This is a genomic window from Ruegeria sp. AM5 (assembly GCF_056540645.1).
In genome coordinates, this window is the sequence record NZ_JBQFXC010000001.1 from 224,653 (window position 1) to 337,704 (window position 113,052).

Annotated in this window: 113 protein-coding genes (2 of these 113 cut by a window edge); 69 read left to right on the plus strand and 44 right to left on the minus strand. The window is 58.1% G+C overall.

All coding sequences use genetic code 11. The annotated features are described in order from the left end of the window. On the minus strand, positions 1–2,756 hold the 5' portion of the coding sequence (locus tag ACR0AH_RS01150) for an efflux RND transporter permease subunit (RefSeq protein ID WP_480589975.1). It extends 1,060 nt beyond the left edge of the window; 2,756 of the gene's 3,816 nt are visible here — the first part of the coding sequence; it begins with the start codon at positions 2,754–2,756; its stop codon lies beyond the left edge, outside the window. Beyond that, on the minus strand, positions 2,753–3,976 hold the full coding sequence (locus ACR0AH_RS01155) for an efflux RND transporter periplasmic adaptor subunit (RefSeq protein WP_170403249.1): 1,224 nt from the start codon (positions 3,974–3,976) through the stop codon (positions 2,753–2,755). The genes ACR0AH_RS01150 and ACR0AH_RS01155 overlap by 4 nt, the downstream gene beginning before the upstream one ends. Positions 3,977–4,202: 226 nt before the next feature. Here ACR0AH_RS01155 and ACR0AH_RS01160 point away from each other — a divergent pair, with 226 nt between their 5' ends. The 5 genes from ACR0AH_RS01160 to ACR0AH_RS01180 all read left to right on the plus strand — a co-directional run bounded on the left by ACR0AH_RS01160 (position 4,203) and on the right by ACR0AH_RS01180 (position 9,580). After that, the gene (locus ACR0AH_RS01160; protein WP_170396370.1) at positions 4,203–4,874 is read left to right on the plus strand and encodes a hypothetical protein; all 672 of its coding nucleotides are present in this window, start codon (positions 4,203–4,205) and stop codon (positions 4,872–4,874) included. A 40-nt stretch (positions 4,875–4,914) separates the two neighbouring features. Next, on the plus strand, positions 4,915–6,237 hold the full coding sequence (locus tag ACR0AH_RS01165; protein ID WP_170396372.1) for an outer membrane protein assembly factor BamB family protein: 1,323 nt from the start codon (positions 4,915–4,917) through the stop codon (positions 6,235–6,237). 49 nt (positions 6,238–6,286) lie between these two features. Continuing rightward, complete coding sequence (gene der / locus ACR0AH_RS01170) at positions 6,287–7,750, plus strand: ribosome biogenesis GTPase Der (RefSeq protein ID WP_170396374.1); 1,464 nt, start codon at positions 6,287–6,289, stop codon at positions 7,748–7,750. A 164-nt stretch (positions 7,751–7,914) separates the two neighbouring features. Next, a complete protein-coding gene (locus ACR0AH_RS01175) occupies positions 7,915–8,901 on the plus strand; it encodes a fatty acid desaturase (protein ID WP_170396376.1) in 987 nt (328 codons plus the stop codon). An 88-nt stretch (positions 8,902–8,989) separates the two neighbouring features. After that, positions 8,990–9,580, plus strand: coding sequence for a helix-hairpin-helix domain-containing protein (locus tag ACR0AH_RS01180; protein ID WP_480589977.1), 591 nt, complete (start codon positions 8,990–8,992; stop codon positions 9,578–9,580). Between the two features lie 52 nt (positions 9,581–9,632). Here the strand turns inward: ACR0AH_RS01180 and serS are convergent, their stop codons facing one another. Together serS and ACR0AH_RS01190 are read right to left on the minus strand one after the other, a co-directional pair. Next, positions 9,633–10,925, minus strand: coding sequence for a serine--tRNA ligase (serS, locus tag ACR0AH_RS01185; RefSeq protein WP_480589979.1), 1,293 nt, complete (start codon positions 10,923–10,925; stop codon positions 9,633–9,635). Between the two features lie 72 nt (positions 10,926–10,997). Continuing rightward, positions 10,998–12,662: a mechanosensitive ion channel domain-containing protein gene (locus ACR0AH_RS01190; protein ID WP_170597969.1), complete on the minus strand. Its 1,665-nt coding sequence runs from the start codon at positions 12,660–12,662 to the stop codon at positions 10,998–11,000. Between the two features lie 192 nt (positions 12,663–12,854). Here ACR0AH_RS01190 and yajC point away from each other — a divergent pair, with 192 nt between their 5' ends. The 10 genes from yajC (at position 12,855) to ACR0AH_RS01240 (ending at position 19,833) form a co-directional block, all read left to right on the plus strand. Next, positions 12,855–13,142: a preprotein translocase subunit YajC gene (gene yajC, locus ACR0AH_RS01195; protein ID WP_155151194.1), complete on the plus strand. Its 288-nt coding sequence runs from the start codon at positions 12,855–12,857 to the stop codon at positions 13,140–13,142. 33 nt (positions 13,143–13,175) lie between these two features. Then, entirely contained in the window at positions 13,176–14,837 is a 1,662-nt protein-coding gene (secD, locus tag ACR0AH_RS01200; RefSeq protein WP_170403231.1) for a protein translocase subunit SecD, read from the plus strand. Between the two features lies 1 nt (position 14,838). Further along, entirely contained in the window at positions 14,839–15,807 is a 969-nt protein-coding gene (gene secF, locus ACR0AH_RS01205) for a protein translocase subunit SecF (RefSeq protein WP_170396385.1), read from the plus strand. Further along, positions 15,800–16,546, plus strand: a complete 747-nt coding sequence (locus ACR0AH_RS01210; protein WP_170597973.1) for a TSUP family transporter — start codon at positions 15,800–15,802, stop codon at positions 16,544–16,546. The genes secF and ACR0AH_RS01210 overlap by 8 nt, the downstream gene beginning before the upstream one ends. A gap of 10 nt (positions 16,547–16,556) precedes the next feature. Beyond that, positions 16,557–16,910, plus strand: coding sequence for an Mth938-like domain-containing protein (locus ACR0AH_RS01215; protein ID WP_170626639.1), 354 nt, complete (start codon positions 16,557–16,559; stop codon positions 16,908–16,910). A 130-nt stretch (positions 16,911–17,040) separates the two neighbouring features. Then, positions 17,041–17,655, plus strand: coding sequence for a heme ABC exporter ATP-binding protein CcmA (gene ccmA, locus ACR0AH_RS01220; RefSeq protein ID WP_170733399.1), 615 nt, complete (start codon positions 17,041–17,043; stop codon positions 17,653–17,655). Next, the gene (ccmB, locus tag ACR0AH_RS01225; RefSeq protein WP_170396393.1) at positions 17,652–18,308 is read left to right on the plus strand and encodes a heme exporter protein CcmB; all 657 of its coding nucleotides are present in this window, start codon (positions 17,652–17,654) and stop codon (positions 18,306–18,308) included. Before ccmA ends, ccmB begins: the two co-directional genes overlap by 4 nt. A gap of 61 nt (positions 18,309–18,369) precedes the next feature. Then, entirely contained in the window at positions 18,370–19,143 is a 774-nt protein-coding gene (locus ACR0AH_RS01230; RefSeq protein ID WP_170396395.1) for a heme ABC transporter permease, read from the plus strand. Next, entirely contained in the window at positions 19,140–19,298 is a 159-nt protein-coding gene (gene ccmD / locus ACR0AH_RS01235) for a heme exporter protein CcmD (protein WP_480589982.1), read from the plus strand. The genes ACR0AH_RS01230 and ccmD overlap by 4 nt, the downstream gene beginning before the upstream one ends. Next, positions 19,291–19,833 (plus strand): DsbE family thiol:disulfide interchange protein, encoded by a 543-nt coding sequence (locus tag ACR0AH_RS01240; RefSeq protein WP_170396396.1) that lies wholly within the window; start codon positions 19,291–19,293, stop codon positions 19,831–19,833. The genes ccmD and ACR0AH_RS01240 overlap by 8 nt, the downstream gene beginning before the upstream one ends. Here the strand turns inward: ACR0AH_RS01240 and ACR0AH_RS01245 are convergent. The 3 genes from ACR0AH_RS01245 to acnA all read right to left on the minus strand — a co-directional run bounded on the left by ACR0AH_RS01245 (position 19,828) and on the right by acnA (position 24,955). Next, positions 19,828–20,529: an SDR family NAD(P)-dependent oxidoreductase gene (locus tag ACR0AH_RS01245; RefSeq protein ID WP_480589984.1), complete on the minus strand. Its 702-nt coding sequence runs from the start codon at positions 20,527–20,529 to the stop codon at positions 19,828–19,830. The two genes, ACR0AH_RS01240 and ACR0AH_RS01245, sit on opposite strands and share 6 nt — an antisense overlap. 115 nt (positions 20,530–20,644) lie before the next feature. Then, positions 20,645–22,147 (minus strand): BCCT family transporter, encoded by a 1,503-nt coding sequence (locus ACR0AH_RS01250; protein WP_480589986.1) that lies wholly within the window; start codon positions 22,145–22,147, stop codon positions 20,645–20,647. Between the two features lie 117 nt (positions 22,148–22,264). Continuing rightward, complete coding sequence (acnA, locus tag ACR0AH_RS01255) at positions 22,265–24,955, minus strand: aconitate hydratase AcnA (protein WP_480589988.1); 2,691 nt, start codon at positions 24,953–24,955, stop codon at positions 22,265–22,267. Between the two features lie 226 nt (positions 24,956–25,181). On the opposite strand from acnA, the gene ACR0AH_RS01260 reads away from it, so the two are divergent. Next, entirely contained in the window at positions 25,182–25,883 is a 702-nt protein-coding gene (locus ACR0AH_RS01260) for a DUF1223 domain-containing protein (protein WP_170512892.1), read from the plus strand. Here ACR0AH_RS01260 and ACR0AH_RS01265 read toward each other — a convergent pair whose 3' ends face one another. The 4 genes from ACR0AH_RS01265 to purB all read right to left on the minus strand — a co-directional run bounded on the left by ACR0AH_RS01265 (position 25,884) and on the right by purB (position 30,281). Beyond that, positions 25,884–26,807, minus strand: a complete 924-nt coding sequence (locus tag ACR0AH_RS01265) for a lysophospholipid acyltransferase family protein (RefSeq protein ID WP_480589990.1) — start codon at positions 26,805–26,807, stop codon at positions 25,884–25,886. A gap of 85 nt (positions 26,808–26,892) precedes the next feature. Further along, positions 26,893–27,960, minus strand: a complete 1,068-nt coding sequence (locus tag ACR0AH_RS01270) for a flagellar motor switch protein FliG (protein ID WP_480590833.1) — start codon at positions 27,958–27,960, stop codon at positions 26,893–26,895. Between the two features lie 93 nt (positions 27,961–28,053). Next, entirely contained in the window at positions 28,054–28,596 is a 543-nt protein-coding gene (locus tag ACR0AH_RS01275) for a hypothetical protein (RefSeq protein WP_170403198.1), read from the minus strand. A 380-nt stretch (positions 28,597–28,976) separates the two neighbouring features. Continuing rightward, positions 28,977–30,281, minus strand: coding sequence for an adenylosuccinate lyase (gene purB, locus ACR0AH_RS01280; RefSeq protein ID WP_170396410.1), 1,305 nt, complete (start codon positions 30,279–30,281; stop codon positions 28,977–28,979). 58 nt (positions 30,282–30,339) lie between these two features. On the opposite strand from purB, the gene ACR0AH_RS01285 reads away from it, so the two are divergent. The 5 genes from ACR0AH_RS01285 to ACR0AH_RS01305 all read left to right on the plus strand — a co-directional run bounded on the left by ACR0AH_RS01285 (position 30,340) and on the right by ACR0AH_RS01305 (position 32,842). Then, the gene (locus tag ACR0AH_RS01285; protein WP_170734812.1) at positions 30,340–30,702 is read left to right on the plus strand and encodes a hypothetical protein; all 363 of its coding nucleotides are present in this window, start codon (positions 30,340–30,342) and stop codon (positions 30,700–30,702) included. After that, positions 30,699–31,121, plus strand: a complete 423-nt coding sequence (locus ACR0AH_RS01290; RefSeq protein ID WP_480589992.1) for a DUF6314 family protein — start codon at positions 30,699–30,701, stop codon at positions 31,119–31,121. Before ACR0AH_RS01285 ends, ACR0AH_RS01290 begins: the two co-directional genes overlap by 4 nt. 75 nt (positions 31,122–31,196) lie before the next feature. Beyond that, positions 31,197–31,784, plus strand: a complete 588-nt coding sequence (locus ACR0AH_RS01295) for a biotin transporter BioY (RefSeq protein ID WP_170396416.1) — start codon at positions 31,197–31,199, stop codon at positions 31,782–31,784. 139 nt (positions 31,785–31,923) lie between these two features. Continuing rightward, a complete protein-coding gene (locus ACR0AH_RS01300; RefSeq protein WP_170511968.1) occupies positions 31,924–32,481 on the plus strand; it encodes a hypothetical protein in 558 nt (185 codons plus the stop codon). A 10-nt stretch (positions 32,482–32,491) separates the two neighbouring features. After that, positions 32,492–32,842: a hypothetical protein gene (locus tag ACR0AH_RS01305; RefSeq protein WP_170511970.1), complete on the plus strand. Its 351-nt coding sequence runs from the start codon at positions 32,492–32,494 to the stop codon at positions 32,840–32,842. Positions 32,843–32,897: 55 nt separating this feature from the next. Here the strand turns inward: ACR0AH_RS01305 and ACR0AH_RS01310 are convergent, their stop codons facing one another. Then, a complete protein-coding gene (locus ACR0AH_RS01310) occupies positions 32,898–34,112 on the minus strand; it encodes a bifunctional alpha/beta hydrolase/OsmC family protein (protein WP_480589995.1) in 1,215 nt (404 codons plus the stop codon). Between the two features lie 255 nt (positions 34,113–34,367). Here ACR0AH_RS01310 and ACR0AH_RS01315 point away from each other — a divergent pair, with 255 nt between their 5' ends. Continuing rightward, positions 34,368–34,562 (plus strand): hypothetical protein, encoded by a 195-nt coding sequence (locus ACR0AH_RS01315; RefSeq protein WP_170396424.1) that lies wholly within the window; start codon positions 34,368–34,370, stop codon positions 34,560–34,562. Between the two features lie 10 nt (positions 34,563–34,572). Here the strand turns inward: ACR0AH_RS01315 and dddP are convergent, their stop codons facing one another. After that, a complete protein-coding gene (dddP, locus tag ACR0AH_RS01320; RefSeq protein WP_480589997.1) occupies positions 34,573–35,916 on the minus strand; it encodes a dimethylsulfonioproprionate lyase DddP in 1,344 nt (447 codons plus the stop codon). A 124-nt stretch (positions 35,917–36,040) separates the two neighbouring features. Here dddP and ACR0AH_RS01325 point away from each other — a divergent pair, with 124 nt between their 5' ends. Then, the gene (locus tag ACR0AH_RS01325) at positions 36,041–36,784 is read left to right on the plus strand and encodes a heme-dependent oxidative N-demethylase family protein (RefSeq protein ID WP_480589999.1); all 744 of its coding nucleotides are present in this window, start codon (positions 36,041–36,043) and stop codon (positions 36,782–36,784) included. 36 nt (positions 36,785–36,820) lie between these two features. On the opposite strand, the gene ACR0AH_RS01330 is transcribed toward ACR0AH_RS01325, so the two are convergent. The 5 genes from ACR0AH_RS01330 to ACR0AH_RS01350 all read right to left on the minus strand — a co-directional run bounded on the left by ACR0AH_RS01330 (position 36,821) and on the right by ACR0AH_RS01350 (position 41,343). Further along, on the minus strand, positions 36,821–37,729 hold the full coding sequence (locus ACR0AH_RS01330; RefSeq protein WP_480438669.1) for a hypothetical protein: 909 nt from the start codon (positions 37,727–37,729) through the stop codon (positions 36,821–36,823). A gap of 197 nt (positions 37,730–37,926) precedes the next feature. Further along, on the minus strand, positions 37,927–38,721 hold the full coding sequence (locus ACR0AH_RS01335) for a lytic murein transglycosylase (protein ID WP_170396432.1): 795 nt from the start codon (positions 38,719–38,721) through the stop codon (positions 37,927–37,929). A 67-nt stretch (positions 38,722–38,788) separates the two neighbouring features. Continuing rightward, on the minus strand, positions 38,789–39,436 hold the full coding sequence (locus ACR0AH_RS01340; protein WP_170396434.1) for an MSMEG_1061 family FMN-dependent PPOX-type flavoprotein: 648 nt from the start codon (positions 39,434–39,436) through the stop codon (positions 38,789–38,791). A gap of 128 nt (positions 39,437–39,564) precedes the next feature. Next, positions 39,565–40,971 (minus strand): type I glutamate--ammonia ligase, encoded by a 1,407-nt coding sequence (gene glnA / locus ACR0AH_RS01345; RefSeq protein ID WP_170396436.1) that lies wholly within the window; start codon positions 40,969–40,971, stop codon positions 39,565–39,567. 33 nt (positions 40,972–41,004) lie between these two features. Further along, positions 41,005–41,343, minus strand: coding sequence for a P-II family nitrogen regulator (locus ACR0AH_RS01350; RefSeq protein ID WP_170422248.1), 339 nt, complete (start codon positions 41,341–41,343; stop codon positions 41,005–41,007). Positions 41,344–41,512: 169 nt separating this feature from the next. Between ACR0AH_RS01350 and ACR0AH_RS01355 the strand changes: the two genes are divergently transcribed. The 3 genes from ACR0AH_RS01355 (at position 41,513) to tig (ending at position 46,038) form a co-directional block, all read left to right on the plus strand. After that, entirely contained in the window at positions 41,513–43,096 is a 1,584-nt protein-coding gene (locus ACR0AH_RS01355) for an NAD(P)H-hydrate dehydratase (protein ID WP_480590001.1), read from the plus strand. Positions 43,097–43,397: 301 nt separating this feature from the next. Beyond that, the gene (locus ACR0AH_RS01360) at positions 43,398–44,522 is read left to right on the plus strand and encodes a porin (RefSeq protein ID WP_170422244.1); all 1,125 of its coding nucleotides are present in this window, start codon (positions 43,398–43,400) and stop codon (positions 44,520–44,522) included. Between the two features lie 184 nt (positions 44,523–44,706). Next, on the plus strand, positions 44,707–46,038 hold the full coding sequence (gene tig, locus ACR0AH_RS01365) for a trigger factor (protein ID WP_170396960.1): 1,332 nt from the start codon (positions 44,707–44,709) through the stop codon (positions 46,036–46,038). A 98-nt stretch (positions 46,039–46,136) separates the two neighbouring features. Here tig and ACR0AH_RS01370 read toward each other — a convergent pair whose 3' ends face one another. The 6 genes from ACR0AH_RS01370 to rpsF form a co-directional block, all read right to left on the minus strand. Then, positions 46,137–46,991: an acyl-homoserine-lactone synthase gene (locus ACR0AH_RS01370; RefSeq protein ID WP_170585193.1), complete on the minus strand. Its 855-nt coding sequence runs from the start codon at positions 46,989–46,991 to the stop codon at positions 46,137–46,139. Positions 46,992–47,110: 119 nt separating this feature from the next. Continuing rightward, positions 47,111–47,812 carry a LuxR family transcriptional regulator gene (locus ACR0AH_RS01375; protein ID WP_170472255.1) on the minus strand — a complete coding sequence of 234 codons (702 nt, stop codon included), beginning with the start codon at positions 47,810–47,812 and terminating at the stop codon, positions 47,111–47,113. 279 nt (positions 47,813–48,091) lie between these two features. Further along, a complete protein-coding gene (locus tag ACR0AH_RS01380; protein WP_480590003.1) occupies positions 48,092–48,577 on the minus strand; it encodes a transglycosylase SLT domain-containing protein in 486 nt (161 codons plus the stop codon). A 153-nt stretch (positions 48,578–48,730) separates the two neighbouring features. Continuing rightward, positions 48,731–49,351, minus strand: a complete 621-nt coding sequence (gene rplI / locus ACR0AH_RS01385) for a 50S ribosomal protein L9 (RefSeq protein ID WP_480590005.1) — start codon at positions 49,349–49,351, stop codon at positions 48,731–48,733. A 12-nt stretch (positions 49,352–49,363) separates the two neighbouring features. Continuing rightward, positions 49,364–49,591 carry a 30S ribosomal protein S18 gene (gene rpsR / locus ACR0AH_RS01390; protein WP_005608650.1) on the minus strand — a complete coding sequence of 76 codons (228 nt, stop codon included), beginning with the start codon at positions 49,589–49,591 and terminating at the stop codon, positions 49,364–49,366. 27 nt (positions 49,592–49,618) lie between these two features. Next, on the minus strand, positions 49,619–49,972 hold the full coding sequence (rpsF, locus tag ACR0AH_RS01395; RefSeq protein WP_068332653.1) for a 30S ribosomal protein S6: 354 nt from the start codon (positions 49,970–49,972) through the stop codon (positions 49,619–49,621). 278 nt (positions 49,973–50,250) lie between these two features. On the opposite strand from rpsF, the gene ACR0AH_RS01400 reads away from it, so the two are divergent. Then, a complete protein-coding gene (locus ACR0AH_RS01400) occupies positions 50,251–50,760 on the plus strand; it encodes a hypothetical protein (protein WP_480459283.1) in 510 nt (169 codons plus the stop codon). Positions 50,761–50,886: 126 nt separating this feature from the next. Further along, on the plus strand, positions 50,887–51,459 hold the full coding sequence (locus ACR0AH_RS01405) for a YceI family protein (RefSeq protein ID WP_170422240.1): 573 nt from the start codon (positions 50,887–50,889) through the stop codon (positions 51,457–51,459). A gap of 53 nt (positions 51,460–51,512) precedes the next feature. Here the strand turns inward: ACR0AH_RS01405 and ACR0AH_RS01410 are convergent, their stop codons facing one another. Further along, positions 51,513–52,742, minus strand: coding sequence for a cytochrome b/b6 domain-containing protein (locus ACR0AH_RS01410; protein WP_480590007.1), 1,230 nt, complete (start codon positions 52,740–52,742; stop codon positions 51,513–51,515). A gap of 172 nt (positions 52,743–52,914) precedes the next feature. On the opposite strand from ACR0AH_RS01410, the gene fabD reads away from it, so the two are divergent. The 7 genes from fabD to mltG all read left to right on the plus strand — a co-directional run bounded on the left by fabD (position 52,915) and on the right by mltG (position 59,253). After that, complete coding sequence (gene fabD, locus ACR0AH_RS01415; protein ID WP_170733385.1) at positions 52,915–53,853, plus strand: ACP S-malonyltransferase; 939 nt, start codon at positions 52,915–52,917, stop codon at positions 53,851–53,853. Positions 53,854–53,897: 44 nt separating this feature from the next. After that, positions 53,898–54,635, plus strand: coding sequence for a 3-oxoacyl-[acyl-carrier-protein] reductase (fabG, locus tag ACR0AH_RS01420; RefSeq protein ID WP_170396459.1), 738 nt, complete (start codon positions 53,898–53,900; stop codon positions 54,633–54,635). A 210-nt stretch (positions 54,636–54,845) separates the two neighbouring features. Next, positions 54,846–55,079 carry an acyl carrier protein gene (locus tag ACR0AH_RS01425; protein WP_008756330.1) on the plus strand — a complete coding sequence of 78 codons (234 nt, stop codon included), beginning with the start codon at positions 54,846–54,848 and terminating at the stop codon, positions 55,077–55,079. A 140-nt stretch (positions 55,080–55,219) separates the two neighbouring features. Next, complete coding sequence (locus ACR0AH_RS01430) at positions 55,220–55,759, plus strand: GNAT family N-acetyltransferase (protein WP_480590009.1); 540 nt, start codon at positions 55,220–55,222, stop codon at positions 55,757–55,759. Positions 55,760–55,882: 123 nt separating this feature from the next. Continuing rightward, a complete protein-coding gene (locus tag ACR0AH_RS01435; protein WP_170396463.1) occupies positions 55,883–56,626 on the plus strand; it encodes a 1-(5-phosphoribosyl)-5-[(5-phosphoribosylamino)methylideneamino]imidazole-4-carboxamide isomerase in 744 nt (247 codons plus the stop codon). Between the two features lie 203 nt (positions 56,627–56,829). Continuing rightward, the gene (fabF, locus tag ACR0AH_RS01440) at positions 56,830–58,095 is read left to right on the plus strand and encodes a beta-ketoacyl-ACP synthase II (RefSeq protein WP_170403139.1); all 1,266 of its coding nucleotides are present in this window, start codon (positions 56,830–56,832) and stop codon (positions 58,093–58,095) included. Continuing rightward, on the plus strand, positions 58,096–59,253 hold the full coding sequence (mltG, locus tag ACR0AH_RS01445) for an endolytic transglycosylase MltG (RefSeq protein ID WP_170512919.1): 1,158 nt from the start codon (positions 58,096–58,098) through the stop codon (positions 59,251–59,253). A 113-nt stretch (positions 59,254–59,366) separates the two neighbouring features. On the opposite strand, the gene ACR0AH_RS01450 is transcribed toward mltG, so the two are convergent. Further along, positions 59,367–60,626, minus strand: a complete 1,260-nt coding sequence (locus tag ACR0AH_RS01450; RefSeq protein ID WP_480590011.1) for a DEAD/DEAH box helicase — start codon at positions 60,624–60,626, stop codon at positions 59,367–59,369. Between the two features lie 325 nt (positions 60,627–60,951). On the opposite strand from ACR0AH_RS01450, the gene ACR0AH_RS01455 reads away from it, so the two are divergent. Together ACR0AH_RS01455 and ACR0AH_RS01460 are read left to right on the plus strand one after the other, a co-directional pair. Further along, positions 60,952–61,839 (plus strand): DMT family transporter, encoded by an 888-nt coding sequence (locus ACR0AH_RS01455; protein WP_480590013.1) that lies wholly within the window; start codon positions 60,952–60,954, stop codon positions 61,837–61,839. Positions 61,840–62,272: 433 nt separating this feature from the next. After that, positions 62,273–63,643: a DNA-packaging protein gene (locus ACR0AH_RS01460; RefSeq protein ID WP_480590836.1), complete on the plus strand. Its 1,371-nt coding sequence runs from the start codon at positions 62,273–62,275 to the stop codon at positions 63,641–63,643. 73 nt (positions 63,644–63,716) lie between these two features. Here ACR0AH_RS01460 and ACR0AH_RS01465 read toward each other — a convergent pair whose 3' ends face one another. Next, entirely contained in the window at positions 63,717–63,971 is a 255-nt protein-coding gene (locus ACR0AH_RS01465) for a hypothetical protein (protein WP_480590015.1), read from the minus strand. Positions 63,972–64,433: 462 nt separating this feature from the next. Here ACR0AH_RS01465 and ACR0AH_RS01470 point away from each other — a divergent pair, with 462 nt between their 5' ends. The 17 genes from ACR0AH_RS01470 to ACR0AH_RS01550 all read left to right on the plus strand — a co-directional run bounded on the left by ACR0AH_RS01470 (position 64,434) and on the right by ACR0AH_RS01550 (position 77,784). After that, entirely contained in the window at positions 64,434–65,144 is a 711-nt protein-coding gene (locus tag ACR0AH_RS01470) for a methyltransferase domain-containing protein (RefSeq protein ID WP_480590017.1), read from the plus strand. A gap of 120 nt (positions 65,145–65,264) precedes the next feature. Further along, positions 65,265–66,425: a phage portal protein gene (locus ACR0AH_RS01475; RefSeq protein WP_480590019.1), complete on the plus strand. Its 1,161-nt coding sequence runs from the start codon at positions 65,265–65,267 to the stop codon at positions 66,423–66,425. Further along, positions 66,418–66,636: a GTA head formation protein, RCAP_rcc01685 family gene (locus ACR0AH_RS01480; RefSeq protein ID WP_170724052.1), complete on the plus strand. Its 219-nt coding sequence runs from the start codon at positions 66,418–66,420 to the stop codon at positions 66,634–66,636. The genes ACR0AH_RS01475 and ACR0AH_RS01480 overlap by 8 nt, the downstream gene beginning before the upstream one ends. Before the next feature lie 26 nt (positions 66,637–66,662). Beyond that, positions 66,663–67,208, plus strand: a complete 546-nt coding sequence (locus tag ACR0AH_RS01485; RefSeq protein WP_480590021.1) for an HK97 family phage prohead protease — start codon at positions 66,663–66,665, stop codon at positions 67,206–67,208. 29 nt (positions 67,209–67,237) lie between these two features. Next, positions 67,238–68,416: a phage major capsid protein gene (locus ACR0AH_RS01490; RefSeq protein ID WP_480590023.1), complete on the plus strand. Its 1,179-nt coding sequence runs from the start codon at positions 67,238–67,240 to the stop codon at positions 68,414–68,416. Positions 68,417–68,588: 172 nt separating this feature from the next. Then, the gene (locus ACR0AH_RS01495) at positions 68,589–69,188 is read left to right on the plus strand and encodes a head-tail connector protein (RefSeq protein WP_480590025.1); all 600 of its coding nucleotides are present in this window, start codon (positions 68,589–68,591) and stop codon (positions 69,186–69,188) included. After that, positions 69,185–69,523 (plus strand): phage head closure protein, encoded by a 339-nt coding sequence (locus tag ACR0AH_RS01500; RefSeq protein WP_480590027.1) that lies wholly within the window; start codon positions 69,185–69,187, stop codon positions 69,521–69,523. The genes ACR0AH_RS01495 and ACR0AH_RS01500 overlap by 4 nt, the downstream gene beginning before the upstream one ends. Then, positions 69,520–69,933, plus strand: coding sequence for a DUF3168 domain-containing protein (locus ACR0AH_RS01505; RefSeq protein WP_170663689.1), 414 nt, complete (start codon positions 69,520–69,522; stop codon positions 69,931–69,933). The genes ACR0AH_RS01500 and ACR0AH_RS01505 overlap by 4 nt, the downstream gene beginning before the upstream one ends. Before the next feature lie 20 nt (positions 69,934–69,953). Continuing rightward, positions 69,954–70,367: a phage major tail protein, TP901-1 family gene (locus tag ACR0AH_RS01510; protein WP_170733373.1), complete on the plus strand. Its 414-nt coding sequence runs from the start codon at positions 69,954–69,956 to the stop codon at positions 70,365–70,367. After that, positions 70,367–70,681 (plus strand): gene transfer agent family protein, encoded by a 315-nt coding sequence (locus tag ACR0AH_RS01515; protein ID WP_170733372.1) that lies wholly within the window; start codon positions 70,367–70,369, stop codon positions 70,679–70,681. Before ACR0AH_RS01510 ends, ACR0AH_RS01515 begins: the two co-directional genes overlap by 1 nt. Continuing rightward, positions 70,678–70,887, plus strand: coding sequence for a rcc01693 family protein (locus ACR0AH_RS01520; RefSeq protein ID WP_170374019.1), 210 nt, complete (start codon positions 70,678–70,680; stop codon positions 70,885–70,887). Before ACR0AH_RS01515 ends, ACR0AH_RS01520 begins: the two co-directional genes overlap by 4 nt. Then, positions 70,874–71,536 (plus strand): phage tail tape measure protein, encoded by a 663-nt coding sequence (locus tag ACR0AH_RS01525; protein ID WP_480590029.1) that lies wholly within the window; start codon positions 70,874–70,876, stop codon positions 71,534–71,536. The genes ACR0AH_RS01520 and ACR0AH_RS01525 overlap by 14 nt, the downstream gene beginning before the upstream one ends. A 12-nt stretch (positions 71,537–71,548) precedes the next feature. Continuing rightward, entirely contained in the window at positions 71,549–72,181 is a 633-nt protein-coding gene (locus ACR0AH_RS01530; RefSeq protein ID WP_170466389.1) for a DUF2460 domain-containing protein, read from the plus strand. After that, a complete protein-coding gene (locus tag ACR0AH_RS01535) occupies positions 72,181–73,065 on the plus strand; it encodes a DUF2163 domain-containing protein (RefSeq protein WP_480590031.1) in 885 nt (294 codons plus the stop codon). Before ACR0AH_RS01530 ends, ACR0AH_RS01535 begins: the two co-directional genes overlap by 1 nt. Next, positions 73,065–73,505, plus strand: a complete 441-nt coding sequence (locus ACR0AH_RS01540; protein ID WP_480590033.1) for an NlpC/P60 family protein — start codon at positions 73,065–73,067, stop codon at positions 73,503–73,505. Before ACR0AH_RS01535 ends, ACR0AH_RS01540 begins: the two co-directional genes overlap by 1 nt. After that, a complete protein-coding gene (locus ACR0AH_RS01545; protein WP_480590035.1) occupies positions 73,505–77,485 on the plus strand; it encodes a baseplate multidomain protein megatron in 3,981 nt (1,326 codons plus the stop codon). Before ACR0AH_RS01540 ends, ACR0AH_RS01545 begins: the two co-directional genes overlap by 1 nt. 2 nt (positions 77,486–77,487) lie before the next feature. After that, on the plus strand, positions 77,488–77,784 hold the full coding sequence (locus ACR0AH_RS01550) for a DUF7742 family protein (RefSeq protein ID WP_170403088.1): 297 nt from the start codon (positions 77,488–77,490) through the stop codon (positions 77,782–77,784). On the opposite strand, the gene ACR0AH_RS01555 is transcribed toward ACR0AH_RS01550, so the two are convergent. After that, positions 77,765–78,103, minus strand: a complete 339-nt coding sequence (locus ACR0AH_RS01555) for a TraR/DksA C4-type zinc finger protein (RefSeq protein ID WP_170396506.1) — start codon at positions 78,101–78,103, stop codon at positions 77,765–77,767. The two genes, ACR0AH_RS01550 and ACR0AH_RS01555, sit on opposite strands and share 20 nt — an antisense overlap. Before the next feature lie 86 nt (positions 78,104–78,189). On the opposite strand from ACR0AH_RS01555, the gene cysE reads away from it, so the two are divergent. Next, the gene (cysE, locus tag ACR0AH_RS01560) at positions 78,190–78,999 is read left to right on the plus strand and encodes a serine O-acetyltransferase (protein WP_170396508.1); all 810 of its coding nucleotides are present in this window, start codon (positions 78,190–78,192) and stop codon (positions 78,997–78,999) included. Between the two features lie 72 nt (positions 79,000–79,071). On the opposite strand, the gene ACR0AH_RS01565 is transcribed toward cysE, so the two are convergent. The 6 genes from ACR0AH_RS01565 to ACR0AH_RS01590 all read right to left on the minus strand — a co-directional run bounded on the left by ACR0AH_RS01565 (position 79,072) and on the right by ACR0AH_RS01590 (position 84,806). Continuing rightward, positions 79,072–80,373, minus strand: coding sequence for a pyruvate dehydrogenase complex dihydrolipoamide acetyltransferase (locus ACR0AH_RS01565; RefSeq protein ID WP_480590037.1), 1,302 nt, complete (start codon positions 80,371–80,373; stop codon positions 79,072–79,074). A 1-nt stretch (position 80,374) separates the two neighbouring features. Then, positions 80,375–80,635: a hypothetical protein gene (locus ACR0AH_RS01570; RefSeq protein ID WP_170403080.1), complete on the minus strand. Its 261-nt coding sequence runs from the start codon at positions 80,633–80,635 to the stop codon at positions 80,375–80,377. Beyond that, a complete protein-coding gene (locus tag ACR0AH_RS01575) occupies positions 80,635–82,008 on the minus strand; it encodes a pyruvate dehydrogenase complex E1 component subunit beta (RefSeq protein ID WP_170396514.1) in 1,374 nt (457 codons plus the stop codon). The genes ACR0AH_RS01570 and ACR0AH_RS01575 overlap by 1 nt, the downstream gene beginning before the upstream one ends. A 15-nt stretch (positions 82,009–82,023) precedes the next feature. Next, a complete protein-coding gene (pdhA, locus tag ACR0AH_RS01580) occupies positions 82,024–83,013 on the minus strand; it encodes a pyruvate dehydrogenase (acetyl-transferring) E1 component subunit alpha (protein WP_170396516.1) in 990 nt (329 codons plus the stop codon). 172 nt (positions 83,014–83,185) lie between these two features. Next, entirely contained in the window at positions 83,186–83,485 is a 300-nt protein-coding gene (locus ACR0AH_RS01585; RefSeq protein ID WP_170396518.1) for a septum formation initiator family protein, read from the minus strand. A 130-nt stretch (positions 83,486–83,615) separates the two neighbouring features. Beyond that, entirely contained in the window at positions 83,616–84,806 is a 1,191-nt protein-coding gene (locus ACR0AH_RS01590) for a phosphoglycerate kinase (RefSeq protein WP_170512945.1), read from the minus strand. Between the two features lie 135 nt (positions 84,807–84,941). On the opposite strand from ACR0AH_RS01590, the gene ACR0AH_RS01595 reads away from it, so the two are divergent. Both ACR0AH_RS01595 and ACR0AH_RS01600 read left to right on the plus strand, forming a co-directional pair. Beyond that, a complete protein-coding gene (locus ACR0AH_RS01595; RefSeq protein WP_170472209.1) occupies positions 84,942–85,448 on the plus strand; it encodes a peptidylprolyl isomerase in 507 nt (168 codons plus the stop codon). Continuing rightward, the gene (locus tag ACR0AH_RS01600) at positions 85,441–85,989 is read left to right on the plus strand and encodes a peptidylprolyl isomerase (RefSeq protein WP_170512948.1); all 549 of its coding nucleotides are present in this window, start codon (positions 85,441–85,443) and stop codon (positions 85,987–85,989) included. The genes ACR0AH_RS01595 and ACR0AH_RS01600 overlap by 8 nt, the downstream gene beginning before the upstream one ends. A gap of 50 nt (positions 85,990–86,039) precedes the next feature. Here the strand turns inward: ACR0AH_RS01600 and aqpZ are convergent, their stop codons facing one another. Continuing rightward, positions 86,040–86,729 carry an aquaporin Z gene (gene aqpZ, locus ACR0AH_RS01605; protein WP_480590040.1) on the minus strand — a complete coding sequence of 230 codons (690 nt, stop codon included), beginning with the start codon at positions 86,727–86,729 and terminating at the stop codon, positions 86,040–86,042. A gap of 119 nt (positions 86,730–86,848) precedes the next feature. Here aqpZ and ACR0AH_RS01610 point away from each other — a divergent pair, with 119 nt between their 5' ends. Continuing rightward, positions 86,849–87,334 (plus strand): cupin domain-containing protein, encoded by a 486-nt coding sequence (locus ACR0AH_RS01610; RefSeq protein WP_480590042.1) that lies wholly within the window; start codon positions 86,849–86,851, stop codon positions 87,332–87,334. 176 nt (positions 87,335–87,510) lie between these two features. On the opposite strand, the gene ACR0AH_RS01615 is transcribed toward ACR0AH_RS01610, so the two are convergent. The 4 genes from ACR0AH_RS01615 to ACR0AH_RS01630 form a co-directional block, all read right to left on the minus strand. Continuing rightward, positions 87,511–88,011 carry a bactofilin family protein gene (locus tag ACR0AH_RS01615; RefSeq protein WP_170396528.1) on the minus strand — a complete coding sequence of 167 codons (501 nt, stop codon included), beginning with the start codon at positions 88,009–88,011 and terminating at the stop codon, positions 87,511–87,513. Continuing rightward, entirely contained in the window at positions 88,001–89,326 is a 1,326-nt protein-coding gene (locus ACR0AH_RS01620; protein ID WP_480590044.1) for a DUF5930 domain-containing protein, read from the minus strand. Before ACR0AH_RS01620 ends, ACR0AH_RS01615 begins: the two co-directional genes overlap by 11 nt. Positions 89,327–89,504: 178 nt before the next feature. Next, entirely contained in the window at positions 89,505–90,323 is an 819-nt protein-coding gene (locus ACR0AH_RS01625) for a ferritin-like domain-containing protein (protein ID WP_480590838.1), read from the minus strand. 85 nt (positions 90,324–90,408) lie between these two features. After that, positions 90,409–90,870, minus strand: coding sequence for a peroxiredoxin family protein (locus ACR0AH_RS01630; protein WP_170512047.1), 462 nt, complete (start codon positions 90,868–90,870; stop codon positions 90,409–90,411). 68 nt (positions 90,871–90,938) lie between these two features. On the opposite strand from ACR0AH_RS01630, the gene ACR0AH_RS01635 reads away from it, so the two are divergent. From ACR0AH_RS01635 to ACR0AH_RS01650, 4 genes are all read left to right on the plus strand, one after another. Continuing rightward, positions 90,939–94,322, plus strand: a complete 3,384-nt coding sequence (locus ACR0AH_RS01635) for a YhdP family protein (protein WP_480590046.1) — start codon at positions 90,939–90,941, stop codon at positions 94,320–94,322. A gap of 44 nt (positions 94,323–94,366) precedes the next feature. After that, positions 94,367–95,413, plus strand: coding sequence for a tRNA preQ1(34) S-adenosylmethionine ribosyltransferase-isomerase QueA (queA, locus tag ACR0AH_RS01640; protein WP_480590840.1), 1,047 nt, complete (start codon positions 94,367–94,369; stop codon positions 95,411–95,413). A 106-nt stretch (positions 95,414–95,519) separates the two neighbouring features. Then, positions 95,520–96,791 carry an MFS transporter gene (locus ACR0AH_RS01645; protein ID WP_170422201.1) on the plus strand — a complete coding sequence of 424 codons (1,272 nt, stop codon included), beginning with the start codon at positions 95,520–95,522 and terminating at the stop codon, positions 96,789–96,791. 107 nt (positions 96,792–96,898) lie between these two features. Then, positions 96,899–97,477, plus strand: coding sequence for a DUF924 family protein (locus ACR0AH_RS01650; protein ID WP_170598066.1), 579 nt, complete (start codon positions 96,899–96,901; stop codon positions 97,475–97,477). On the opposite strand, the gene ACR0AH_RS01655 is transcribed toward ACR0AH_RS01650, so the two are convergent. Then, positions 97,474–97,908 (minus strand): hypothetical protein, encoded by a 435-nt coding sequence (locus ACR0AH_RS01655; protein ID WP_480590048.1) that lies wholly within the window; start codon positions 97,906–97,908, stop codon positions 97,474–97,476. The genes ACR0AH_RS01650 and ACR0AH_RS01655 overlap by 4 nt on opposite strands. 212 nt (positions 97,909–98,120) lie before the next feature. On the opposite strand from ACR0AH_RS01655, the gene lpdA reads away from it, so the two are divergent. Beyond that, complete coding sequence (gene lpdA, locus ACR0AH_RS01660) at positions 98,121–99,515, plus strand: dihydrolipoyl dehydrogenase (protein WP_170733358.1); 1,395 nt, start codon at positions 98,121–98,123, stop codon at positions 99,513–99,515. A 134-nt stretch (positions 99,516–99,649) separates the two neighbouring features. Here the strand turns inward: lpdA and ACR0AH_RS01665 are convergent, their stop codons facing one another. Next, positions 99,650–101,035 carry a M20/M25/M40 family metallo-hydrolase gene (locus tag ACR0AH_RS01665; RefSeq protein ID WP_480590050.1) on the minus strand — a complete coding sequence of 462 codons (1,386 nt, stop codon included), beginning with the start codon at positions 101,033–101,035 and terminating at the stop codon, positions 99,650–99,652. 302 nt (positions 101,036–101,337) lie between these two features. Here ACR0AH_RS01665 and hemA point away from each other — a divergent pair, with 302 nt between their 5' ends. From hemA to ispG, 3 genes are all read left to right on the plus strand, one after another. Next, entirely contained in the window at positions 101,338–102,561 is a 1,224-nt protein-coding gene (gene hemA / locus ACR0AH_RS01670) for a 5-aminolevulinate synthase (protein WP_170403046.1), read from the plus strand. A gap of 130 nt (positions 102,562–102,691) precedes the next feature. After that, positions 102,692–103,906: a helix-turn-helix domain-containing protein gene (locus tag ACR0AH_RS01675; protein WP_480590052.1), complete on the plus strand. Its 1,215-nt coding sequence runs from the start codon at positions 102,692–102,694 to the stop codon at positions 103,904–103,906. A gap of 70 nt (positions 103,907–103,976) precedes the next feature. Next, entirely contained in the window at positions 103,977–105,098 is a 1,122-nt protein-coding gene (ispG, locus tag ACR0AH_RS01680) for a flavodoxin-dependent (E)-4-hydroxy-3-methylbut-2-enyl-diphosphate synthase (RefSeq protein ID WP_480590054.1), read from the plus strand. Positions 105,099–105,104: 6 nt separating this feature from the next. Here ispG and ACR0AH_RS01685 read toward each other — a convergent pair whose 3' ends face one another. The 3 genes from ACR0AH_RS01685 to ACR0AH_RS01695 form a co-directional block, all read right to left on the minus strand. Beyond that, on the minus strand, positions 105,105–106,130 hold the full coding sequence (locus ACR0AH_RS01685) for an agmatine deiminase family protein (RefSeq protein WP_480590056.1): 1,026 nt from the start codon (positions 106,128–106,130) through the stop codon (positions 105,105–105,107). A gap of 67 nt (positions 106,131–106,197) precedes the next feature. Continuing rightward, positions 106,198–106,956, minus strand: a complete 759-nt coding sequence (locus ACR0AH_RS01690; protein ID WP_170396556.1) for a DsbA family protein — start codon at positions 106,954–106,956, stop codon at positions 106,198–106,200. Further along, the gene (locus ACR0AH_RS01695; RefSeq protein ID WP_170733497.1) at positions 106,953–108,338 is read right to left on the minus strand and encodes a M48 family metalloprotease; all 1,386 of its coding nucleotides are present in this window, start codon (positions 108,336–108,338) and stop codon (positions 106,953–106,955) included. Before ACR0AH_RS01695 ends, ACR0AH_RS01690 begins: the two co-directional genes overlap by 4 nt. Here ACR0AH_RS01695 and ACR0AH_RS01700 point away from each other — a divergent pair. From ACR0AH_RS01700 to ACR0AH_RS01710, 3 genes are all read left to right on the plus strand, one after another. After that, positions 108,337–109,500 carry an aminotransferase class I/II-fold pyridoxal phosphate-dependent enzyme gene (locus tag ACR0AH_RS01700; protein WP_170733354.1) on the plus strand — a complete coding sequence of 388 codons (1,164 nt, stop codon included), beginning with the start codon at positions 108,337–108,339 and terminating at the stop codon, positions 109,498–109,500. The genes ACR0AH_RS01695 and ACR0AH_RS01700 overlap by 2 nt on opposite strands. A gap of 66 nt (positions 109,501–109,566) precedes the next feature. Beyond that, positions 109,567–110,787 (plus strand): N-acetylmuramoyl-L-alanine amidase, encoded by a 1,221-nt coding sequence (locus tag ACR0AH_RS01705; protein ID WP_170626681.1) that lies wholly within the window; start codon positions 109,567–109,569, stop codon positions 110,785–110,787. Between the two features lie 95 nt (positions 110,788–110,882). After that, positions 110,883–113,052, plus strand: partial view of a penicillin-binding protein 1A gene (locus ACR0AH_RS01710; protein ID WP_480585332.1) — the 5' portion only. Its footprint extends 317 nt past the window's final position; only the first 2,170 of its 2,487 coding nucleotides appear in the window; it begins with the start codon at positions 110,883–110,885; its stop codon lies beyond the right edge, outside the window.

Below are 113,052 nucleotides of genomic sequence, written 5' to 3' on the forward strand. Positions count from 1 at the left end.
GGCTCGACATCCGCTTTAACGTCATAGTAGCGCTGTTGATCCGCGCGATTGATCTCGGCGAGCTTAGCCACGGGTTTGCGGGTGACGAAGTTCGACAGGGGGACCAACCCGTCCGGTGTGCGAACTTTCAGCGTATCCAGCGTCGACAGGACGCGATCCTGATCAGGTAGGCGGACGCGGATTTCTACCTCTTCATCGGTTGAATCCGGCCGCATTTCACCCAGCAAGATGCCACGCGTCACAAGCTGTACCATCGCGCCAACGGTTGCGACGTCCGCGCCGAATCGACCCGCCTTGGCCACGTCCACGTCGATCTGCCAGTCGATGCCGGGCAGGGGCAGGGTGTCCTCGATCTTGATCAGGCCGGGTGTGGTGTCAAAGGCTTCTCGTGCTGTGACGGTCGCGGCCGTCAGATCCTCCCAGCTATCGCCTTTGATGCGCAGATGAACGGGCTTGGCGGAAGCGGGACCTTGTTCCAGCGCTTGAATATCAACGATAAAGCCAGGAAGGGTTGCCAGCTCTGCGGTTAGTTCGTCCAGAACAAAATTGCCGTCATATTCCGCCGCGACCTCTTCCTTTGCAAAGCCAAGTAGACCTGCAATCGGTCCCCAGAACCAACCGGTAATCTGTTCAGAGCTGATTGGGCGATCTTCCCAAGGAATGAGCTCGAACTGGACGCGACCAATTGTGTCGGCGGGGGCTTCTGCACCGCCATTGTTCTGATTGAGCCCGCCTTCGCCCGCAAAGGCAAATACGTTGATCACCGCCGGGTGTTCGCTGATCACACGCTCGGCCTCAAGAACCATTTCGTCCTTTTCAGCCAGAGACAGGTTGCCGCGCGCCCGGACATAGGCCGTGGCCTGTTCCGGTTCGCTTTCCACGAAGAATTCAACGCCGCGAGAGTTTTGCGGGAATATGATGAATGCGACCCAGAACACCGCCGCAAAGACGACTGCGATGGACACCACCGGCATGACCGGATTGCCGACTAGGAACTTGATCACATAACCGAAGGGCGTGTGCTCTTTAGCGGTATGAACATGTTCATCCGGGGCGCGTTCGATCTTGGCAGCACTCAGCGTGACCGACCCAGCAAAGGCGCCGAACAGAAACAGTAGCACACCAGAAAGTGAACCGCCGGGCAGCAGATAGTTGGGGTTCAAGACCTGCATTGCGCCGAGGAAGATCATATACAGTGAAGGCGGTATCAGAAGCACTCGCAGCCACCAAGGCGTGCGGGCCCGCAGCCAGTTCGAGCTGCGCTCGAAACTGCGGCTCATACGGCCCGAGACACCGCCCACGACCGGCAGGTAGATCAGTGCCACGATCAGTGAGGCCGACAGAACGAAGATCAGCGTGATGGGTAGCATCTTCATGAACTCACCCGGAATACCGGGCCAGAACAACATTGGCAGAAATGCACACAGGGTCGTGGCCGTCGACGAAACAATCGGCCAGAACATCCGTTGCGCCGCCTCGACATAGGCGTGCATCGGACCAACGCCTTCTTTAATGCGCTTATCGGCATATTCCACAACAACGATGGCGCCATCGACCAGCATGCCTACGGCAAGGATCAGGCCAAACATCACCATATTCGAGATGGTGACCCCGATCATCGCGAGGAAGGCGAAGCACAACAGAAACGAGGTTGGAATGGCAAAACCCACCAACAAGGCGGCGCGTGTTCCCAACGAAGCCAGCACCACGATCATCACGAGCGCGACGGCGGTCAGAACCGATCCTTCAAGCTGGCGCACCATTGAATCGACGATGCGGCTTTGGTCGTTTGAGGTGCCCACATCAACAGCGGCCTGCAGTTCGGCTGGCCACTTGATTTGTTCTTCGGCGACAGTGGCTTTGATCAGCGCAACTGTGTCGATCAAATTGAAGCCCTTGCGCTTGACGACCTGCAGCGCAACGGTGGGTTCGCCGTTGAACCGGGCCGTGCCCGCGCGGTCTTCAAACGTATAGTTGATTTCGGCCAGTTCGCCTAAGGTGACCACACGGTCTCCGTTGACCTTGACAGGCAGGCCATAGACGTCCTGAGCAGTCTTAAATGACGACGGGATCTTGACCGAGAACGTGCCCTGTTCGGTCTCGACCTCACCTGCCGCAATCAGTTGGTTGTTGTTTTGCACAACGTTGATCAGTTCGGCGGCCGTGACGTTGTAGGCCTCAAGCCGCAGCGGATCGATCACGACCTCAAGCATTTCATCGCGGTTTCCGGCAATGCCAGCTTCCAGCACTGCGTCCAACGCCTCAAGTTCGTCCTGCAGATCTTTGGCAACGCGTGCCATTGTACGCTCAGGTACCGGGCCGGTCAGGTTAACAATGACGATGGGAAACTCGGAGAAGTTGACCTCGGTAATCGTGTATTGCTCAGCCCCATCAGGGAAATCAGCTTGCGCGGTGTTCATGGCATCGCGAACATCCGCGATGGTGGCGGATTTGTCCCAACCGAACTCGAACTCCAGCAGAATACCTGCGTAGCCCTCGGCGGCGGTGGCCGTCATCGTGTCCAACCCGTCGAGATCGGCCATCTCAGTTTCCATCGGCCTGATCAGCAGGCTTTCGCTGTCCTCGGCTGAAATCCCTGGAAACTGCACCGAAACGAAGAGCATCGGGATATCGATGTCGGGTTCACCCTCTTTTGGGAGCCCGACATAAGCATACCCGCCGATAACCAGCGAAATCGCGATGAAAGCCAGCACCATTCTGGCACGGCTTGCGGCCCAACTAACGATACCCGTCATTGCGATACTTCCCTGTATGTCGGCGCGACCGTCACACCACGTGTGACGAATTCCTGCCCGATCACGATGATATCAGCAGTTTCCGGCAGGCCACCAACCCATACACCATCAGCGGTGTCACGCAGAAGGCGGATCGGAACAAAATCAACGACATTGTCGGCTACCACGGTGCGAACACCAAGCTCACCTTCATTGTTCAAGGTCAGTGCGGATTGGGGCAGCAGATGTGCCTTGACCCCTTCGGCCGCGATCTGAATGTTGGCGGTTTGGCCGTCACGGATCAGCAGTTCCGGGTTTGGCACTGTGATCTCGACCTCGAATGTCCGCGTGGTTTCATCGGCCGAACGGCTGAGGAAGGTCACGCGCCCCTCGACCTGCAGACCCGTAACCAACTGCGCAGTTGCCATCGATCCGACAATGATCCGATTCACTTCTGATTCAGGCACAAAACCCACCAGCTTGATCGGATCGAGCTGGATGACGGTTGCGCAGAGCGAGCCGGGCTGCATCAGGCTGCCCAATTCCGCAGTATCACTTTCAAGCAGACCCTTGAACGGTGCGCTGATGGTCAGGCGATCAATCTCGCGCTGGGCGGCTGCAACTGCTGCGGTGGCGGCTTCAATCCCAGCTTGCGTAGCTTCCAGACCAGCCTCGGCGGATTTGATTCCGGCCTCGGCAGTGCTCATTTCGGCTTCGCTCGAGATACGGCGCGTTTCTGATCCAAACCCGGTTTCCGACAGCTTGCGGGCTGCTTTTAGATTGATTTCGGCTTCAGCCAAACGGGCGTGAGCTTCTTCCAGGCGCGCTTCGGCCTCGGGAACGCGGCTTTCGGCCTCAAGCTTGGCTGCCATGGCTTCGGCCAGGCTCGCGGGCCGGGTTCCGGGGTCAAGCTCGCACAGCAGATCTCCTGCTTCGACAAAAGCTCCTTTGCGCTTGGGCTCGGACAGGACTGTCGAAATGGTTTCGGCAAGGACCTCGACCTGGCGGTTTGCCTTGGTCTGACCCCGTAATTGAACGGCGCTGCCGATCTCGCGCGCAGTCGAGCGCAGCACGACAACGCCGATCGAGTCCGGTGATTGCACCGATTCCGAGGCCTCGGTCGCGGTCTCGGATGGCTCGTCTCCGCGACCTGCAAAAGCAAACAGCGCGTCGCGCTCGAAAACAAGAAAATACAACGCAACAATAACCAAAATGGCGTTAACGAATGAAATCAATCGCATGCGGTAGAATCTCCAGATCTGTTCGCGCGGTCGGCTTTAGCCGCTATCCCTTAAAATGGGGCTGTGGCCATGTCTTTTCCATACTGAACTGAATAGTTCGGTTTAGTTTTTTACGCAAGGGTCACCCACATGGTGGCAAATGTATGAATTCGGGCACTTGGCTTGGCCTGATCGCCGGGGTATGACATGGCGCTAGAAAACCGGACACTTAAGCCTGGGGGCAGGGATGAGCGACGCCGACAGTTTTATTGAAGAGGTCACCGAAGAGGTGCGCCGCGATCGCATGTACCTTCTTTTGCGCCGTTGGGGCTGGGTCGGTGTGCTGGCTGTCGTGGCCATTGTCGGGGGCGCTGCGTTCAACGAATACCGAAAAGCACGTGATACCAACCAGGCCGAGGCTCTGGGTGATGCGATTCTGTCGGCGCTGGCTGAAAACGGATCGGCCGAACGGGCACAAAGCCTGCAGGCGATCGATGCTGCGTCTGTCGGCGGTGACGCGGTTTTGAACATGTTGCTGTCCGCCTCTCAGGCCGAGGCCGGATCGGCGCAAGATGCGGTGAACAGCCTTAACGCGATCGCCACGCAGGGGGATTTGCCCGAAATCTATCGCGCGATTGCAAGTTTCAAGGCATTGCTACTGCAAACTGACACGATGCCAGTGGCGGATCGTCGTCAACAGTTCGAAGCGCTGGCCATACCTGGTGCTCCGTTGCGTCTGCTCGCCGAAGAACAATTGGCCCTGATCGATGTGGCCGAGGGCAATACGCAAGCCGCTTTGGACCGTTTGCAAGCGTTGCGCCAGGACGCCGAGGCCAGCGTCGATCTGCAACAGCGCGCGGCTCAACTGATCGTCGCGCTTGGGGGCGAACCCGAGCCCGTGGCGAACCAGCAGGGTTAACCGGCAGCGAAACGGAACATCACAGGCGAGTTTGTAGATTATGCTATCACGTTATTTCTCAGGCTTCGGATTGCCCGTTGCGGCAGCCGCGCTCACCGTTCTCAGCGCCTGTCAGGAACCCGAAGTCATTCTGCCGGGTGAGCGTGAGGATATTCGTGCCTCCATCGACAACGAAACCGTGGAAACCCGTGGCGCCAAACCGATCAGTATTCCGGCTCAAAGCCGCAACGCCAACTGGTCGCAAAGCGCGGGTACACCCGCCTTCCGCACTACCAACGCAGCGCTGAGTGCCACACCGCAGCGTATTTGGTCTGCTAACATTGGGTCCGGCGATAGCCGAAAACAGCGGATCACCGCAGACCCCGTTGTTGCTGGTGGCCTGATATATACGCTCGATTCCGGGGCAAATGTCTCGGCTGTTACGCCCCAAGGGCAGGTCGCCTGGAGCACAAACCTGATCCCGCCGAATGAAAAGGACGGGGATGCCACAGGCGGAGGGCTCGCCTATGCCGACGGTGTGCTTTATGTCTCGTCGGGTTTCGGTAGGTTGACCGCGCTCGATGCGAAATCCGGGGCGCAAAGGTGGCAGAAACGTCTGAATGCAACTGGCAGCGGTGCTCCTTTGGTTAGCGGCGGCATACTCTATCTGGTGGCCGGGGACGAAACCGGTTGGGCGGTGAATACCAAGGATGGGCGGATCATCTGGCAAATCGAAGGCACGCCGAGCGTCGGCAACGTTCTGGGTGCACCTGCTCCCGTGATTGCCTCGGACCTGTCAGTCTTTGCCTTTGGATCGGGTGATGTCGCCGCAACATTCCGCCGGGGTGGTATTTTACGCTGGAACGCGTCCGTTGCAGGCGGGCGTCGGGGTCGAGCGGCAGCTCAGATCGTGGATGTGACCGCCGGGCCCATGGTGTCGGGTAGTTCGGTCATAATCGGCAACCACTCGGGGCGCACGGTTTCCTTCGACGGGAATTCGGGTGAGCGGAACTGGACTGCACCGGAGGGGGCCGTTGACACAGTCTGGCCGGCGGGGAACAGTGTTTTTCTGATCAGTGATCGCAGTCAATTGGTACGGTTGGATGCAGCCGATGGCTCGACTGTCTGGGCCATCGATCTGCCGGGCTTCGTCAAGAACAAGCCGGGCCGCCGGGGGCCGATCTTTGCCCATTACGGCCCGATCATGGCCGGTGGACGCCTTGTCGTGGCTTCGAACGACGGCTATCTGCGCTTCTTCAATCCCGTCGACGGAGCGCTGGTGCATCAGGTCGAAGTGCCGGGTGGCGCGACCACGGCACCGGTTGTGGCGGGTCAGACGCTGTATGTTGTGTCGACCAAGGGCGAACTGCACGCTTTCCGTTGACGAAAAGATGCGTTAAAGGGCGCATCTTGAGTCTTGAAAGTTGAATATCATGTCGCTGACCCTCGCCATCGTGGGGCGCCCGAATGTGGGCAAATCCACTCTGTTCAATCGCCTTGTGGGCAAACGCCTGGCATTGGTCGACGACCAGCCCGGCGTAACGCGTGACCTGCGCGAAGGTGAAGGGCGGCTGGGCGACTTGCGTTTTACCGTGATCGACACGGCGGGTCTTGAGGACGCAACCGATGACAGCTTGCAAGGTCGGATGCGCCGCCTGACCGAGCGTGCAGTGGACATGGCCGATGTCTGCCTGTTCATGATTGACGCGCGGGTGGGCTTGACGCCCACGGACGAAATGTTCGCCGAGATTCTGCGTAAGCGCTCCAAACACGTGATCCTGGCAGCGAACAAGGCCGAAGGGAACGCGGCTGATGCGGGCGTGCTTGAAGCATACAACCTTGGCCTTGGCGAGCCGGTGCGTCTGTCGGGCGAACATGGCGAGGGGATGACGGACCTCTATGCGCAGTTGATGCCACTGGCTGACGCGGCTGAAGAGGCGCGCGTAGAAGAGACACCGCAAACCGATATCGAGCTGGACGAAGACGGGGAAGGCGAAGCCCCGCTGATCACCGCTGACAAACCCCTGCAAGTCGCTGTAGTTGGCCGTCCGAATGCCGGTAAATCCACCCTGATCAACAAGATCATCGGCGAGGATCGATTGCTGACCGGCCCCGAGGCCGGGATCACGCGCGACGCGATCAGCTTGCGGATCGACTGGGCCGACCCTGACGGGGACAGCACCCCGATGCGGATTTTTGATACCGCCGGGATGCGGAAGAAGGCCAAGGTGCAGGAGAAGCTTGAGAAACTCTCGGTTTCCGACGGGCTGCGCGCAGTTAAGTTTGCCGAGGTCGTCGTCGTGTTGCTGGATGCGGCTATCCCATTCGAGCAACAGGACCTGCGCATTGCCGATCTGGCCGAACGTGAGGGTCGTGCTGTGGTCGTCGCCGTCAACAAATGGGACATCGAAGAAGACAAACAGGAAAAGCTGCGCGATCTGAAAGAATCCTTCGAACGTCTGCTGCCGCAGTTGCGTGGAGCGCCGCTGATCACAGTCTCCGCTAAAACAGGCCGCGGTTTGGAACGTTTGCGCGCCGCGATATTGCGTGCCCATGACGTGTGGAACCGCCGCGTGCCGACCGCTGCGCTGAACCGTTGGCTGACCGCCATGCTGGAACAGCACCCGCCGCCAGCCCCGCAGGGGCGCCGGATCAAGCTGCGGTATATGACGCAGGCCAAGACCCGCCCGCCCGGGTTTGTGGTCATGTGTTCGCATCCGGACAAGATGCCTGACAGCTATTCGCGTTATCTGGTCAACGGCCTGCGCGAGGATTTTGATATGCCGGGCACCCCTATCCGCCTGACGTTGCGCGGACAGGGCGATAAGAACCCCTACAAAGGGCGGCGCAAGAAAAACGCAGGCGCACTGGCCAAGCATCTCAAGGGACGGGCGTAACTGCGCTAATTTCCAGCATTTTCAGAGAGGGGGCGTGACAGCCCCGTTTCTGCGCGTTAGCATTCAAGCACGTGCATTTGTTTTGCACGTGCTGCTTGTTTGCGGGATCTCCGCACTTAATTTTGAATTTGTGATTGGTCGGACCTCCGTGGGGAGCGGGCGTGATGGATCTGAGAGAATATACAAGACAATACGCGGTGCAGGACAACAAGCTTGCCGCGCTCAGTTATTTCGGAACATTCGCGGTGTATTTCGCATCGCTTACACTGGCGATCACCTATGTCGACCGCTGGTACATCATGATCCCGGCCGGGATCGTTTTTGCCTTCTCTGCCGTGCGTCTCTATGTCCTGCAGCATGATTGCGGGCACCATTCGTTGTTTGAAACGCGCGAGCAGAACGAATGGGCTGGCCATGGGTTGTCGCCCTTCACATTTGCCCCGTTCGAGGTGATGAAGCAGAACCACAATCTGCATCACGCCGGAATCGGCAACCTCGAGCATCGCGAGACCGGTGAAATCCACACCATGACGCTGCGCGAATGGAACGAGGCGGATTGGAAAAAGCGTTTGTTTTACCGACTGTATCGGAATCCCTTCATTCTGGTGCCGGTTGGCGCGCTATTCACATACTTCATCCGCTATCGCTGGCCAAAGAACACCGTGCGGTTCGGTGTGATGGGCGTGGTGCTGCACAACCTCTCGATTGTTGTGTTTTTGGGACTGCTGTATTTGATCGCCGGTGCCACCGGCATTCTGGTCTGGCTGGTGTTTTCGCTGCTGGGCGGGATGCTTGGGGTGTTCCTGGTGTATTTGCAGCACAATTTCGAAGATACCTACTGGGATCGCCGCCCCGAGCTGGATCCAAAGCTGGCTGCGTTGGAGGGGTCCTCGGCGCTGGATTTCGGCTGGTGGTTCGATAATGCGGTGGCCTGCATCACATTGCATGACATCCACCATTTCAATGCGCGCATCCCATCTTACCGGCTGCGCGCGTGCCACTATAACCTGCCGCCAGAATACACACCGCGACGGATCAAGTTTCCCGAGGCGGTGGCGGCGCTGAATCTGAAACTATGGGATGAAGACGCCAAAAGACTTGTCCCATTTCCCAGCCGAACTGCAGGCCATCGCCTGGCCGAAAGCGGGTAACCTCCTATCTAATTCTTGAATTGGCGCTCTCGCAGGAACGTATGTGCTGTGCATTTACAATCTGGGGGAGTTAACGAAAGGAAACGAAATGACCGCAGTTACTGAGGTGCGTGGTGTAGGGCCAGCGCTGGCAAAGGCCTTGAATGCAAAGGGCTACAAAACAGCAGAAGCCATTGCCAAGGCCAAACCGGAAGATTTGTCCGGTGTCCCTCGCATTGGTTCCGCCCGCGCTGATACTCTGATTGCGGCAGCGAAGGAAGTGGTCGGTGCCAAGCCCGCGCGTCGCGCTGCTACCCGCAAGCCTGCAGAGCGGAAATCGGCTGTGCAGCGCGCGACAGCCAAAAGCAATGCGGCTGCGAACAAGGCCGAGGCCGAGCGTAAGGCGGCAAAGGAGCGCGCGGCGGCAGAACAGGCCGCTGCCGAGGTCAAAGCAAAGAAAAAGGCGAAAGCCAAGGCCAAGGCTGAAAAGGCGGCCAAGAAGAAGTCTGAAATGGAGGCGGTGTTTTCCAAAGCTAAGGAAAAGGTCAAAGAAAAGTCCAAGAAGGGTAAGAAAAACAAGAAGCCCAAAAAAGACTTTAAGAAAAAGGACGCCAAAAAGAAGGACGATAAGAAGTCTGACAAGAAGAAGTCCGACAAGAAGCCCGGAAAGAAGAAAGATAAGAAAAAGGCGAAGAAGTGATACTTCTCCGCCTTGTCTGATCGGAAACCGGCGCCTAAATGCGCCGGTTTTTTTATGTCAGCGTGCCGTTGGTCTGAAGGGTTAGCTTGCCGCCCAGATAGGGTGCCAGAACCTCGGGCAGGATGACCGTCCCATCCGCATTCTGACCATTTTCCAACACAGCTATCAGGCAGCGCCCCACGGCCAGGCCCGAACCATTCAGGGTATGGACATATTCTGGCTTGCCCCCGGCCTCTGGCCGGAAGCGCGCATTCATGCGGCGCGCCTGAAAATCCCCGCATGTCGAGACCGAGCTGATCTCGCGATAGGTATTTTGGCCCGGCAGCCACGCCTCGATGTCGTAAGTGCGTCGTGCACCAAAGCCCATGTCGCCGGTGCACAAGATCACGGTGCGATAGGGGATGCCCAGCTTTTCGAGAATGCCTTCGGCGCAGCGCAGCATACGCTTCTGTTCATCATCCGACTTGTCCGGATGGGTGACCGAGACCATCTCGACCTTTTCGAACTGGTGCTGCCGCAGCATCCCGCGTGTGTCCTTGCCCGCACTACCAGCCTCGGACCGGAAGCACAGCGAATGCGCGGTATAGCGGCGAGGCAGGTAACTCTCCTCGATCATCGTGTCGTTGACGATGTTGGTCAGCGACACTTCGGAGGTTGGAATCAACCACCAGCCTTCGCGGGTCTGATAGCTGTCTTCTCCAAACTTCGGCAACTGGCCGGTGCCCTGCATCATTTCCGAGAGAACCAGTACCGGGCCGTTGACCTCGGTCAGATCATTCTCGTTGATATGGGTGTCCAGCATGAACTGCGCCAAAGCTCGATGGATGCGAGCGACGCCGCCCGACAGCAGCACAAAGCGCGAGCCGGAGAGTTTGGCAGCCGTCTCAAAATCCATGCCATTCTGAACGGCATCGATTTCAAAATGCTCTTTCGGCTCGAAATCCAATTCGCGTGGTGTGCCCCAGCGGTTGATTTCGACATTGTCGTTCTCATCCGCGCCTTCGGGCACATCCTCGGCGGGCAGGTTCGCGATGCGGATCAGCTGGTCGGCCAGCAGAGCGTCCAGATCCTTGGCTTCGGTCTGCATCCGGGCCACTTCGGCCTTTTTCTCGGCGACCAGAGCGCGCAGGCGTTCGAATTCAGCTTCATCCCCGCGCCCTTTGGCAGCGCCAACCTCCTTGGAGGCCTTGTTCTGCTCGGCCTGAGCTGTCTCAGCAGCCAGAATCTTGGCGCGGCGGCTTTCGTCCAGCCTCAGCAGGTCTGACGACACCGGCGCGTCCCCGCGGCGCGCAAGGGCGGCGTCGAAGGCGGCTGGGTTTTCGCGTATGGCGCGGATGTCGTGCATGGTTCAGATCCTTAACTGCGTGAATCACTGAATCCGCTTATGCACCATCTGAATGGCAGGGTGTAGCACCGGTTACGACTTATCCGCGTCGTCATGCGTTTCATGTGCCAGATGGCCATCCCAATCTTCGGCCGGGATCTTCGGCTCGGGCGGATCAGCCATGTACGAAGGTGTCATGATTTGCACGTTGTTCTCATTGAACACGGCCACGATGTTGCGATGTAAGTCCGAGCGGATTTTCGGGATGATACTGCCCCGAGTGGTATAACCGTTGATCTGATAGTTGATCGCGTAATCGGCCAATGCGGTCCATAAAACAAAGGGTTCGGGCTTGGCCTTGATTCCCTTGGTGCGATGGGCGGCCTCGATCAGCATCGCTTCGATCTTTTCGGGCGGCTCTTCATACCCAATCCCAACGGTGGTGTGCAGAAGCAAACCGCTTCCATCCGTTCTTTTTGAGAAATTCACCACGTCCGAATTCATCAACTGGGCGTTCGGGATCGAGATCAGTTCGTTCTTGATGGACTTAAGGTGCGTCTCCATCAACTTGATCTGCACCACATCGCCAATATGGTCCCCGATCTGGATCCGATCCCCGATCGAAGTTGAGCGGCGATAAATCACGAAGAGCCCCGCCAGCATGTTCGACACGACCGAGTTTGCGCCCAGCGACAGCATGGCACCAACCAGAATCGTCAGCCCCTGAAACGCCGCCGAATCTGATCCGGGGATGTAAGGGACAGCAAAGACCAGAGCGATCAGGATAACGACGACGCGGGCGATGTTGAAGGTCGGGTTCACCCAGTGGCTTTCAAAATCGCCCATGTCAAAGGTTCCCGCCTCGACGGCGTCAAAGAACACACGCATGCCCCGGATAATATACAGCGTTATCCATGCGATCAGTATCAACATGATCAGGTTTGGGATGTAGCTGAGGATGCCTTTGAAGATCAGCAGGACCGGCTCGGTCAAGTAGGTCAGCAGGAGTTGCGCGAAATAGCGCGTCTCGGCAAAGGCAAGCAGAACGAAGGAAAGGTAGTAGTAGAAGCCGAGGAAAAAGATCACCAGCAGGACAAAATTCAGAGCATACCGGATCAACGCGGCGATGGCCTCGGCCTGAACGCTTTTTGCGGTCGCGGTTTCGACATCCTTGAGGTAACGCTTGACCAGTTTCAGCGTACGGCGGCGAATGCGCCGGTGCAGCCACAGGATAACGACGACAAAAAGCGCGAATCCAGCTGTCCATGCTAAGGCTTCGATGGCACCCGAAACACGCGCCTGTTCAGTGCGGTTTGCGCGATAGCTTTCAATGGATTGTTTAATAGCGTCGCCGTGCAACAAACTGAGAACGTTCAAGTCCATCTGCTCAAGCTCGGAATCGGCATCGGTCACGATCGAAACTTGAACACCATCGGCAAAGATTCGAATGCCGAACTCTGAGTCCTCGAAGGTTATAGAGACCTGCTCGGCGTCTGAGGCCTCGGCGATTTCGATGATCTTGTTCTGTACACTCGCGGCCCGTTCCGGAGCGGGCAGCGCGCTGGAGCCGCGCAGGTGAAACAAGGTGTCGCCGTCAACGATAACCGGAGCCTGAAAAATCTCTGATTCAGTGTCTTCTATAGCAGGCTCTTCGCTAGTGGCGTTCTGTGCCCATACGGGCGACGCCAAAAGACCTATACAGGTTGTCACGAGCATCAGGCGAACAAACGCGCCAAGGGTCTGGATTGATTGAATCATTAGGCCTCCTGCCACAGGACTATATCTGACTGGAAGGGTCTGCCTAGAACATATCTGCAACGTCCGGCAGCAAACCTTTGAACCCGATGGTCGAAATGGGGCCAGGTTTGCTTGCAAACCCATGTCTCAAAGCATAGGTTCCCGCAAACTTTGCAGAGAGCTCTCTGCATCATCAGAACAAAGGAATATCCCATGGAAGGTGGCGCAATCGCCCAGTTTCTCCCGCTGATCCTGATCTTCGCGATTATGTATTTTCTGCTGATCCGTCCGCAGCAGAAAAAGATGAAGGAACATCAGGCCATGGTCGAAGCCGTGCGCCGGGGCGATCAGGTTGTCACCCAAGGCGGGCTGATCGGCAAGGTGTCGAAGGTCAAGGAAGGCGACAACGAGATCGAAGTCGAGATCGCCGAGGGCGTTAAGGTTCGCGTGGTCAAATCGACCATCGCTCAGGTTCTGAACAAGACCGAACCTGCGAAGTAACTTCGCGCGACAATTCCTTGAAAAGGCAGGGTAATGCTGCAAATTGATTCCTGGAAGCGGGTTCTGATCTGGTCGGTCTGTGTGATCGGTCTGTTCCTTGCCCTGCCGAATGCGTTTTATACGCGCGTAGAACAATCTAACGATGCCAAGGCTGCGATTGAGCTGGGCATTGATACACCTGAAATGCAGGCCGAGGCCGCGCAATGGCCGAACTGGCTGCCGTCGTCTCTGGTCAATCTCGGGCTCGACTTGCGCGGCGGCGCGCATTTGCTTGCCGAGGTCAAGGTTGATGATGTCTACGAATCCCGGATGGAGGCGATGTGGCCCGAAATCCGCGACGCGCTGCGTGATGAACGCGCGACGGTCGGCACGATCCGTCGTCAGGATTCGGCGCCTGACGAGATTCGCGTGCGCATCAGCCAACCCGAGGGCATGTCCCGCGCATTAGAGGTTGTGCGCGGTCTGGCCCGACAGGTGCAGACGCTGACCGGGGCAGGGGCAACAGATATAGAGGCTCGCGCCGAGGGGGACACTATTGTTGTCCAACTGTCCGAGGCCGAAAAGCTTGCTTCGGATGACCGCACCGTGCGCCAGTCCCTTGAGATCATCCGCCGTCGGATCGACGAGGTTGGCACACGCGAACCAACGATCCAGCGTCAGGGCGCTGATCGTATCCTGATTCAGGTGCCCGGCATCGGCAGCGCCGGGGAGCTCAAAGAGATTATCGGCACGACGGCACAGTTGACGTTCAATCCTGTCGTTGGACGCGGGACTGACCCGGATGCCATTCCGGGCGTTGGTGAGAAGCTTGTGCCATCGATCGATGAAGATGGTGTGTACTATACTCTGGACGCCGCACCCGTCGTGACCGGTGAAGAATTGGTCGACGCGCAGCCATCCTTCGACCAGAACGGCCGCCCTGCGGTCAGCTTCCGGTTCAACACCTCTGGCGCGCGCAAATTCGGCGATTACACGCTGGAAAACATTGGCGCACCCTTTGCTATCGTCCTGGATGACGAGGTGATCTCGGCCCCTGTAATCCAAAGCCATATCCCAGGTGGTTCGGGCATCATCACTGGCAACTTCACAGTTGAAGAAAGCACCAATTTGGCCGTTCTGCTGCGCGCAGGTGCCTTGCCTGCAGGTCTGGATTTCCTGGAAGAGCGCACCATCGGCCCTGAGCTGGGTCAGGACAGTATCGACGCAGGTAAAGTCGCGACAATCGTGGCCTTTGTCGCCGTGTTGGTATTCATGGCTCTCAGCTACGGCCTGTTCGGCATCTTCGCCAATATTGCGCTGATCCTGAACGTGGGGCTTTTGTTTGGCCTGCTCTCACTGATCGGCGCCACGCTGACCTTGCCCGGGATCGCGGGTATCGTGCTGACGGTGGGCATGGCAGTTGACGCCAACGTGCTGATCTTCGAGCGTATCCGCGAGGAACTGAAATCTGCCAAAGGTCCGGCGCGTGCCATCGAACTGGGATACGAAAAAGCGCTTTCGGCCATTCTGGACGCAAACGTGACCACATTCATTACCGCAACCATCCTGTTTGCCATGGGCAGTGGTCCCGTGCGCGGCTTCTCCATTACGCTTGGTCTGGGTATTCTGACCTCGGTCTTCACCGCGATCTTTGTGACGCGTCTGATGATCGTGATGTGGTTCGAACGCCGCCGTCCGAAAACGATCGAGGTTTGACATGAGACTGAAACTCGTACCCCAAAACACCTCGTTCGATTTCTTTAGCCGTTGGAAGGTCTGGCTGGGCATCTCGGGTTTGATGATGGTAATCGCATTCACGTCATTCCTGCTGCAAGGCCTGAACTTCGGCATCGACTTTCGCGGCGGCACCACGATTCGGACCCAAAGCGCGCAAGAGATCGACGTCGGCGCCTATCGCGACGCCATCGCGCCGCTTGAGCTTGGCGATGTGACCATCACCGAGATTTTTGATCCCACCTTTGGCGAGGATGAAAACGTCGCGATGATCCGCATTCAGGCACAGGACGGGGCCGAAGCTGTGGCGGCCGCAACCGTCACAGCCGTCGAAGAAGCGCTGACCGTCGCCGCGCCGGATATCCAGTTCGTCTCGGTAGAATCGGTTGGCCCCAAGGTTTCGGGTGAGTTGATCCAGACCGCGGTCATTGCGGTCGCCTTGGCGATTGGCGCAGTGCTTGTCTATATCTGGCTTAGGTTCGAATGGCAGTTCGCACTCGGGGCGGTCGCCGCGTTGGTGCATGACGTGATCCTGACCATCGGCATCTTCTCGGAACTACAAATCCGTTTTGACCTGGCGATTATCGCCGCTCTTCTGACTATCGTCGGCTATTCGCTGAACGACACCGTGGTCGTCTTCGACCGGGTTCGCGAAAACCTGCGGAAGTACAAGAAGAAAGACCTCAAAGAGGTGCTGAACATCTCGATCAACGAAACGCTCAGCCGGACAGTGATGACCTCTGTGACCACGCTGCTGGCGCTGATCTCGCTCTATGTACTGGGCGGAGACGTGATCCGAGGCTTTGTCTTCGCGATGATCTGGGGCGTGATCGTCGGGACCTATTCGTCGGTCTTCGTGGCCTCGACCATCCTGCTGTGGCTGGGGGTCAAGCGCGACTGGTCGAAGCCGTCGAATACGGCGGGCAACCAGTTTGCCAACATTGATGCCTGAGTATTTCGGCCAGACCCCAACCGGTCTGGCCGTTATTATTTTCGCCGCCTTTGTTGGGGGCATCGTGCGCGGGTTCTCCGGCTTTGGGACGGCCCTGATCTTCCTGCCCATCGCCAGCCCGTATCTCGGCCCCTTCGGTGCCATCATCGCGCTGACGGTCATGGACATATTTGGCCCGATCCCGAACCTGCGCCGCGCATGGACGGTTGTTGACAAGGCAGATCTGATGCGCCTTTTGGTCGGGTGCGCGCTACTTCTACCGGTTGGCTTATGGCTGCTGACCCGGACCGATCCCGAAGTGTTCCGCTATATCGTCAGCCTGATTTCATTGTCGATGCTGGCCGTTCTGGTTTTTGGTCTGCGCTACCGGGGAGCGGTATCGCGTGGCATGGTTGCTGCGATCGGCGGGGCTGCAGGGCTACTTGGCGGGGTAGCCGGGATACCGGGGCCTGCTGTCATCCTGTTTTATATGTCACGGCCCTTACCGGTTGAGATCATCCGCGCGACGATCCTGCTGTTCCTGTTTGCTTTCGATTTGCTGATCCTCGGATATCTTGGCGGGATGGGGCGTCTTTCGATCGCGAGCATCGGATTGGGCCTTGCGCTTGCGGTTCCCAACATCGCGGGCAACTGGCTGGGGGGCTGGATGTTCCGACCCGAGTACGAGAACCTCTACCGCGCTGCAGCCTATCTGGTGATTGCAACAGCGGCCTTGTCCGGCCTGCCGCTTTGGGGCTAGAACCCTGTACATGCGCCTGAACGAGATCACATATACAAACGCTCAGCCGGTTGATGGCTATGGCCCCGGGTTCTTTCGGATAGGCGGGGAGGTTCATGATGGGGCAGTCCTGACCGGCCCCACCGGTACATCGGCTTGGGCGGGTTACTCCGACGCCCAGACCCTGCTGGCCTTGTCCGAACATGTCGATGTTCTGTTCATCGGTACGGGCAAAGAACTGACCCACATCCCAGCCGACTTGCGCACCACATTGGAAGAGGCAGGTCTGGGTGTCGAAATCATGAACTCTCCGGCGGCCTGCCGCACCTACAACGTGCTGCTTTCCGAAGGCCGCCGCATTGCGCTTGCGCTGATCCCGGTCTGAGGATCTGTTCTTGCTCTGGCTAAAAATATCCCAGGGAGTGTGAGGGGCTGGCCCCTCACTGCGATCCAACCGGCCGCTCTGCGGCAATTCCGACCTTTTGCCCACACGCACAATCCGCTAAGCGGGCTTCATGACTTTAAAGGTAACCGAACTGGCCATCGCACGCGGCGGAGTTCCCGTGCTCGAAGGGCTGAGCTTCTCGCTTGAGGCAGGAAGGGCACTGATCCTGCGGGGGCCGAATGGAATCGGAAAGACAACATTACTGCGTACGCTTGCGGGCCTGCAACCGCCACTGGCAGGGCAAATCGACGGGGCAGAAGACCAGATCGCATACGCGTCCCATTCCGACGGGTTAAAACCGACCCTGACCGTCGTCGAAAACCTCAACTTCTGGGCGTCGGTCTTTGGCACCCGTGATATCCAGCACGCCCTTGATGCGTTTGAACTGAACGAGTTGGCTGACCGCCATGCGGGCAACCTTTCGGCGGGGCAGAAACGGCGTCTGGGATTGGCGCGTATGTTGGTTACTGGCCGCCCGATCTGGATGCTGGACGAGCCGACGGTCTCGCTGGATCGTCACGCCGTGCAGATGTTTGCGGATGCGGTGCGCGCGCATCTGGGGCAGGGTGGTTCGGCCCTGATTGCGACCCATATTGATCTTGGATTGGACGGAGAGGTTCTGGACGTTGGCCCCAACAAGGCCAAGCCCAAGCCCATCGACGATTTCGACGGAGGTTTCTTGTGATCGCCTTATTGCTGCGTGATCTGAAATTGGCCTTCCGTGCGGGGGGTGGCTTTGGTCTCGGTCTTGCTTTCTTCCTGATCGTCACCGTTCTGGTGCCATTCTCGGTTGGCCCGCAATCTTCGCTGCTTTCGACCATCGCACCGGGTGTTCTTTGGCTGGGCGCGCTTTTGGCGTGTCTGCTGTCACTTGATCGCCTTCTGGCGCTGGATTGGGAAGACGGCTCGCTTGATCTGCTCGCGACCGCGCCGCTTCCGTTGGAATCAGTTGTTACCGTCAAAGCGCTAGCCCATTGGCTAACCACCGGATTGCCGCTGGTTCTGGCCGCGCCGTTCCTAGGCGTGTTGCTAAACCTGCCTGTACCCGGGTTTTCGTGGCTAGTGATCTCACTGCTCCTCGGTACTCCGGCGATGAGCGTTATCGGCACCTTTGGCGCGGCCCTTACTGTTGGTCTAAAACGGGGCGGTCTGCTACTGTCGCTTCTGGTTTTGCCGCTCTACGTACCGACTTTGATTTTCGGAGCCGAGGTCGCCCGACGCGGTGCGACAGGCATGGAGACTCAAACGCCCCTGCTAATGCTGGCAGGGATTACCGCCGCAACGGTCGCACTTTTACCCTTTGCCAGCGCAGCGGTACTGCGCATCAATCTTAGGTGATGGCCACAAAGCTTGACTGAGGTCAATTGAGAACCACGCCGACTCGGACTAGATAGAGCCCATGACAATCGCAGCCAAAGCCAATGCCCTTTGGGAATACGCCAACCCGCGTAAGTTCCTCGCGACCAGCGAACGGGTCCTTCCGTTCTTCTGGATCAGCTCAGGTCTTTGTCTGGTCGTCGGATTGATCTGGGGCTTTTTCTTCACCCCGGATGACTACAAGCAAGGCTCGACCGTAAAGATCATCTACCTGCATGTACCTGCCGCGTTGATGGCGATCAATTGCTGGCTGATGATGCTGGCAACTTCGCTGGTCTGGTTGGTGCGTCGCCACCATGTCAGTGCGCTGGCTGCCCGCGCCGCTGCGCCCATTGGCATCGTGATGACGCTGATCGCATTGGCCACCGGAGCGATCTGGGGGCAGCCTATGTGGGGGACATGGTGGGCCTGGGACCCGCGCCTGACATCGTTCCTGATCCTGTTCCTGTTCTATCTAGGTTATGTCGCGCTTTGGGAAGCGATAGAAGATCCGGATACAGCGGCGGACCTGACCTCGGTCCTTTGCCTCGTGGGCTCGGTCTTTGCGTTCCTCAGCCGGTATGCCGTGAATTTCTGGAATCAGGGGCTGCATCAGGGGGCTTCGGTGATGCGCGCCGGGGCGATCACAGGCACGGATACTGAGGAGAAGGTAAGCAATATCTACTTCTATCCACTGCTGCTTTGCATCATCGGCTTTGTACTGCTGTTCATTGCGCTGGTCTTCTATCGTACGGGCACAGAAATTCGCGCCCGCCGGACCAAGGCGCTTATGGCGCGTGAAAGGGTGAGCGGATGATGCCTGATCTTGGAAAATATGCCGATACCGTCTTGTGGTCCTATGTCGTATCAATCGGACTTCTGATCGCATTGGTGGGTTGCAGCGTGATCCGGGGCCGTAAGGTACGGGCCGAGATGGAGAAGGTTGAACAAAGGATGTCACGCAATGGCTAAGATTTCGCCCCTGATGATCGCGCCTCCGCTGATTTTCGGCGCCTTCGCTGTACTCGCGGGCATCGGCATGTTCCGCGACGATCCTAACGCCTTGCCCTCAGCGCGCGAGGGTCAGCCAGCGCCGCCGGTTGTACTGACCGAGTTCGCGGGCAAACCGGGCTTCGATGATGCCACACTGCGTGATGGCGAGGTCAAGCTGGTCAACTACTGGGCCAGTTGGTGTGCACCATGCCGCGTCGAACACCCCAATCTGCAGGCTCTGTCTGACGAGGGTATCCCCGTCTATGGTATCAACTACAAAGATCAACTGGACAACGCCGAAGGATTTCTTGCTGAATTGGGCGATCCCTATGCCGGTATCGGTCGGGATGAACAGGGCCGAATGGGGCTGGACTGGGGCGTCTACGGTGTGCCCGAAACCTATGTGATCGACGGTGAGGGCACGATCATCCTGCGCTGGGCTGGTCCGGTCACTCAGCGGGTGATCGAAAGCACGATCCGCCCAGCACTTGAGAAAGCCGCAGGTGGCTCATAAGCGATAGCCACCGGTGACGCCCAGAACCTCACCAGTGATGAAGGATGCGGCATCGGACGCCAGAAATCTGACGACTTTGGCGATATCCTCGGGCTTTCCCGCGCGACCTAAAGCGGTTTCTTTGACAAACAGCGCGGTCAACTCCTCAGACCGGGGCGCTTCGGGGATGTTGATCGCACCCGGCGCGACTGCATTAACGCGTATCCCCTTTGGCCCAAGCTCCTTTGCCATGGCGTGGGTCCATAGATTCAGGGCGGCCTTGCTTGCCCCATAGGTCACCGCATCCCGAGGCGGCAAGACCGCGTTCATGGATGAGATATTGACGATTGAGGCGTCGCGTTTCAGATGTGGTAGCGCAGCAGCCAACAATGCGGCGGGGGCCAGCAGGTTCAAATCCAGAATGGCGCGGTGGTCCTCGACCCGAAATTCCTCTTTGGGGGTAGATTTCACAAGGCCGGCATTGTTGACGATCACATCCAGCCTTCCAAACCTCTCGATCACCTGCGAAATCACGATAGCCGGCTGGTCGGGCGCAGATAGATCGGAGCGTATGGCCAGAACATCCCCACCCAGTAGCTCGGGCGTGGGTTTGCTCGACAGCCAAGTAAACGCGACGCGGTGATCACGGCTGAGGTCTTCGACGATTGCACGCCCAATTCCGCGTGCACCGCCGGTTATCAATGCGACTTTGTCCATAATCGTAGGAAATCGGTAAAATGGCCGGGATTCAAGCCGTTACTTACGGACCAAAATCCAGATCATCGCGCCGATGAATGCAAAGGTGGTCAGATTCATAAGCGTATCCGTCAAATCACCGATCAGCATGGCTCAGCCCCTCTTCTTGTAGCCCTCGGAACAGGCAGACCATCAGCAGAACCGAGATGAACACAAAGGGCAGCGCCCCGAGTGAGATCAGGACTTTGACCGATTCCACCGAGCCCGACAGGATCATCGCGACACTCAACAAGCCCAGCAATGCACCCCAGATCAGCCGCACGCGCGGGGGCGGGTTTTCATCCCCCTGGGACGAGAATGTACCCAGCACAAAGGCCGCGCTTACAACGCTGGTTACGATGAACAGAAACGCCGCTGCTACGGTTGCAAGTATTGTGATCTGCGATAAAGGCAAACGGTCGAGCAGGGCGAAGGTCACACGCTCGATGTTTGTTTGCGTATAGGCCAGCAGTTCTCCGGCACCGTTGAGCGCCTCGAACAGACCGATGCCGCCGAAGGCACCGAACCAAAGGATCGAGAACAGTGTGGGCGCAAAGAGTACTCCGATCACGAATTCCCGGATCGTGCGACCGCGAGAGATACGCGCGACAAACACACCAACAAAAGGTCCCCAGGCGATCCACCAGACCATATAGGTGAGGGTCCAGTCGCTGAACCATTTGGTGACGTCATCGCCGAAGAAGGTGAAGGTCTGAAAGCCCCGAGGGATGACATTGGTGACGTAATCGCCGAACCCTTGAACCACAGTGTTCAACAGATACTCTGTAGGCCCGAGGACCACTGTGTAGGCCACAAGGCAGATCGCGATCAGCATTGCCGCATTCGACAAGCGCGCCATGCCTTGGCCAAGGTCGATCAACAGAGCAGGGATGTAGGCTGCGACCATCGCCAGGAAAACAACGCTGATCAGAAGGGCACCAACCGTTTCCCGGCCACCCAGAACCGCAATCCCGTCCGCAACCTGGAACACGCCCATGGCCATTGAACCGCCAACACCGATAGAGATCGCAACAATGGCCATGAAATCCGACAGCCACCCGACCCGCTCTGCCCAGCGTTCTCCTGGGAATAGGCTTTTGATCGGTGCACTGACCATCATGCCTGTCCCGCGCCGAAAGCTGAAATAAGCAATGGTCAGCGCGGTCGAACCGTAAATCGCCCATGCGTGCAGGCCCCAATGGAAGTTTGTTGCCAGCATGGCCTGCTGCGCGGCGACAAAGTCGGGTGCCATGCCCGAGATGAAGTTGAAATGGGTCAGGGGCTCGGCGACCGCCCAGAACAGCAGTCCAACGCCCATTCCTGCGGAGAACAGCATTGAGATCCAGGTGGCGGTCGAGAACTCGGGCTCTTCATCATCCCGGCCCAGACGGATTTTGCCATATGGCGAAAAGGCCAGAACCAAACACCCGATCAACATGCCTGAGGCCGCGAGCATCACGAACCAACCGCGACTGTGGAAGGTTTGTTGCACGATGCTATTGGCCCAAGTCACCAAGCTTTCGATATCGACGACGCCCCAGATCCCGATCACGGCGATGACGCTAAGCGAGCAAACCAATAGGGCGTTGGGCTTTTTCATGGTGATGAAATTCCGAAGACTGTCTTGCTCAACAGTTTCAGATTTTTGAATAAATGGCCAGAAAACAAAACCCCCGGCGCAGGGCCGGGGGCTGAGGTTGGATATCAACCTGCTGATTTATGACGCTTTTGCGAGATTGCGCAGCACGTATTGCAGCACACCGCCGTTTTCGATGTATTCGATCTCGGGCGCGGTATCGATGCGGCACTTCAGGGTGATCGTCTTTTCGGTACCATCTCCGTAAATGATGGTGCAGGGCACTTCCTGCAGGGGCTCAACTGAATCCAACCCGTGGATCGATACGGTCTCATCACCTTTCAGACCCAGTGTCTTGCGGGTATCACCATCGGTGAATTCGAACGGTATGACGCCCATGCCCACCAAGTTTGAACGGTGGATGCGCTCAAAGCTTTCGGCGATCACTGCCTTGACGCCAAGCAGAGCTGTGCCCTTGGCCGCCCAGTCGCGTGACGAACCTGCACCGTACTGTTCGCCGCCAAAGACGACCAGCGGGGTGCCTTGCTCCTGATAGGCCATCGATGCTTCGTAGACCGAGGTTTGTTCACCATCCGGGCCTTTTGTATAACCGCCTTCGACGCCATCCAGCATCTCGTTCTTAACGCGGATATTAGCGAAGGTGCCACGCATCATGATCTCGTGGTTGCCACGGCGTGAGCCATACGAGTTGAATTCGCGCGGCTGAACCTGACGATCCGTCAGATACTTCCCGGCAGGTGTCGTTGTCGCAAACGAACCGGCGGGCGAGATATGGTCGGTGGTGATCATGTCGCCCAGGATCAGCAGAACCTTTGCACCATCGATATTCGAGATCGTGCCCGGCTCAGGCCCCATGCCTTGGAAATAGGGAGGGTTTTGAATGTAGGTTGACGTCGGTGGCCAATCATAGGTTTCCTGTTGTGGAACCTCGACCTCCTGCCATTTCTCGTCGCCTTTGAAGACATCGGCATATTTCGACTGGAACGCCTCGCGGGTCACGGTTGCCTCAACCAATTCGGCGATTTCGCTTTGGGTCGGCCAGATGTCTTTCATGTAGACATCGTTGCCGGCCTGATCCTGTCCAATCGGTTCCGAGGTCAGGTCGATGTCCAACGTACCAGCCAAAGCATAAACCACCACCAGCGGCGGTGAAGCCAGATAGTTGGCGCGCACGTCGGGCGAGATGCGGCCTTCAAAGTTGCGGTTGCCTGACAGCACCGAAGTGGCAACAAGATCGCCTTCGGCAATCGCTTCGCTGATTTCTCTTTGGATCGGACCCGAGTTGCCAATACAGGTGGTGCAGCCATAGCCAACAAGGTTGAAGCCGATCTTGTCCAGATCTTCCTGAAGACCTGCAGCCTCCAAGTAGGCGGACACAACCTGCGAGCCGGGCGCCAATGAGGTCTTTACCCACGGTTTGCGATCCAATCCCAGCGCGGCGGCTTTACGTGCAACGAGGCCCGCGCCGATCATCACATACGGGTTCGACGTGTTGGTGCAGGAGGTGATCGAGGCGATCACGACTTTGCCCGATTCCATGCCGTAGTTTTCGCCTTTGACCTCTATTTGTTTGCCCATCGGGCGTTTGAAGGTCTTGGCCATTTCCTTGGTGAATGCGGCCTTGGCGTCGGTTAGTGCGACATAATCCTGCGGCCGTTTCGGGCCCGAGATCGCAGGAACAATTGTGCCCATATCCAGCGACAGAGTGTCGGTGTAGATCGGCGCGTAATCGGCATCGCGCCAGAAGCCGTTTTCCTTGGCGTAGGCCTCGACCAATGCGATGCGGTCTTCGTCGCGTCCAGTATTTCGCATATAGCGCAAGGTCTCGCCGTCAATCGGGAAGAAACCACAGGTCGCGCCGTATTCGGGGGCCATGTTGGCAATGGTTGCGCGATCGGCCAAGGGCAAGCGGTCCAGACCTTCGCCGTAGAATTCAACGAATTTACCAACCACGCCTTTCTCGCGCAGCATCTCGACGACTTTCAGGACAAGGTCAGTTCCCGTTGTGCCTTCGACCATCGAACCGGTCAGTTCAAAACCCACAACCTCGGGGATCAGCATCGAGATCGGTTGACCCAGCATCGCTGCCTCGGCCTCGATTCCGCCAACGCCCCAACCCAGAACGGCCATGCCGTTGACCATGGTGGTGTGGCTGTCAGTACCAACAAGTGTATCGGGATAAGCGACTTCTTCGCCGCTTTGGTCCGTGTCTGTCCAGACGGTCTGCGCCAGGTATTCCAGGTTTACTTGGTGGCAGATTCCGGTGCCGGGAGGCACGACGCGGAAATTGTTGAACGCGTTCTGACCCCATTTCAGGAACTGATAGCGTTCCATGTTGCGCTCATATTCGCGGTCCACGTTCATCTGAAACGCGCGTGGGTTGCCGAACTCATCAATCATGACCGAGTGGTCGATGACCAGATCGACCGGGTTCAGCGGGTTGATCTTTTGCGCGTCCCCACCAAGGCCCTTGATGCCGTCGCGCATCGCTGCCAGATCCACCACGGCCGGAACTCCGGTAAAGTCTTGCATCAGAACCCGGGCAGGGCGATAGGCAATCTCACGTGGGTTCTTGCCACCGTTGGCACCCCATTCGGCAAAGGCTTTGATGTCATCGACGGAAACCGAGAACCCGTCATCTTCGAACCGCAGCATGTTTTCCAGAACCACTTTCAACGCGGCAGGCAGATTCGAAAAATCGCCTAAGCCTGCTTCTTGCGCGGCTGGAATCGAATAATAGGAAATGGATTTGCCATTCACGTTCAGGCTGCGGCGTGTCTTGGCGGTGTCCTGTCCGACCTTGATGGGCATCTGTGGCCTCCCTCTCAAATGACTTGGAATACGGGCTTCGCTAAGGGTTATCTGCATTACCACACCAGTTGTTTCAAGGTGAAACGGGCAGTTTGGGTGGTTTTTTGTATACCATTGCACACATTTTGTCGAAAGCTTGTGTCTGAGGTCTCAAGAAACCTTGATTGGCAGTTTATTCGGTTCCGACTTAAACCTTTCAGGCAATCATCCTCTATCGAGAGAAAACATGCTCAGATCAGTCGCTGCGACCGCGTTTGTTTCACTCTTTCTTGCTGCCCCGGCTCAGGCGCAGGATGATCCGGTGGTGGTCGAACTGTTCACCTCGCAGGGGTGCTCGTCCTGCCCGCCAGCGGACCGGATCATGCATGAATTGGCCAAGCGGGATGATGTAATCGGTCTGGCGTTGCATGTGGATTACTGGGACTACATTGGCTGGAAAGATGAATACGCCAATCCCGACCATACCGATCGACAGCGCGCCTATGCACGTGAAGGCGGGCGGACGATGATCTATACGCCGCAGATGGTTGTGAATGGGCAGCAGGATGTGGTTGGGGCCAAGTCAATTGAACTGAACCGGCTAATCGATGCACACCTGACTGCGCCGCCGGAGGCCGAGGTCAGTGCCACGCGTATCGCGAACGAAGTATCCATGAATGTCGTTCCGATCGAGTTACCAGACGACGAAACCTATGATGTTCGGATTGTGCAGTATTCGCCGATGCGTCGCACCTCGATCCGGCGTGGCGAATTGGCCGGACATGATCTGGATTATGCAAACGTGGTCGAGAATTGGCAGATTGCCGGTCGCTGGGATGGCCAAACACCGCAGAGTTTCACCGCAACATTGTCATCGGAATTGCCTGCCGTTGTACTGATCCAGCGCAGTGGCCATGGTCCGATCGTGGCCGCAGCGCGGGTTAAGTGATCAGGGCATATCCTTTGGCTGGACCCCCAGTCCCCTCCAGGACTTCCAGCGCCGATGAATCCAGAACCATTGTCCCATGTGCTGACGCACCATCACTTCCAGGTCGTCATTGGTGAACTGGGTCATGGTTTTGGCATCAGTATGCGGGACCGGGTCGTGCAGGACGATCTCAAAATCGATCCCGTTGGGTTGGCGCACTGCATAGCAGGGGATCAGCACAGCCTTGTATTTGATCGCAAGTTCCGCGTTCAGCACCGAGGTGACGGCGGGTTTGCCGAAAAAGGTCAGCTCCTCACCACCATGCGCATGCAGGTCGGATACAATGGCAATGATGCCTCCGCTTTTCAGTGAACGGACCATTTCGACCATACCTCGGCGGCCCTGTTCGAACATGGGCGACCCGGTCTGATAGAATGCCTCGACATACATGTCGTTGAAATATGGATTTGCCATGCGGCGATAGAGGCTGCCGATGGGTTTACCGCTGCGCGCCTGCAGCGCGACCCGCGCGGCCAGATAGTGCCCGAAATGCGCAGTGATCATCATCACTGGACGCCCTTCCGCCACGGCGGCATCAAATGCTTCGACCCCAGAACCTGATACCTTGGCCTTGCTTTGTCGCTCGATGAAACCGTCGGCTGAAAAATGCTCCATGATCGCGCGCCCGGCATTGTCAGGCACGGCGCGGCAGATGCGTTTGACCTCGGCCTCGGGCAGATCTGGGCAGGTGAGTTTCAGGTTGCGGCGCACGCGGGTTCGAAACCCGACAATGGGGGCAAGCCAGCGCACAATCGCGCCCATCGCTCCGATGCGGCGCTCATATGGCAGCAGGCGCATGCCGCGGATTACGCCGGTCAGAAACAGGTTGGCGACGTAGTATTTTCCAAGCTCAAATCGGCTTAGTTCCGACTTTTCGACGGGCATGGGGAGAGACACCTGAGCGTTGTGAACTGCGCGACGAGACATACAGGCCCCATCGTGCGATCACAAGTGGTCGCGCCTTGCCGGACTATTCTGCATTCTCCTCAGCCTCGACCAGTGCGATCGCGCCCTCGTCCAAAAGCGCGCGGATGGCTGCAACGATCTGCGACATCGCATCTTCACTGTCGGATTGTTTGACCTTGCCACGTTCGGCCATTTCTTCCCGTAAGTTGTCCGCCATGCGAGAGGACATGTTGGCTAGGAAGAACTCGACCGTGGCAAGGTCTTCGTCGCTATTGGCTCCGGCCAACGCCGTGGTGAGAACGGGTTGATCCACACCGCGCAGAATCGCTGGAACATCGCGGGGTTGGATGCGCGAGGGCACATGCGAAAAGATGAATATCGATTGCCGGACGGTATCGGCAAAATCGGAGTCTTCTTCGTCCAGCGCGGTCAGCAAACCATCACGCGTCGCCGCGGCCGACTGGTTGAGGATCGCGCCCACACGCTCACCCGGCCCATCCCGAAAGGCGGGCTCGGGGCGTTGATCCAGCTGAGCGGCCAAGGACCATCCGATCCGCTCAACCGCCTCGGGCGTCACGTTGGCCGTTTTCGATACAGCATAGGTTATCCGTCGCGCTGTGGGGCCGGGCAGGTGGCCCAACAACTGGGCAGCCTTGGCGGTTTCGAGTTTCGACAGCATAACGGCGGCGACTTCGGTGCTTTCAGCTTTGGCCATCTCGGCCAGATCTTCTGAGGGTACTTCGCGCAAACGCTGCCATGGGTCACCGATCTGCCTCACGCCAGCTACCTTGCGCAGCCGGGCGGCGGTGGCTGGGGCGATCTTGCCGTTCACCGCGTCCAGAGCACTGGCAAGCCCATGGGGAAATGCAAGCCCTACGCCATCCAGCGCATCGGCAAATTCCTGCGCGACGGCGGCCAGCGTTACCCGGTCAACCAACCCCATCTGTCCAAGTTGGTGGGTAAGTTGTTCCTGCAGTGAATCAGGAAGCTCTTCCAGCGGGATATCCGCCCCCTCGTTCAGCAGCAGCCGAACCACAACTGCGGCTTTCTCTCGGTTGCTGAGGGCGCGCGGCACAACACGTGGCGCATCATCGTCTTGTTCAACGACCGGGGGTTGCGCGCCCGGCGTCATCTGCACCATTAGGTTCGTGTCCTGCATCTGCCTGCAATGCCTCATTCGCGTTGCAGGCAGAATAATGAGAGTCGGGTAAAGAAACCCTGAAACTCAGTAGCTATATGTCAGACCTGTTCTGATCGCTTCGCGCAGCGATGTCTCAGCCCATGTGCCTTCGCCACCACGCGCCTTGATCTCGCGCCATTGTGCGATGGCCAACTCGGTCTTGCCCTGGGTAACAAATCCCTGACCCATGTAGCTACGGGCGAGGATGTTGTCGGGGTTGGATTCAATTGCTTTCTGGTAAAACGCGTCAGCCAGTTTCAGCTCACCCATCTTGCGATAGGTGAACCCCCAATAGGTCTGCACCCGATCATCATCTTGATCCATGATACGCAGAATGCCCTGAGCATTTTCGTACTGCCCGTCGTAAGCCAACTCGCGCACGGCATCATACAGTTGGTCTTCGGTGAAATTTGTCTTGTTGGGTTTGACGCAGCGCCCGGCTGCCTCGTCATAGACGCGGCCAAACAGGCATTTCTTTGTGGTGTTGGTGGGCTTGGGCGGGCTGCTGTCCCCACCACCCGCAGCAATGGCCATGGGCGCGAAAGTAAAGGCCTGAAGAGCGATGGCCGAGGCTAGTACAAGACGCATTTTCCTACTCCGTTGTCAAAGAGACTTGTTACAATCATAGCTTGATCTTCAAAAAAGCTAACGATTGACTGATCGCTTTTATTCACAAGCAGGAAATAAAAATGTCAGCTATTGACGATTTTCATGCAGCTTTGGCTTTCGCTGTCCCAAATTGTGCCTTCAGCACAGGATTGGGTTTGCTTGGTGTTACCGTTACAGGCAAATCCGGCGGTGCCCGCACAGATAAGAGCAATTGCGCATAGAGCAGTTCGTAGCATCGAGTTTTCCTTTCGCGGAAACTGTGCCAACAGATTAACCGATTTTTGCCAATCTGGCAAAGACACAAGGCCCGGCTGCATTGAGCAAGCCGGGCCAAGTTTTTAGCACTGTTTGAGTTTGAATTATTCGCCGAATACGCGGGCGAAAATCGTATCTACATGTTTGGTATGGTAGCCGAGATCGAATTTCTCTTCGATTTCTTTCGGGCTCAGCGCGGCGGTGACATCGGCGTCGGCCAACAGTTCCTCTTTGAAGTCGGTGCGATGCTCCCAGACTTTCAGTGCGTTGCGCTGAACCATGGCATAGGCATCCTCGCGGCTTACACCAGCTTGGGTCAACGCCAACAGCACTCGTTGGCTCATGACAAGACCGGGGAACTTGTTCATGTTCTCGATCATGTTCTCGGGGAAGATCAGCATCTTGTCGATTACACCGGTCAATCGCGCGAGTGCAAAGTCCAGCGTGATAGTGGCATCCGGCCCGATCATGCGTTCGACCGAGGAATGCGAGATATCGCGCTCGTGCCACAGCGCCACGTTCTCCATCGCCGGGATCACGGCCGCACGCACCATGCGCGCAAGACCGGTCAGGTTCTCGGTCAGCACCGGGTTCTTCTTGTGCGGCATCGCGGATGAGCCTTTCTGACCCATCGAGAAGAACTCGGCCCCCTCCAGCACTTCGGTACGCTGCATGTGGCGGATTTCGATAGCGATGTTTTCGATGCTGCTGGCGATAACACCCAGTGTGGCGAAGAATGCGGCGTGTCGGTCGCGGGGAATGACCTGCGTGCTGATCGGTTCAGGCACCAGACCCAGCTTGTCGCACACATGCTCTTCAACCTGCGGGTCGATATTCGCAAACGTCCCGACCGCGCCGCTGATCGCTCCGGTGGCGATTTCCGCGCGGGCATCGCGCATCCGGGACAAGTTGCGGTCCATCTCGGCATAGAAGCGGGCAAAGGTCAGGCCCATTGTGGTGGGTTCGGCATGGATACCGTGGCTGCGACCGATGCGAACGGTGTCTTTATGCTCTATCGCGCGGCGTTTCAGGGCAGCCAACAGACCTTCAAGGTCTGCAATCAGCAGGTCGGCGGCGCGGGTCAGTTGCACATTGAAGCAAGTGTCCAGCACGTCCGAGGAGGTCATGCCCTGATGCACGAAACGAGCTTCCTCGCTACCCACATGTTCGGCCAGATGGGTCAGGAAGGCGATGACGTCGTGTTTGGTGACGGCTTCGATCTCGTCGATACGGGCGACATCAAACTCCACATCCTTGGCTTTCCACACGGCCTCGGCGTTTTCACGCGGGATCACGCCTAGATCGGCCATGGCGTCGCAGGCGTGCGCCTCGATCTCGTACCAAATGCGGAACTTGCTCTCGGGTGACCAGATGGCGACCATATCGGGGCGTGAATAGCGGGGAATCATTGGCGGCAGCACCTTTTTATGATTGGGATGAGGCGTTGGCGCGGGGTTTAGCCGCGCATTGACCAAGGAACAAGGCGCGAGTGCTGGGATGAGACGGTTTGCCCTGATTTTATTGCTTTGGCCCGGATTTGTGGCCGCCGACGAGTTTCAGCAACTGACGGGTGATGAGATTCTGATGGCGCTTGCTGGCAAGAAGCTCGACTATGGCGAGGGGATCACCCAGACCTTCGATAGCAATATGCAAACGCAGTACTTTTCAGGCCGCCCAAGTTCGGGACGATGGGCCGTTCGTGATGATCGCTATTGCTCGGTCTGGCCGCCTTCGGATTTCTGGGCTTGTTATGATGTTGAGCAAAGCGGTGAAACCATCCGGTTTGTGGATGATTCAGGCAATACAACTGACGGAATCTATTTGAAGTGAGCCTGCCCAGAAATATTTATGATTTCCAGGGGGTTTGGGACCTGAGCCGCCTCATCCGGGACGAGCGTGCAAGCCAGATCATTCAGGCCGAGGGTAAGGCAGAGCTTCGGCAAGATACCCAAGGGTTGGTCTATGATGAGACGGTCACGCTGCGTGTTCCGGGGCAGCCTGCAATGACGGGAACGCGTCGATACCTTTGGCGCGACGCCGGTGATCGGATCGCCATTCACTTTGATGATGATCGGTTTTTTCACGCACTTAAACTTGGCCAAACCCGGGTCAAGGATCATCACGATTGCCCGCCGGACAGCTATGATGCAGACTATGATTTCTCAGGATGGCCGCGCTGGACAGTCCGCTGGACTGTATCAGGACCGCGAAAATCCTATGAAATGGAGACCAAATACGCGCTGCGATAGCGTAATCATCTTGCAGCAACGGCCCGGAACGGGCATTGCTGCATGTGCAAATAAGTCCGAATGTGGAGAAATGAGATGAACGCAAACGTACTGGCCAATGCTTTTGGCCCGCGTGAGGGGACGGCGCTGCGCGTCAAGCAGGTGGCTCTGGTTGCCCTGGGTATCGTTGCTCTGGCCGTTGCAGCCAAAATCAAAGTGCCGATGTGGCCGGTTCCGATCACCATGGGCACATTCGCCGTTCTGACCATCGGCACCGCCTATGGCGCGCGCCTTGGCCTGATCACGATGCTGGGTTACCTGCTGGTTGGTGCTCTGGGCTTTGACGTGTTTGCAGGTTCCTCGGCCGAAAAATACGGCCTGACCTACATGATGGGTGGCACCGGCGGCTATCTGGTTGGTTACCTGATGGCGACCATTCTGCTGGGCGCACTGGCCGCGCGCGGCTGGGACCGTTCGGTCGGCAAGCTGGCGCTGGCGCTGGTACTGGCCAACGTGCTGATCTACGTGCCGGGACTGCTGTGGTTGGGTCAGCTGTATGGCTGGGACAAGCCGATCCTGGAATGGGGTCTGACACCGTTCCTGCTGGGTGACGCGATCAAGCTGGCGCTGGCCGCTCTGCTGATCCCTGGCCTGTGGAAGCTGCTGGGCGACGCACGCACCTGATAGCGCGCTCTTGCGCAAGACACACCCGCGTTCGGAGCTTTCCGGACGCGGGTTTTTTATTGTCTGCAGAACAGGATACTGGACAAAGTCAAACTGCATGGGCAACCTGACATCAGAAAACTGATCAGGTTATTGAGATATGCGTATTTTGTTAAGCTTGGTGCTTGCTGCAAGTGCCGTGACTTGGTTGGCTGTAACGCCTGTGCAAGCCGACACGCCCGTGACTTACACCGATGAAGGACGCGCCCTGTTCCGCTTTGAGGTTCCCGACTTTTGGACATTGCGTACCGGTGGCCCGCGTGAAATCGAGGATACCAATCTGGGCGATGCCCGTGCGGTTTCGCGCGTCATGGGGATCAGACCGGTGACCGACGATAATGTCTGGATGGGCTTCGTCTCACCATCACGGGTTTCCAGCATTCAGGGCGGGCTGAGCTATCTTGAGGATATCGACAAATTCCTCGTCAAAGACCCGACCGTGACCAGCACCAGCAATACAAGGATTGGTGGGCGGCCAGCCCACGTTATTCGAGGCACCGGCAATCGGGATGGGCGAGGCGTAAACTTTACCGCCACTGTGATCGACCTGCCGCGAGACCGTGTTGCGATTGGGGTTGCGATCCTGCGTGACGGGGCCGACCCGTCTTATGTTGATGCCTTGAACGCCGTTTTCGCGTCGTTCCGGTCTTTGCAGTAAGGAGGCTCGGATGACTCGCAAACTGTTAAAACGGTCTGTTCTGGCGCTGGGGTTGGGTACTGCAACGTTTACATTGTCCGCCTGCGATGGCGTGTCCGTCGGGGTAGGGTATGGCGTTGGGTATGACCCGTTCTACGACTCGATGCTGTGGAATGATTACTACCACGACCGTAACGTGAATGTAGATGTTGACATAAACCGCCCAGACCGGCCCGACCGCCCCGATCGACCGGTTCGTCCGACCCCTCCACCGCGGCCAAAGCCACCGATCGCCAAACCGCCGTCGCGTCCGCATCCCCCGGTGGCGCGTCCTCCGACGGCACGGCCACCAATTCACCGACCCTCACCGAGGCGCCGTTAAAAAAAGGGGGCAAAAGCCCCCTTCAATCATTATCATAAGCTGACAAAGGTGGTTTTCAGTCCAGCAGCTCAGTCGCGATATGGGCCGAGCCTTCAAGGGTTCGGTGCACGGGACATTTATCTGCGATCTCCAATAGCTTAGCACGTTGCGCGGCATCCAGCGGCCCTTGTAGCCGTATCTTGCGGCGGAACTGATCGACCTTGCCATCGCTGGCCAGTCCGGCGTCCTGCGCGTGTACCTTGTCGTGGCAGACATCGACGGTGATACCCGTCAGAGGCCATTTCTTGCGCCGCGCATACATGCGAATGGTCATCGAGGTACAGGCGCCCAATCCCGAGGACACAAATCCATAAGGGGACATGCCTCGGTCCGTTCCTCCGTACGAAGCGGGCTCGTCAGCGACCGCATGGTGGCGCGGGCCGGACTGGATGTCTTGCAGGAACCCTGCCGGGTCTGCCTCGGTCACGCGAACAACACCTTCCGGGGCACCGGGTGGTGGGGCGGGCGGGCACAGTTTGACGTATCTCGACACCCAAGCCGCAATGACATCCGCCGCGTAATCCGCATCAGCGGCGCGCGTGATCAGATGGTCGGCATCGTCCAGCGTGACAAAACTTTTTGGATGCTTCGCAGCCAGAAAGATGGTGCTGGCGTTGTCAATGCTGACCGTGTCATCGCGCGGTGCGTGCAGGATCAGAAGCGCTGCTTTCAAATCTGAAACGGCAGGGCTAAGCGCGGCCTCTGAAATGTCATCGACAAAAGCTTTGCCAATGCGGAACGGGCGACCGCCAAGCGAAACCTCTGCGCTGCCTTGCGCCTGAATCTCGGGCAGGGCGGCCTCGAAATGGTGTGATACGTGGCCCGGGTCAGCAGGCGCACCCAATGTGACGACCGCCTTGACCGACGGTATGCCAGCGCGTGCGCGCAGTACCGCAGCGCCGCCAAGTGAATGGCCGATAAGCAGGGCGGGGGCCATGTTGCGGCCGGACAGGTAGTGCGCTGCAGAGATCAGATCTTCGACATTTGAGGTGAATGTCGTATTCGCAAACTCTCCATCCGAGTGGCCAAGGCCTGTAAAATCAAACCTGAGCACGGCGATGCCCATCGCCGCCAAACGCGCCGAAATGCGCCGTGCGGCAGGTATGTCCTTAGAGCAGGTAAAGCAATGCGCAAACAAAGCCGTTGCCAATACCGGCCCGTCCGGCAGATCAAGGCGCGCGGCCAATTGGCTGCCGTCGTGACCGGCGAAAGTAATGCGTTCGGTGGGCATGATGAATCCTTGGTGGTCCGGGTTTCGACAATACTGTGTGCTGTGTGCGGTTCTCTCAACCCTTGTGTCAGTGGCGTAACGGGAAGGTGAGGGGGAGAGACCACGTAGCCCTTGGCGCGTCGCATCAACGCTTTGTTGGGGTTGGTTTTTGAATAATCAAAAAATGTGATGTAAGATCATATAAACATTCATTTTACTTATTTATTCTTGGACCCCAACTTGCAATCATCCTTCTTATCCAAAGCAGAGGTCAAAATGGCACATACAACATCTGCACCGCTAAGCCCGACACTCCACGCCGGAGTTCTGTTGGCAATTCTCGTGACTGGCGCAATTGGTTTTGCACTGGGACAAAGCTGGCCGCTGACCAATACGTCTGAGGACACGCCAACTCTCACCGCGCCTGAAGACTGGCACGGTAATGTCAGACGGTCCCACTGGTCGAACTAGGCCATAGCGCTTAGCCAGACCCCATCAACTGTGCGTCGAACGGATACTTCGTTAGGTTTTCATAGCCGTCTTCAGTGATCAGAACCTGATCTTCCAGCTTGATCGAGAAATCGCCGCCAACCTCGCCAACTGCCGCTTCGACGCACAACACCATTCCGGGTTCAAGTGGATAATCATAGGATCCCTCGACCGCCTTGTCGGGATAGGCCACCAAGGGCCATTCATCGCACAATCCAACTCCATGCATCAGGCAGCCGTATTTCTGTGCCTGAAACTTGTCATCCAGCCGATGGGCATTCGCGGTTAGTTCCGGGATCATGACGCCTGGTTTCAGCATTTCCATGTTGGTCATGATGTGCTCATGCGCGTGCTGCATGGCATAAATCATATCCGCACGTGGCTTTTGATCGCCGATCCACCAGGTTCGTGAGATGTCGACGCAAATGCCGTAAGAACCAATCAGGTCGGTATCAAACGCGATGATTTCATTTTGCCGCGTGATGCGCGGGCCGCATTCCTGAAACCAGGGATTGGTGCGCTGGCCCGAGGCAAGCAGGCGGGTCTCGATCCATTCACCACCGCGCCGGATGTTTTCAGCATGTAGCACTGCCCAAATGTCATCCTCGGATGTCTTCCCGTCTCCGACATTGATACGTGCGAAGCGCTCCATTTCGGCCACAGCGGTCTCGCAGGCGTGGCTGGCGCAGCGCATGGCGAGGATTTCGTCTGGGCCTTTGATGGCACGGGTTTTCTCGGTAAGCTCTTCGCCCTCCATCACCTCGAACCCCTGAGCCTCAAGCGCGCGCAGGCCGTGCAGCATGATCTTGTCGACACCCAGCCGCATGTTGCCGCTGCCATGTTCTTCGATCAGGTCGCGCACCTCGTTTGAAAACACATCTGCGGCAACGTCAATCTTGTCGCCCCGGTCGAAATAGAACAGATCCGCGCCCGAGCGCTGCTCGCGCACCAGCGGGTTGAATTTCGACAAGAACGGAGAGTTCTTGTAGTCCCAGATCACCATATATCCGTCAGCGCAAACCAGAACGGCCCGGAACGGGTTATGGGTATTCCAGAGCTGCATGTTGGTGCTGTCAGTCGCATAGCGGATATTCAGGGGGTCAAACAGCAGGATCCCGCCCCAATCGCGCTGCACGATGGCCTGAGTGAGGCGTTTCCAGCGGTATTTACGCATCTGTTCTAGATTGGGCAGGCTAAGCCCGGCAGCGGCCCATTCGTCAAAGGCAAGCTGTGTCGGTCCGATCTCGATCCTGTCATTGTCGTTCGGTGTCCCGTCCCCGAGGGTGGCGCCCCGGGTCGGGTCAATCTTACGGGTGTCACGATATGGTGTGTTCACGGTTGGACCTTTCTGCTTGCCTGCCCAACCTGCAAATCCAGATGCGCTGCGTCTTCTAGGTTTGCGACCGTCTTCTGGTCGCTTTTTGACCGACAGCGCCAGAGCAGGGTGCTATGCCTCGACTATGACCGTGATATTACAGCAAGCCATTCCCTATGATCCACTCGCCCAAAACCCGCTGCCTGGCATTAAGCCTGCGGACCCCAGGGCCTGGTTGCATCGCGACGATGCATTTTCTGCCCAGATGCAACGACGCGCGGCGCTGTTGGCGCAGCAAAAACAGGATGTCTTGGCGCAAAGCCCCGAGGCGTTGGCACCCGCGCAGGAGTTGCTGGAACTGGTCATTCAGCAAGTTTATCCGAATGTCTCCGATCACGTTGTGCGGCCCGACGGTGTACGGGTTGAGGTTGACCGGGAACGCCCGTTGGAAACGCTATGCCATTTGGTGCAAGAGGATTTCTGCATTCTGCAGAAACACGATGACGAGCATGTTTTGACTGGCGCGATCCTGTGCTTTCCCGCAAGCTGGATGCTGTCAGAAAAGTTCATGCGCCCGTTGATTGGGATCCATGAACCGGTTGACGCCTACGACGCCAATATTGCCCGTAGAGTTCAACGTTTGTTTGACGGCATTCAGCCCAACCGGCCACTTTGGCGGTTCAATGCGCTTTGGTACAATGATGCCGAATTGTTCCAACCGCGTAGTCTCATGCAGCGACGCACGCCGCAGGACGAAAATTCGGCCCGATATCTGCGTAGTGAACGTCAGACTCTCTTGCGTTTACCTGAGACAAACGCAGTGGTGTTCGCGATCCACACTTATGTAATGGCCGCTGATCAGGTCCTTAAAATGGAAAACCCCGCCTGACGGCGGGGCCTCCAAGGAGGGTCTTGGGTAATTTGATTACATGCCAATCGCGCTGGCGACCTCGGCAAAAGCATTCGTAGCGTTCAGGCCAAAAATCGCTGTGGTAAAAGCCAGAACCTGAGTGTTGAGGCGGAAATCCTCACCCCGGATCAGATTGACTGCTGCCAGGGATATGGCAATCGGCGTCGATATGCTTGCCACAGCACCAGTCATGCCCCAGCTGGTCAGTCGCAGAATATCGCTTGGGCGTTCCGTTTCGTCCTCGGACTGGTGAATGTTGCCGGCGGGCAGGGGAGCGTCAGCCTCGGTCCGGAAGGCGATACTGAGCAGTTGGTCGTCACTTAGCTTGATCGGACGCGGCTTGGCGTGTTTGGTCTGTGTATTTTCCGCATCAGGATCGGGCAGATCGAGCCCCGCAAATGGGCCGCTGACTGCTTCGAATATCTGCTTTCGGTTCCGGGCGTTGCGCGGCGCAATTGAATCAAAGGCACTCATGAATTGTTCGATGGTGAGAACCGTTTTGGGCGACAACCATTCGACACGACGGGTCGTGCAGATGTCGACCATTCGGTACAGGATCACCACAAGCATCAACTCGGATATTTCACTGTCATCGAGCAGTTTTGACACCGGACAAATCGAGATCGTCAGCCGGTTTCCCGGCAGCGTAACCGCAGCACGCGGCATAGTTTTGAGACCAGCGGTTCGATCCATCCGCTCATGGTGGTTGTGATCTACTTGGGTTGGTTCCGAGTCCAATGTCAGACGCACGAGATATTGGCTGCTGACAATACTGGCCTCCGATGCGCTAAGAAGCGTCTTGCGCTCGACCAGATGGCCATAGTCACCCAGCGTCGTCGAGACGACCTCGCACAGACGCTCAAGCGCGCCATCTGCCGACCCGTCAAACTGGAGGCCACCGTGGTAACTATGCTTTGCAGTCACAGCATGTTCCTTTGCTGTCATAATCTTCACAACAAATTAACAGGCGAAATGGCGCAAATTTTGACCAAAATGGAAAAAAGTCGAAATATTCCAAGATTGATTACGCTTTGGAAACCAAGAAAATCGGGGTTTCCTTAAATCTATGTGGCAACAATGTGGCCGAATTCAGGTGCTCTGACGTCAAGCCTATGACTGCCCTAGTTGTCGATTCGCGCCGCCATGATTGCAATGGATTGCTGGTAGACCGAGGCCGCATTCCATTGCTGTATGACCGCAAAATTCGGCTCTCCGGGTTGATAGCCGCGACCGGGCTTCCACCCTTTCTTACGTAGAAAATTCGCGGTCGAGGCGAGCGCGTCGGTCATGTTATAAAAATCGACCCGACCGTCACCGGTGGCGTCCACACCATAGGTCAGGGCGTTGCCGGGCAGGAACTGTGTATGCCCCAGCTCGCCATGTTTTGCCCCTTTTGTCGCCATCGTAAGGGTACCTTGGTCAACCAGTTTTAAGGCGCCGATAGCGTGCGGGATGAAGAATTCGGACCGGCGACAATCATAGGCTAATGTCGTGATTGCGGAAACAACCTGACTATCGCCCATGAAACCTCCAAAGCCGGTTTCCATGCCGTGAATGGCAATTAGCACACCCGCCGGTACGCCATATTGACGCTCGAGCGCGGCGTAAAACTGCGGATTGCGAGCTTTGCGCTTGCGCCCTTGCGCAACGATGGTGTTTGCCCCGCGCACCTGCATGAATTTGTCCAATGAGTATTTAAAGCTCTTCTGATTGCGATCCGCGGCAATCGTACGTGTTGCATATTGCGTTTGTGCGAGCGCCTGCAGACCCTTCTTTTTCACACCCGCTCGTTTGGCGGTTTTGGCAAAGTCGGCTTTCCAGGCCTCGAACCCGCTGCTGGTATTCCCACAAGGGGCGGACAGTGCCACCGAGGGCAGAAGGAACGCGAGTGCAGCGTAAAGGCGAAGACGAGGCATAGAGGAAATCCGAGTGCTGAAAAAACTACGCTCAGCCTAAGCCGAGTTCGACCTACCGCAAAGTGGTTTAATAGAGATCAAGCTCGTCTGTGCCTTTCAGGGATTCGAACCATTCATCCGGGGTTTTGTCGATCTTGGCATGTTTGACCATCATCGCGTTCATATTTGGCAGACTGGATGAGTCCGGCCATTCATCGGGGTGCCACAGGTTTGATCGAATGATGCATTTGGGACAGTGCGCAAAGACGGTTTCGACATGGATTAACAGGGCCAGCTTGGGCACGCGTCCACCGACGGCCATGTTTGAAAGAAGTTCGGGATCTGCGCTAATTCTCGCGGATCCCCGCAGGCGCAGAGTTTCCAATTTTCCGGGGACAAAGAATATCACGCTGACGCGCTGATCTTTCAGCACATTATGAAACGTATCCACGCGCTTGTTCCCAGGCCGGTCCGGGATCGCAATCATCGAGTTCGAGAGCACCTGCACAAACCCCGCAGGATCGCCACGAGGCGAAATATCGAGATGCCCATCGGGATTGGCCGAAGCGATCAGGCAGAACGAGGACATGCCGATGAAGTCTCGACACATCTCATCAAGTGCAGGCAATTCCTTTGCAATGATCTGCGGCAAGGGTTGCCCGCAAATGCGTTCCAGATCTTTTTCCGAGGTTACAAGTCCTGAATACTCAGAAAAGAGTTTGTCGCTTGCGGGCATGTGCTCTCTCCGCCTGATGTTGAGCTCAAATTTTGAAAGATCATCATCGATCCGTCAAATCTCGCGGAGATACAGAAAAAGGGGCGCCCGATGGGCGCCCCCTGAGAATTTTCGTCGAAAATTCTTAATCAGCAGCTGTAGTACATGCCGTACTCAACCGGGTGAGGTGTGTGCTCGTAGGTTTCTACCTCTTCCATCTTCAGCGCGATGTAGCCGTCGATCTGGTCTTTGGTGAACACGTCGCCTTGCAGCAGGAAGTCGTGATCAGATGCCAGCGCTTCCAGAGCTTCGCGCAGGCTGCCGCAGACGGTCGGGATGTCGGCCAGTTCTTCGGCAGGAAGATCGTACAGGTTCTTGTCCATGGCTTCGCCCGGATCGATCTTGTTCTTGATGCCGTCCAGACCGGCCATCAGCAGCGCGGCGAACGCCAGATAGGGGTTTGCGGCCGGATCGGGGAAGCGGGCCTCGACGCGCTTGGCTTTCGGGCTTTCGGTCCACGGAATACGCACGCAGCCTGAACGGTTGCGGGCCGAATAGGCGCGCAAGACGGGGGCTTCGAAACCTGGGATCAGACGCTTGTAGCTGTTGGTCGCCGGGTTGGTGAAGGCGTTCAGCGTTTTGGCGTGCTTCAGGATGCCGCCGATGAAGTACAGCGCCTCATCAGACAGGTCGGCGTATTTGTCGCCCGCGAACAGCGGCTTGCCGTCTTTCCAGATCGACATGTTCACGTGCATGCCGGTGCCGTTGTCACCTGCGATTGGCTTCGGCATAAAGGTCGCCGATTTGCCATAGGCATGTGCAACATTGTGGATCACGTACTTGTATTTCTGAAGCTCGTCGGCCTGCTTGGTCAGGCTGTCGAAGATCAGGCCCAGTTCGTGCTGACACGATGCAACCTCATGGTGGTGCTTGTCGACCTTCATGCCCAGACGCTTCATGGTCGACAGCATTTCCGATCGCAGGTCCTGCGCTTCGTCAACGGGGTTTACGGGGAAGTAACCACCTTTAACGCCCGGACGATGGCCCATGTTGCCCATCTCGTATTCGGTGTCGGTGTTCCACGATGCATCAGTCGCATCAACTTCGTAGGATACCTTGTTGATACTGTTCGAAAAACGAACGTCATCAAAGAGGAAAAATTCGGCCTCAGGACCCATATAGGCCACATCACCAATACCGGAAGCCTTCAGGTACGCTTCGGCTTTCTGAGCAGTGCCTCGCGGGTCACGCTCATAGGCTTCACCAGTGTCAGGCTCCACAACCGAGCAGTGCAGGCAGATGGTCTTTTCCGCATAGAACGGATCGACATAGGCGCTGTCGGTGTCGGGCATCAGTTTCATGTCGGAAGCTTCAATCGACTTCCAGCCCGCGATGGACGAACCGTCGAACATAAAGCCCTCTTCCAGGAAGTCCTCATCGACCTGATCGGACATGATGGTGACGTGCTGAAGTTTGCCGCGCGGGTCGGTAAAGCGGATGTCGACGTATTCGGCGTCTTCATCACGGATCAGCTGAAGAACTGCGTCCTTGCTCATACTATTTGTTCCTCTGATTTGAAGATTGCTGTGTTACAGGGCTTCCGAACCGGTTTCGCCGGTGCGGATACGAATGGCTTGTTCGATAGGTGAGACAAAGATTTTTCCGTCCCCGATCTTGTCGGTCTTTGCGGCGCCAACGATGGCTTCGATCGCTGCGTCAACCTGATCATCATCAAGGACGACCTCGACCTTTACCTTGGGTAGAAAGTCGACAACATATTCTGCGCCGCGATAAAGTTCGGTGTGACCTTTCTGGCGACCAAAGCCTTTCACCTCGACCACGCTGAGGCCCTGGACTCCCACGTCCTGCAGCGCCTCTTTCACTTCGTCCAGTTTGAACGGCTTGATGATCGCTTCGATCTTTTTCATTCCGGTTCACCTTGTGTGGTTGTCTTGATGGCAATGATCACGTCTAAGATCGAGCGGCAATGGAACCGCGAATTTGGTCGCCTTGTGGTGCTGCGAAATCGTGCAATGGGTTAAATTTTGATCGATGTGCACAAAATGTAATCAGAATTGAATCGCGTGAGGGCGCAATATGGCAGAGTTGCTGACAGCGGCACAGATGCGGACGATCGAAAAATCCGCGATTGAGTCCGGTGACGTGAGCGGACTGGAGCTGATGGAGCGGGCGGGGCGCGGTGTTCTTCAAGCCGTATTTGAAGAATGGCCAGAGCTGCAGCGGGGGCCAGCCCCCGCACCCCCGAGGTATTTGGGGCCAGATGAAGAGGATCCGCTGCGTGCGGTAATTCTTTGCGGGCCGGGAAATAACGGGGGGGATGGATTTGTTGTTGCACGCTTGCTGCGGGAGCGCGGCTGGGAGGTGGCGGCATTTCTTCTTGGTGATCCGGCGAAGCTGCCACCAGATGCGCGTGTGAATCATGACAGGTGGGGCGAATTGGGGGAGGTTCAACCATTTTCCGAAGTGTTTGCCGCGCATCAAGGGGCTGACCTTTATGTCGATGCGTTATTCGGGACGGGCTTACAGCGACCGCTTGAGGGTGATGTTCTAAAATGGGCAGAAATGACTGCCTCGGATCCAGCCATCGCCGAAAAGACAGTATCCGTTGATATGCCGTCTGGCCTGTGTTCCGATAGTGGGCGTGAGCTGGCCCCGGGGACCGCGACGGTTCAGGCCAGGCTCACGGTATCGTTTCATACTGCAAAGCTGGGGCATTATCTGGGGCTGGGGCCGGTCAGAAGTGGCCGATTGGTCGTCAAGGACATTGGTTTGGAGGAGGGAGTTCAGGGCGCGGTCAAACTGGTGACCACACCGGATGCTGATTTTTCGAAGGCAACTGCCTTACACAAATATGCGCATGGGCATGCCTTGATTATTAGCGGAGGTGCGGGGGCAACCGGCGCAGCAAGGCTGGCGGCACGTGGTGCATTACGCATCGGGGCCGGATTGGTGACGCTGGGTGTTCCACCCTCGGCTCAGATGGAGGTTGCCAGTCACATCACTGCGCTGATGCTGCAGCGGGTCCAGAGCGGCGATGATCTGATGGAAGTCCTGATGGATGCGCGGTTGAATGCACTATGCCTCGGTCCTGGTTTGGGGCTGGCGCGTGCGCAGGAGCTGGTTCCTGCGGCGCTGGCCTCGGGGCGTCCCGCAGTGCTGGACGCGGATGCTTTGACGGCGTTTGCTGATGCGCCAGAGGTGCTGTTGGACATGCTCCATGACAGATGTGTTCTAACACCGCACGGGGGCGAGTTTGCGCGATTGTTCCCGGAGATCTCCGAAAAGCTCTCGGTCAAGCCGGGCAAAGGGCCGGCTTATTCCAAAGTGGATGCCGTGCGTGAGGCGACCAAGCAGGCTGGCTGTGTGGTACTATACAAGGGCCCTGACACGGTGATTGCTGCACCGGATGGGCAATGTGCGATCAATGCGGCGCTGTTTGACCGGGCGGCGCCCTGGCTGGCGACAGCAGGGTCGGGCGATGTGCTTGGCGGGTTCATAACGGGACTACTGGCGCGGAGCTTCAACCCGATGGCTGCAGCCAAGACCGCAGCTTGGTTACATGTGGAATGCGCCAGGCAATTTGGGCCGGGGTTGATTGCTGAAGATCTGCCGGAACAATTGCCAGCGGTATTCGCACGGCTTGAAATAAATGGGTCATAGGCAAATATTGGCCGATCGCGGGTCAAAGCGGCAATGTTTCGCCTTATGATTTACCTGTGCGCATAACGGGTGTTTGCAAGCTGCAACACGCAGCGCAAGAATTGTCTTGCAGGTTAGCTGGGTGCTGCTTTCGAACTAGGTCAAAATATTGATTATAAAACGCTTTCCCTGAAGGTCCCCGCTTCCGCCTGTGGCAGAAATGCAATGCCGGGCTAATAAGCTTTAGCAATCATTGGAACCGTTAATCCAGGTGCGCATATCGGCAATATCTAAAAAAACTGACCCATCTATGGTGAATGACATGACAGTGAATTTTAAGCTGACTTCGATAGCCGCGGCGCTTGTCGCAACAACGGCAATCCCCGCCGCCGCCGAACTGAAATACGAAAACAACACGGGCGGTTATGTCCTGCTTTATGGTCAGTTGCACCCGGCCTTAATCTCGGTTGACGACGGTGAAGAGACCGAAACGCGCGTTCTGGACAATGACCTGTCAAACAGCCGCGTCGGTTTGGAACTGTTGCAGCCCTTCGGCAACAACGATTTCACCTTCCGTTTTGAAACCGGGCTTGGTCTGCCAAGCTCGAGCGAGTGGAACCAGCTGGGCACAGATTTCAGCGGCTGGACCCGTGAAGATATCCGTCACGTGGATTTCGCACTTGCCGGTGACTGGGGCAAATTCTCGGCCGGTCAGGGCAGCATGGTGGCCGATGGCGCTGCCGAAGTGGATCTGTCTTACGTTGGAACTGCGCTGTATTCCTTTACCAACGATGAAAATGGCGGGTTCTTCTATCGCGGTACTGACGGTTTGCTGAGCGACATCACCGTTGGCGATTCCAGCAGCAACTTTGACGGTGCGCGCCGTGGCCGCGTTCGGTATGACACGCCGGAGTTCAGCGGTTTTAAGGCCGGCATCGCCTATGGTCAGAACATTCTGTCCAGCAGCGATGACGATGACTATTACGATATCGGCCTTCGCTATAACAACACCTTCGGCGGCGGGGTTGAATTTGCAGCGGCGGTTGCATACTCGGTGCGTTCGGCTGACGATGGATCGGGGGACCGCAAGGATACGATCGGGTCGGCCTCGGTTATGCTGCAAAACGGCCTGAGCTTCACCGTAGCCGCCGGTACGCGGGACAATGACGCGGATGGTGCGTCTGACCCGAACTACTTCTACGGCAAGATTGCCTATGAGGATCAGTGGGTATCCTGGGGTAAAACCGGTATCGGGATCGACTATTACTCGGGCTCGGACTTCGTAAATGACGGTTCCAGCACCGATGCTTGGGGCATCGCTGTTGTTCAGCGTATCGACAGCATCAATACAGATGCATATCTGAAATACCGCAATCACGATTTCGAAGATGGCGCTTCGTTCGACAACAACGAGGCGTGGGTGCTGGGGGCCCGCTGGAGGTTCTGATTTCTCAGCTTTCGATGATCGAACGCTCCGGCCTGTGCCGGGGCGTTTTTTCGTCTGTAATAGGGGTAAAACCAGCCTGAAAGGGCCTTTGCCTCTTGCACGCAGGCGGCTGTGCAAATAGAAGGCGTCAAATTTGCCCGGCGCGCCCGTTTTGCGCGCCCCGAATCCTATGGGGACTACCAAAATGCAGGTTACCGAGACGCTGAACGAAGGTCTGAAGCGCGGCTACAACATCGTTGTGACCGCAGCCGAGCTGGACGACAAGGTCAACGAGAAACTAACCGAAGCGCAGCCCGAGGTTGAAATGAAGGGTTTCCGCAAAGGCAAGGTGCCGATGGCTCTGCTGAAAAAGCAGTTCGGCCAGCGCTTGCTTGGCGAAGCGATGCAAGAAACCATCGACGGTGCGATGAACAAGCACTTTGAGGACAGCGGCGAACGTCCTGCGTTGCAGCCCGAGGTCAAGATGACCAACGAGGACTGGAAAGAAGGCGACGACGTAGAAGTTGCGATGTCCTACGAAGCGCTGCCTGAGATTCCGGAAGTTGACCTGAAATCGGTTGAACTGGAGAAGCTGGTTGTCAAAGCGGACGACGCAGCCGTGGAAGAAGCGCTGAACAACCTGGCCGAGACCGCGCAGAACTTCAAAGCGCGCCGTAAGGGTTCGAAAGCCAAGGACGGTGACCAGATCGTGTTCGACTTTGTTGGTAAGGTTGACGGCGAAGAGTTCGAAGGCGGTTCGGCTGAAGATTACCCGCTGGTTCTGGGCTCGAACAGCTTCATCCCCGGCTTTGAAGAGCAGTTGGTCGGTGTGAAGGCCGAGGAAGAAAAAGACGTCAACGTCACCTTCCCCGAAGAATACGGTGCTGAGCATCTGGCCGGCAAAGACGCCGTTTTCACCTGCACCATCAAAGAGGTGAAAGAGCCGGTCGCGGCTGAGGTCGACGACGAGTTGGCCAAGAAATTTGGTGCCGAAGATCTGGCTGGGTTGAAGGCACAGATCGCCGAGCGTCTGGAAGCCGAATATGCTGGTGCGTCCCGTGCAGTTATGAAGCGCGCTTTGTTGGACGTGCTGGACGAGAAAGTCTCGTTCGACCTGCCGCCGTCACTGGTAGAAGCCGAAGCCAAGCAGATCGCACACCAGCTGTGGCACGAGGAAAACCCTGACGTTGAAGGTCACGATCACGATCCGATCGAACCAACCGACGAGCATAACAAGCTTGCCGAACGCCGCGTGCGTCTAGGCCTGCTGCTTGCCGAACTGGGCCAGAAGGCCGAGGTTGAGGTGACCGACTCGGAAATGACACAGGCGATCATGAACCAGGCGCGTCAGTACCCGGGCCAGGAGCGCCAGTTCTTTGAATTTGTGCAGCAGAACGCCCAAATGCAGCAGCAGCTGCGTGCGCCTATCTTTGAAGACAAGGTTGTCGACTATGTCTTCGAGCTGGCTCAGGTCGCGGACAAAGAGGTCAGCAAAGACGACCTGCAGAAAGCCGTTGAGGCACTGGAAGAGGAATAATCCTCTTCCTTCCCCCCCCAATTGGGGTCACAAAAAAGCGGAGCCGTCTCGAATTAGACGGCTCCGCATGGGTGGCTTTGTACTATGAGGTGAGGGGGTCAGGCCTCATGAGCAAAAGCACGGGGGGTCTGTAACAGAGCGGTCTTCTGCTCTGGGGTGAATGTATCGGTCAGCGCTTCGATCAGTTTCAGCACTGCCTGCCTTTCTTCTTCCGTCTTGGCCGCACTCATCTGTTCGACAAAGTACTTCTCAAGATCGGTGAGCGGCTTGTGGTCGCGATTTGCGGGGCTGAGTTTCTCGGCCTTTTTGGCCTCGAAGAACTCCAACGCCTTTTCTTCTTCGATAAAGACATCGTGGTGGATGTCAGCAAATTCACGAAGGCCCGAAATCCGTTCTTCGCTACAGTCCAGCAGGGCCGCCATCGCTGGCACCTTACCCATCGGAACGGTCTCGCCTACATAGTCGTAGGGTGCACAGTTCGAGCGTTTCAGGACGCGGTTCATAACCGGGTCAATCACGGTGATGATGTCCTGAATACCCGCGCTGCGGCAGTATTCCAGTGATCCGATCATCAACTCACAGGTCGCATAAGAGACCGAGTTTTTCTCTTTGCCTCGGGTCAGTCGCTGCGTGTCGACACAGAAGCGGGTCGATTCCCACATGGTCGCGCTGCGCATCGGCGCTTCGCCGCATAAGATATCCGAGAACACATCCGAAAGCATGTGCGGGCCGGTGGTCTGGAGTGCACGTACTGCGGCTACGACGTTCCCCTCATCGTCGAGACCGATTACATATGCAGGATCCAGGTGATCGAATTGATCGATTTCCTTGCCGTCTTCGATGTTAACGTCCCAACCAAGTCGCCCACCAAAGACCCGAGCGCGCAGTTCGAACATATCGTCAAGAACTTCGGTGAACAGATGTCTGTTCAGCCCATCAACTACCAAAATCATGTTAACCCCCTTCGAGTGATCTGTCTGTGGATAAGACGTTACCCGGTTTCCACAGCGAATCTATTGGGGGTTTCCCGTAATATTGGCTTTTTTTAGCCCAATTTTGGCAAAATTTGGCTTTATCCTGGGTAGATTAAGCCGATTCCGATGGCGCGACCGACGGCCTGTGGAGTCGTCAGTGCATTAAGCTTTTCGCGAGAAGAGCGCAAGTGCACCTCAACCGTACGGTGCGAAATCGACAGAATATCGCCGATATCCTGCTGTGATTTGCCTGCTGCGGCCCATTGCAAAATCTCCAACTCGCGGCTGGAGAGGGTCGGGTGGTACAGCATTCGGCTGATTGTATCCGACGTCATGACGTTGTCATGAATGTGTACGGCCAAAGATTGCAGGTCACTTATCACGTTGGGCACCAGTTTCTTCCACTCTTCCCGGCTGCATTCACGCACGGCGCTGAGCAGGCCGATATCTCCGTAGGGCCCGCGCACAGGAATCGTAATGCCCTGATCTGGAATACCAAAATCATGGGCATCACGGAAAACGCGTTGGAAATCCTTGCCGCGTTCCAGACGGCTCCAATCAACCGGGGCGATGCTGCGCTGGCTCATGTGCAGCGTCGGATCGATCAGGTGCAGGCCTTGCTCTTGATAGTGGGTTTTCCAGTCGTCCCCATAGGTCACGTGGCCGTGGATTGTCCCCGCAGCAGGGTTCATACCCGCGTAAGCTGCGTGGTCCATTTCGTATTTGTCACAGACCTGACGCAGGAACTCGTCATACCGAGTATCCTGTTCGGGAAGAGTGCTGAGATCAACAATATCCATACGGTAACGACCAGTTAGACCCGAGTGAGCGGGCGGATCCCCTTGGCCAGGAAAATGATACTGTCTTCCCTGACGTCAAGCAGGACATCACATTTCGCTTGTTAAGACAAGAAGATGTGGGAAATGTCTGCCTTTTGTAGGTAAATGTGCCTTTCGGGCACACAATTACGCACCTACAAAATGAAATAACGTCAGAGTTGTGCAGTGGGTCATGGGATTCGCCGTAGCATTTCGATAGTTATGTATGTGCATTATATTTGAAATGCGCATTAAACATGCCTATTCTGTGGCGGAAACTAGGCCCGTCTCAACCAGCATGCCCCTGGCCTTTGCTTCGGGCCAATATCCTTTGGCATATAGAAAAATGGCACGTTGCTGATCACCATCAGACAAAAGCCAGGCGCCGCGCAGGTATTTTCCCGCAAACTCCAGATTGGTATCGGCGTCCAGCAAACCTTGGGCGTTTCCGGTATAGCCCATTGATCGCGCGGTGGCAGGAAGGATTTGCAGCAGCCCGTAGTAGGGCCGGTTCACCGCCCACGGCCGGTGGGTGCTTTCACGGATGGCAAGCTTGTGCACCAACTCCCGCGGGAGCTCATAGTGGTCGGCCCATTTATTGATCGAGGCGCGAAGCTCAGGGGTTTCATTGGGGTAAAGGGGCGGATCGAACGTTTCGCCGGCACCCGAACTGCCGGGGCCGCCACAAGCTGCAAGCGGTGCCATAAGCAACAAGGTCAAGACGCTGCGGCGAAGGAGGGGGGTCATGTAAATACTCCGGATTGCGAAGGGCGATGATATGAAACCTTCGGCGGTCTGCAAGATCAGACGAACAATCGGGCCGAATTTTGCTTGCGATGTAACAAAATGAAAAAGGGCCGCGCAAAAGCGCGGCCCTTTGATATTTGATAGGTAGTCAGATCAGGCTTTTGCTTCGTCTTCTTCGGCCGGAGCTTCTTCAGCAACCAGATCTTCGTCTTCCGAAGCGGCAGAGCCGATATCGTCGAACAGTTCGGCGATTTCGAATTCAGCAGCGGCTTCTTCTTCAGCAGCCAGTTCCTGAATCGATTTGCCCGACGCCTGCAGTTCGGCTTCTTCCTCCGAACGGGCGACGTTCATTTTGATCTCGACTTCGACCTCGGGGTGCAGGTTGACTGCGACCGAGTGCAGACCCAGTTCCTTAATCGGAGCGATCAGGGCAATCTGTTTCTTGTCGACGGTGAAACCAGCTTCGGTTGCAGCGTCTGCGGCGTCACGCGGGGTGACCGAACCGTACAGAGCGCCGGCATCCGATGCCGAGCGAATCACGATGAACTGCTGACCGTCCAGCTTTTCAGCCAGCGCTTCAGCTTCTTTCTTGGTTTCCAGGTTGCGTGCCTCAAGTTGGGCTTTCTGGGCTTCGAACGACGCGATGTTGGCGTTCGATGCGCTCAGCGCTTTGCCTTGGGGCAGCAGGAAGTTGCGGGCGTAGCCGGGCTTGACGTCAACGACGTCGCCCATCTGACCCAGTTTCGCAACGCGTTCCAGAAGGATAACTTGCATGTCAGTCTCTCCTTACTTCACGGCGTAGGGCAGCAGGGCGAGGAAGCGGGCGCGCTTGATAGCACGGGCCAGTTCACGCTGCTTTTTCGCCGAAACGGCGGTAATGCGCGAAGGTACGATCTTGCCACGCTCAGAGATGTAGCGCTGCAGCAGACGAGTGTCTTTGTAGTCGATTTTCGGCGCGTTCTCACCCGAGAACGGGCAGACCTTGCGGCGGCGGAAAAATGGTTTTGCGGCCATGGTTTATGTCCTTTCGTCAGGCGTTGATCAGCGGCGCTCGCGGCGGCCTTCGCGCTCATCGCGCTTCTGCATCTGGACCGAGGGGCCCTCGGCATGCTCGTCGACCTTGATGGTCAGAACGCGCATCACGTCATCATGCAGGCGCATCAGGCGTTCCATTTCCTGAACCGCACCCGAAGGGGCATCGGTTTTCAGGAAGGCATAGTGGCCTTTGCGGTTCTTGTTGATCTTGTAAGCCATCGTCTTGACGCCCCAGTACTCGCTTTCGACGACGTTGCCGCCGTTGTCAGCCAGAACTGTGCCGAAATGTTCGACAAGGCTTTCTGCCTGCGCGTTGGACAAATCCTGACGCGCGATCATTACATGCTCATACAGTGGCATGTGCACTCCTGTTTATATCAAGGCGCATTTCAAAGGCGGGGCCATATGGTCCTTCGCGACCCTGCCACGAGAGGCTGCGCGATTCATAACTCCTGCGAAGGATGGCTCCGTATACACGTTTGAGCGGGCGGGGCAAGCCCTGCCACATATGCCTTTGTGAAGTCGCCCTATTTCCACTGGTGCGCCCAATTCCTGACGCTTTTCGCCCCGAGGTTGTTCATGAAGCCGGGAGAACCCGGTAGATTGGAAAACATAGACAGGGCAAGACAATGGCCGTCATGAACACAAACACTTTTGAACAATCGACGCCTGCTGCGGTATTTGATAAATCCGTCCCCGTTCTGATTACGTTTGCGCCGAATTGGCGGGCTCGGATGTTTCTTCTGCGTGCCGTTGGTGTCTTTCTGATCGTGTCGGCCTTTTCGATGTGGTTGATGCCGGGTTCGGTTATGGGGGCCGAGGTTTGGCCTATCAAGTTGGTCGCTTCACTGATGTTCCTGATTGTTGGCGTCAGCCTGCTGACCATCGAGGTGATGGATGCGCGCCCAGACGCCTATTTTGACCCAATCCGCCGCGAGGTTCGCATTCTGCAGAAAAACGAAAACGGTCGGCCGCAAACGGTATTGCGCCGCAGCTACGACTCGCTGGGTGGCGCGCGTTTCGCTGACGACCAGGTCGAACTGTACGATGTAGACGGAAGCCTGCTGATGAAGCTACCACTGGAATCGGCGGATGTTGGCTCAGCGCTCAAAGGTCAACTCAGCCAAAACGTAACAATTTTCGCCTGATTTTTATTCTGTTCAAAAAGGAACAGAAGTTGTGAATCAAAAAAACTTGTGTGCCGCCCTTGGGCGGCACATTTTCGTAGGTGAGCAACCCACCCGGTTTGCAACAACACCATTGCGGAGATTGTTATGAAATCCACCCTTATTGCTGCTGCTTTGGCCGTATCGGCGACCACAGCATTCGCCAGTGCTGAAAAATACGTTTTGGACTCCAGCCATAGCCAGGTCATCTTCAGTTGGAACCACCTTGGCTTTTCGACCACCACGGGCATGTTTTCGGGCTTTGAGGGCGAAATCATGTTTGATCAGGAAGACCCGGCAGCATCGAGCGTGACTGTTTCGATGCCGGTCGTTGAGATGATCACCGGTTGGAAACCGCGCGAAGATCACTTCATGACCGAAGATTTCTTTGGCGCAGCCGAAGGTGATCTGGTGACCTTCACTTCAACTGGTATCGAGGTCACTGGCGAGAACACAGCCAACATCACCGGTGATCTGACCATGAATGGTGTCACCAAATCCGTGGTTCTGGATGCCAAGCTGAACCAAGTGGGTGAACACCCGATGGCGGGCAAGCCATGGGCCGGATTTGACGCCACCACAACGCTGGTGCGCAGCGATTTTGATTTGGGCCAATTCGCTCCATTCGTGGGTGATGAGGTCGAGGTCAAGATTTCGATCGAGGCACAGAAGGCCGACTAATCCCTTCATGATCCCAAAAAGAAACCGTCGGGGTTATGCGCCCCGGCGGTTTTTTATTTGTTGTCGCGTTCTGCCGTCAATTCGACTGCCACGATAACCGTGAACCCCAACGAATCTTCGGTGGGTTGCGATGTTCCAACGTCGAAATCCATTCGGTTGAGTTCCAGATTCCCCGACATCGTCGCTGCATCGTCGGCCAGTTCCAGCGTAAATGGCAGGACGACATCGATAGATTTGTCCCGGATTGTCAGAGGTCCTCGCGCCTCATAACCCGCATCCGTTTTGAACAGGTCGGCCTTAAATTGAGCCGTAGGAAACTGCGCACTGTCAAAGAAATCCGCACCCATCGCTTGGTCGGTGACTGTGCCGAGGCTGAGTGAGCCAATGGCAATCGTTACATCGACGGAACCGGCCAATCCCGGCTCGGCGGGATCCTCAAACGCTATCGCTGCAGTCCAGTCAGCAAACTCGCCGCTTACGGGACTGCCCAATTGCGAGATAGTAATCGACAGGGATCCGTCTTCGACCTCCCATTCCGATTGAACTTGCGCAAGTTCGGCCGTGTCTTCGGTTGCTTTGGACTGGTCGTCAAAGACACCGGTGGACCAACCTCCGACCAGCACCGCGCCCCAGATTGCCAAGGCGGCGAAGGCGGGAACAATGGAATGGTGCTGCGCCGGGGGTTCCGGCGCGTCCGATTGGCCGGGCAGCATACGGCGCAGGGTGCTGTCTTTATCCACGACATGGTGTTTCAGCGCGCCCGCTATGTGCAGCACGAGTGCCACACCCAGGGCCCAGACGAAAAGCCAATGCAGGCTGGCGCTGATGTCTGCAAGGAAAGCTGACTTCGGAATAAGCGGCAGGTTCTGACCAAGGGGCCATAGGATCGGCGCGAAGCCGTCGGTGGCGGCGTGGTGGATCCAGCCGCTGAGCGGAGCCAGAACAAGCGAGCCGTACAGCAGCCAGTGCACAGTTTCGGCGGCGAAGGCCTCGGGTTTGTTTTCAGCGTTCAGCAAGCCCGGCTTCTTCTGGGTAACAGCCCAAAGGATTCGGGCCAGTGCGACGAAGAACACGGTAACACCAATGGTTTTGTGCAGTGAAAACAGCTGGGCGGCGCGGGCGATGTCATCCTCGGTCGTGGGAATGCTCGGATCGTAAATCGCATGGGCCAATTGGTTCGCGAACCAGCCCAGCGGCAGAGCCGTCAGGATCAATAGCGCGGTCAGCCAGTGAAATGCTTTGGTTACACCACCATAGCTGGACCGGGTGTTGGTAAGGGGCATCGATTGGCTCTCCGAGTTTCTGAGTTGAGGGTAAGTTAAATGGATGCCGTGTGGACACAAGACAGAGAAATGCACAGTAAAGGTGTCCTGATGCAGAACGCATGCAATGCTTGTGCCGCGCCGATTGTCAGTTTAAACCCCGCCGAAATCTGACGTCACGCAAGAGGCACCAATGACACGCGCGTTTGTTTTCCCCGGGCAGGGCGCCCAGACCATCGGAATGGGCAAGGCCTTGGCTGAGGCATATCCAGCCGCCCGCGCCGTTTTCGATGAGGTCGATGAGGCCTTGGGCGAAAAACTGAGCGATCTAATCTGGGACGGCGATATCGCAGAGCTGACCCTGACTCAGAATGCACAGCCCGCGCTGATGGCAACCTCGATGGCCGCAATGCGCGCACTTGAGGCCGAAGGCGTTTTGATTTCAATGGCATCTTATGTGGCGGGTCACTCGCTGGGTGAATACTCGGCGCTGGCTGCGGCCGGAGCCTTGACGGTTGCCGATACTGCCCGCCTGCTGCGGACGCGCGGGCAGGCGATGCAAAGTGCAGTGCCGGTGGGCGAGGGCGCAATGGCCGCCATTCTGGGGCTCGATCTTGAAGCGGTGCGCGCCGTTGCGGAAGAGGCCGCGCAAGATGAGGTCTGTCAGGCTGCCAATGACAATGACCCAACCCAAGTAGTCGTTTCTGGTTCAAAAGCCGCTGTTGAGCGCGCAGCCGAGATCGCCAAGGAAAAAGGTGCCAAGCGTGCAATTATGTTGCCGGTAAGTGCTCCATTTCACTGTGCGCTGATGCAGCCTGCGGCAGATGTAATGGCAGAGGCATTGGCTTCGGTTGAAATCAAAGCGCCTGCCGTGCCTTTGGTTGCGAATGTTCGCGCCGAAGCTGTGGCTGATCCAGATATGATCCGTCAGTTGCTGGTGGAACAGGTCACCGGCTCGGTTCGGTGGCGTGAGAGCGTACAGTACATGGTCGCGCAGGGTGTGACCGAAGCGTGGGAGATCGGCGCGGGCAAAGCTCTGTCGGGAATGATCCGCAAGATCGATCGAGCATTGGCGTGCACAGCGGTCGGGACGCCTGAAGATGTACAAAAAGCCGTTAACCCCGGCGCATGAACAAGGGACAGCCGCCGGATTCGGCGGCCAGAGAGGAAACATAGATGTTTGATTTGACAGGTAAGAATGCGCTAATCACCGGTGCTTCGGGTGGTATTGGCGGCGATATCGCCCGCGCGCTTTACGACGCTGGTGCAACTGTTGGCCTTTCCGGAACGCGCGTGGAGCCTCTGCAAGCTCTGGCCGACAGCCTTGGCGATCGTGCGCATGTCTTGCCGTGTAACCTGAGCGATCCCGAAGCCGTCGAGGCCCTGCCGAAACAAGCGGCTGAGGCGATGGGCTCGGTTGATATTCTGGTGAACAACGCAGGCATCACACGCGACAACCTGTTCATGCGCATGTCGGATGAAGAATGGCAGAGCGTGATCGACGTGAACATGACCGCAACGATGAAGCTGTGCAAAGGCGTGATCAGGGGCATGATGAAGGCGCGCTGGGGTCGGATCGTCAATGTCTCGTCCGTTGTGGCTGCGATCGGAAACCCAGGGCAGGCGAACTATGCTGCCTCCAAGGCCGGCATGATCGGCTTTTCCAAGGCGCTGGCGCATGAGGTTGCGACCCGTGGCATTACCGTTAATGCGGTTGCGCCAGGCTTTATCACCACCGCGATGACCGAGAAGCTGACGGATGAGCAAAAGAAGGGTCTGCTGCTCAAGGTTCCGGCCGGTCGTATGGGTGATCCGCAGGAAATCGCAGCCGCTGTGCTGTATCTGGCAAGCCCTGAAGCAGGTTATGTTACCGGAAGCACCTTGCATGTGAATGGCGGTATGGCCATGTTGTAATCGCAATTCAGGGTGGGCGCGAAAGCGTTTGCCTTGTGCGTTGTCTGTGCTATAGGCGGCGCATATGCGCAGGAACCGGTCCAAGGGCCGGTTCTCTGATTTCCCGGGGACCCGGGACCCAAACCGCCCGGAAAGGGCAAAACAAGTCCACCCCGAACGGGCAAGGGCAGAACCGGGCGGACAGCCCTGAAATTGAAATGAGGAATAGACATGAGCGACGTCGCAGATCGCGTAAAGAAGATCGTTGTTGAGCACCTGGGTGTTGAAGAGGACAAGGTTGCGGAAAACGCCTCGTTCATCGACGATCTGGGCGCAGACAGCCTGGACACCGTTGAGCTGGTAATGGCGTTCGAAGAAGAGTTCGGCATCGAGATTCCGGACGACGCAGCCGAGACCATCCAGACCTTTGGCGACGCGGTCAAATTCATCAGCGAAGCTTCCTAAGCTGACCTGACTGAGACAAAAACGGCGCTTCCGGGCAACGGAAGCGCCGTTTTTTATGCTCTGCCACATTTCGCGCTTGCTTTGAGGCGTTGAGGCTCCGCACTCTGACACCTGAGGCAAGTTTCTGAGCGGGCAAGGGCATGATAAGATCCACCCCGATGATCAACACGGCGCGTCTGACCTTGTGTGCAATGCGCCCCGAAGATTTCAACCGGTTCGCCGAAATCTGGCGCGACCCCGAGGTTGTACGCCATATTGGAGGCACCCCGAAAACGCGCGGCGAGGCGTGGGATTCTTTCCTGCGCAACGCTGGACATTGGCAGATGACCGGGTTCGGTCAATGGGGTGTGATGCTGCAGTCGAATCGTACTCTGATCGGGCAAGCCGGGTTCTTTTATGGCAACCGGTCCCTGGGCGATGATTTTGATGGTTTTCCCGAAGCCGGGTGGGTTCTGGCCCCGGACATGCAGGGGCAAGGATACGGGTGTGAGGCCGCGCAGGCGGCGCACGACTGGTTCGACCGGATCATTCCGGGCCCGTTGGTTGCGCTGATCGACGCGGACCATGCAGCCTCACAGCGATTGGCTGAAAAGCTGGGCTACAAGATGTTGCGCGAAGCTGAGTACCGCGACACCCCCGTTCATCTGTTTCGCCGTGATGGACCTCCTACACGGGTGTGAAACGCATTAGGCAGTGCGATGCCGCAAAATGGACGAGCTTTGCCGATCTTGTGAAATAAAGCGGCAAACTGAGACTCTATGCTATCGTGGAATTACGGAATGATTCAGCGGAGGATATGAATCATGATGATTTACCCCACGATGGAGTTGCAGAACGGTCGGTGCGTTACGCTGGACAAGGGGCGTCTGGATGAAGCGATGATCTGGCATGTAGATCCAGTCGAGACCGCGCGCGGCTGGTCTGCGGCTGGAGCGGAATGGATGCAGCTTACGGATTTTGATGCGATCGAAGGCCGGGATACCAATTCCGAACTGATCGAAGAAATCATTCGCTCCTCTGAAATGTCAGTGCAGTTGGCAGGGGGGATGCGGACCCGCGAGCATGTTGAACATTGGATCAACAAAGGGGCCGGTCGAATCGTGATTGGCACACTTGCGGCCTGGGACCCGCAGTTAGTTAAGGAACTGGCCAAGCTTTATCCCGACCAGATCGTGTTGGCGGTCGATGTTTGGCAAGGGCAAGTGATGACCGAAGGTTGGCGCAGCCAAAGTGCGTTTACCCCGGAAGCCTTCATCGAAGCTTTCGCGGATACGCCTCTTGCAGCAATTTTGGTGACCGATATCGATAGTGATATGGAAGATGTCGAGGCGCAGCTGGGTCTGATTTCAGGACTGGCCGAAAAATCGCGTACACCGATCATAGCCAGCGGTGTCGTGCGTACCAGCGACGATATCTCTCGTCTCGCCTATATCTCGAATATTTCGGGTGCGATCGTTGGCCGGGCACTGTTCCGCAAGTCCGTCGATCTGTCCGAAGCATTGGAGGTCGCCCAATCGGCACACGAGCCAGTCGCCGAGTTCCAGTAAACTTCAGTACCAGACGACCCGCCTTTCCCGTTGAAGGAAGGGCGGGTTTTTGCATTTCAGGCATCGTTCAACTCAATTGACAGAGGATTTGAACAGGTTACGGCACAAGGATGCCGGTTCAGAATATGCCGTTGCTCTTGCCCCCGCACCCCGGGCCGGGGTATGAGCGGTTCTCATAACAGGAAGCAGGCAAGAGGCACTTCATGCGCAGAGTCGTTGTAACCGGTCTTGGATTGGTCACTCCTTTGGCCAGTGGGGTTGAGGAAACATGGTCACGGCTGCTGGATGGAGAATCCGGCGCAGGACCAATCACGCAGTTTGATGCCGAGGCAAGCGGGGTCACCACGACCTATGCCTGCGAAGTGCCGCGCGGAGATGGCACCAATGGGACATTCAACCCCGACGACTGGATGCCGCCGAAAGAACAGCGCAAGATCGAGGATTTCATCCTATATTCCATCGCTGCAGCCGAGATGGCTTGCAAGGATGCCAATTGGCTGCCCGAAGACGAAGAAGACCGCCTGCGCACGGGCGTTCTGATTGGGTCCGGTATCGGTGGGCTGGGATCAATTGCCAACACGGCCAACCTGATCCGCGACAAAGGTCCGCGCAGGGTTTCTCCGTTCTTTATCCCGGGCGCGCTGATCAATCTGGCCTCGGGGCAGGTTTCGATCCGTCATGGGTTCAAGGGGCCGAACCACTCGGTCGTGACTGCTTGCTCGACCGGTGCCCATGCGATCGGTGATGCCAGCCGCATCATCCGCGCCGGGGATGCAGACGTGATGATCGCAGGTGGCGGCGAGGGCTGTATTTGCGAAATCGGTATCGCCGGCTTCAACGCCTGCAAGGCGCTGTCGACCAAATACGCCGATGATCCAAAGAAAGCGAGCCGCCCCTATGACATCGACCGCGACGGTTTCGTCATGGGCGAAGGTGCAGGCATTGTAGTTCTTGAGGATTACGAACACGCCAAAGCGCGTGGCGCCAAGATTTATGCCGAGGTTCTGGGCTATGGGATGTCGGGTGACGCTTATCACATAACCGCGCCGTCCGAGGATGGCGACGGGGCCGAACGCTCGATGAAAGCAGCGCTGCGTAGTGCGGGGCTTGAGCCGAAGGATCTGGATTACATTAACGCGCATGGGACCTCGACCATGGCGGATACGATTGAGCTGGGCGCGGTAGAACGCCTGCTGGGGGATCACGCCAGCAACGCGACGATGACTTCGACCAAATCGGCCACTGGTCACCTGCTGGGCGCCGCTGGCGCGATTGAGGCGATTTTCTCAATCCTTGCGATCCGCGATCAGGTTGCGCCACCGACGATCAATCTGGACAATCCAGCAGTTGAAACTCCGATCGATTTGGCCCCGAATGCCAAGCGCGAGCGTGAGATCAACGTGGCCTTGTCAAATTCGTTCGGCTTCGGCGGCACCAATGCAAGTGTGATCTTCGGAAAGGTCAACTAAATGTGGCGAGCGCTCGCTTCGAACGCGTTGACAATACTGATCGTTGGGCTGTTCCTGATGGGCGGTGTCGTCCTGTGGGGGCAGTCGCAATACAAGTCCGAAGGACCGCTGGAAACCGCGATCTGCCTGCAGGTAAAGCCAGGCTCCAACATGACACGGGTCAGCCGTGACCTCGAGGATCAAGGTGCGATCAGCAGCGGGTTGATTTTCCGCTTAGCTGCTGATTACACAGACAAATCTCAGCAGCTGAAAGCGGGTAGCTTTCTGGTTCGCGAAGGCGCGTCGATGGAGCAAATCGTCGACGACATAACTCATAGCGGCGCCAGCACTTGCGGGACCGAGATCGAATACCGCATTGGTGTGACCCGTATGCAGACCCGCGTGCGGGAACTGAACCCGGCGACTCTGGATTTTGATGAGGTGGCTTCCTTTGTGATCGGCGAAGAGGACGCCCCGGAAGTTTATGCAGAAAAACGCGGTGAGGCGGATACGCGTTATCGCATCTCGTTAGCTGAAGGCGTCACCAGTTGGCAGATTGTGGAGTCGCTAAAGGCGATGGATTTGCTAACCGGCGAAGTAGCCGAATTGCCAGCTGAAGGGATGTTGGCCCCTGACAGCTATGAGGTCAGACCCGGTGAAGATCGGAATGCAATTCTTGCTGAAATGCAGGAAAAACAGCAGCTTAGAATCAACGCGGCGTGGGAGGGGCGTCAGGATGGTTTACCTCTGAACAGCCCCGAAGAGATGCTGATTTTGGCTTCGATCATCGAAAAAGAAACAGGTCAGCCGGAAGAGCGTGGCCAGGTAGCCAGCGTTTTCGTTAACCGTCTGAACCAAGGTATGAGGCTGCAGACAGACCCGACGGTGATCTATGGTGTAACCAAAGGGCAGGGTACTTTGGGTCGCGGTTTGCGGCAAAGCGAACTGCGCCGTGCGACGCCTTGGAACACCTATGTCATCGAAGGGCTGCCACCCACCCCGATTGCCAATCCGGGTCTTGCGAGCCTTGAGGCTGCGGTGGCACCTGACAACACGGATTTCATCTTCTTTGTTGCGGACGGAACCGGTGGTCATGCCTTTGCCGAGACCCTGCAAGAGCACAATCGCAACGTCGCAAAGTGGCGTGAGATCGAGGCTGAGCGGAATTCCGGGAACTGATTCAATCGTCCGTGTTGTACAGGTTCGAAACGGCACTTTGTCCGACTTGTACAACACGAAGCTATGACCCCGATAAAGCAACGGCCCGGTCAATCGACCGGGCCGTTTCTTATTTAGGCCGCTTTCGCGCGACGCGGTCGGCGGCGTTTCTGACCGCCCGGTTTGGGCGCACCAGAGTGCTGAGGTTTCGGGCCGCGACGGCGGTTGCTTGGGCGGCGCGGGGTTTTCTTTGGTGAGATTGCTTCAGGCATCTCACCGCTGGCGACCGGGATTTCGATCTTCATCAGCTTCTGAATCTGACGCAGCAGGTCGACCTCTTCCGCCGAGCAGAAGGCGATGGCCTCACCCTCGCGGCCTGCGCGAGCGGTGCGGCCGATGCGGTGGACATAGTTGTCCGGTACCTCGGGCAGGTCGTAGTTGATCACATAGGCCACGCCCGGAATATCGATGCCGCGCGCGGCGACGTCGGTAGCGACGAGGACGTTCACCTCACCCGCGCGGAAGGCCTTGATGGCGCGGTCGCGCTGGCCCTGGCTTTTGTTGCCGTGGATGGAAGCAGCGTTGAACCCATCCGCGACCAGCCCCTTCATCAGCTTTTCGGCCCCGTGTTTGGTGCGGGAGAAGACCAACGTCAGCGCGTCCATGTCAGCCGCGAGGATCTCGCGCAGTTTGGCGGGTTTTGCAGGCTTTTCAACAAAGTGGATCGACTGCGTGATCTTGTCGGCTGCTTTGCCGGGGGGCGAGACCTGCACCCGTTGCGGGTTGGTCAGGTAAGCGCGGCTGAGCTCCTCCATTTGCTTCGGCATGGTGGCTGAGAACAGCATGGTTTGGCGCGGCGTGCCCAGTTCCGGCGCGATCCGACGCAGGGCATGGATGAAGCCCATATCGAGCATCTGGTCAGCCTCGTCCAGCACGAGGTGCTTGACTGAACCCAGATTAACCGCACCGCGATCCATCAGGTCGATCAGGCGACCGGGGGTGGCGACAAGAATGTCGGTGCCGCGCGCCAGAAACATGATCTGCTTGTTGATCGACTGACCACCAACCACGGTCGCGACGCGGATCTTGGTTTTCTTGGTCAAGTTGCGAAGGCTGTCGGCGATCTGGTTGACCAACTCGCGGGTGGGCGCAAGGATCAGCGCCTTGGCGGTTTTGGGATCGGGCTTGCCGGGCTGGGCCAGCAGATGGTCGATCAGCGGCAGGCCAAAGGCCAATGTCTTACCTGTACCGGTCTGGGCGAGGCCAAGGATATCGTGACCATTCAGGGCCAGCGGGATCGCCTGGTTCTGGATCGGGGTCGGTTGAGTGAAGTTGGCGCGTTTGAGCGCATCATTTAGAGCGGGCGCAAGGCCCAGCATATCGAAGTCGAACAAATAACTATCCTTTACAGCCCGAGGCAAAGGTCCACGGGCAAGTCGTGATGGGCCGCTTCCGCGACCGGCAGGGGTTGTGCGAAACCTCAGGACGTGCAGGCGTTCCCTGCAGCATCTGGTTGTCGCGTCAAGAACCCTGCGTGATGGGGAACTATGGGTGAATCGGGCGCTGTTGGGGGCGGTGTCGCCCACGTGCTCACGCGGTAGCGCTGTTTGAGGGGCACATGCGCCTTGCGGTCGTGATTGTCAAGCGCCGTGTCGGCGATAAGCTTGCGCGGGTTGCGCGTTTGCCAGATACGGTTCGGAAGGTTTTATGAGTCGGGTCATGACATTCAGAGCTTTACACGGAGCGGATTTGAGGACCGCCAGCGTCGCCCTTGTCATCGGCGGGATGATGTGGGGGCTGTACTGGATTCCGGTTCGCTACTTTGTCGACCAAGGACTGGATGGCCCATGGCCCGGTATTGTGATGTACACCTCGGCGTTGATCGTACTGACGCCTTTCCTGATGCGCGAACGGCAAGCGCTTTTGAAAGACTGGCGCGGGCTGATTTTGAGCGGGATGTTCACCGGTGCTGCGTTCAGCTTGTTTACCATCAGTCTGGTTTACACAGATGTCGTCCGGTCAATCCTGCTGTTCTATCTGACACCGGTCTGGGGAACGATCCTTGGAATGGTGTTTCTGGGTGAACGTCTTGGCCCGGCGCGCGTGCTGGGCTTACTCTGCGGTCTGGGTGGCATGTTCATCGTGCTTGGCGGAGAACAGGGGTTTCCTTGGCCGCGCAATACTGGAGACTGGCTGGCCCTGATCTCGGGGATCACTTGGGCGATGGGATCGCTGGGGCTTTATCGGACGTCCGGTATCTCTGTTCCGGGGCAGGTTTTTGCCTTTGTTTCAGGCGCTTTGGTGTTGTCTCTGCTGAGCGTTCCATTCAGCGGCGGTATTGCGTCATCAGAGGCAGTCGGCGAGATGGTTATACGTATCGGCCCGGTCGCGTTGCTGTCGGTCCTGTACACCTTGCCGATGTTTTTTCTGACGATTTGGCCCGCAACCAAGCTGACCCCGGCACGCGTTGGTCTACTGCTGATGAGCGAAGTTGTGGTGGGCCTGATCTCGGCGGCGGTCTTCTCGGGCGAGCCGTTTGGGATGAGAGAAGCATTGGGTGCGGCGTTGATCGTAAGTGCTGCGTTTCTTGAGGTCATGCGGGGCTGATCGTTAACCGATCGGACGCCGGGTGTTGCATCTGCGTTGTGTAACGCATTGACTTTGCGCACTTTTCTTGGTACGAATTATGTCATGCTAGAAGAGGTGGGCAACGGCCCCGGGGCGACCCGGCGGTCGTTTTTCGTTTCTCTCGTGCGGAAAAACTCACGCATGAGGTCACAGGCAAACATGACTTTGATTACCCCGGAAGAGCGGATTTCTCAGACGGCTGATTTATTGCAGTCGCTCGAAAGATCCATTCGCGATCTACGCCAAGCAGCGGAAGAACTGCGAAAACAGATCGGTGCCGGGGAGGATGCAGACCTTGCCGGAACAGGCAAGCAACTGGGTCAGCTAGAGGGGCTGATCCGAAGTTGCCAGAAAGTGGAGACAAGCTTTGTCGAACAACATCACAGACAAGCCGGAATTGCCCAAGGGGGCTATGCGCTCGACCTTGATCGGGCACGATCTGAGATCGGGTGCAGGCTGGCTCGCCTCCGCGCCTGCTGCGGTGCAGGACAGATTTCTGAGTGAGATCGGGGAGGGGGGGCTGTGTGCCCTCCCTTTCCTGTTCGAGTTCTGGGCGCTGCCGCATCAGTTGCCGCCTGAGGGCGACTGGCGGTCATGGGTGATCATGGGCGGGCGCGGGGCTGGCAAAACGCGGGCCGGGGCCGAATGGGTGCGGTCGGTGGTCGAGGGGTCTTTGCCGTTGGACAAGGGTGAGGCCAGTCGCGTGGCTTTGGTCGGTGAGACCTTTGATCAGGTGCGCGATGTGATGATCTTTGGGGATAGCGGGATATTGCAGTGTTCACCGCCGGATCGGCGGCCTGTTTGGAAGGCGTCTGAACGCAAGCTGGTTTGGCCTAACGGGTCCGAGGCGCAGGCGTTTTCGGCGCATGATCCCGAGGGGCTGCGGGGGCCGCAGTTTGATGCGGCCTGGGTGGATGAGCTGGCCAAGTGGAAGAAGGCGGGCGAGACCTGGGATATGTTGCAATTTGCACTGCGTTTGGGGGATCGGCCTCGGGTCTGTGTGACGACGACGCCGCGCAATGTGAAGGTTTTGAAGAATTTGCTGGCGTCGCCGTCGACCGTGCAGACCCATGCGCCGACCGAGGCGAACCGGGCCAATCTGGCAGAGTCCTTCTTGGACGAGGTGCGCGCGCGTTATGCAGGTACGCGGCTGGGGCGGCAGGAGTTGGACGGTGTGTTGCTGTCGGATGCCGAAGGGGCGCTGTGGACCGGCTCGATGCTGGAGGCGGCGCGCTGTGCGCAGGTGCCCGCATTGGACCGGGTTGTCGTGGCGCTGGACCCGGCGGTGACGACGGGGTCGGATGCGGATGCCTGCGGGATCGTGGTCGTTGGTGCTCAGCTACAGGGGCCACCCGAGGACTGGCGGGCCTATGTACTGGCTGACCGGACGGTGCAGGGCGTTGGTCCGGCGGGTTGGGCGCAGGCGGCGATTGACGCGATGAATGAGTTCGGGGCCGAACGGCTGGTGGCCGAGGTCAATCAGGGCGGGCAACTGGTGGAAGAAGTGGTGCGGCAGGTGGACCCTCTGGTGCCTTATCGCGCGGTGCGGGCGTCTCGCGGCAAGGTCGCGCGGGCCGAGCCGGTGGCGGCTTTGTACGAACAGGGGCGGGTAAGCCATGTGGCGGGTCTGGATGCGCTGGAGGAGCAGATGTGCCAGATGACCGCGCGCGGGTTCGAGGGGCAGGGTTCGCCCGACCGGGTCGACGCACTGGTCTGGGCGCTGCATGAGCTGGTCGTAGGGCCCGCAGGGGCGTATCGGCGGCCGAGGGTGCGGAGTTTGTGAGCACTTTGAGGTTTGCTCTACAAACAATCATGCTTCGCCTAGAGAATTGATCTTTCGCTGGGCGTGTTCAGGTTCAGGACATTGGGTACTCTTGATTCCAACTGTCCTCGTATTCGCCGAGCAACCGGGACAACGTCAGCAGCGAAGAAAACAGCCTTGCATGGACATCCGGCGACATCATTGTTTTGTAGTCATCAAGCAGCTGCACAAGAACGACTACATTGGAGGCAAACACCTCGTAGACGTGTTTGTCGGCAGCAGTAGGTTCCTTGGTCCAGTTATTGTTCGTATCGGAGTGTCCGGACGGTGCAGGTTCGTTTTCATTCATCGGGTGGCCTCTTTAATCTGAAGCACACGTGGGGGCATGTGAAACGCAGACAATTGCCGTGGCACGAAATCACAAGAACTTGGCGGCGATTGCAAAGGAATTGGGTTAAATGTCCAGCGAGCTGCTAAACCTTGCAATCGGCCAAGCTGGAGTAAGGGGCAGGGCTCGCCTGACCGGGTCGATGCTCTGGTCTGGGCGTTGCATGAGTTGGTGGTAGGGCCTGCGGGGGCGTATCGGCGGTCCAGGGTGCGGAATTTGTGAAGCCATACATGCGAGGAATAGCGAGAAGGTCGCACATCTCGTTTCGAATCGAGAGAGGGTGTAGGGTCTTTTGTGTCGGGGTTCTTATGACTGAGCCGGAGAGACACTATGGAACCTACTGTTTCACAAGAAGAACTGGACGCTGGGCGTGGCTATGAGGAGCTGTTCGTGCCCGCATTGTTTGCGCCGTGGCCCCCACATTTGGTGAAATCCGCCGGAGTCCAAGCGGGCCAGCAGGTTTTGGACATTGCATGCGGCAGCGGTGTTCTGGCGCGGCACTTGTTATCAGTGGTCGGCGATGCAGGCCATGTAACCGGGCTCGATCCGGCGCCAGGGATGATTGCGGCTGCGCGAGAGGTTGAGCCGCGCATTGACTGGGTTTTGGCCGGTGCAGAGGATACCGGGCTGGAGAGCGGCGTTTTTGACGCCGTGCTCTCTCAGTTCGGCATTATGTTTTTCCAAGATCGTAATCAGGCGGCACGCGAGATGTACCGTGTGCTCAAGCCGGATGGAGTGGTTTCAGTAGCTGTTTGGAATGATCTGGATCACAATCCGGCCTATCATGCGATAATCAAACTTCTGGAGTCGGAAATCAGCAGGGCGGCCGCAGATGCCCTGAGATTACCCTACTCGTTGGGAAGATCTGAAAAGGTCGCGTCAGTCTATGAAAAGGCTGGCTTCTTGGACATTTCAGTTACCAACAAAACCGAGCCGGCGAGGTTCCCAAGCGCTAGAATTATGGTTGAGGCCGATTTGCGCGGATGGTTGCCTCTGTTTGATATTCACCTGAGTGAAGAGAAAATCGCGAGTGTCTTAGCTTGTGCAGACGACGCTCTTGCAGAGTTCCGCGCGGTCAACGGCGGAGTCGTATTTCAGGCGTCAGCTTATATTGTCAGCGGCAGGAAACCCTGATTGGTTGCCGGTCCGCTTCCGTTGCCCACCCGCCGTACGCCCCATTCCCAAGGCTTAAACTTCTTTCCGTCATAACTCCTTTCAACAAGCCGGGCAGAGCGGCGGCAGAAAGGAGCACAGATGGTATTCGATTTCTTGCGTCGTGGATCGGCTGGCGAGGCACCTGAGGCGAAGGCGAGCGCGGCGGGGCCTGTGGTGGCGTGGCAGACGGGCGGGCGCGTGGCGTGGAGCCCTCGGGATACGGTGTCGTTGACACGGACGGGGTTTTCGGGGAACCCGGTGGGGTTTCGCTCGGTCAAGTTGATTGCCGAGGCGGCGGCGGCTTTGCCGTTGGTTTTGCAGGATCAGGCGCAGCGGTTTGATACCCATCCGATTCTGTCGCTGATGCGCCGTCCGAATGCGGCGCAGGGGCGGGCGGAGTTGATGGAAGCCTTGTTCGGGCAGTTGCTGCTGTCGGGCAATGCTTATGTCGAAGCGGTGCAGGCTGATGAGAACCTGCCGGTTGAACTGCATGTGTTGCGATCCGACCGGATGAGCGTGGTGCCGGGGGCGGATGGGTGGCCCAAGGCGTATGACTACGCTGTAGGCGGCAAGAAGCACCGGTTTGCGGCGGAAAACATCTGTCATATCAAATCGTTCCACCCTCAGGATGATCACTATGGGTTCTCGCCGATGCAGGCGGCGGCGATGGCGATTGATGTGCATAACAGCGCGTCTCGGTGGTCTAAATCGTTGTTGGACAATGCAGCGCGGCCTTCGGGGGCGTTGGTGTGGAAGGGTGATGGCCATGGGGTGATGGCCGAGGATCAGTTCCGGCGTCTGTCGGATGAGATTGAGCAGAACTATCGCGGGGCGCGCAATGCGGGTCGGCCGATGGTTCTGGAAGGGGGCTTGGATTGGAAGCCGATGGGGTTCTCTCCGTCCGATATGGAGTTTCAAAAGACCAAGGAAGCCGCCGCCCGCGAGATCGCACTGGCCTTTGGAGTCCCGCCGATGCTGCTGGGGATCCAGGGCGACGCGACCTATTCGAACTATCAGGAGGCCAACCGGGCGTTTTACCGCCTGACCGTGCTGCCCCTGGTGACGCGGGTGGCGGCGGCGATGTCCGAGTGGCTGGCAGGCTTCTCGGGTGAGGATTTGGTGCTGAAGCCGGATCTGGATCAGGTGCCCGCGCTGTCTGCGGAACGGGATGCGCAATGGGCGCGGGTGAGCGGGGCTGAGTTTCTGACGGATGCCGAGAAACGCGCGTTGCTGGGGCTGCCGGAGCGTGGCGATGGGTGACGGGTATCCTCCGTTCGATTGCGCGCCGGGCTTGCGCCTGGCCGCGCATGAGCGGGTGGCCGAGATCCAGCACGCCCACCTGTGTCGGCGGCTGGATCAGATCGAAGAGATGATGGAGCGGCTGGAGAAACGGTTGTGGCTGACAGTGTACGGCGTGGCGGCGGTAATCCTGGCGCAGGCGTTTCAGTCATTCCTTGCGGTAACACCATAATGTCAGCGGGTTACATGGAGAAGTTCATGGATTTGGAACATAAATTCGCACGGTTCGGAGACGGGTTGTCGGTGACCGAGGATGCGGTGATCGAAGGTTACGCCAGTCTGTTCGGGCAGGTCGATCAGGGCAGTGACGTGGTGCTGTGCGGGGCGTATCGCGGATCGCTTGAGGGGCTCAAGGCCGCTGGTCAGCGGGTCAAGATGCTGTGGCAGCATGATCCGGCGCAGCCCATCGGCGTCTGGGACGAGGTGTGCGAGGATGACCGGGGCCTTTGGGTCAAAGGACGTTTGCTGGAGAGCACGCAGAAAGGCCGTGAGGCGGCCGAGTTGATCCGGGCGGGGGCAATGGATGGCCTGTCAATTGGCTATCGCACCAAACGGGCTGTGAAGAATGACAAGGGCCAGCGGGTCCTGACGGAACTGGAGCTGTGGGAGGTGTCGTTGGTGACGTTCCCGATGCTGCCCAGTGCGCGGGTGGCGGCGAAAGGTGTTGAGCCTGACGCTGAAAACACCTGGCGCAGTATTGCCGAGGTGTTTGATCACGCCCGGCAGGAGCTGGCGCGGACCTAGCGCCTCAACCCCCCAAAAAGGAAGTGCTGATGAGCAAGACCGAGACCCCGGCCTTGACCGGAGAGGGTGCGCCCCTGGTTCAGGAGGTGAAGCAGGCGATGGCTGGCTTCGTGAATGAATTCAAGGGCCTGAAGGCTGAAGTTAAAACCAAACTGCAACAGACAGAAGAGCGACTGACCATGCTGGATCGTAAATCAACCATCGCGGCGCGTCCGCATCTTGCGGCGTCCATCGAAGACGGCGCCCCGCATCAGAAGGCGTTTGATGCCTATGTGCGTTCGGGCGAGGATGACGGGCTGCGCGGGCTTGAGATGGAATCGAAATCTCTGTCGACGGCGGTGAACAGTGATGGCGGATTTCTGGTTGATCCGCAGACCGCTGAGGCGATCAAATCGGTACTGAATTCGACCGCTTCGATCCGTTCGATTGCGTCGGTGGTGAATGTCGAGGCGAACTCGTTCGACGTGCTGATCGACCATACGGATGTGGGTGCGGGCTGGGCGGATGAAAACTCTGCGACTGCGGAAACTGGTACGCCTTCGATTGACCGTATCTCGATCCCGCTGCACGAGCTGAGCGCGCTGCCCAAGGCCTCGCAACGCCTGCTGGATGACAGCGCGTTCGACGTCGAAGGCTGGTTGGCCGGTCGCATCGCCGACAAGTTCGCCCGGGCCGAGGCAGCGGCGTTTATCAATGGCGACGGTGTGGACAAGCCCAAAGGCATTCTGACCCACCGCACGATGGAGAATGACAGCTGGGATTGGGACAGCCTGGGCTATATCGCGACCGGCGTCGATGGCGGCGTTGATGCCGATGCCATTGTGGATGTGGTTTATGCGCTGGGCGCGCAGTACCGGGTGAACGGCACTTTCGTGATGAACTCGAAAACCGCGGGTCTGATCCGCAAGCTGAAGGACAGCGATGGCCGCTTCCTGTGGTCCGATGGTCTGGCGGCGGGTGAGCCTGCGCGTCTGATGGGCTATCCGGTGCTGATCGCCGAGGATATGCCGGATGCAGCGACCGACAGCTATTCCATTGCCTTTGGCGACTTCCAGTCGGGCTACACCATCGCCGAGCGTCCCGATCTGCGCGTGCTGCGCGATCCGTTCAGCGCCAAGCCGCATGTCCTGTTCTACGCGACTAAGCGTGTTGGCGGCGACGTAAGCGATTTTGCTGCGATCAAACTGTTGAAATTCGGCATCGCCTAAGCGGTGGCGGATCCGGGGGGCTGCAACGCCCCTCGGGCGGCGGGCGCGGGCCGGGGTGAGATCCCCCGCGTTGTCTAGCTGCTCCCCTCCGTCCGAGCAACGTGGGGCGGCGCGTGCCCGTCATTTTCCAAGGATACGGCCCCGGAGGGGTCCGAGATTGCGGAGTGAATGGATGATGTTGATCGAAGAAACCGCCATCGCGGATGCGGCGCTGCCGGTGGATCAGTTCAAGGCGCATCTGCGGCTGGGCACGGGGTTTGCCGAGGGCAATGTGCAGGACGAGGTGTTGAATGGCTTTCTGCGTGCGGCCATTGCGGCGATTGAGGCGCGCACCGGTAAGGTGCTGATCGAACGGGATTTCTCGTGGAGCCTGAACGGTTGGCGCGATCCAGCAGGTGAAGTGCTGCCGGTGGCCCCGGTGGTCTCGGTTGCTGCGATCACGCTGACGGATGCGGCGGGGACCGACATGGTTGTGGATGCCGAAGCTTACCGTTTGGAGCGCGACATGCAGCGCCCTCGGTTGCGTCCGGTTGGCGCTTGCTTGCCAAGGGTGCAGACCGGCGGCTCGGTGAAGATCGTTTTCACGGCCGGAATGGCTGCGGATTGGGGCGGGCTGCCCGCTGATCTGGGGCAGGCGGTGCTGCTGCTGGCGGCGCATTACTACGAATACCGCGATGAGACGGCGCTGGGCGCAGGGTGTATGCCGTTTGGCGTGACCAGCCTGATCCAGCGCTATCGCACGGTGCGCTTCGGCGCAGGGGTGATGCAATGAGCGCGCCGCGATTGAACCGCAAACTGGTGCTGGAGGCTCCGGTGCGCAGTGCCGATGGCGCGGGTGGATACACCGAGACATGGGCCGCGCTGGGCTCGCTTTGGGCGGAAGTCACGGCGCGCAGTGGGGCAGAACGGGCGGTCGGCGGTGCCTCGGTGTCGCGGGTTGGCTATCGGATCGTGGTGCGCGGCGCGCCCGAGGGGTCCCAAATGCGGCCTGCGCCGGATCAGCGGTTTGCCGAAGGGACGCGCCGGTTTGTGATCCGCGCCGTCGCCGAGCGTGACCCGCGCGGCCAGTACCTGACCTGTTTCGCAGATGAAGAGGTGGCGGCATGAGCTATGGCGTTGCAGCCGCTTTGCAGGCGGCGGTGTTTCAACAGCTTTTGGGGGATGTGCAGGTAAGCGCCCTGTCAGGCGGTGCGATCTATGACGCGGTGCCATCGGGGGTGCTGCCTCAGACCTATGTGACGCTCGGGCCGGAGGAGGTGCGGGACGCCTCGGACCGGTCGGGGGCGGGCGCATTGCACCGGTTCACGGTTTCGGTGGTGTCCGAGGCGGCGGGCTTCAGTGCGGCCAAGACATTGGCGGGCGCGGTGTGTGACGCGCTGGAAGGTGCAGCGCTGAGCTTGGACCGGGGCCATCTGGTGGGGCTGTGGTTCGAACGCGCTAGCGCCCGGCGCACGGGAACTGGCGGCGCGATCCGCCAGATCGATCTGAGATTCCGCGCCCGCGTGGAAGACGACTAAGCAATCAACGGAGAGAGCATATGGCTGCCCAGAACGGAAAAGACCTTTTGGTCAAAGTGGATATGAACGGCACCGGCCTGTTCGAGACCATCGCGGGCCTGCGCGCCACGCGGATCAGTTTCAACGCGGAAAGTGTGGATGTGACCAGCCTGGAAAGTCAGGGCGGGTGGCGCGAGTTGCTGTCGGGGGCCGGGGTCAAATCGGCCGCGATTTCGGGCTCGGGCGTGTTCAAGGATGCGGGCACAGATGAGCGTGCGCGCCAGCTGTTTTTTGACGGTGAGACGCCCGGCTTTCAGGTGATCATCCCCGATTTCGGTATTATCGAAGGCCCGTTTCAGGTCAGCAGCATCGAATATGCGGGCTCGCATAACGGTGAGGCGACCTATGAGATGAGCATGGCAAGCGCTGGTGCGCTGAGCTTTACGGCGCTCTGATGGCCAATCCGTGGACGGGCGAGGTGGCGTTGACCATCGATGGGGAGCAGCGGGTGCTCAAGCTGACTTTGGGCGCTTTGGCGGAATTGGAACAGGAGCTGCAAGCCGGGTCTCTGGTCGAGCTGGTGCAGCGGTTCGAGGGTGGCGCATATTCCAGCGGCGATGTGCTGGCGTTGCTTATTGCCGGGCTGCGCGGCGGCGGGTCTCAGGTGACCCGCGATGATCTGCTGCATGTCGAGATTGCAGGCGGGCCGATGGCGGGTGCGAAGGCGGCGGCTGAGCTGCTGGCGCGCGCCTTCATGGTGCCCGAGTGAGCGGGTTCGACTGGCCCGTACTGATGCGGGCCGGGTTCCTCGGCCTTCGCCTGACGCCGGATCAGTTCTGGCGTCTGACCCCGGCCGAGCTGCGGCTGATGCTGGGGCAGGGCGCGGGGATGCCGGCGATGAACCGGGCAGGGCTGGATGCGCTGCTCGCGGCCTATCCGGACAAGACACAAGGAGAGCGTGATGACGGATCGTGATGGTTTTGACGACCTGCAGGAGCGGGGAGATGCGCTGGGTGACGCGCTGGGCGATGCGGCGACCATGGCCTCGGCATTTGATGGCCAGATGCGACGGATCAAGGCCGCGTTTGAAGAGACCGGAAAGGATGTGGCTACGCTGGAGCGTGGCATGTCGGGCGGGTTGCGCAAGGCTTTTGATGGCGTGGTGCTGGATGGGATGAACCTGTCGGGGGCGCTGGATGTGCTGAAGAACTCGATGATCCGCACGGCGTATTCGGCGGCGATCAAACCGGTGACGGATCATTTCGGCGGGATGCTTGCCAATGGGGTGGGTGGCTTGGTGCAGGGGATACTGCCCTTTGCCGATGGCGGCAGTTTTTCTCAGGGCCGTGTGATGCCGTTTGCCAATGGTGGGGTCGTTAGCAGCCCGACCATGTTCCCGATGCGAGGCGGCACCGGGTTGATGGGTGAGGCGGGTCCCGAGGCGATCATGCCGCTAGCGCGCGGGGCCGATGGCAAGCTGGGTGTGCGGACGCAGGGCGGCGGGCGAGCGGTCAACGTGGTGATGAATATCTCAACAGCGGATGTGCAGGGGTTCCGCCGCTCTCAAGGCCAGATCGCGGCGCAGATGAGCCGCGCATTGGGCCGCGGCAATCGCAACAGATAAGGGGAGCAGGCGATGAATTTCCACGAGGTGAGATTTCCCGCCAGCCTGAGCTTTGGCTCGGTCGGTGGGCCGGAACGGCGCACGGATATCGTGACGCTGGCCAACGGGTTCGAAGAACGCAACACGCCCTGGGCGCATTCGCGCAGGCGCTATGATGCCGGGCTGGGGATGCGGTCGCTAGACGATATCGAGACATTGATTTCCTTCTTCGAGGCGCGGCAAGGCCAGATGTTTGGATTCCGCTGGAAAGACTGGTCGGATTTCAAATCGGGCGCGGCGACGGCTGAGGTCGACAAGGGCGATCAGGTGATTGCGCGCGGAGATGGCGAGACGGTTTCGTTTCAACTGGTCAAGACCTACAGCTCGGGCGGGTTCAGCTATGTGCGGCCAATCCTGAAGCCGGTACTGGGGACCGTGACGCTGGGGCTGGATCAGGACGCGCAACGCGAAGGCGTGGACTTTGAGGTCGATTTGGCGACCGGACGCGTGATGTTCTCGGCCCCGCCGCCTGAGCAGGTCGAGATTACAGCCGGGTTTGAGTTCGACGTTCCGGTACGGTTCAACACCGACAAGATCCAGACCAGCGTGGCCAGCTTTCAGGCCGGTGACGTCCCGAACGTACCGGTGGTCGAGGTGCGGGTCTGATGAGCGGGGACAAACAGGCGCTGCAGGCGCATTTGCAAAGCGGGCTGACCACCACCTGTCGTTGCTGGGCAATCACGCGCAGCGACGGGCAGGTCTATGGTTTCACGGATCACGATATGGAGTTGCGCTTTGACGGGCTGGTGTTCAAAGCCAGCACCGGTCTGACCGCTGCGGCGATCGAGCAGGCAACCGGCCTGTCGATCGATAATACCGAGGCGATGGGCGCGCTGTCTGATGCCTCGGTCCGGGAAGAGGATATCGAGGCGGGGCGCTTTGATGGGGCCGAGGTGCAGGCCTGGCTGGTCAATTGGGCCGATCCTGAGCAGCGGATGCTGCAGTTTCGTGGTTCGATTGGTGAGTTGCGTCGCGCTGGCGGGGCGTTTCATGCGGAATTGCGCGGGTTGACCGATCTGCTGAACCGGCCTTTAGGGCGGATTTATCAGAAGCCCTGTACGGCAGTGTTCGGGGATAAGGCGTGCCGCTTTGCCCTGGAGACGCCGGGTTATCGCGCTGAGGCTGAAATTGTCGCGCTGGACGGCGCGGCTTTGCGTTTGCAGGGCGCGGAGAGTTCTGATGCGGGTTGGTTTGAACGCGGCAGGCTGGATGTGCTGGACGGGGCTGCGCAGGGCCTGTGGGCCTCGATCAAGCTGGATGAACAGGTCAGAGATGGCCGCGATGTCACGCTGTGGTCGGCGATTGGCGGCGGGCTGGCGGTTGGGGACCGGGTCCAGCTGATCGCCGGGTGTGACAAGCGCATGACCACTTGCCGACTGAAGTTCAACAACATGCTGAATTTTCAGGGCTTCCCTGACCTGCCTCACGAGGATTGGGTCATGGCCGTACCCAAGCGCAGTAGTCAACACAAAGGGGGAAGCAGGCGGTGATGCGGACAAAACAAGATATCGTGGACGAAGCGCGCGGATGGCTGGGCACACCTTATGTTCATCAGGCCTCTGTTCGGGGTGCAGGCGCTGATTGTCTGGGCTTGCTGCGGGGCGTTTGGCGCGCGGTGATGGGGCATGAGCCTGAGGCGGTGCCGGTCTACAGCATGGATTGGTCCGAGCCGCAGGGTGAGGAACGCATGTGGGCCGTAGCCCGTCGCCATCTAGTCGAGAAATCGCCCGATGATTCGGCCCCGGGGGATGTATTGCTGTTTCGGATGCGGGATGCGGCCGTGGCAAAGCATCTGGGCATCGTCAGCGCCCAAGACCCGATGCGATTCATCCACGCCTATACCGGGCATGGTGTTGTTGAAAACACGCTGAGCGAGCCTTGGCGTCGCCGCGTGGTCGCTTGTTTCGAATTCCCGCTGGAGGATTTCTGATGGCCACAATAGTTCTGTCTGCTGCAGGTGCGGCAATAGGTGGTTCGATCGGGGGCTCGGTTGCGGGTCTGTCCACGGCGGTGATTGGCCGCGCGGTCGGGGCGACGCTGGGGCGGGTGATCGACAACCGGTTGATGGCCAGCCAATCCGTAATGGGCGGCGGCAGCGAGGTGGTCGAGACCGGGCGTCTGGATCGTTTCCGTCTCACCGAAACCGGTGAGGGTGCGACCGTCGCGACGGTCTACGGCCGGATGCGAGTTGGAGGACAGGTCATCTGGGCCTCGGACTTTCTGGAAACCCGCTCGACCTCGACGACGACGCAAACATCAGGCGGTGGCGGTGGAGGCAAGGGGAAACCCAAGCCCGTTGAAGTGACGACAACGACAACCACGCATAGCTACAGCTATTCTGTGTCTCTGGCGATTGCCGTGGGCGCGGGACGGGTTGCGGATATCACGCGTGTCTGGGCCGATGGTGAAGAGGTCGAGCGTAGATCGCTGAACATGCGAATTTATCGCGGCGATCACGAGCAATTGCCCGACCCGCTCATTGAAGCGGTCGAAGGGGCAGGCACGGTGCCCGCTTATCGCGGCACGGCTTATGTGGTGATCGAAGATCTGGCGCTGGGCCCCTTTGGCAACCGCGTGCCGCAATTCTCGTTCGAGGTGGTGCGGCAGGAACAAGACGAGATGCCGGATGCCGAGGACGCGCTGTCTCGGATCATCAAGGGGGTGGCCTTGATGCCGGGTACGGGTGAATACGCACTGGCTTCATCTCAGGTTAATTACACCAAGGGCCGGGGGCGCAGTTGGGCGGCGAATTTCAATTCACCATCGGGCAAGTCCGATCTGGTGACCTCGACGCGGGCGCTCGGCCAGGAATTGCCGGGCTGCGAGGCGGCTTCGTTGATCGTGTCGTGGTTCGGCGATGATTTGCGCTGCGGAGAATGCCAGATCCGCCCCAAGGTTGAACGCAAGAATATCGAGGGCGCAAACATGCCCTGGAGTGTTTCAGGTCTGCCCCGAACTGCGGCGGGGCAGGTGAAATGGCAGGATGGGCGTCCGGTTTATGGCGGCACACCGGCTGATGCGGCCGTAGTGCAGGCGATCGGGCACCTGAAGAGCTCGGGCAAACGGGTTATGTTTTATCCGTTTATTTTGATGGAGCAATCAGAGGGCAACGGCCTGCCTGATCCGTGGTCCGATGCGCCGGATCAACCTCATTTACCCTGGCGTGGGCGGATCACTTTGGATGTTGCTCCGGGGCGGCCAGGCTCGCCGGATCAAACTGCCGATGCGGATGCGCAGGTGGCGGCGTTCTTTGGTACGGCGCGCGCGTCACATTTCTCGACCAGCGGCAGCAAAGTGACCTATCGCGGCCCAAGTGAATGGGGGTTACGGCGGTTCATTCTGCACTATGCGGCCCTGTGCAAGGCGGCGGGCGGCGTGGAGTCCTTCTGCATCGGGTCCGAGATGCGCGGGCTAACGCAAATCCGCGGCGCGTCTGGCTTCGCTGCAGTTGCGGGGCTGCGGTCTCTGGCCGCGGAAGTGCGCGCGATATTGGGGCCGGAAACTAAGATCGGCTATGCCGCAGACTGGACCGAGTATTTCGGGTATCAGCCGCAAGACGGCACCGGAGACCGGTATTTCCACCTCGACCCGCTTTGGGCCGATGAGAACATAGATTTTGTCGGCATCGACAACTATATGCCGCTGTCCGACTGGCGGGATGGGGGCTCGCATCTGGACGCTGAGGTGTCGAATGGGTCGATCTACGATCTGGACTATCTGCGCGGCAATATCGAAGGCGGCGAGGGGTATGATTGGTACTATGCGTCACCCGAGGAAGCCGAAGCGCAGATCCGAAGCCCGATCACTGATGACGATCATGGCGAGCCGTGGGTCTGGCGGTACAAGGACCTGCGCAACTGGTGGGCGAACCGACATCATGAGCGGATCGGGGGCGTGCGGCAGCAAACACCCACGGGTTGGGTTCCGGGGTCCAAGCCAATCTGGTTCACCGAACTCGGCTGCGCGGCCATCGACAAGGGCACGAACCAGCCGAACAAATTCTTGGACCCAAAGTCGTCTGAATCGAATTTGCCGCGCTATTCCAATGGAGTACGGGATGATTTTATCATGGTTCAGTACCTTCGGGCCGTCCTTGGCTATTGGGGTGATACTGAGATCAACCCGGTTTCAGATATCTATGACGGCCCGATGGTGGACCTGTCGAACGCCTTTGTCTGGGCTTGGGATGCGCGTCCGTTCCCGACTTTCCCGAACCTGCGGACGCAGTGGTCGGACGGCGATAACTATGCACGTGGGCATTGGCTGAACGGGCGGTCCGGGTCGCGGACTCTGGCCTCGGTCGTGACAGAAATCTGCCATGAGGCAGGGGTGACGGCGATTGATGTGTCCGAGCTCTACGGCGTGGTACGCGGTTACGCGGTTGAGGACGTAATGAACGCTCGGCAGGCCTTGCAGCCGCTGATGCTGCGCTATGGGTTCGACGCGATCGAGCGGGACGGGGTGCTGAAGTTTAAAACCCGCGACGGGCGTCAGGCCGTTGACATCGACCCCGAGCAGATCGCCATCAGCGCGGATATCGACGGGCCAGTGGAACATCGCCGCGAGGCTGAGGCCGAGATGACCGGGCGTGTGCGTCTGCGGTTCGTCCAGTCGGATGCGGACCATGATGTTGTCGCGGAAGAGGCCGTCTTGCCTGATGACAGAACCCATTCGGTCGCCGTCAACGAAATGCCTCTGTCGATGACCCGCGCCGAAGGGCGTCAGACGGTCGAGCGCTGGCTGAGCGAATCCCGCATTTCGCGCGAGACGGCGCGCTTTGCTCTGCCGCCCTCGCTGCTGCATGTCGGGGCCGGCGATGTGGTGCGTTTGCCGGATGCCGGGGACGGAACGCTATATCGGATTGACCGGCTGGAACAGGCCGAGATGCAATTGGCGGATGCAGTACGGATTGAACCCGGCGTCTATACGCCGTCCGACGTGCTGGACGATGTGGCGGCAGCCAAGCCGTTCATTGCTCCGGTGCCAGTTCTGCCGGTGTTCATGGATCTGCCGCTGATCACTGGATCCGAAGCGCCCCATGCGCCGTATCTGGCGATATCGGCCGAGCCCTGGCCCGGTAACGTGGCTGTTTATTCGGCTGCACAGGATGAGGGCTATACCTTGCATCAAGTGATCGCGGGGCAGGCGGTGATTGGCTTCACCGAAACACCCCTGCGACGCGCAGGCGCTGGGATCTGGGACGAAGGGGCCGCGTTGCGTGTCAACTTGATCGATGGCGTGTTGGAGTCTCGTCCCCGCTCGGCGTTGCTGAGTGGTGCCAATCTGGCTGCCATCGGTGACGGAACACCGGGCAATTGGGAAGTGTTTCAGTTCTCGGATGCGGTCTTGCAGGAGACTGGCGTTTACAATTTGTCAGGCCGCTTGCGTGGTCAGCTGGGTACGGATGCCCTGATGCCGGATGTATGGCCTGAAGCGTCTACCTTTGTCCTACTGGATGAACGTGTTTATCAGACCGGATTGCTGCGCACCGAACGCCGCATGGCCAAGCATTACCGTATCGGCCCTGCAACGCGCGGCTACGAGGACCCGGCATATGTGCATCTGGTTGAAGCGTTCGATGGCAATGGGCTGAGGCCTTATGCGCCAGTGCATTTGCAGGCTTCTGCGTCGGCTACCGGGGACAAGATCTCGTGGGTGCGCCGCACCCGGATTGACGGCGATGACTGGAGCGCATTGGATGTGCCTCTGGGCGAAGAAAGCGAATCCTATCTGATCCGCGTCTTCACTGAGGGTGCTTTGTTGCGCGAAACTGTCACCAGTGATCCGGTTTGGCAGTATTCTGCCGCGATGAAAGCCGATGACGGGCTGGCCGGACCCTACGATATCGCAGTCGCGCAGGTTTCGGCTACCTACGGACCCGGGGCGTTTGCGCGCCTTTCGGTCTGCTAGCCGTGCGGCCAGTCCTGCACGGAGATCTCAGCGCGGCGGCGCGGGCTTTGCTGGCCGCGCCGCGAACCGACCGCGATAGGATAAGCACCCTCCTGATTGCTGAGGCCGAACTGGCGGATCGACATGTCGCCAGAACAGGGCGGTTGCATCCTGTTTATGGAAATGGCTCGTTGATGGCAGCCGCGCGCTGCCGGCCCTTGGCAGACGAGCCAAATTTCGACGATCTGCAATATTGCCAATGTTTCGAGATGGTTCTGCGCAAACTGATCCGGTTCCAAATCAGCCAGATGCGCAGCTGACACATTTTGAGGCGGCAAGGTCCAGCTCTAGCCTTCCGTGCGCTATTTCCTCGCCGCAATCTTCGCAATAGCCGAATTCGTCTTCGTCCATCCGGTTCAGCGCGGCCCGAAGCCGATGCGTTTCGGTGTCGCGCCGGGCCTGTTGCGCCTTGGCCATTGCTTGATTTTGCAACGCATCCATCCGGCTGAGCCGACCCACTGCCTGTTGATCCAGCTCCACAACTGATTGCGCATCCTGACCGGCGGCGGATTGCGCGGCCAGATCGCGAAGGCGCTGGTGAATAAGCTTCCGAAAATGGTCCAGATCGGCTGAGTTCATTTTTTGTTGTAGTGCATATCAAGGGTTTGCGTTTGGTAATTTTACGACTAGATGGCTATTCTAAGCGCAGCAAAGGATGAAAAGCCATGTTCGAAACGCGCAGCCAAGTGACACCTGTGGACCCGGTTTGGGACCGCATCACCTCGGAAGCCCATGCAGCCGTCGAGAAAGAGCCGCTGATGGGTGGGTTGGTGCACGCCTGTATCTTGCATCACCGCAGTCTTGAGAGGGCATTGTCCTATCGCATCTCGGCCAAGCTATGCTCGAATGAGATGTCGATGATGGTACTGCGTGAGATCGTGGATGAGGCCTATGCTGACGACAAAGCGTTGATTGAAGCCGCGCGCGCGGACCTGATGGCTGTTTATGAACGCGATCCGGCCTGCCACCGCCTGCTGCAACCGATCCTTTATTTCAAAGGGTATCAGGCGATGCAGGCTTATCGCGTGGCCCACTGGCTTTGGAACAAGGGGCGCCATGATCTGGCGTATTTCTTCCAGATGCGATCTTCCGAGATATTCGGCATTGATATCCATCCAGCTGCCCGCATCGGTAAAGGCATCATGATCGACCATGCCCATTCTATCGTGATCGGTGAAACCGCTGTGGTTGGGGACAATGTTTCGATGCTGCATTCGGTGACGCTGGGCGGAACCGGTAAGGAAGAAGAACAGCGCCATCCAACCATTGGTGACGGCGTTCTGATCGGCGCTGGTGCTAAGGTTCTGGGCAATATCGAGGTTGGCCATTGCAGCCGTATCGCCGCCGGATCAGTGGTGCTGCAGGAAGTGCCACCGTGCACGACGGTCGCTGGCATTCCCGCCAAGATCGTGGGCGAGGCCGGGTGCGATCAGCCGTCAATCTCGATGGATCATATGCTGGGGAAAGACCAGTAATTCGGAGTGAATAGACGAAAAAGGCCGCCTTGGGGTTCGAGGCGGCCTTTTTTTGTGCATGATCTTCTGGGCTTAGGCCAACATGACCATCGGATTTTCCAGATTGTCGACGATGGCTTGCAGCAGCTGAGCGCCAAGCGCGCCGTCGATGACCCGGTGATCGACCGACATGGTGACGGACATGACGGTTGCGACCGTCAGTTCTCCGTCATCGCCCACGATGGGTTTCTTGAGGCCGGTACCAACTGCGAGGATACCTGCATGCGGCGGGTTCACGATGGCATCGAAATTGTCGATGCCGAACATGCCGAGGTTCGAGACCGCGAAAGTACCGCCTTGGTACTCGTGCGGGGCCAGCTTGCGCTCGCGGGCGCGCCCGGCGAGGTCTTTCATCTCGGTCGACAGCGCCGACAGCGATTTGGTGTCGGCATCTTGCAGGACCGGAGTGAACAGACCGCCCTCGATGGCGACGGCAACAGCCACATCCGAAGGTTTCAGTTGCAGAACCCGGTCACCCGCCCAGACGGCATTGCACTCGGGCACCTGCTGCAGCGCGTTGGCGACGGCCTTGATGATGAAGTCGTTGACGCTGAGCTTCACACCCCGGCCTTCGAGCTGCTTGTTCAACTGGCTGCGGAACTTGAGTAGCGCATCCAGCTTAATGTCGCGACGCAGGTAGAAATGCGGGATGGTCTGTTTGGCCTCAGACAGACGCGCGGCGATGGTCTTGCGCATGCCATCGAGTTTGATCTCTTCATATTCGCGGCCTTCGTACTTCTTGGCCACGGCGTCCGCCGATGGACCTGCGGGAGCGGCGGCGGTTGGGGCGGCTGCAGCAGCAGGCGCAGGTGCCGCTGCAGGTGCGGCTGTGGCGCTTTCCACATCGGCTTTGACGATACGGCCATGTGGGCCAGAACCTGAGATTTGAGCCAGATCTAGACCCTTTTGCGCGGCAATCCGACGAGCAAGGGGGGATGCGAAGATACGACCGCCATCCGCTTTGGCCGGTGCCGCTGGGGCAGGGGCGGACGCCTCGGGTGCCGCCGGTGCGGCAGCCTCGTTGCCCGCTGCGGCAGCTGGCGCAGCCGCGGGAGCAGCGGTTGGTGTTGCGCCGATATCATCAGCGCTTTCTCCATCTTCCAGCAGGACTGCGATGGCGGTGTTGACTTTAACGCCTTCGGTTCCCTCAGGAATAAGGATCTTGCCGACGGTGCCTTCGTCAACGGCCTCGAACTCCATTGTTGCCTTGTCGGTTTCAATTTCGGCCAGCAGATCGCCCGAGGAGACGGTGTCGCCTTCCTTGACGAGCCATTTTGCAAGTGTGCCTTCCTCCATCGTCGGGGACAGGGCGGGCATCAGGATTTCGGTGGGCATTTCAGCGCTCCTCAATCAGAGTAATTTGGTCAAAGGGCGCCTTGGGGCGCCCGGTGCCGCGTGCGAGTGTCGCAATCGCAGCCTCGATTTTGTCTTTGTTCTCCGCCATCCAGACATAGGCGGTCTGGTGTGAGGGGCGCGCGCCGATCAACCGCATATCCGCCGCCAGTCGCTCGGGTACAAGCGCCCGCACGATGCGGTTGTCGATGTCAATCTCGACACGGTAGCATTCGGTTGCTGGATCGCGGCCCCTGATCTCCATTACCGGTAGGTCACCTGTTTCACCGCAGCGATCACCTCATCGGTGGTGATCAGCGCCAGCTTTTCGAGGTTCGCCGCATATGGCATCGGAACATCTTTGCCGGTGAGGGTGATGACCGGGGCGTCGAGATAATCGAACGCTTCCTGCATGACCACCGAGCTGATGTAGCTACCGACGGAACCTTGCGGCCAGCCTTCTTCGACAGTCACAAGACGGTTGGTTTTCATCACCGAGTTGATGATCGCACCGGTGTCCATCGGGCGGATAGTGCGCAGGTCGATCACTTCGGCGCTGATGCCGTCTTCGGCCAGTTTGTCTGCGGCTTCCAGCGCATATTGCATGCCGATGCCAAAGCTGACGATGGTCACATCCGAGCCTTCGCGCCAGATGCGGGCCTTGCCCAGCGGGATGGTCAGGTCATCCACTTGCGGCACGTCGAAGGACCGGCCGTAGAGGATTTCGTTTTCCAGGAAGACCACGGGGTTCGGGTCGCGGATGGCCGATTTCAGCAAACCTTTGGCATCGGCTGCGGAATAGGGCATCACCACTTTGAGACCTGGCACCTGCATGTACCATGCGGCGTAGTCCTGCGAGTGTTGCGCGGCCACGCGGGCAGCGGCACCGTTAGGGCCACGGAATACAATCGGACAGCCCATCTGACCGCCAGACATATAAAGCGTTTTGGCGGCAGAGTTGATGATCTGATCAATCGCCTGCATGGCGAAGTTGAAGGTCATGAACTCGACAATCGGTTTCAGCCCGCCAAAGGCCGAGCCGACGGCGATGCCTGTGAAGCCGTGTTCAGTGATCGGGGTGTCGATGACACGTTTGGCACCGAATTCATCGAGCAGGCCTTGAGAGATTTTATAGGCGCCCTGATATTCAGCGACTTCTTCGCCCATCAGATAGACATCTTCGTCGCCGCGCATTTCTTCGGCCATCGCGTCGCGCAAGGCTTCGCGGACGGTTTGCTGCGCCATCTCGGCGTCGGCAGGCCAATCGGGCGACAGGTCCACAACCGGAGCAGCGGGGGCTGCTGCGGCAGGAGCGGGGGCCTCAACCGCCGCAGGGGCGGCTTCGGCCTCCGCTGCGGCTGCGGGCGCAGCCACGGGCAGGGCGGAGGCGTCTTCACCATCTTCGACCAGGATCGCGATAGGGGTGTTTACTTTGACCCCTTCGGTGCCCTCGCTGATCAGAATCTTACCGACGATGCCTTCATCGACGGCTTCGAACTCCATCGTAGCCTTGTCGGTTTCGATCTCGGCCATGATGTCGCCCGAGGATACGGTGTCGCCTTCCTTGACCAGCCACTTGGCCAATGTGCCCTCTTCCATCGTGGGCGAAAGGGCGGGCATGAGAATTTCGGTTGCCATGTCTTATTCGTCCTCTCAGGCGTAGATATCAGTCCAGAGCTCGTCCAGCGACGGCTCGGGGCTTTCTTTCGAGAATTCGGCGGCCTGATTGACGACCTCTTTGATCTCTTTGTCGATCGCCTTCAGGTCATCCTCGGTCGCGTGTTTGCCGGTCAGCAGCAGCTCGCGCACGTGCTCGATCGGGTCGCTTTGTTCGCGGACCTTCTGAACCTCTTCGCGTGTACGATACTTGGCCGGGTCAGACATCGAGTGGCCGCGATAGCGGTAGGTTTTCACCTCGAGGATGTAGGGACCTTTGCCCGCACGGCAGTGGGCGACCGCTTTTTCACCTGCGGCTTTGACGGCCAGCACATCCATGCCGTTCACCATTTCACCCGGTATTCCGAAGGCTTGACCGCGGTGGTAGATGTCGGCCGAAGAGGTCGAGCGTGCTTGCGCGGTGCCCATGGCATACTGGTTGTTCTCGATCACGAATACCACCGGCAGTTCCCAAAGAGCAGCCATATTGAAGGTCTCGTAGACCTGACCCTGGTTGGCCGCGCCGTCACCGAAATAGGTGAAGGTGACGCCGCCGTTCTCTTTGTACTTGTCAGCAAAGGCCAAACCCGCACCCAGCGGAACCTGTGCGCCGACAATGCCGTGGCCGCCATAGAAATTCTTCTCTTTCGAGAACATGTGCATCGAGCCGCCTTTGCCTTTGGACAGCCCGCCTTCGCGACCGGTCAATTCGGCCATTACGCCGCCCGGGTCCATTCCACAGGCCAGCATGTGGCCGTGATCGCGATAGGACGTGATGCGCTTGTCGCCTTCCTTGGCCGCGGCCTCAAGGCCGACAACAACCGCTTCCTGACCGATGTAGAGGTGGCAGAAACCCCCGATCAGACCCATGCCGTAGAGTTGACCTGCCTTTTCCTCGAATCGGCGGATCAGCAGCATCTCGCGGTAATATGTGGTCAGTTCTTCCGCAGAAACATTTGGTTTCTTTGTGGTTTTTCGCGCAGCCATAGTGGCGATCTCCCCCTTTCGGCAAGATAGTTTAGCGTTAAACTATCTCATAGAGCATTTCACACGTTCTGGCGAGTACTAATGTTACGCGAGGGCAGGATACGCGAGTTGCGGCCTGCCACAGCTTATCTTCCGGGCGTTAAGGTACAGAGATCCTTAGTCAAAAATTTCGTCAGCGGATAACGATCTCATCCGCGCGGATCATGCCGAGCACTGAGCGGGCCTGTTGATCCAGCAGATCGAGATCCAGATAGGTGTCTGACAGTCGGCGGGTCAGGTTTTCCATTTGTTCGATTTCGGCGTTCAGCTGCGCCAGATCGCGAGACAAAACATCGCGCTCGGCGGCAATCTCGACCCGGCGAAACAGACCGTAATCCCCTTGAACGGCGGCAAAGGTGAAATACACCCCCAGCATGAAGGCGATTGAGAAGAAAATGAAAGCCCCTAAACCGGGCCGATTGGAACGGGACACTGTGTTAACCGCCGTGTGAAATACTGCCTCAGAAACGCACCCTTTTTGGATGTCTCGACGCACTATGTCACAGGTGATTCGGGTTGTGAATCCCCTGAGTAGAAAAAGCTGAGACCTGAGGTTTGAGCGCTTATAGTTCCAGCGCAGCCACACCCGGCAAGGTCTTGCCTTCCATCCATTCAAGGAAGGCACCACCAGCAGTAGAGATATATGAGAAATCCGTTGCCGCGCCCGAGGCGTTCAGCGCGGCGACCGTGTCACCCCCGCCCGCGACCGAGGTCAGCTTGCCATCGCGGGTTAGTGCAGCCGCCTTCAGCGCCGCCGCATTGGTCGCGGCATCGAACGGGGTCAGCTCAAACGCCCCCAGTGGGCCGTTCCAAATCAGGGTCTGGCTTTTTTCCAGCACTTCGGACACGGCTGCGACGCTTTCGGGACCGGCGTCCAGGATCATCGCGTCCGAAGGGCACTGATCAGCGGGCAGAACCTGATGCGGCGCGTTGGCCTCGAACACTTCGGCCACGACGATGTCGCGCGGCAAGACAATCGTGCAGCCAGCGGCTTCGGCCTTGCCGAGGATTTCGGCGGCGGTATCGGTCATGGCGTGCTCGGCCAGTGATTTGCCGACATCGATCCCCTGGGCCAGTAGGAATGTATTCGCCATGCCGCCACCGATGACCAGATAGTCAACCTTCTCGATCAGGTTGCCCAGCAGGTCCAGCTTGGTCGACACTTTGGCGCCCCCGACAACCGCTGTGACAGGCCGCTTGGGCGCGCCCAGGGCGGCCTCAAGTGCGCTCAGTTCCTGCTGCATCAGGCGTCCGGCACAGGCGGGCAGCAGACGGGCCAGCGCCTCGGTCGAGCTGTGGGCGCGGTGCGCGGCCGAGAAGGCATCGTTGCAATAGATGTCGCCCAGCTTTGCCATGCCTTGGGCAAGTGGGACGCTGTTCTTGGTCTCCTCGGCATGGAAGCGGGTGTTTTCCAGCAGCAGAACCTCACCTTCCGTCAGGGCGGAGGCGGCGGTTTCAGCCTCATAGCCCACGCAATCATCGGCAAAGCGCACGGGAGCCCCAAAAGCGGATTCAAGTGCTGGCACAAGCTGCTTCAATGACAGCTCGGGTACATGCTGACCACCGGGGCGTCCGAAATGGGCCAGCAGGATGGGTTTACCGCCTGCGGCGAGGATATCGCGCACGGTTGGCACGATCCGTTGAATGCGGGTGTCGTCGGTCACCACGCCATCCGCGACCGGTACGTTGATATCCACGCGCACCAGAACCCGCTTACCGCCAAGATCCATATCGTCCAGAGATTTCCAGCCCATCGCGCTCATCCTTGCCCATTGCATCCAGTTTCAGCGGTTCTTTTCCTGCATTTTGCGTTCAGGTCAATGCGTCACTTGGCATTCGCGCGCCCGCGTCATAGGTATTTGCGCAAGTTTCAAAGACAGGAGGGCCAGATGGCCGAGATCAAAGACCCCGAAAACACGATCATCATTGAGCTGAAAGACGGCAATGTCGTCATCGAATTGCTGCCTGATGTGGCCCCTCAGCACTCGGCCCGCATGAAAGAGCTGGCGCGTGGTGGTGAATATGACAACGTCGCCTTCCACCGTGTGATCGACGGGTTCATGGCGCAAACCGGCGATGTGCAGCATGGCGACATGGAAGACGGGTTCAACATTCGTATGGCGGGCACCGGTGGATCGTCGCTGCCGAACGTTCCGGCAGAGTTTTCGAAACTGCCCCATGATCGCGGAACTTTGGGTGCGGCACGCTCGGCCAACCCGGATTCAGCCAACTCGCAGTTCTTCATCAACTTTAAGGACAACCATTTCCTGAACGGTCAGTACACGGTGTATGGCCGTGTGATCGAAGGGATGGAGCATGTGGATGCGATCGTTCGTGGTGAGCCGCCCGCGAGCCCCGACCGGATGATCAGCGTCAAGGTGGCTGCCGATGCATAAGCTGGCCGCTGCATTTGCCCTGTTGGCCAGCCCCGCGCTGGCAACAGGTCTTGAGATTGAGATCGAGGGTGAGGGGGCGAATGGCACCGTCACCGTCGACCTGTTCGAAGACCTTGCACCCAAGCATGTTGAGCAAATCACGGCGCTGGCCGCTGCAGGCCAGTATGATGGGGTGGTGTTTCACCGTGTGATCGACGGCTTCATGGCGCAGACCGGCGATGTTGAGTTTGGCCGTGTCGGTGGCGACATGCGTCGTGCGGGTACGGGTGGATCGGATCGCCCTGATCTGCCTGCTGAATTCTCGGATTTCAATTATGACCGGGGCGTCGTGGGTATGGCGCGGGCGCAGGACCCAGACAGCGCGAACTCGCAATTCTTCATTATGTTCGAGCCCGGCCCGTTCCTGAATGGTCAGTACACGGTTGTCGGTCAGGTGACAGAAGGGATGGACGTGGTCGATGCGATCAAGCGGGGCGATGGCCCTAATGGCGCAGTGATCGGACAACCGGATGCGATGAAAAAGGTCACTGTGACCGAATAAAAGAAAACCCCGGCGCGCTTCTGCGGGCCGGGGGTCTTGGTGCGACCGGGTCAATCGTCGTCCGACATCGCCCGCCAGATCAGTGCGCCAATCGCACCGCCGATCAAAGGTGCCACCCAGAACAGCCACAGCTGCGCCAGTGCCGGACCATCGGCAAACAACGCCACGCCGGTTGACCGGGCAGGGTTCACCGAGGTGTTGGTCACCGGAATCGAGATCAGGTGGATCAGCGTCAGCCCCAATCCAATCGCAATCGGGGCGAACCCGGCAGGCGCGCCGCTGGAGGTCGCGCCGAGAATGATCACGATGAAGAACGCGGTCATGACGATTTCGATGATCAATGCGGAAATCATCGAATAGCCTTCGGGTGACGCCTCGCCATACCCGTTCGACGCGAACCCTCCAACGCCCTCAAAACCCGGCGCTCCGCTGACGATCAGATACAGCACGGCTGCCGCCGCGATCGCGCCGATCACCTGAGCGATCCAATAGGGGATCAGATCCTTGGCATCGAACCGCCCGCCGATCATCAGCCCAAGGCTGACCGCCGGGTTGAAATGCCCGCCAGAGATATGACCGACCGCGTAGGCCATGGTCAGCACGGTCAGGCCGAAAGCGAATGAAACGCCCAGCCAGCCGATACCCACATCGGCCACGCCTGCAGCCAGCACCGCGCTGCCGCAGCCGCCCAGAACCAGCCAGAATGTACCGAAGAATTCGGCCATGAGTTTTGATGACATGAAAAGCCCTCCAGAAATCAATGACTTTAAGGTTAATTCAAAAACCGCTTTTTGTGAAACTGTGAGAATGCGGGGAATTTTCCTTCAAGACACGTCAGATAGGGGGACTGTTAGGGAATATGCTTATTCCGGTGAGCTGGCGATTGAGAACGACACACTCGGCCCAACTTGCGTTTTTCTCCTTTGCGCCCCAATGTCCGGTATCGGTTGTGGGCTTGCGATGTGGTGGGGGTATCAAAGTGAAGTTCAAAAAGCTGTATTCGGATGCTCAAGGCGAAAGCCATTGGAAAGACATCGAAGTCGAACTTGAAGAGCAAAGCTTTGCACCACCTGCGAAAGCAATCGAGATTTCAAAGCCAGAAGCTGTCAAGCAAACCATGTTCTTGAGACTCAAGAAGGGTTGGGATGAGCCAATTCATCCCACACCTGTCGCTCAAAAGCTCATTTGTCTTTCTGGCTCAGTGCGCGTGACCGCGAGCGACGGGGAATTCAGAGATATTGGTCCGGGTGACGTCTGGCATATGGAAGACAAACACGGCAAAGGCCACCACACAGTAGTAACAAGCGATGATGATTTTCTTTCGGTGATCGTGCAGTACGAGTAGCGGGGGCAGCGCAGACCAAGCCCTCCTGATCAACCAAGCGCATTGCGGCACTTGCGCGGTGTAAGGCCGCTACGTCCCGCATTGAGGTCATTGCTAGATTTAGACGAACACCCCAAAACAAAACAAACGCCGCAGGGTATCCTGCGGCGTTGCTGATTGGTCTTGCCGATAAGTGTTTACTGCTTCACTTCCGCCGCCGGGTTGGCACCCGATTTGCCGCTGCGGCCCGGGTTCAGCGGGTCGTCCTGACGCTGCACCGAACCTTCGAAATGCGCGCCGCTTTCAATGGCGATGGTCTTGTGGATGATGTCACCTTCGACGCGGGCGGTCGAAGTCAGGCGGACCTTCAGGCCACGGACGCGGCCCACGATACGGCCGTTGACCACTACGTCATCTGCAGTGACTTCGCCCTTGATGGTGGCAGTCTCGCCGATGGTCAGCAGATGGGCGCGGATGTCTCCTTCGACGGTGCCCTCGACCTGGATATCGCCCGAGGTCTTGATGTTACCGGTGATGTGCAAATCCGAGGACAGCACCGATGCGGGTGGCTTGGGCTTGGGAGGGGTGCTGGCCTTTGTTTCAGCCGGTGCAGGTGTTGCCGGAGTGGCCGGAGCGGCTGGTTTTGCTGCCTCAGTCTCTTTCGATCCGGGTTCGTTGATTTTGCTCTTAGAAAACATTTCTCGCAGCCTTGATGTAAGTCATTGGGTTAACAGGTTTTCCGTTCACACGGACCTCGTAGTGCAGGTGTGTGCCGGTCGACCGTCCGGTGCTACCCATATCAGCTATATGATCCCCGCGCGAGACCCTTTGACCAACCTTTACGCGTACCTTGGTGTTATGAGCGTAAAGTGTCTCAATCCCAAAGGCGTGCTTGATCTTTACCAGCCGTCCGAAACCCGATTGCCAGCCTGCATGAGTGACAACACCATCAGCAGTCGCGAAGATATCGGTGCCCGAGGGGCCGGCGAAATCGGCGCCATTATGCATGCGGCGACCGCCGGTTTTGGGGTCGCGGCGGGTTCCGTAGCCACTGGTATAACGGACAGCGGCGCGCACCGGGCTGGCGAAGGGGGCCTTTTCCGCAGCGATGCGATAGAGGTTCAGCTGGTCCATCTGTTCCAGCAGGATATTGGCGCGGATCTGGTCGGGGCTCAGCTCCTCACCGCGGGTGCTGAAGGATAAAGGGGTCAGCGGACCGCCCATACCGCTATATCCGCGCCGAACTTCGTCGAGGATACGATCTGTTGGCATGCCCGCGCTGCGGAACATCTTGTCGAGAGGTTCGACCGAGATCAGCATCGCCTCTTCCAACTGGCGGAAAATCTCGTCGCTGCGCTCCTGCATCAGGCGGATTTCAAGCTCGAGCTCGTCACGCTGGTCCAACGCGCCTTGCGCATCGGCGGCGATCTGGTCGCGCTGCGCCGCGGTCCGGGCCAGGGCATCGGTCATAAATGCCATCTGTACCGGGTTTGCCGATGCCATCGCATAAGCCGCGTCCGCATCAGTGCTGGGTTGCAGTTCGGCCAGTTTGGTCCGCGCGTCTTCGCGTTGCTTCATAGTGGCACGCAGCGTGGTTTGGATCACCTCGATGCCGGTCTCCAGCTCGCGCCGGCGGTTCTCGGATTCCAGCAATTCGGACTGCATGACCGAAATCTGTTCCAGAGCTGCGTTGAACCTGTCATGTGCAGCCAGCGCTTCGGCCGCACGCGCATCGCGCTCTTCCGACAGGATGTTCAGACGTTCTTGATACGTAGCCTGATCGCGCTTGGCCTGTTCCCGGAAATTGCCCGATCCGATGCTGTCCATCAACAGAACTGACGTGGCAATCGCGGTCCAGGCGACCATCACCGACACACCGGCGACTGCAGCGATCTGAGTTTCAGAACTCAGTCGGATGAACCGTGTGTCGTTGTCAGATTTCAGAAAAACACGGCGCTCTGGAAAGTGCCGCTCGAGCAGTGAGTGTAGTTTAATTGCCAGACGTGTCCGCACGCGTCCTACCTCAATTGTCCCCATATCTCGGAGCCGGTCGTGAGTGAGTAGCCGCTCCTTGACGCGATTGCATAAAGCGGTCGAGGCATTCGGGCAAGTTTGTTAACCAATCAAGAGCTATGAACGGAGAATTACCGCACGTGATCGGCGAGAACTTGCCGATAGCGAGCATTTGCTGTCAGTCCGACACAACTCCGGGTGATGGCAGGTCTTCGGTCAGGGGCCAATAGAAATCTGGCGGCAGTCCGGCCTCGGCCCGTTTCTCTTCGTTAAATGGTGGTTTCAGCGCGCCGTGGAAATAGCGGCGGACGAGGGCGTGGAATACATCCTTGGGGTCGGCATTCTCGCGCCCGCACAAGAAATGGAACCATTTCGAGCCATAGGCGACGTGACCAACTTCCTCGGCATAAATCACTTCCAGTGCAGCGACTGCGTCGTCAGCCTTGGCCTTGCGGAAAATGTCGATCATTCCGGGGGTCACGTCCAGCCCACGTGCCTCAAGCACCATTGGGACGACGGCAAGACGACCCATAAGATCCTCGGCAGTGTCCTCGGCGGCGCGCCACATGCCTGCATGGGCGGGCAGGGCACCATAATGGCTGCCTATCTGTTCGAGGCAGTCGCAGACCATCTCAAAATGGCACGATTCTTCTTCGGCGCATTTCACCCAATCATCGTAGAACCCGATGGGCATGGGCACATCCCCGAACCGGGCGATGATGTCCCAGTGCAGGTCCACCGCGTTCAATTCGATATGGGCAACGGCGTGCAACAGCGCGATACGACCTGCTTCTGACCCCGGCCTGCGGCGGGGTACATCGCGGGGCGATAACAGCTCGGGTTTATCGGGACGCGCAGGGTAAAGCGGAGGCTCGGCAGTGCCCACTGCGATCTCGGGTGCTTCGCCTTTTCGGGCGGCAAACCATTCGGCGGCATAGCGTTTGGACAGAGCAGTCTTCTCGCGCCCGACCGATGTGGTCAGAATCTCGGTCGCCATTTCGGTCAGTGTTTTTGACACGCTTGCCCCCTTACGCTGCACTCCGCGCGGGTCATACCCTTGATGCCCGCGCGGGTCGAGAGGGCTAGAGCGCGCGTGCGACCTCCAGCACTTCGTCCACATGACCCGGCACTTTCACCTTGCGCCAGACGCGGGCGATTTTTCCATCCGCATCAATCAGAAAGGTCGAGCGTTCGATCCCCATGGATTTGCGTCCGTACATGTTCTTTTCGACCCAGACGCCATAATCTTCGCACACGCTCTGACCCTCATCGGACAAAAGCGGCGTCGTAAGGCCGTGCTTGGCGACAAATTTGTCATGCTTGGCCACGGTATCGCGCGAGATGCCGAAAACGTTAGCACCCGCATCCGCAAAGGCTTGTAGTTGTTCCGAGAAACCGATGGATTCCTTGGTGCAGCCCGGCGTATCATCGCGGGGATAGAAAAACAGAACGACCGCGCGGCCACGTTGTTCCGACAGGGTCACCTCGCCGCCGCCGTCGCGAGGCAGTGTAAAGTCGGGTGCGATGTCTGAGACTTCGGGCATATTCAAACTCCGGCTGAGAAATTAACGGTTGCCGCATATCATAGGGCTCCGTTGACAGGTTGAAAGGCGTGAGACGCAAATTGGTCCAGCAAGAACAGCAGGATGACACGAAGGCGGATAAGAAACCCCGCCGTCGGTCGCGGCGTCGGACCGCAGGGCTGTGGACATTGCGCGGTGTCTTCATCCTTGGATTTCTGGCACTGGTCACCGGCTTTATGGTTGTCGGCCAGCGCATGCACGCGCCGGATTGGTTGCGCGACCGGGTCGAGGCGCGCCTTGATCAGACATTGGGTGGCGTCAAAGTTCGGTTCGGCGATGTCAGTTTCATCATTCATGAAGGCTGGCGTCCGCGATTGCGACTGACCGATGTTCGTATCAGCGATGCGGACGGACGGCAGATTGCCGAAGTGTCCGACCTGCGGGCCAGCCTGTCGATGCGCCCGCTGTTGCGCGGGCATTTGCGCCCGAAGCGGATCATATTGCAAGGCGCGCAGATTGCACTGACACGGGGTGTCGATGGAGCGCTGTCGCTGACGGTCGGTGCCGGAAGTGCGCCGGTCGGTCAGGCCCGGAACCTGGCGCAGCTGATTGAATCATCGGACGAGGTGTTCCAGGCACCTATTTTGTCAGCCCTGACCTCGGTCGAACTGGATGCAATTACGCTGGACTATCAGGACCTGCGGTTGGGCCGGTCCTGGGTGCTGGACGGCGGGCGTATTCAGGCCAACCGCAGCGCGGGTGAGGTTCGTCTGGCCACCAATTTCTCGGTGCTGGCCGGTCGCGATTATGTCAGCACGATCGAGGCCAACTATACCAGTTTGCTGGGCAGTCCCGCTGCGCAGTTCGGCATCTCGATCACCGATCTTCCCGCCGAGGATATCGCAGGCCACAGCCCGGCGCTGGCATGGATGCAGGTACTTCGCACACCGATCTCAGGTGCTTTGAGGGGTGGCATTGATACTGAGGGCGCGCTGGGGCCGGTCTTTGCCACGTTGAATCTGGGTGCAGGCGCCGTGCAGCCCACGCCTGAAACAACACCGATCAAATTCGACGCGGCGCGGACGTATTTTACCTACGACCCGAAACAACAGGCGCTGGATTTCAATGAAGTCTCGATCCAGTCTGCCTGGGGTACGGTGCAGGCAGATGGCAAGGCCTTTCTACATGGGGTCAAAGCTGGCGGGTTGGACAGTATGTCCGGGCAGTTCCGCCTCAGCGGGATTGAGATCAACCCGGCCAATCTGTTCCCCGAAGCACTGAATCTGACGCGGGCCGATGTTGATTTCCAGATGAAACTTGCGCCGTTCCGTATACAGCTGGGGCAAATGACGGTTGAAGACGGTGCACATCGCGCACGGCTCAGCGGGTCTCTGGCTGGTTTGACCGACGGCTGGGTCGCAGCCATTGACGCGCAGATTGATCGGATGAGCTCTGATCAGCTGTTGAACTACTGGCCCGAACGACTTGCCCCGAAACCGCGCCTTTGGGTCACCGATAACCTCTATCACGGAGAAATGTCCGATCTGGATTTCGCCCTGCGTCTACGGCCCGGCGAAAAGCCGGACATCTATGCGGATTTCGAATTTGACGAGACCGAGATTCGGTTCGCCAAGACGTTGCCAACTATCCAAGACGCGCAGGGGCAGGCCAGCCTGCTCAACCGGCGCTTTACCGTCTCGGCGCAAAAGGGGATTGTGATCGCGGATGAAGGAGGTACCGTTGATGCCTCGGGCACCTCGTTCATCATCCCCGATACCGGCATCAAAAAAACCACCCCGGCCATTGCGCGGATTAAGGCCAGCGGCAGTGTAACCGCAGCCATGTCATTGCTGGACCGGCCGCCGCTGCAACTGCTGACCAAGGCCAATCTGCCGGTGGATCTGGCCGACGGTCAGGTCAGTCTGAGTGGAACGCTTTCCTTGCCGTTGATTAAGGGCCTGAAGCTGGAAGATACCAGGTTCCATTTTGTTGGCGAGTTGTCGAATTTGGACAGCAGCAAGCTGGTACCCGGATTTGAAGTCAGCGCAGACCGATTGGACCTGAGCGGCGACCAGACGCAAGTGGCCATCCAGGGCAAGGGGCTGTTTGGCGTCGTACCGGTTGAAGCGCTTTGGCGGCAGCCGATCGGAGGCGAAACCCCGCAGCAAAGCGAACTGACAGGTCAAATCGAACTCTCCCCGCGTTTGATGGAACAAATCAATGCCGGACTGCCGCGCGGCATGTTGACCGGAGAGGGGATCGCCGATTTCAGCCTGAGTCTTGGTGCGGGTGAGCCCCCGCGCTTGTCGGCACAGTCCGATTTGGTTGGCGTCGCGTTGGCGATCCCTGAGCTTGGATGGCGCAAATCTGCCAGCACTGGCGGCTCTCTGACTGCCGAGGTCACGCTGGGCGCTCAGCTAAGTGTCGATTCCCTTCGGATCAACGCTGCTGGTTTGCGGACAACTGCAGCGATCTCGTTCCGGGATGGCGGGTTCGAAAGGGTACGGTTCAGCACGTTCGAACTGGGCGACTGGCTTGCAGTTCCGGCGGAATTGATTGGGCGTGGTGCCGCGCTGCCAGATATCCGTGTGTTGGGCGGCGTGCTTGATCTGAGAAAATCCACTATCGGCGAGGGAGGCAGCAGCAGTGGTGCTGCCGGGCCCGGGCCAAAGCTGGATGTGAAGCTGGACCGACTACAAGTCACTGAATCCGTTGCGTTGACCGGGTTGACTGGCTCGTTTCAAACCACTGGCGGATTGACCGGCAGCTTTGCGTCGCAAGTCAATGGCGGTGCAGCGATCCGCGGTCAGGTCACCCCGCGCGCGTCCCGATCTGCGGTTGGTCTAACCTCGGACGATGCAGGGGCGGTTCTGAGATCAGCGGGGGTTCTGACGCAGGCACGCGGTGGAACAATGCAATTGCAACTGGATCCGATCGCAGAGCCTGGAAATTATGACGTCGACCTGAAAATCAAAAATACGCGGATCACGGACGCCCCGGCCATGGCAGCGATATTGAACGCGATCAGTCTGGTGGGGTTGCTGGATGAAATGGCGGGGCAAGGTATTTTCTTCGCAGCCATCGACAGCAAAATGCGTATCACTCCGACCGAGGTGAAAGTGCTGAGCGGTAGTGCCGTAGGTCCATCAATGGGGCTGTCCTTTGATGGTACGGTCGACACTGTAGCCGGGATGCTGAACCTGCGCGGCGCGATTTCACCGATCTATCTGGTCAATGCTATTGGCAGCGTTCTGACCAAAAAGGGGGAAGGTATCTTTGCCTTCAACTACACTCTGTCCGGACCGCTGTCCGACCCGCAAGTTTCGGTCAATCCTCTGTCTGGTCTCGCACCTCTGTTTCTGCGCAACCTGTTGCGCGAGCCTGCGCCAACGGTCTCGGATGGCCCGAATGCCACACCGGATCGATCTGGCGAACCCAATCCCGCCTTCCAGACACGTGGTGAGGATCGCTGATCTGAGCTGTGGCCGAATCTGTCGGGCCGATGTATGGCGCGGCCATGAAACTCAGCGACTTTGACTTCCACCTGCCCGAACACCTGATTGCCACGCGTCCCGTCAGCCCGCGCTCGTCAGCGCGACTGCTGCTTGCGCAGGGTGATGCTGTTCAGGACCGGCACGTGTTCGATCTGCCGGACATATTGCAGCCCGGGGACCGTCTGGTGCTGAACGACACCCGCGTCATTCCCGCTCGCCTCAGCGGTCGCCGCCACCGTGACAGCGCGCAAGGGCCGGTATCTGCCGCGATTGAGGCAACGTTGCTGGACCCACAATCTGATGGTTGTTGGGCCGCGCTGATCAAGCCGCTTAAGAAGATCAAACCGGGCGAAGAGATCGTATTCTCAGACGATCTGAGCGCAACCCTGGACCGAGTTGCCGATGGCCAAGCCTATCTGCGCTTCAACCTGACCGGAGAGGATTTCGATCAAGCGTTGGAGCAGGCCGGCGCGATGCCGTTGCCTCCCTACATCGCAGCGAAACGCGCGTCGGATGAACAGGACAAGACCGACTACCAAACTGTGTGGGCGCGAAACTCCGGAGCCGTAGCGGCCCCAACCGCGTCCTTGCATTTTGATGATGCGCTTTTGCAGGCGCTATCGGAGCGCGGTGTCGAGTTCACGCATGTCACGCTGCATGTGGGGGCAGGCACATTTCTGCCGGTCAAAGTGGAAGACGTGACCTCCCACAAGATGCACGCCGAATGGGGACGGGTCAGCGCGCAGGCCGCTGCCGAGATTGCGGCGACCAAAGAAGCGGGCGGGCGCGTTATCCCGGTGGGCACAACCGCCCTTCGACTGATCGAAAGCGCGGCACGCTGCGGCCGGATCGCGCCGTGGGAAGGCGAGACCGATATCTTCATATACCCAGGTTTTGAATTTCACGTCACTGATGCGCTGATGACCAATTTCCACCTGCCGAAATCCACATTGCTGATGCTGGTTTCGGCGTTGATTGGGCAGGATCGGGTCAAGTCGGTCTATGACCACGCTATCGCAGAAGAATATCGCTTTTTCTCATACGGCGACGCGTCTCTGCTGATACCATAGTCGTATCTTGGCCATCTGCGCCCTTACAATGTCGTAGACAAGCGCGACGTGCTTCGTCATTGACGGCAAAGCGGACAAAACACACCAGCAATTTTGGATAGGCAGAATGCTTCAGGTTCTTTCCAGCGCTTGGGCGCTTCTTCTGGGAATGGGGTTGCTGATGGTCGGCAATGGCCTGCAGGGCACGTTGCTAGGGGTGCGTGGAGAAATCGAGGGATTCTCGACCTTAGAGATGTCCTTTGTGATGTCGGCCTATTTCCTTGGGTTCCTTGGCGGCTCGCGTCTGGCGCCTGAAATGATCCGTCGTGTCGGGCATGTGCGCGTGTTTGCTGCGCTGGCCTCGTTCATCTCGGCGGTCATGATCATGTATCCGATGCTGACCGATCCAATTGCATGGTCGATTGGCCGCGTGATTATCGGGTTCTGTTTTTCGGGCGTGTATGTGACCGCGGAAAGCTGGCTGAACAATGCCGCAAACAACGAGAACCGAGGGCAGGCGCTGTCGCTTTATATGATGGTGCAGATGACAGGTGTGGTGAGCGCCCAGGCCTTATTGCTGGTCGGCGACCCGGCAGGATATGAGACCTTTGTCATCGCTTCTATACTGGTTTCGATCTCATTTGCGCCTATTCTGCTGTCCATTTCTCCGACCCCGGCGTTCGATACCACCAAACCGATGACATTGCGCCAGCTGATGGAAACATCGCCGCTGGGCTGCGTCGGCATGTTCTTGCTTGGCGGGATATTTTCAGCGCAATTCGGGATGAGCGCCGTTTATGGCGCTCAGGTTGGATTGAGTCTGGTCGAGATTTCGACCTTCGTAGCGGTGTTTTATATCGGCGCCGTAGTCCTGCAATATCCGTTGGGCTGGATGTCCGACAGAATGGACCGCCGTCTGCTGATCATGCTGGTGGCCGCTGTTGGTGGGGTAGGCGCCGTGATAGGCATGATACTTGGCGTCACTTTCACCATGCTTCTCGTAGCTGCCTTTATCATCGGCGGCATGACAAGCCCGCTCTATTCTCTGTTGATCGCGTATACCAATGACTACTTGGAGTATGACGATATGTCGGCGGCTTCGGGCGGTCTGGTTTTTATTAACGGCTTGGGCGCAATCGCAGGTCCAATTATCACCGGTTGGCTAATGGGGGCTGGCGTGCTCGGCCCACAAGGCTTTTTCCTGTTCATCGCGGCGCTGATGTTCATCATGGCCGCCTATGCGGCCTATCGTATGACCCAGCGCGTTTACAAACCCGTGGATGAAACCGGATCGATTGCCCCGATCTACCCGACATCTTCGCCCGTTGCCCTGGAAGTTGCGCAAGAGGTCGCCATTGAAGCAGCCCAGGACGAGCAGGATACGCAAGAACCCGCCTGAGCGCCGGAAATGTGACTTTTGTGTTGCAATATGTTACTGTCACAAATCTGTAAAAGTGATTTTAATGACGTTACGTCCTGGGGAGGGCAATTACGGAGTCTAGGGCAATGGTAGGTCCTGAAGAAGTATTGAGTTTTTGGTTAGATGAGGTTGGCCCCGAGGGGTGGTACCTGCAGGATGAAGCGCTGGATGCGCGGATCCGGGAAAAATTTCTTTCAACATGGGAAGCCGCGTGCGAGGGGAAATTCTCGCTTTGGTTGACCTATCCCAGCGGATCACTGGCCTATATTATCCTTATGGATCAGTTGCCTCGCAACATGTTCCGGGGAAGCAAACAGGCATTTGCATCGGATCGGGCCGCACTGGCTGCAGCGAAATGCGCAGTCGACAAAGGCTGGGATCTTAAGATCGACGAACCGGCGCGGCAGTTCTTTTACCTGCCGATGATGCATTCGGAAAATCTGTGTGATCAGGAGCGTTGCGTGCGCCTTATGATCGAGCGGATGCCAGAAGGCGGCGACAGCAATTTGCTACATGCGCGCGCTCATCGTGAGGTGATCCGCAAGTTCGGTCGTTTCCCATATCGCAACGATGCGTTGGAACGCGCGACTACTGAACACGAAGCCGCATATGTCAGCAATGGCGGCTACGGGTCGACCGTGCGCGAGTTGCAGGCCGCGACCTAGGTCGCGGGCTCACAGCCTTTAAGGATCAGAAGCCGGTCGGTGACAGTGTCGGCAGATGTCGTGATGGCATAGTCGATCAAGTCTTCCGGTTTTTCGACCAGGCCCGCCAATCGGGCCTGAGTGTCTTCCAGCTTCCCCTCCAGATCACCCAAACGTCGCAATGCCGCATTCAGCTGTTGGCGCGTGACCGCATCGAGTTGCGTGCCCTGACTGCTAAGGGTTGCAAGATCGCTGCGCAACGCGGCCAGTTCCCCACGAATTCCCTGCGCCTGATCTCGTAGCGGCGCCACGACCTGCAGGTTCTCAGCAAACCCGATCCGGATCTGATCGACAGACTGCGCAAGTTTCCACCCCAGAAACAGGCATAAAGCCAACAATATCAATGTCGCGTTCAAAAGAGCGAGCAGTAAATCTTTGAGCGTTTTAGCCATGATACGCCTTTCGAAAATCGGGAAGGTCAAAAACTGGTAGTGCATATTCGTCAGTTCTAGCCTTTGCGGTAACGTGGGTATAGGCTGAATTCAGCTCCAAATACCTGATTTGACCCCGCGTCACATATGTCGCGGGCTCTGATGTTGATGCGTTGTAAAAAATAGTTTAACGGTAAACTAGTTTTTGAACTGACCTGTGCCGAGAGGGAAACATGGCTGCACAATCTTATGATCTGATCGTAATCGGGGCTGGCCCCGGTGGCTATGTGGCCGCTATTCGCGCGGCGCAACTGGGCCTGAAGACCGCTGTTGTCGAGCGCGAACATCTGGGTGGTATCTGCCTGAACTGGGGCTGTATCCCGACAAAGGCACTACTGCGGTCATCGGAAGTGTTCCACCTGATGGAGCGTGCCAAGGATTTTGGCTTGAAAGCAGACAAGGTCGGCTACGATCTGGATGCGGTTGTGAAGCGCTCGCGCGGTGTTGCCGCGCAGTTGTCCGGCGGTATAGGTCATCTGCTGAAAAAGAACAAAGTCGCCGTTGTCATGGGTGAGGCATCGATCCCCGCCAAGGGCAAGGTCAGCGTCAAAACAGACAAAGGCACGGAAGACCTAACCGCGAAGAATATCGTTCTGGCCACCGGTGCCCGGGCGCGCGAACTGCCGGGCCTTGAAGCGGATGGCGATCTGGTCTGGACGTACAAACACGCGCTGCAACCGCCGCGGATGCCCAAGAAACTGCTGGTCATCGGCTCGGGTGCGATCGGGATCGAATTCGCCAGCTTCTATAACACTTTGGGCGCGGACACGACCGTGGTCGAGGTGATGGATCGAGTGCTGCCTGTCGAAGATGCCGAGATCAGTGCATTTGCCAAGAAAGCTTTCACCAAGCAGGGCATGACCATCATGGAAAAGGCGATGGTTAAACAATTGGACCGCGCCAAGGACAAGGTGACTGCGCATATCGAGGTGAAAGGCAAGGTTGAGAAACACGATTTTGACACGGTGATCTCGGCCGTGGGCATCGTCGGCAATGTGGAAAACCTCGGGCTTGAAGCCTTGGGTGTGAAGATCGACCGCACGCACGTGGTCACCGATGAATACTGCCGCACTGGGGTAGACGGGCTTTACGCTATAGGTGATATCGCCGGGGCGCCCTGGCTGGCACACAAAGCCAGCCACGAAGGCGTGATGGTCGCGGAACTGATCGCGGGCAAACACGCACATCCGGTCAAGCCTGAAAGCATCGCGGGCTGCACTTATTGCCAGCCTCAGGTCGCTTCGGTTGGGTATAGCGAAGCCAAGGCCAAAGAGCTGGGCTATGACATCAAGGTCGGACGCTTCCCGTTCATCGGCAACGGCAAGGCCATCGCGCTTGGTGAGCCCGAGGGACTGATCAAGACCGTCTTCGATGCCAAGACTGGGGAACTGCTAGGTGCACACATGATCGGTGCCGAAGTCACAGAGCTTATTCAGGGCTATGTGGTCGGTCGCCAGTTGGAAACCACTGAAGAAGACCTGATGAACACCGTCTTCCCGCATCCGACGCTGTCTGAAATGATGCATGAAAGCGTGCTGGATGCCTATGGACGCGTGATCCACATGTAAGGACAGGGGGCTCTGCCCCCGCCGCGGCAAGCCGCGACTCCCCCGAGATATTTATAGCCAGATGAAGCAGGGGATCCGTACTTCATCTGGCCGAAAATACCTCGGAGCGCGAGGCAGAGCCTCGCAAAGGATCCTCATTTATTTATTGCTTCCAATATACGGGCCCACGAGCGGATGCCTCTGTGGAAGCTTTTGACGTCGTATTTCTCGTTCGGCGAGTGGATGGCATCATCGTCATTGGCATACCCAACCAGCATCGAATCCAGCCCCAACACTGTATTGAAATATCCAACCACTGGGATTGATCCGCCCATCCCGGTGAAAACGGCCTCGCGATTCCACTCGTCCGAAAGTGCTCCGCGGGCCGCTTCGAATTCTGGGCGGCTAAGGTTCATCACCGAAGCAGGAGAGCCTTCGAGATCACTGTCCCAGACCACTTTAGCATCCGTGGACAGGCGCTCTTCGACATGTTTGCGGATCCTTTTGCGGAGCGCGTCCGGGTCCATGTCGCCGACCAGGCGGCAGGTGATCTTGCAATGTGCCTCGGACGGGATAACGGTTTTGGAGCCCGCGCCGTTGTAACCTCCCCAAAGGCCATTCACTTCGAGCGTGGGTCGCGCCCATTGTTGTTCCAGCGTGGAATGGCCTGTTTCACCGTGCGGCTCGGTATAGCCAACCGAATTCAGGTATTCCGTTTCATCGAACCCGCAATTCTCCCATTGGCGCAACTGCTCGGCCGGGACTTCGTGTACGCCTTCGTAAAAACCTTCGACTGCGACGCGGCCGGTTTCTTCATCATAGAAGGATGCGACGATGCGCGACAGTTCCCGCAGCGGGTTCAGACCCGGCCCGCCATAGTGACCCGAATGCAGGTCGATGCGGGGACCGATGATTGTGAATTCATCCTTGAGCATGCCGCGCAATTGCGACGCTATCGAAGGCACCCCCCGCGACACCATCGAAGTATCACAGACCAGCGCGAGATCCGCCTGAAGCTCGGATTTGTTTGCTTTGAGAAATGGCACGAGCGAGGGCGACCCGGATTCTTCCTCACCTTCGAAGAAAAACGTGATGCGGCAGGGCAGGGTGCCATGCACTGCTTTCCAGGCGCGGCAGGCCTCGACGAAGGTCATCAGTTGGCCTTTGTCGTCAGAAGCGCCGCGCCCGCGTATCACCTGTCCGTGTGGAGTGTCTTCCAAAGCCGGATCGAAAGGATCGCGTGTCCACAGCTCCAGCGGATCGACAGGTTGCACATCATAGTGTCCATAGAACAGAACATGCGGCCCACCGCTGTCCTCACCGACATGGCCAACGACCATGGGATGTCCCGGAGTTTCGCGCTTTTCGGCTGCAATACCGATACTTTTCAGATCCGCCACCAGCCAATCGGCAGCCTGGTCGACTTGGTCCTTGAAGGCCGGGTCAGTCGAGATGGAGGGAATGCGCAGGAACTCCATCAGGCGGTCGATGGAGGTGATCAGATCGGCGTCGATCCGGCTCAGTACAGCGTCAAGCGACATAGGGGTCTCCTGGGAACGTCTTGAAATTGGACAGAGCCTATCAGCATGGGCGGTACCGTCCAGCAGGTTTCTGTGCTGGATCTGGAGGAAAGGCCTGCGGCGTTTCCTCGCGTCTTGTGGTCGTAACTTTGCTTGTCGGTTTAGGCGTTTGGCGTTATTTGATGCAAATCAAAGTTGGGTTCAGCTGTTCGGCTGTAGGCCAGTTGGACAGATGAACGCGACGCCATACTTCCAGCCCGGCTTGTGAAGTGGCGAAAAAAGTCGCCCGGGGCTATAATAACCGGGCATCCAAGGAGGGTCCGTTGGACTATACTGCTCAGCTCGATACAGCGATTGCCAGGCTGCATGACGAAGGACGTTATCGGACCTTTATCGATATTGAACGTCGGAACGGTCATTTTCCGCATGCGGTACGGACTTGTCCCGATGGTTCGCAGCAGAACATCACCGTGTGGTGTGGCAATGATTATTTGGGCATGGGTCAGAATCCTGTTGTTTTGGAGGCCATGCACGAGGCGGTGGAGGCCGCAGGCGCAGGCTCGGGCGGGACGCGCAACATTTCAGGCACGACAGTCTATCACAAACGGCTGGAAGCTGAATTGGCGGACTTGCACGGCAAAGAAGCCGCACTGCTATTCACCAGTGCCTATATCGCCAATGACGCGACACTCAGCACTCTGCCAAAATTGTTCCCCGGCCTGATTATATATTCCGATGCACTGAACCATGCGTCGATGATCGAAGGCGTGCGCCGCAACGGGGGTGCCAAACGCATCTTCCGCCACAATGACGTGGCACATCTGCGTGAGTTGCTTGAGGCTGATGACCCTGCAGCCCCCAAGCTGATCGCGTTTGAGTCGGTCTATTCGATGGATGGCGATTTCGGACCCATTGAAGAGATTTGCGATCTGGCCGATGAATTCGGTGCTTTGACCTATATTGATGAGGTTCACGCGGTTGGCATGTACGGCCCCCGCGGCGGGGGCGTAACCGAGCGTGATCGGTTGGCGCATCGCATTGACATCATCAACGGAACGCTTGCCAAAGCCTATGGTGTCATGGGCGGCTACATCGCGGCGAGTGCCAAGATGTGTGACGCCATCCGGTCCTATGCGCCGGGCTTTATCTTCACTACCTCGCTGCCACCTGCGGTTGCGGCAGGGGCGGCAGCCTCGGTGGCCTATCTCAAGCGCGCGCCTGAACTGCGCGAGCAGCACCAGACCCAGGCCAGCATTCTTAAGCTGAGGCTGAAAGGACTTGGCATGCCTCTGATTGATCACGGCAGCCACATTGTGCCGGTGATCGTTGGCAACCCAGTCCACACCAAGAAGTTGAGCGATATGCTGCTGGATGACTATGGTATCTATGTGCAGCCAATCAATTTCCCGACCGTTCCGCGCGGCACCGAACGTCTGCGGTTTACGCCATCTCCGGTGCATGGACCCGACGAAATGAACCGTCTGGTGCAGGCGATGGACGAACTTTGGTCACATTGTGCGCTAAATCGCGCCGAACTTGCTGGATAACCTCACGCTAAAGTGTGCAACGAGTTTGCTGCGTGTTAAGCTTACGCTAACAAAAGAAGCGGACGAATCGTTATAGGGGCGATTCGACGTTTGCGCGTAACACGCGACAGGCAAAGATGGGGCAGCAGGAATGATTGGGCGCAGATCACAGCGCGATTCCGAAGAAGACATGGACGTCAGACCCAAGGGTTTTGATGACTATGAGGTACGGCTTGGCGATGTCATGCGCGGCGAACGTGCAACGATGGGCAAGTCGCTTCTGGATGTGCAGCGTGAACTGCGAATCAAAGCCAACTACATCGCCGCCATCGAAAATGCAGATCCTGATGCCTTTGACACACCCGGCTTCATCGCCGGGTATGTGCGTTCATATGCCCGCTATCTGGGCATGAACCCCGATGAGACTTTTGCGACCTTCTGTCAGGAAAGCGGTTTCGAGGTTGCGCATGGCATGTCGGCTGAGGCGTCGGTGGTCAAAAAGGCGCAAGGTGGTGTGCCCTCACGCGGGCCGATGGGACGTGATCCGTTTGTCTCGCCCAATACGCCTTATATACCGGGCCGAGAATCCGTAGTCAGCCAGATTGAACCGCGTGCTATTGGATCGACGCTGGTGCTGTTGGCCGTCATTGGCGGCATCGGTTATGGGGGCTGGTCGGTTCTGAACCGCATTCAGCAGGTGCAGGTCAGCCCGGTTGAGCAGGCCCCCGTCGTGCTTACAGACCTTGACCCGCTGGATGCCGCACAGGCCCGGCCCGAGGCAACGGAACTGGCCAGCGCCGAGGTGCCAAGCTCTGAAGCGCTGGATCGTCTGTATCGTCCGCAGGCGCTTGATGTGCCGGTGCTGGTGGCGCGGGATGCGCCGATTTCCACCCTTGATCCGCGCAATGTCGGAACGTTCCGCGTGCCTGAACCTCCGCAAATCAAAGTGACCGAAGTGCATACGGTTGAACGCCCGGCCTTGCCTCAAGTGGTTGAAAAGCTGGATACGACGCTGAAGATCGTGGCCGTGAACCCTGCTTGGATGCGTGTCACGGCAGCCGATGGCAGCGTGATTTTCGAAGGAACTCTGGGCACCGTTGAGCAGGGCAGCACGTTCGAGGTGCCGCTCACCGAGGAACCCCCGCAACTACGAGCAGGAGCTGCAGGGTCGGTCTATTTCTCGATGAATGGCGAACATTTTGGTCCTGTGGGCGCGCCGGGCACGGTGGCCAAAGGTGTTGTTCTGTCAAAAGATGCCGTTGCAGAAACCTTCGCAGTTGCCGATCTTGAGGCCGATCAGAACAGCGCACTCAAGCAACTGGTGGCCGAGTTGCAGACCGAGGCGGCAGAAGCGCCCACCGAGTGATCTTGGCATTGCTCCCCAAGGGATGGCGAACTATCTAAGGGTCAATTCAGGCTGATCCGGATCGATCCTCATGTCGCTCAATCACGTGCGCCCTTGGCGCAATATCTATCACCGCAAATCCCGCCAGATCATGGTCGGCAATGTGCCCGTCGGAGGTGACGCACCGATTGCCGTGCAGACCATGACCAACACGCTGACCACCGATGTGGCTGCGACCGTGGCGCAGGTGCAGGCGGCGGCCGAGGCGGGGGCGGATATCGTGCGGGTCTCGGTCCCGGATGAGGCCTCGTCAAAAGCGCTGAAAGAGATCGTGCGCGAAAGCCCTGTTCCTATCGTGGCTGATATTCATTTCCACTACCGTCGCGGAATCGAATCCGCCGAGGCCGGTGCGGCCTGTCTGCGGATCAATCCGGGCAATATCGGCGATGAAAAACGGGTGAAAGAGGTTATCAAAGCCGCGCGAGACTACAATTGCTCGATCCGGATCGGGGTGAACGCTGGGAGCTTGGAAAAGCACCTGCTTGAGAAATATGGCGAGCCTTGCCCTGAGGCGATGGTTGAAAGCGGGTTGGAGCATATCCGTATTCTCGAAGACAACGACTTTCACAACTTCAAGATCAGCGTGAAAGCCAGCGATGTATTCCTGTCAGCCGCGGCTTATCAGGGCATTGCCGAGGCGACGGATGCGCCCATCCATCTGGGCATCACCGAGGCCGGAGGGCTGGTCAGCGGCACCATCAAATCGGCCATCGGTCTGGGCAATCTGCTGTGGATGGGCATTGGCGACACGATCCGCGTCAGCCTGTCTGCCGATCCTGTGGAAGAGGTCAAGGTCGGCTATGAGATCCTGAAATCTCTGGGCCTGCGCCATCGCGGCGTCAACATCATCTCATGCCCCTCCTGCGCGCGACAGGGTTTTGACGTAATCAAAACGGTTGAGGCGTTGGAGCATCGCTTGGAACACATCAAGACACCCATGAGCCTGTCGATCATCGGCTGTGTCGTGAACGGTCCGGGTGAGGCGCTGATGACCGATGTCGGTTTCACCGGTGGCGGGGCAGGCTCGGGCATGGTCTATCTGGCAGGCAAAGCCAGCCACAAGATGTCAAACGACCAGATGATTGATCACATCGTTGAAGAGGTCGAAAAGAAGGCAGCAGAGCTGGATGCGGCAGCTGAAGCTGCTGAGTAACAAGGCCTAGGCAACAGGCATTTGCTGTGTTGCGCAGTGAATGCCGCCGCCCAGCTCGCCTAATACGTCGACATTCAATGCAATGATCTCGCGCCCGGGGTAGTGACGAGCCAGGGCCATCTGTGCAATCTCATCGGTTTCGCGGTCTCCGAACTGGGCCATCACGATGCCGCCATTGCAAACATAGTAATTCGCATAAGACGCCACGAATTCGGGATCGTTAACTCGGCGCCTATTGGGTTCAGGGATCACCTCAACCTGCAATCCTTCGGCGACGAGACGGTCATGAGTATCAAGGGCCGCGACATGAAACGGATCATCCATATCCGGCTCGTCTGGCAGGTTGATCAAAACGCGCCCAGGGCCGGTGAAGCGCGCCAGACTGTCGATGTGGTAATCGGTGATATCCTCGCCCCAGACCCCATCAGACCAGACCATGCGGTCGGCCCCGTAGGCTGCCAATAAACGGGATTCAATTTCATTGCGTGACAGGTCTGGATTGCGGTTCTCATTCACCCACGAGCTTTCATGGGCCATGATCAACCCATGACCGTCTTGTTCTACACCACCGGCTTCGCCTTTCAAACCGGTCGGAAGCAGGGGCAGACCAAGATGGTCGGCAACCTTACTGGCGATTTGCGCATCGTGTTTGTGCACCTGTTTCCGGCCCCAGCCATTGAACTGGATATGACTGACCGCAATCCCGCCTCGATTGTCGATCACGAAGATTGGACCTGCGTCGCGGCACCACAAATCTTCGGTTGGAACATCCCAGAGCTCGACTGATGAGTAAAGTTTTTGACGCGCATCCGCATGGTGCTTTGCCGCCGCAAGCATTGTCACAGGTTCAAAGGCGGAAATGGCGTTCGCGATTTCCGCGATGGTTTGTTGCACCATATCCAGAAAGATCTGGTCACGGTAAACTTTGCGGTTGACCGGCCATTGCATGAATGTGCGTTCGTGGGGCGCTTCTTCCGCCGGTACAAAGAAGTTTGAGGTGCGCTGAGCGAGGGCTTGCTTAGACAGGCCCATAAAACTCAGCGCACCTCCAGTGAGTAAGAGGTTCCGTCGATCCATGCTGGAAACCCACAGTGATGACTTAACCCTGTTCTGCCCGAACACCATTTGCGATCTGGAGCATTTGGTCTGCGGGCAGGTACCCGCGCATCATTTCGGTGCCCAGAACAAAGGACGGTGTGCCTGAAATCCGCAGCTTTTGCGCCAGATCGCGGGTTTTTGCGATTTCTTCGGTGACCTCATCGCTGTTCATTGCCGCGATGATCGCGTCGCTGTCCAGACCCAGCCCATCTGAAATCCGGCGCAGGGTCACCTCGGAGGGCTCGCCGCTGAATTCCAGCAGAGCGTCATGGACCTGCTTATAGGCATCGTCTCCGGCCACCTGTTTTGTTGCGATGGCAAAGCGGGATGACGCTACAGAGGCATCGCCTAGGATCGGCAATTCCTTAATCACAAGACGGATATTGCCGTCCTCGGCCAGCAGGGTGGCCACTTCGGGCACGGCGCGCCGGCAGTAACCGCAACGGTAGTCCATGAACTCGACCAGAGTAATATCGCCGTCCGGATTGCCACCGACCCAGCTGTAACCGTCATTAAAAAGCTCGTCAGCGTTGGCCGCGACAAGCTCCTTGTCAGCCTGAGCCTCGGCAACGGCATTGCGTTCCTCAAGGATGTTGATCGCCTCGAGGATCACTTCGGGGTTTTCCAGAAGGTATTCGCGCACCTGTGCGCCAAACTCGGCCTTCTCGGCGTCGCTCATCGCGTTCAATTCCAGCGCCTGCGCAGGACCAGTGATCAGGGAAAGACCCAATAGGGCCGGTGCAGCATGTCTCAGGATCATTTCCGTTTCCTCTTTTTCTTCTTCTTTGCGCGCTCCGAGGCAATCAACACATCCTGTGCCCTTTGCCAACCCGGAGAGCCTTCGGGGAGCTGTGCAACAGCCCGTTTAGCATGTATGCCCGCATCATCAAGTCGGCCCTGCAGCGCATAGCGTTCTGCAGTCACCGCAGACGCCATTCCGTTGTTGCCCACCTGCGAATAGGCAGAACCCAGATCCTGCATCAGCCGGGCATTGCGATAGTCGCGTGCGCGCGCCTTTTCAAGCACTTGCAGGGCTTTCTTCGTCTTGCCATCCGCCAGCAAAGCACGTCCGTAACCGGCGAGGATCAGGGCATTGTTGGGCGCCATATCAACGGCTGCACCGTAGGCATCCACAGCTTCGCGCACGCGCCGGTTCTCCAATAGAATCTGGCCCTTCAATTCATAAAAAAACGGATCGTCAGGGCGAATCTCCAGCGCACCATCGATTGCGGCGCGGGCACTGGCGAGATCGCGATTTTGATGATGGGCCGATGCCTCGCGCATCAGGCGTATGTCACGATCTTTTTCTTCGCCCGCGCGACGCATGGTCCAGGTCGGGGATCGAAGAAAGGCTGACAACTTACCTTTGATCCGCGCGAACCAGTAATCGGCATTTGCGTTTTGCTCTGCCTTGTCGCCGAATTCGTTCAGAAAGGCCTCGGCGGCGCGCAAACGTTCGCGGCTGGTAGGGTGTGAGCGCATGTAGGGGTCTTGATTGACGGGGTTCAACAGCTCTTGCCCCGCGAACTTACGGTGCAGGTTGACCATCCCGCGCGGAGATACTCCCGCCCAACGCAAATAGCTGGCAGCACTTCGATCCGCCGAGGCCTCTTCAGCCCGCGTATGGCCCAGAAAGCTGCGCAGCGCCGAGGCTTGTGTGCCCGCTGCAATTCCTGCTGCAGCTTCTCCGCCACCTGCGGCCGCGGCTGCAAGTGCTAAAAGCGTCCCAAGCTGCGCGTTACGTTGCGCCGCGCGCAGGTTCTCTGAGCGTCTGGCCAAGTGGCCGTTGGCGATGTGCGCGGCCTCGTGTGCGATCACCGCTTGCAGCATCTCGGGCGTATCGACGCTTAGGATCAAGCCATAGTTGATATAGATCGTGTTGTAATCGATCACGAAGGCATTGAACGTACCATCATTGACGATCAGTACGCGCACCCGGTTGGTGTTCAGGCCAGCGGCCCGCAGGATCGGAAAGGCGAGCTCTTGCAGCCCGTGTTCAATGTCGGGATCGCGGATAAGGCTTTGCGCGCTGGCCTGCATGGCGCTGATCGACCATGTCACTGCCAGCAGCAACACGGCCGGGATTGACGCCAGCCGGGATAAGCGTTCAAAAGCCATGGCTGCAACATGGGAGATGGCCATGAGAAACTCAACCCGTTCCGGGGTCGATCCCTTCATCGTGATGGACGTGATGGAGGCCGCGCGCAAGGCGGAAGAAGCCGGGCGGCATGTCGTTCACATGGAAGTAGGTCAACCGGGGACCGGCGCACCCAAAGGGGCAACCGAAGCATTGGCGAAGGCCATGGAACAAGGGCCGCTTGGGTATACGGTGGCTTTGGGTTTGCCCGCTCTTCGTCAGCGGATCGCGCAGATGTATGGTGAATGGTATGGCGTTGATCTCAATCCAGAACGGGTGGTCATCACACCGGGATCATCGGGCGGGTTTTTGCTCGCCTTTACCGCTCTGTTCGACAGCGGTGATCGGGTGGGGATTGGTGCCCCGGGATATCCCTCATATAGGCAAATCCTGAAAGCATTGGGTTTGGTGCCGGTAGACTTGCCGACAGCACCGGAAAACCGGCTGCAGCCGGTGCCCGCCGATTTCACGGGGCTTGATTTGCAGGGATTGATGGTTGCCTCGCCTGCCAACCCGACTGGGACAATGCTGGATCATGCGGCGATGCAGGCGCTGATCGATGCGGCGCACGCGCAGGGTGCATCGTTCATCAGTGACGAGATTTATCACGGGCTGGAATACGAGGCCAAAGCCGTCACTGCGCTCGAGCTGACGGATGAGTGCTATGTGATAAACTCATTCTCCAAATATTTTTCGATGACCGGCTGGCGCGTTGGCTGGATGGTTGTGCCCGAGGATCAGGTACGGGTGGTTGAGCGGATTGCCCAGAACATGTTCATCTGCGCGCCTCACGCCAGTCAGGTGGCCGCATTGGCAGCAATGGATTGTAACGACGAATTGCAGGCAAATCTGGATGTATACCGCCGCAATCGTCTGTTGATGCTGGACGGGTTGCCCAAGGCCGGTTTTACTAATATCGCACCGCCGGACGGGGCGTTTTATGTTTTCGCGGATGTCTCAGACTTGACCGATGACAGCCGGGCATTTGCAGCCGAGATTCTCGACAAAGCCGGGGTTGCCGTGACGCCGGGGCTGGATTTCGACCCGGTGCGCGGGCACACGACGCTGCGATTTTCCTATGCGCGATCGACCGAAGACATTCAGGATGGGCTGGATCGGCTGCAACGTTTTATGGCCAAGCGGGGTGCGATCCCGCAATCGGCCTAAAGCGTTCACAAAGGCGGCGTCATGCGATAGGCTCTGCCTCAAACGATCTCGGGATAACTTGAGGCCATGAGCAGGATTTTCTACGCAATCGCCCTGATCTGGGCGTTGAACGGTGTCGCTGTCGCGCAGGACTTCAGCGCGCTCGCACGCGTCCTTCCGGACCAGAGCGGCATCGTCGATGATGGTAATACCGGCGTAAGGGTCGAACTTGGGTTGACTCAAGGCGTGCCATACCGCGTGTTCACGCTGCGCGATCCATACCGCGTGGTTCTGGATTTCCAAGAGGTCGACTGGTCTGGCCTGAACCGCGAGACCTTCCTACAAACCAGCCGGATCAGCGGTGTTCAATTCGGGGCATACGTGCCCGGTTGGTCGCGTCTGGTGTTGGAGCTGGGCGCTCCGCTGGCGGTGGAAACAGCTGATCTGCGGGTTGATCAGGCGACGGGCACTGCTCAACTATCGCTGCACCTAAAAGGCACTGATTTTGACAGTTTTGCAGCCAGCGCAGGTGCCCCCCGTCAGCCCGGCTGGGATTTGCCGGAACCCGCAGTGACACCGGCACTGCCACGGCGCGACGGTGTGCGGGCGGTACGGGTCATGCTGGATCCCGGGCATGGCGGCATTGATCCCGGGGCAGAATTCGCTGATACAAATGAGAAAACACTGATGCTGACCTTCGCGCGAGAGCTGCGAGAGGCGCTGCTGCGTACCGGCGGTTTCGAAGTGGTGATGACGCGTGTTGACGATCAATTCGTCTCGCTCGAACGCCGTATCTCGCTGGCACATCAGGCCGGGGCCGACGTGTTTATCTCACTGCATGCGGATTCGCTTTCCGAAGGGCTGGCGCATGGGTCGGTCGTGTACACTCTTTCAGAGGAAGCTTCAGACGTTGCCAGTCAAAAGCTGGCCGAACGGCATGACCGGAGTGATTTGATCGCAGGTATTGATCTCAGCGGTGCAGACGATCAGGTCGCTGATGTGTTGCTGGATCTGGCTCGGCAAGAGACTGTGCCACGCAGTAGCGCACTGGCGCGCTCGCTGGTGGATGGAATGACGCAGCAGGGAGGCCCGATGAATCGTCGTCCGCTACGTTCTTCGTCGTTTTCGGTGTTGAAGGCAGCCGATATCCCATCGGTTCTGGTCGAGTTGGGTTTTTTGTCCAGCCCGCGCGATTTCAAGAACATCTCTGATCCAAACTGGCGCGCATCCATGGCGCATGGGCTTGTGCAGGGGCTTGAGAACTGGCGTCGGGACGATCTGGTGAAGCGATCTCTGATCGGACAATGACGCAGCGGCGCAAAACAGCCATTGTAGCCTTTCGTGTTTTGACCCTGCGCGGGGGCGACACTATATAGGCGTCATCGCGAGTAAAAGGCAGTAACGTGATCCGGTTCATTCTTTCGTTCTTCGGGGCAATTTTCAGTCTCGTGACCTTAGGTATTTTTATGGCCGCGCTGGTCGTTGGCGCGGTGTTCTGGATGTATGGCCGAGACCTGCCCAGTCATGAATCATTGGCACAATACAAACCACCGACGATCAGCCGGATTTACTCGGGTGAGGGCCAGCTGATCGACGAATTTGCGCAGGAGCGCCGCCTGTTCACGCCGTCCGAGGAAATTCCCGATCTGGTAAAACAGGCGTTTATCTCGGCGGAAGACAAAAATTTCTATACCCATCAGGGCTATGACCCGCGTGGGATCATTGCTGCCGGGGTCGAGGCCGTGCGCACTAAAGGCGAAACCGTTCGTGGTGCGTCAACCATCACGCAGCAGGTGATGAAGAACTTCCTTTTGTCCGGTGATCGCCGGGCCGAGCGCAAGATCAAGGAAATTATCCTCGCCACCCGGCTTGAGGATACCTTGGACAAGGAACAGATCCTCGAGCTGTATATGAACGAGATCTTTCTGGGCCAGAACTCTTATGGTGTGACCGCTGCAGCGCAGACCTATTTCAACAAAACTCTGCAGGAACTGGCCCCGCATGAGGCCGCGATGCTGGCGGCGATGCCCAAGGCACCATCGGACTACCATCCTGTGCGGCAGAAAGAACGTTTGCTGAACCGCCGCAACTATGTGCTGCGCGAGATGCAACAGAACGGCTATATCGATCAGGCCACCTATGAGACCGAAGTCGAGATGCCTTTGCGTTCGGTTCAGAACGGCGATTTTGAAAGCTTCCGCACTGCACTGCCGCCGCGTGACTATTTCACCGACGAAATCCGTCGCCAGTTGAGCGAGGATTTTGGCGAGGGTGAGTTCTTTACTGGCGGTTTCACCGTACGCGCCTCGGTGGATGAGGAAATGCAGGTCGAAGCGGCGAAAGCCCTGCGCACGGCGCTGCAGAAATACGACCGCTCTCGCGGGCGGTGGCGCGGCACAGGCGAAGTCATCGCCGAGGAGAAGCTGGCGGATGAAGCACAGTGGCGCGAGGCGCTGGCGATCATGGAAATCCCCCGCGACGTGGTGCTGCCGACGCAGTGGTATCCTGCCGTTGTTTTGAACGTGGCCGACCAATCCCTGACCGTCGGGATCGAAGATGGTCCAGCAGATGGCACCATCCCGCGCGAAGACATCAAGTGGATGCAGGGCAATTTCCAGGACAATTTCAAACGCGGCGATGTCATTCTGGTAATGGCTGGCGAAGAGGGGCAGTGGTCTGCCCGTCAGGTGCCAGAAGTGCAGGGCGGCTTTGTCGCGATGGACGTGAATTCGGGCCGTGTTCTGGCGATGCAGGGCGGGTTCTCGTATCAGGATACCGTGTTTAACCGCGCCACTCAGGCACAGCGCCAACCCGGGTCGAGCTTCAAACCGTTCGTTTATGCAGCGGCGCTAGACAGCGGATACAGCCCCGCAACGATCGTTGTGGATGCGCCGATTGAAGTGAATACACCGCAGGGCCTGTGGCGTCCCAAAAACTCGACGAACAAGTTTTATGGTCCGACCCCGTTGCGTACCGGGATCGAACAGTCGCGGAACCTGATGACCATCCGTCTGGCGCAAGAAGTCACAATGCCCGTGGTCGCAGGCTATGCCGAGCGGTTTGGCGTTTATGACCGGATGGGTGCGTTCCTTGCGAACTCGCTAGGGTCTGAAGAGACTACGCTGTACAAAATGGTCGCTGCCTATGCGATGTTCGCCAATGGTGGCGAGCGGGTTGAACCCACACTGGTTGACCGTATTCAGGACCGGTTCGGCAAGACCATCTATCGCCATGACGATCGCCAGTGCGTCGATTGTAACTCTAGCTGGCTTGAGCCTGATGAATCGCCCACGATCCTCACCGATCGCAGCCAGGTCATGGATGCCATCACCGCCTACCAGTTGACGTCGATGATGAAGGGCGTGGTTGATCGCGGCACTGCATCACGTGTTGTGAACCTGCCCGTGCCCACAGCGGGCAAGACCGGCACCACGAACGAATCCAAGGATGCGTGGTTCATCGGTTTCACCTCAAATATCGTGGCCGGTTGCTACATCGGTTATGACCGCCCGCGCCCGATGGGCCGAGGGGCCTACGGCGGCACCTTGTGCGGTCCTGTGTTCCAAAGCTTTA

Bases quoted from the DNA above. Each gene is read 5' to 3' on its own strand.
- ACR0AH_RS01180 (WP_480589977.1), top strand. From the start codon at position 8,990: ATGACCGCAGTTACTGAGGTGCGTGGTGTAGGGCCAGCGCTGGCAAAG.
- ACR0AH_RS01360 (WP_170422244.1), top strand. From the start codon at position 43,398: ATGACAGTGAATTTTAAGCTGACTTCGATAGCCGCGGCGCTTGTCGCA.
- glnA (WP_170396436.1), bottom strand. From the start codon at position 40,971: ATGAGCAAGGACGCAGTTCTTCAGCTGATCCGTGATGAAGACGCCGAA.
- ACR0AH_RS01375 (WP_170472255.1), bottom strand. From the start codon at position 47,812: ATGGATATTGTTGATCTCAGCACTCTTCCCGAACAGGATACTCGGTAT.
- ACR0AH_RS01190 (WP_170597969.1), bottom strand. From the start codon at position 12,662: ATGATTCAATCAATCCAGACCCTTGGCGCGTTTGTTCGCCTGATGCTC.
- ACR0AH_RS01685 (WP_480590056.1), bottom strand. From the start codon at position 106,130: ATGGGCCTGTCTAAGCAAGCCCTCGCTCAGCGCACCTCAAACTTCTTT.
- ACR0AH_RS01565 (WP_480590037.1), bottom strand. From the start codon at position 80,373: ATGCCCACCGAAATCCTGATGCCCGCCCTGTCCCCGACGATGGAGGAA.
- tig (WP_170396960.1), top strand. From the start codon at position 44,707: ATGCAGGTTACCGAGACGCTGAACGAAGGTCTGAAGCGCGGCTACAAC.
- ACR0AH_RS01530 (WP_170466389.1), top strand. From the start codon at position 71,549: ATGAATTTCCACGAGGTGAGATTTCCCGCCAGCCTGAGCTTTGGCTCG.
- ACR0AH_RS01265 (WP_480589990.1), bottom strand. From the start codon at position 26,807: ATGCCCGTCGAAAAGTCGGAACTAAGCCGATTTGAGCTTGGAAAATAC.
- fabD (WP_170733385.1), top strand. From the start codon at position 52,915: ATGACACGCGCGTTTGTTTTCCCCGGGCAGGGCGCCCAGACCATCGGA.
- ACR0AH_RS01575 (WP_170396514.1), bottom strand. From the start codon at position 82,008: ATGGCAACCGAAATTCTCATGCCCGCCCTTTCGCCCACGATGGAAGAG.
- ACR0AH_RS01270 (WP_480590833.1), bottom strand. From the start codon at position 27,960: ATGACGCCGGGCGCGCAACCCCCGGTCGTTGAACAAGACGATGATGCG.
- ACR0AH_RS01305 (WP_170511970.1), top strand. From the start codon at position 32,492: ATGACTCGCAAACTGTTAAAACGGTCTGTTCTGGCGCTGGGGTTGGGT.
- ACR0AH_RS01380 (WP_480590003.1), bottom strand. From the start codon at position 48,577: ATGACCCCCCTCCTTCGCCGCAGCGTCTTGACCTTGTTGCTTATGGCA.
- der (WP_170396374.1), top strand. From the start codon at position 6,287: ATGTCGCTGACCCTCGCCATCGTGGGGCGCCCGAATGTGGGCAAATCC.
- ACR0AH_RS01400 (WP_480459283.1), top strand. From the start codon at position 50,251: ATGAACACAAACACTTTTGAACAATCGACGCCTGCTGCGGTATTTGAT.
- ACR0AH_RS01590 (WP_170512945.1), bottom strand. From the start codon at position 84,806: ATGGGCTGGAAATCTCTGGACGATATGGATCTTGGCGGTAAGCGGGTT.
- ACR0AH_RS01260 (WP_170512892.1), top strand. From the start codon at position 25,182: ATGCTCAGATCAGTCGCTGCGACCGCGTTTGTTTCACTCTTTCTTGCT.
- ACR0AH_RS01175 (WP_170396376.1), top strand. From the start codon at position 7,915: ATGGATCTGAGAGAATATACAAGACAATACGCGGTGCAGGACAACAAG.
- ACR0AH_RS01705 (WP_170626681.1), top strand. From the start codon at position 109,567: ATGAGCAGGATTTTCTACGCAATCGCCCTGATCTGGGCGTTGAACGGT.
- ccmA (WP_170733399.1), top strand. From the start codon at position 17,041: ATGACTTTAAAGGTAACCGAACTGGCCATCGCACGCGGCGGAGTTCCC.
- ACR0AH_RS01230 (WP_170396395.1), top strand. From the start codon at position 18,370: ATGACAATCGCAGCCAAAGCCAATGCCCTTTGGGAATACGCCAACCCG.
- ACR0AH_RS01295 (WP_170396416.1), top strand. From the start codon at position 31,197: ATGAACGCAAACGTACTGGCCAATGCTTTTGGCCCGCGTGAGGGGACG.
- ACR0AH_RS01625 (WP_480590838.1), bottom strand. From the start codon at position 90,323: ATGGCGACCGAGATTCTGACCACATCGGTCGGGCGCGAGAAGACTGCT.
- ACR0AH_RS01610 (WP_480590042.1), top strand. From the start codon at position 86,849: ATGCTTATTCCGGTGAGCTGGCGATTGAGAACGACACACTCGGCCCAA.
- ACR0AH_RS01695 (WP_170733497.1), bottom strand. From the start codon at position 108,338: ATGGCCATCTCCCATGTTGCAGCCATGGCTTTTGAACGCTTATCCCGG.
- ACR0AH_RS01615 (WP_170396528.1), bottom strand. From the start codon at position 88,011: ATGTTTTCTAAGAGCAAAATCAACGAACCCGGATCGAAAGAGACTGAG.
- ACR0AH_RS01435 (WP_170396463.1), top strand. From the start codon at position 55,883: ATGATGATTTACCCCACGATGGAGTTGCAGAACGGTCGGTGCGTTACG.
- ACR0AH_RS01240 (WP_170396396.1), top strand. From the start codon at position 19,291: ATGGCTAAGATTTCGCCCCTGATGATCGCGCCTCCGCTGATTTTCGGC.
- ACR0AH_RS01525 (WP_480590029.1), top strand. From the start codon at position 70,874: ATGACGGATCGTGATGGTTTTGACGACCTGCAGGAGCGGGGAGATGCG.
- ACR0AH_RS01315 (WP_170396424.1), top strand. From the start codon at position 34,368: ATGGCACATACAACATCTGCACCGCTAAGCCCGACACTCCACGCCGGA.
- ACR0AH_RS01480 (WP_170724052.1), top strand. From the start codon at position 66,418: ATGGGTGACGGGTATCCTCCGTTCGATTGCGCGCCGGGCTTGCGCCTG.
- ACR0AH_RS01430 (WP_480590009.1), top strand. From the start codon at position 55,220: ATGATAAGATCCACCCCGATGATCAACACGGCGCGTCTGACCTTGTGT.
- yajC (WP_155151194.1), top strand. From the start codon at position 12,855: ATGGAAGGTGGCGCAATCGCCCAGTTTCTCCCGCTGATCCTGATCTTC.
- ACR0AH_RS01250 (WP_480589986.1), bottom strand. From the start codon at position 22,147: ATGAAAAAGCCCAACGCCCTATTGGTTTGCTCGCTTAGCGTCATCGCC.
- queA (WP_480590840.1), top strand. From the start codon at position 94,367: ATGAAACTCAGCGACTTTGACTTCCACCTGCCCGAACACCTGATTGCC.
- ACR0AH_RS01490 (WP_480590023.1), top strand. From the start codon at position 67,238: ATGAGCAAGACCGAGACCCCGGCCTTGACCGGAGAGGGTGCGCCCCTG.
- ACR0AH_RS01300 (WP_170511968.1), top strand. From the start codon at position 31,924: ATGCGTATTTTGTTAAGCTTGGTGCTTGCTGCAAGTGCCGTGACTTGG.
- ACR0AH_RS01630 (WP_170512047.1), bottom strand. From the start codon at position 90,870: ATGCCCGAAGTCTCAGACATCGCACCCGACTTTACACTGCCTCGCGAC.
- ACR0AH_RS01370 (WP_170585193.1), bottom strand. From the start codon at position 46,991: ATGATTTTGGTAGTTGATGGGCTGAACAGACATCTGTTCACCGAAGTT.
- mltG (WP_170512919.1), top strand. From the start codon at position 58,096: ATGTGGCGAGCGCTCGCTTCGAACGCGTTGACAATACTGATCGTTGGG.
- ACR0AH_RS01515 (WP_170733372.1), top strand. From the start codon at position 70,367: ATGGCCAATCCGTGGACGGGCGAGGTGGCGTTGACCATCGATGGGGAG.
- acnA (WP_480589988.1), bottom strand. From the start codon at position 24,955: ATGCCCATCAAGGTCGGACAGGACACCGCCAAGACACGCCGCAGCCTG.
- ACR0AH_RS01160 (WP_170396370.1), top strand. From the start codon at position 4,203: ATGAGCGACGCCGACAGTTTTATTGAAGAGGTCACCGAAGAGGTGCGC.
- ACR0AH_RS01460 (WP_480590836.1), top strand. From the start codon at position 62,273: ATGCGCTCGACCTTGATCGGGCACGATCTGAGATCGGGTGCAGGCTGG.
- fabF (WP_170403139.1), top strand. From the start codon at position 56,830: ATGCGCAGAGTCGTTGTAACCGGTCTTGGATTGGTCACTCCTTTGGCC.
- ACR0AH_RS01500 (WP_480590027.1), top strand. From the start codon at position 69,185: ATGAGCGCGCCGCGATTGAACCGCAAACTGGTGCTGGAGGCTCCGGTG.
- rpsF (WP_068332653.1), bottom strand. From the start codon at position 49,972: ATGCCACTGTATGAGCATGTAATGATCGCGCGTCAGGATTTGTCCAAC.
- ACR0AH_RS01555 (WP_170396506.1), bottom strand. From the start codon at position 78,103: ATGAACTCAGCCGATCTGGACCATTTTCGGAAGCTTATTCACCAGCGC.
- ACR0AH_RS01650 (WP_170598066.1), top strand. From the start codon at position 96,899: ATGGTAGGTCCTGAAGAAGTATTGAGTTTTTGGTTAGATGAGGTTGGC.
- ACR0AH_RS01535 (WP_480590031.1), top strand. From the start codon at position 72,181: ATGAGCGGGGACAAACAGGCGCTGCAGGCGCATTTGCAAAGCGGGCTG.
- ACR0AH_RS01665 (WP_480590050.1), bottom strand. From the start codon at position 101,035: ATGTCGCTTGACGCTGTACTGAGCCGGATCGACGCCGATCTGATCACC.
- ACR0AH_RS01350 (WP_170422248.1), bottom strand. From the start codon at position 41,343: ATGAAAAAGATCGAAGCGATCATCAAGCCGTTCAAACTGGACGAAGTG.
- ACR0AH_RS01510 (WP_170733373.1), top strand. From the start codon at position 69,954: ATGGCTGCCCAGAACGGAAAAGACCTTTTGGTCAAAGTGGATATGAAC.
- ACR0AH_RS01245 (WP_480589984.1), bottom strand. From the start codon at position 20,529: ATGGACAAAGTCGCATTGATAACCGGCGGTGCACGCGGAATTGGGCGT.
- ACR0AH_RS01215 (WP_170626639.1), top strand. From the start codon at position 16,557: ATGCGCCTGAACGAGATCACATATACAAACGCTCAGCCGGTTGATGGC.
- ACR0AH_RS01645 (WP_170422201.1), top strand. From the start codon at position 95,520: ATGCTTCAGGTTCTTTCCAGCGCTTGGGCGCTTCTTCTGGGAATGGGG.
- ACR0AH_RS01410 (WP_480590007.1), bottom strand. From the start codon at position 52,742: ATGCCCCTTACCAACACCCGGTCCAGCTATGGTGGTGTAACCAAAGCA.
- serS (WP_480589979.1), bottom strand. From the start codon at position 10,925: ATGCACGACATCCGCGCCATACGCGAAAACCCAGCCGCCTTCGACGCC.
- ACR0AH_RS01310 (WP_480589995.1), bottom strand. From the start codon at position 34,112: ATGCCCACCGAACGCATTACTTTCGCCGGTCACGACGGCAGCCAATTG.
- ACR0AH_RS01155 (WP_170403249.1), bottom strand. From the start codon at position 3,976: ATGCGATTGATTTCATTCGTTAACGCCATTTTGGTTATTGTTGCGTTG.
- ACR0AH_RS01340 (WP_170396434.1), bottom strand. From the start codon at position 39,436: ATGCCCGCAAGCGACAAACTCTTTTCTGAGTATTCAGGACTTGTAACC.
- ACR0AH_RS01505 (WP_170663689.1), top strand. From the start codon at position 69,520: ATGAGCTATGGCGTTGCAGCCGCTTTGCAGGCGGCGGTGTTTCAACAG.
- ACR0AH_RS01495 (WP_480590025.1), top strand. From the start codon at position 68,589: ATGATGTTGATCGAAGAAACCGCCATCGCGGATGCGGCGCTGCCGGTG.
- ACR0AH_RS01600 (WP_170512948.1), top strand. From the start codon at position 85,441: ATGCATAAGCTGGCCGCTGCATTTGCCCTGTTGGCCAGCCCCGCGCTG.
- lpdA (WP_170733358.1), top strand. From the start codon at position 98,121: ATGGCTGCACAATCTTATGATCTGATCGTAATCGGGGCTGGCCCCGGT.
- ACR0AH_RS01275 (WP_170403198.1), bottom strand. From the start codon at position 28,596: ATGCGTCTTGTACTAGCCTCGGCCATCGCTCTTCAGGCCTTTACTTTC.
- secD (WP_170403231.1), top strand. From the start codon at position 13,176: ATGCTGCAAATTGATTCCTGGAAGCGGGTTCTGATCTGGTCGGTCTGT.
- ACR0AH_RS01475 (WP_480590019.1), top strand. From the start codon at position 65,265: ATGGTATTCGATTTCTTGCGTCGTGGATCGGCTGGCGAGGCACCTGAG.
- ACR0AH_RS01335 (WP_170396432.1), bottom strand. From the start codon at position 38,721: ATGCCTCGTCTTCGCCTTTACGCTGCACTCGCGTTCCTTCTGCCCTCG.
- purB (WP_170396410.1), bottom strand. From the start codon at position 30,281: ATGATTCCCCGCTATTCACGCCCCGATATGGTCGCCATCTGGTCACCC.
- ACR0AH_RS01455 (WP_480590013.1), top strand. From the start codon at position 60,952: ATGACATTCAGAGCTTTACACGGAGCGGATTTGAGGACCGCCAGCGTC.
- pdhA (WP_170396516.1), bottom strand. From the start codon at position 83,013: ATGGCTGCGCGAAAAACCACAAAGAAACCAAATGTTTCTGCGGAAGAA.
- rpsR (WP_005608650.1), bottom strand. From the start codon at position 49,591: ATGGCCGCAAAACCATTTTTCCGCCGCCGCAAGGTCTGCCCGTTCTCG.
- ACR0AH_RS01405 (WP_170422240.1), top strand. From the start codon at position 50,887: ATGAAATCCACCCTTATTGCTGCTGCTTTGGCCGTATCGGCGACCACA.
- ACR0AH_RS01485 (WP_480590021.1), top strand. From the start codon at position 66,663: ATGGATTTGGAACATAAATTCGCACGGTTCGGAGACGGGTTGTCGGTG.
- ACR0AH_RS01675 (WP_480590052.1), top strand. From the start codon at position 102,692: ATGATTGGGCGCAGATCACAGCGCGATTCCGAAGAAGACATGGACGTC.
- ACR0AH_RS01165 (WP_170396372.1), top strand. From the start codon at position 4,915: ATGCTATCACGTTATTTCTCAGGCTTCGGATTGCCCGTTGCGGCAGCC.
- ispG (WP_480590054.1), top strand. From the start codon at position 103,977: ATGTCGCTCAATCACGTGCGCCCTTGGCGCAATATCTATCACCGCAAA.
- ACR0AH_RS01355 (WP_480590001.1), top strand. From the start codon at position 41,513: ATGGCAGAGTTGCTGACAGCGGCACAGATGCGGACGATCGAAAAATCC.
- ACR0AH_RS01595 (WP_170472209.1), top strand. From the start codon at position 84,942: ATGGCCGAGATCAAAGACCCCGAAAACACGATCATCATTGAGCTGAAA.
- ACR0AH_RS01210 (WP_170597973.1), top strand. From the start codon at position 15,800: ATGCCTGAGTATTTCGGCCAGACCCCAACCGGTCTGGCCGTTATTATT.
- ACR0AH_RS01545 (WP_480590035.1), top strand. From the start codon at position 73,505: ATGGCCACAATAGTTCTGTCTGCTGCAGGTGCGGCAATAGGTGGTTCG.
- ACR0AH_RS01655 (WP_480590048.1), bottom strand. From the start codon at position 97,908: ATGGCTAAAACGCTCAAAGATTTACTGCTCGCTCTTTTGAACGCGACA.
- ACR0AH_RS01690 (WP_170396556.1), bottom strand. From the start codon at position 106,956: ATGATCCTGAGACATGCTGCACCGGCCCTATTGGGTCTTTCCCTGATC.
- secF (WP_170396385.1), top strand. From the start codon at position 14,839: ATGAGACTGAAACTCGTACCCCAAAACACCTCGTTCGATTTCTTTAGC.
- ccmD (WP_480589982.1), top strand. From the start codon at position 19,140: ATGATGCCTGATCTTGGAAAATATGCCGATACCGTCTTGTGGTCCTAT.
- ACR0AH_RS01540 (WP_480590033.1), top strand. From the start codon at position 73,065: ATGCGGACAAAACAAGATATCGTGGACGAAGCGCGCGGATGGCTGGGC.
- ACR0AH_RS01425 (WP_008756330.1), top strand. From the start codon at position 54,846: ATGAGCGACGTCGCAGATCGCGTAAAGAAGATCGTTGTTGAGCACCTG.
- ACR0AH_RS01465 (WP_480590015.1), bottom strand. From the start codon at position 63,971: ATGAATGAAAACGAACCTGCACCGTCCGGACACTCCGATACGAACAAT.
- cysE (WP_170396508.1), top strand. From the start codon at position 78,190: ATGTTCGAAACGCGCAGCCAAGTGACACCTGTGGACCCGGTTTGGGAC.
- ACR0AH_RS01700 (WP_170733354.1), top strand. From the start codon at position 108,337: ATGAGAAACTCAACCCGTTCCGGGGTCGATCCCTTCATCGTGATGGAC.
- ACR0AH_RS01570 (WP_170403080.1), bottom strand. From the start codon at position 80,635: ATGGAGATCAGGGGCCGCGATCCAGCAACCGAATGCTACCGTGTCGAG.
- fabG (WP_170396459.1), top strand. From the start codon at position 53,898: ATGTTTGATTTGACAGGTAAGAATGCGCTAATCACCGGTGCTTCGGGT.
- aqpZ (WP_480590040.1), bottom strand. From the start codon at position 86,729: ATGTCATCAAAACTCATGGCCGAATTCTTCGGTACATTCTGGCTGGTT.
- ACR0AH_RS01325 (WP_480589999.1), top strand. From the start codon at position 36,041: ATGACCGTGATATTACAGCAAGCCATTCCCTATGATCCACTCGCCCAA.
- rplI (WP_480590005.1), bottom strand. From the start codon at position 49,351: ATGCAAGTTATCCTTCTGGAACGCGTTGCGAAACTGGGTCAGATGGGC.